Below are 115,343 nucleotides of genomic sequence, written 5' to 3'. Positions count from 1 at the left end.
GCCGGGGCTCTCCACCTCGGCGCTGTCCTCGGCGCTCGCGAGCACCGCGGCCGGGCAGAACGCCCTCGCGCTGCTGACCGGCTCGGCCGGCGCGGCGGGCGGGGCGGGCTCGGCGTCGGGCTCGGCCACCTCGCTCACCTCGGCGCTCGGCGCCCTCGGCTCCGGCCCGGCCGGCGCCGGCACGTCCACCTCGTCCCTGCTCACGTCCCTCTGGGGGGCCGCCTCGTGACCATCAGCACGCTTCCCGCCGCGCCGGCGCGCGCCGCGACCGCCGCGGCGGCCGGTGGCGCGCGCACCGGGTCGACCGGGTTCGACGCGGTCCTGCAGGGCGCGCTCGCCGCGGGCCCGCAGGACCGGGCCGCCCAGCCCGAGCGCCCCGGCGCCGACCGGACCGCCCCGGGCCGGGCCGCCGCCGACCGCGGCGCCGACCGCGCCGACCGCCCGCGCGGGACGGACCGTCCGGACCGACCCGAGGCCGGGCGCACCACCGACCGTGCGGACCGGGCGGAGCGCGCCGCTGCCGGGCGCCCCGCCGCCGACCGCGCGGCGGACGACGCCCCCGCGGCGGACGCGGACCCGGCCGGGACCGCCGCGGCACCTGCCGCCGACGCCGCGGCGACGACTCCCGCCGCCGTGCCGACGGTCGCCGCCCTGCCGGCCGCCGCCGCGCCGGTCGTCGCCGTGGCCCCCGAGGTCGCCGCGCTCGCCGCCCAGGCCGCCGGCGCGACCACGTCCGCCGACGCCGCGCCGGCCTCGGCCGCCACGACGCCCGTCCCGGCGGTCGCGGCCACGACCACGGCCGCGGCCCCGGTCGTCGAGCCCACCGCCACCGTGGCTCCCGCCGGCACCCCCGGCGCGGCCCCGGCCCCCGGGGTCCCGGCCACCGCGGAGGCGCCGCTCGACGCGGCGCCGGGCACGCCGAGCGCCCCGGCGGCCGCGCCCACCGCGGCACCGGCGTCCGCCGCGGCCCCCGCGTCCCGGCCCGCCGACGCCGCGAGCGCGACCGCCCCTGCGGTCGCCGCCCCCGTCGACGCCCCGGCCGCCGCCGCGTCCGCCGACCTCGCCGCGGCCGCAGCCCCGGCGGGCGACGCGGCCCCCGCCCCGGCGCCGGCCGCGCCCGCCGCCGCCCCGGCGGCCCTGCAGGTCGGCACCGTCCAGCACCGGGTCGCCGCGGCCGCCGCGACGCCCGCCCCGCTGTCCGACCAGCTCGCCGCGAAGATCGGCGAGCAGCTGCCCGCTCTGCGCTCCGCGGGCACCGGCCAGCACGTGCTGACCCTGCACGTGGACCCGGAGCACTTCGGCCCGGTCAAGGTCGTCGCGCACATCTCCGCGGACGCCGTGCGCGTCGAGCTCGTCGGCGCGACCGACGCGGCCCGCGACGCGCTCAAGCAGTCGCTGCCGGACCTGCGCCGCGACCTCGCCGCCACCGGGCTGTCCTCCGACGTCCGCCTCGGCACCGACGGCTCCGGCTCCGCCCCCGGCGACCGTGCCGGCGCGGACGCCGCCGGCCGCCGCGAGGCCGGCCGCCCGGACGGCACCCGCCCCGGCGCCGGCACCGGCCCGGCCGCCGCCGCACCCGCCCGCCCGTCGGCCCACGCCGGCGGCCTCGACCTGCTCGTCTGACCGGAGGGACCCCCCGTGACCGCCATCCCCGTCTCGTACATCGGTGGCTCGACCGCCGACGCGACCGCGGCGACCACCAGCACCCCGAGCAAGACGCTCGACAAGGACACGTTCCTCAAGCTCCTGGTCGCCCAGCTCTCCAACCAGGACCCGAGCAGCCCGATGGACACCAGCGACATGATGGCGCAGACCACGCAGCTGTCGATGATGGAGTCCCTCTCGGAGATCCAGGCGTCGTCCCGCGAGCAGTTCGGGCTCCAGATGCGGATGGCCGCCGCCGACCTCGTCGGCCAGCAGGTCACCTGGAAGGACGCCGACGGGAAGACCCAGACCGGCGTCGTCTCCGGCGTCGACTACTCCGCCAGCGTCCCGACGCTGACCGTCGGGAAGACCCAGCTCCCGCTCGACGCCGTCGCGACCGTCACCCCGGCCGGCAGCACCCCGCCCGCCGCGGAGGACGACGCGACCGCCCCCACCGACTCCACGACCACCGCCTGACCGCGGTCCGGCCCACCCCACCCGAAGGGAACCACCATGCTCCGCTCCCTCTTCTCCGGCATCAGCGGTCTGCGCAGCCACCAGACGATGCTCGACGTCACCGGCAACAACATCGCCAACGTCAACACCACCGGCTTCAAGGCGTCCCAGATCCAGTTCCAGGACACCCTGAGCCAGATGCTCAACGCGGCCTCCGGCCCGCAGGACGGCGTCGGCGGCCAGAACCCGGCGCAGGTCGGCCTGGGCGTCCAGGTCGCCGGCATCACCACCAATTTCACGCAGGGCGCCTCGCAGCTCACGGGCCGCAGCACCGACATGATGATCTCCGGCGACGGCTTCTTCGTCGTCCGCCAGGGCACGCAGCAGTACTACACGCGCGCCGGGTCGTTCGACTTCGACTCGACCGGCCAGATGGTGCTGCCGGGCGACGGCGCCATGGTCCAGGGCTGGGCGGCCGACGCGAACGGCGTCATCGACCCGTCCCGCCCGGTCGGCGACATCAAGGTCGGCGTCGGCACCGTCATGCCGGCCAAGGCCACGACCCGCACCCCGTTCTCGGGCAACCTGCAGGCCGACGCCGAGACGGGCAAGACCAAGACCGTCTCGGTCAAGGCCTACGACGCCCTGGGCAACGCCCGCGAGGTCGAGCTCGAGTTCGTCAAGGGCGCCACCGGCTGGACCATGACCGCCACCGACGGCACCGCCACCTACCCGGCGACCGGCTCCGTCGCGCTCACGTTCGACCCCGCCGGCAAGCCGACGTTCGCCGACACCACCTTCGCGCTCGGCGGCGTGACCGTCGACCTCACCGGGATCACCGGCATGGCCGGCGTCGACACGATCGCCGCGGACAAGCAGGACGGCTACGCCGCCGGCATCCTCGAGTCGTTCACCCTCGGCTCGGACGGCACGATCAACGGGGCGTTCAGCAACGGCCTCAAGCAGGACCTCGGCCGGATCGCCATGGCGTCGTTCACGAACCCCTCCGGCCTCTCGAAGGCGGGCGGCTCGCTGTTCACCACCACGGTGAACTCCGGCGACCCGCAGATCGGCTCCGCCGGCACCGGCGGCCGCGGCACCATGTCCTCCGGCACGCTGGAGATGAGCAACGTGGACCTGTCCACGGAGTTCACGCAGCTGATCATCGCGCAGCGCGGCTTCCAGGCGAACTCCCGCGTGATCACCACCTCGGACGAGGTGCTGCAGGAGCTCGTGAACCTCAAGCGCTGACGCGCACCGCCGCTCCCGGCCCCGCCGGCCCCGACGGTCGGCGGGGCCGGGAGCGTGCCTCCACCGCGGGTCGCACGGCCCGCGGAAACCGCGTCCGAACCGCGCCAAACCCCTCAGCGACCGGGCCCCGCGTCCGATGGGCAGGGGGAGCGGCACACGGACGGGCCGCGGCGGCGCCACGCCGCACACGCACCACCAGGGACGGGACACCGCTGTGATCATCGTGACGCGCCTCAACGGGGCCCAGTTCGGGGTGAACCCCGACCTGCTCCAGCGCGTCGACAGCGCGCCCGACACCATCCTGACCCTCATCGACGGGACGAAGTACATCGTCCGCGAGTCGATGGCCGAGGTCATCGCGCGGGTCAACGAGCACCGCGCCCAGCTCCTGGCCCGTGCCCAGGAGATCCAGGCCGCGCCGGCGCCCACCGTCGAGCTGGTCCGCGACGCCGCGAGCGGCGTGCCGGACCCGGCCGAGGACGACGGCGACGTCATCGCCGATCCCGTTCCCCTGCGACCGAGGAGCCGCTGATGGATCCCGCCGGCTTCATCGGGCTGGTCGTCGCCTTCGGTGCGATCTTCGGTGCCCTCCTCATGGAGGGCGCCGACCCGATGTCCATCTTCCTGCCCGCGCCGCTGCTGCTGGTGTGGGTCGGCACGATCGGTGTCGGCATCGCCGGCCACACGGTCAAGGACGTCATCGAGTCGTTCAAGGCCGTGCCGCGCGCCCTGATGAACAAGGTGCCGGACCCGACGTCGACCGTGGACACGCTCGTCGACCTGGCCGACCGCGCCCGCCGCGAGGGCCTGCTGGCCCTGGAGGACGCGGCCAAGGACATCGACGACGAGTTCCTGCGCGGCGGGCTCCAGGCCGCGATCGACGGCACCGACCCCGACGACCTCCGGATGATCCTCGAGGACAAGATCGCCACCAAGCGGTCCCGCGAGAAGGTCTGGTCCAAGTACTTCGCCGACATGGGCGGCTACGCCCCGACGATCGGCATCATCGGCACGGTCATCTCGCTGGTGCACGTGCTGGAGAACCTGTCCGACCCGGCGTCGCTGGGCCACTCGATCGCCGCGGCGTTCGTCGCCACCCTCTGGGGCATCCTGTCGGCGAACGTGGTCTGGCTGCCGCTCGGCGCCCGCATCAAGCGGTTCTCCGACCTGGAGTGCGCGCAGATGGAGGTGACGCTGGAGGGCCTGCTGGCCGTCCAGGCCGGCGCCAACCCGCGCCTGGTCGGCGAGCGCCTGCGCAGCCTGCTGCCCGACACCCCCGCGGCCAAGGAAGCGGCGTGAGCTCCGGCCACGGGGGCCGCGGCCGCGGCCGCCGCGGGGGGCACGAGGAGGAGCACGTCAACCACGAGCGCTGGCTCGTGTCCTACTCGGACATGATCACCGTGCTCATGGCGCTGTTCATCGTCCTGTTCGCCATCAGCCAGGTCGACCAGGAGAAGTACGTCGCCCTCAAGGCGTCGCTGGCGGCGGGGTTCGGCGACGGGTCGGTCAACCAGTCGGTGCTGGACGGCACGGACGGCACGATGGACGGGCTGTCGATCACGGAGGACCAGCCGGACGCCGGCACCTCCGGGATCGTGGACGCGGACGAGGGCCTCGGCCTGCAGGCGTCCGACCCCTCGCCGCAGACGTCGGCCGACCCCACCCAGGTGGACGCGAGCGTGCTCGCCGCGGCGCAGGCCGAGGCGGCGCACCTCGAGGAGGTCCGCGAGCACATCCTCGCCGCGCTCACCGGGCAGGGCCTGCAGGACCAGGTCCGGTTCCGGGTGGACGAGCGCGGGCTGGTGCTCGGGCTGGTCGCCGACGACGTGTTCTTCGCGCAGGGGTCGGCGACGCTGACCGCGACCGCGGGGCGGGTGCTCGACCTGGCCGCGCCCACGCTCGTGGGCCTCCAGGAGCAGATCTCGGTGGAGGGCCACGCCAACACGATCCCGATCTCGGGGCGCTACGCCACGAACTGGGAGCTCTCCTCCGACCGCGCCACCCAGGTGCTGCGGTACCTGGTGGAGCGCGACGGCATGCCGGGCACCCGCATCCAGGCGGTGGGCTACGGCGACACCCGCCCCCTGGTCCAGGGGACGGGCGAGGACGCGATGACCGCCAACCGGCGGGTCGACATGGTCATTCTCAGCGCGGCACCCGAAGCGGTGCGCGCCCTGCTGCCCGCCGTGGCAGCCGGAAGCACGACGGGAGGGTAGGGGCGATGCCCATCGAGCAGCGCGTGGTCGGCGGCGGTCAGAAGATCGGCGGCGGCCAGAAGATCGGCGGCGGGAGCACGCCGGCACCGGCGCCCGCCGCGGAGCCGGAGAAGAAGAAGGGCGGCAAGAAGAAGCTGCTCCTCATCATCGGGGCGGTCGTCCTGGTGGCGGCCGGGGCGGCGGCGTACCTGCTGCTGGGCCGCGGCGGCGGCGAGCCGGCCGCGGAGCCGGAGCCCGAGCCGGGCGCGGTCGTCGCGGTCGAGCCGGTGAGCCTGAACCTGGCCGACGGCCACTACCTGCGGCTCGGGTTCGAGCTGCAGTTCACCGCCGAGGCCGCGGGCCACGGCGACCCGGAGACCGGCCCCGCGGTGGACGCGGCGATCGCCCTGTTCTCCGGCCGGAGCGTGTCCGAGGTCAGCGACCCCGCCAAGCGCGAGGAGCTGAAGGCGGAGTTCAAGCACCAGCTCGACGAGCTGTACCACGGGGAGGTGTACGACGTCTTCCTGACGAACTACGTCACGCAGTGACGGCGCGCGCGGCGACGCGCGTCCCGTCCGACCGGTCGTCCGGCGCCCCTGACCTGGGGCGTCACCCGATCCGGTGAACCACGGCGCCACGGAGGGCGCCACATCGCTCCGCAGCACGCCGGCCCACGACGGGCCGAGGGCGGAGAAAGTCCGGCCGCGACCCCTCACATCACCCGGTCGCGCGCCGATCAGGGTGGGCGTGACGGTCCACACCACGGGTCAGGCCCCCGCGCGCTCCAGGCGGCGCACGCACGTGCCCGAGCCCTACGACTTCCGCCGCCCCATGACGATGGCGCGCGAGCACGCCCGCGTGCTCGAGATGGCGTTCGAGACGTTCGCCCGCCAGTGGGGCAACCAGCTCACCGCCCGCCTGCGGGCGATGGCCCAGGTGACGCTCGACGGGCTGAGCCTGCAGACGTACGACGAGTACGTGCGCGGCCTGCCCGGCACCACCGCGATGATGCTGTGCACCATCGAGCAGACCCGGCAGACCGCCGTCGTGCAGGTCCCGGTCAGCGCCACGATGGTCTGGATCGACTACATGCTCGGCGGCCCCGGCACGGGCGACGCCCGCGAGGAGCGCGAGCTCACCGAGATCGAGCTGACCCTGCTCCGCGGCGTCATGGGCGCCGCGCTCGGCGACCTCGGCTACGCGTTCTCGTCGCTGACGCCGCTGGACGTGACGCTGCGCTCCGTCCAGTACAACCCGCAGTTCGTGCAGGCCGTCCCGGCCTCCGACGCGGTGCTGGTCGCCACCTTCCTCATGCGGGTCGGCGAGCGCGAGGACGTCGCGACCGTCATGTTCCCCGCCGAGGTGCTGCTCGCCGCCGTCCGCCAGGCCGACGGCGCCGGCTCCCGGTCCGTCGAGGACCAGCGGGCCCACGAGCTCGCGGTGCTCGACCTGGAGGCGGCCGTCGAGGACGTGCCCGTCGAGGTCGCCGTCCGGTTCGCGCCGGTCGTCGTCCGCCCCCGCGACGTCGTCGGCCTGGCCGTCGGCGACGTCGTCCCCCTGTCCCACCCGTCGTCCCAGCCGCTCGACGTGGTGGTGGACGGCGTCGTGCTCGCGCGAGCCGCCGCGGGGAACAACGGTTCCCGCCTCGCCTGCATGGTCGTCACCGTCGAGGAGAAGCCCTGATGAACGCCCCCGAGACCACCGACGCCGCGGTCGCGCTCGCCGCCGCCGCATCGGCCGCCCGCCTGCTGCCCGCGGTCGCCCCGCTCGTGCCCGCCCCGGCCCCGGCCGGCGCCCGGCCCGCGGACGACGCGCTCGCGGTCGTCGCGTCGTTCGTCGGCCCGAACAGCGCCGACGTGGTGCTGGTCGCCGACGAGGCCGTGCGCGAGGCGCTCGCCGCCGGTGCCCCGGACGGCAGCCCGCTCGACCTCGCCGCCGCGCTGCGCCCCGCCCTGGAGGCCGCGGTCGCCGAGCTCGGCGCCGGCGTGCTGGAGGCTGCGCGCACCGAGCCCGTCGCCACCGCGCTGCCGGCCGACGCGCACCTGGTCGCCCTGACCACCGACGAGGGCGTGCAGGCCTGGTTCGGCATGCGCCTGCGCACCGAGCCGACGGCGAAGGTCCCGGGCGTCCCGACCCAGCGCGCGAGCCTCAACGTGCTCTACGACGTCGAGATGACGCTGACCGCCGAGCTCGGCCGCACCAAGCTGCCGGTCCGCCAGGTCCTCGAGCTGACCCCGGGCGCCGTTCTGGAGCTCGACCGGGCCGCCGGCAGCCCGGCGGACGTCATGGTCAACGGCCGGCTCATCGCCCGCGGCGAGGTCGTCGTGATCGACGAGGAGTTCGGCATCCGCATCACCGAGATCGCGCGCGAGGACGGCACCATCTGATGGACACCGTCGTCCTGGGCCTGCGCGTCCTCCTGGCGCTCGCGTGCGTGATCGGCCTGATCTGGGTCCTCGCACGCCGCGCCGGGTGGGGCAAGGGCCGTCGCCGGCCCGCGGGCCCGGCCGTCGAGGTGGTCGGGCGCCAGGCGCTCGGCCGGCACGCCGGCGTCGTGGTCGTCGCGGTCGGCGACCGCCGGCTGCTGCTCGGCTACGGCGAGCAGCACGTCACCATGCTGACCGAGCTGGACGCCGTCGCCGAGGAGGAGCCCGACGAGGAGGGGGCCGAGGCCCCCGCCGCCGCGCCGCTCACCCTGGGGGCGCTCGCCGCGGCCGTGCTGCCGACGCCGCGCCGCGCCCGCGCCGCCGTCGCGGTGGCGGAGGCCCCCGCCGCCGACGCCCCCGCCCCGGCGGCCGGCGCCGCGCCCGGCTTCGAGGACGCGCTCGCCGCCGCCACCGCGGCGACCTCGGCCGCGTCCGCCGCGCTCGCCACGGCGTCCTCGACCCCGGCTGCCGCGGTGCCCGGCCTCGTGGGCCTGGAGGTCGCGGACGTCGACCCCGCCCGCATCGAGCGCCTCACCTCGCCCGCCGCCGGCGACGCGCAGTCCGCGCCGCACGGTGCGCTCCACGGCTCCGTGCTGGCCCCGTCCACCTGGAAGCAGGCCGTCGCGGTGCTGCGGGAGCGGACGGTGCGCCGGTGACCGCCGACCTGACCACCCGCCCCGCCGAGACCGCCGATGTGGACCTCGTCCTGTCCGGCGCGCGCGCCGAGGCCCTCGCGGCCGCCGACGCCGCGGACCGCCGCCGCTGGCCGCTGGTCGTCCTGGCCGTGCTCGCGCTCGTCGTCGCCCTGGTCGTCCTGGGCTCCGGCACGGCGCACGCCGCGCCGACCCCGCCCGAGGGCCCCGCCGCGCCGACCGGCCCCGCGGACCCCGGCACCGGCGAGGTGTCGGTGGCCATCAACGGCGTGAACGGCACGCCCAGCAGCTCGATCGTCGTGCTCATCGGCATCACGCTGCTGTCGGTCGCGCCGTCGCTGCTGCTGATGATGACCGGCTTCACCAAGATCTTCGTGGTGCTGTCCCTCACCCGGAACGCGCTCGGCCTGACGACCGTGCCGCCGAACCAGGTGATCGCCGGCCTCGCGCTGTTCCTCAGCCTGTTCGTGATGGCCCCGGTGCTGTCCGACGTCAACACCGACGCGGTGCAGCCGTACCTCGACGGCAGCATGGACTTCCAGACGGCGCTGGACGCCGGCTCGGTCCCGCTGCGCGAGTACATGCTCGGGCACACCCGCGAGGCGGACCTGGCGCTGATCACCCGGGCGGCCGACCAGCCGAACCCGGAGGACCCGTCCGCGGTCCCGATGCTCACGCTGATCCCCGCGTTCATGCTCTCGGAGCTGCGCTCGGCGTTCATCATCGGGTTCGTCATCTTCATCCCGTTCCTCGTCATCGACCTGGTCGTGTCCTCGGTCCTGATGAGCATGGGCATGATGATGCTGCCGCCGGTCATGGTGTCGCTGCCGTTCAAGCTGCTGCTGTTCGTGCTGGTCGACGGGTGGGGCCTCATCGTCACCGCCCTGATCGGCGCCGCGTCGGGGGGTGGTGGCTGATGGACACCTCGGCCGTCCTCGACATCGGGCTCGACGCCCTGATCATCGCCGCGAAGCTCTCGGCACCGGTGCTCGTCACCGCGCTGGTCGTCGGGTTCGCCGTCTCCCTGGTGCAGTCGGTCACGCAGATCCAGGAGGTGACGCTGTCCTTCGTGCCGAAGGCCATCGCCGCCGCCGTGGCGCTGCTGGTCTGCGGGCACTGGATGATCGCGGAGCTCGTGACGTTCACGCACCAGCTCTTCGAGCGCATCCCGGCGCTGCTCGGAGGCTGACCCGGCGATGGACGTGACCCTCTCCCTGGCCGCCGTGCAGACCGCGATGCTCGCGGGCGTCCGGTTCGCCGCGTTCCTGCTGATCGCGCCGCCGTTCGCGCACCGCGGGATCCCGGGCGCCGTCAAGGCGATGCTCTCGGTCGGGATGGCGCTCGCCGTGCTGCCCCGCCTCGACCTCGTCTCGACGACGTCGACCGGCCAGTTCGTGGGCGACCTGGTGCTGGAGGCCGTCGTCGGCGCCGCGCTGGGCTTCCTGGTCTCGCTGGTGTTCTCGGCCGTGCAGGCGGCCGGCAACCTCATCGACCTGTTCGGCGGGTTCCAGCTCGCGCAGGCGTTCGACCCGCAGAACATGACGTCGGGCGCGCAGTTCGCCCGGCTCTACAACATGACCTGCCTGGTCCTGCTGTTCGTGTCCGGCGCCGACCAGCTGCTGCTGGGCGGGCTCGCGCGGTCGTTCGACGCCGTGCCGCCGGGCACCGGGCTGGACCTCGCCGCGATGGGGCAGGCGGTCACCACCGGGCTGTCCGACATGTTCCTCGCGGCGCTGCAGATCGGCGGTCCGCTGCTGGTCGTGCTCTTCCTCACCGACGTGGGCCTCGGCCTGCTGACCCGGGTGTCCCCGGCGCTCAACGCGTTCGCGATGGGCTTCCCGCTGAAGATCTTGATGACCGTGACGTTCGCCGGCTTCGCGTACCTGGCGCTGCCGGGGGTCGTGAACGACCTCGCGCGCCGCGCCGTCGAGGCCGTCCTCGGGGTCGCCTGATGGCCGGGGGAGGGGACGGCGGGGAGAAGACCGAGAAGGCCACAGCCCAGCGGATGAAGGAGGTCCACCGGGACGGGAAGCTCTCCCGGTCCCAGGACCTCACCGCGTGGGTCGGCCTGGCCGCCGCCGCCGTCATGCTGCCGAGCACCGCGAGCCGCGCCGCGGACGCCGCGCGCGACCAGCTCGCGTCGGTCCGGGAGGCGATCGCCGCGCCGGACGCCGGCACCGTGGTCGACCTGCTCGGCGACGGCCTGTGGTCGGTCGTGGCGACGCTGGGGCCGCTGATGGCCGTCGTCGCCGGCGTGATCATCGCCGTGGCGGTCGCCCAGGGCGGCGTGCACGTCAAGAAGTTCAAGCCGAACGTCAAGCAGTTCAACCCGGTGTCCGGGGTCAAGCGGCTGTTCGGCGCGAACGCGTGGTGGGAGGGCGCCAAGACCCTGCTCAAGACCGCGGTCGTCGGCGTCGTCCTGTACGCCGCCGTGCAGGCCCTGGTGCCGCAGCTGATGGGCACGGGCCGGATCCCGCTGGAGCACATGCTCGGCGTCGCCGGCTCCGGCGTGAAGCAGCTGATCGTCTGGGGCATCGGGGCCGGCGTGCTGCTCGCCGCGATCGACCTGCTCGTCGTCGTGCGCCGCAACCGCAAGCAGACGCGCATGTCGAAGCAGGAGATCAAGGAGGAGAACAAGCGCACGGAGGGCGACCCGCTGGTCAAGGGCCACATCCGGTCCAAGCAGATGGCGATGAGCCGCAACCGGATGATGGCCGCGGTCGCCGACGCCGACGTGGTGATCGTCAACCCGACCCACGTCGCCGTGGCGCTCAAGTACACCCCCGGCACCGGCGCCCCGCGCCTGGTCGCCAAGGGCGCGGGCGCCGTCGCCGCCAAGATCCGCGCGCGGGCCGTGGAGCACCGCGTGCCGATGGTCGAGGACATCCCGCTCGCCCGCGCGCTGCACGCCGCGTGCGCCGTGGACGCCGAGATCCCCGCCTACCTGTTCACCGCCGTCGCCCGCGTGCTCGCGTTCGTCATGCAGCTCAGGCGGCGCGGCGCGGCGATGGGGAAGCACACCATGCCGGGCGGCTCGGTCGCCCCGGACGACGTCCCGACCACCGTCGCCGCAGCCCGCCGGCGAGCCCGCCAGGAGAAGACCGCATGACCGGCCCGTTCCTGCCGATGACCAGAGCAGTACCCGCCACCACCGACGAGGACCTCCGATGAAGAACCGGCAGATCTCCCAGCTCGCCGTCCCGGTGGGCGTGGTGGGCATCGTGCTGCTGCTGGTGGTGCCGCTGCCCGCCGCCGTGCTCGACGTGCTCATCGCCGTGAACATCACGGCCGCGCTCGTCATCCTGCTCACCAGCATGTACGTGCAGAAGCCGCTGGACTTCAGCGTGTTCCCCTCGCTGATCCTGGTGTTCACGCTGTTCCGGCTGGGGCTGAACGTCGCGTCCACCCGGCTGGTGCTGCGCGACGGCTACGCCGGGGCCGTGATCGACGCCTTCGGGCACTTCGTGGTCGGCGGGTCGCTGGTCATCGGCCTGGTGATCTTCCTGATCCTGGTCGTCATCCAGTTCGTCGTGATCACCAACGGCGCCGGCCGCGTGGCCGAGGTCGGCGCGCGGTTCACCCTCGACGCGATGCCCGGCAAGCAGATGGCGATCGACGCCGACCTGAACTCCGGCCTCATCGACGAGGAGACCGCCCGCAGGCGCCGCGCGGAGGTCACCGCGGAGGCCGACTTCTACGGCGCGATGGACGGTGGCTCGAAGTTCGTCAAGGGCGACGCGATCGCCGGCATCATCATCACGCTGATCAACCTGATCGGCGGGTTCGTCATCGGCATGGTCCAGATGGGCTTGTCCGTGACCGAGTCGCTCGAGCGGTTCAGCCTGCTGACCATCGGCGACGGCCTGGTCACCCAGATCCCCGCCCTGCTGCTGTCCGTGTCCACCGGCATCGTCGTCACCCGGGCCACCGCCGAGGGCGACATGGGCACCGCGGCGTCCAAGCAGCTGTCCCAGTCCCGGACCGCCCTGCTCATCGCCGGCTGCGGCGCGCTCGCGCTGGCCCTGCTGCCCGGCATGCCGAAGCTGCCGTTCGTGCTGGTCGGCGCCGGCCTGATCGTCGTGGCGCAGCGGATCAAGGCCTCGCAGGCCAAGGAGGCCGCCGCCGCCGAGCTCGCCGCCGCGTCGACCGCCACCGCCGCGCCCACGAGCAACGACACCCCCGAGGCGCTCATCGAGCAGATGCGGGTGCACACCCTCGAGATCCTGCTGGCGCCCGACCTGGTCGACATGGTCGGCAACGGCCCCGACCAGGACCTGCTGCACCGCGTCCGCGGCCTGCGCCGCAAGATCGCCATGGAGCTCGGGATCGTCGTGCCGCCGGTCCGCACCCGGGACTCCGTCGACCTGCCCCGGTCCACCTACGTCGTCCGGATCGCCGGCGTCGAGGTCGGCCGCGGCGAGGTGCCGCCCGGGCGCATCCTGGCGCTGGGCGACGACCTGGCCGCGCTGCCCGGGCAGTCGGTCGTGGAGCCGGTGTTCGGCCTGCCGGGCAAGTGGGTCGCCGCCGAGCTGCGGCACGCCGCGGAGATGGCCGGCGCGACCGTCGTGGACCGGGTGTCCGTGCTCATCACGCACCTCGGCTCGATCATCACCCGGAACGCGCCGCGGCTGCTGGGCCGCGAGGACGTCCGCGTGCTCACCGAGGGCGTCAAGCAGGTCAACCCGTCCGTGGTCGAGGAGCTCGTGCCCGGCCTGCTGTCGCTCGGCGAGGTCCAGCGCGTGCTGCAGGGGCTGCTGGCCGAGGAGGTGCCGATCCGCGACCTGTCCCGGATCTACGAGGCGCTCACGCTGCGCGCCAAGGTCAGCACCGACCCCGAGGGCCTGGTCGAGGCCGCGCGCGGCGCGCTCGGACCGGCGCTGTCGGCGCAGTACGTGCAGGACGGCGCGCTCCGGGTGCTCACGCTCGACCCGGTGTTCGAGCAGTCGCTCGTCGAGGCCCTGCGCCCGTCCGAGTCCGGCACCCAGATCGTCACCGACCCGACCCGCCTCGAGGCCATGCTGGAGCGGCTGCGCGCCCAGGTCGCGGACGCCGAGGCCACCGGGCGGTCCGTGGTGCTGGTGTGCGCCCCCGCGCTGCGGCCCGCCCTGCGCAAGGTCGTCCTCCTCGCGCTCGACCGGCTGCCGGTGCTGTCGTACGCCGAGGTCACCGGCGGTGGCGTCCGGATCGAGACCGTCGGGGTGGTGAGCGGTGCCCACGCGATTGCTGCTTGAGGGCGCCGACCTGGCCGAGCTCATGGTGCACGTCCGCGCCGAGTTCGGGCCGACCGCGCGGATCGTGCGCGCGGAGCGGGTGCGGACCGGCGGGCTCGCCGGGTTCTTCGCGCGCGAGCGGTACGAGCTGACGATCGACGTGCCGGACGCCCCGCCCGCGCCGACGACCGGGCTGCTGCGGCGCCGTGGCGTCACGGTGGGGTCGGCGGGCGCCGGCGGCGGGGGCGGGGCGGCGGGGATCGACGCGCTGCTCGCCGCCGCGGACGCCGCCGACGCGGGGCCCGACGGCTTCGGCCCGCCGGGGTCCGACGTGCTCGCGCCCGCGCGCCCGGGGTCGGTGCCGGAGGCGCCGCCGCGGGTGTCGACGGGGGAGGAGTCCTTCGCCTCCGTCCTCGAGCAGATGCGGGCGATGACCGGGGCCGTGGCGCCGGACCACCACCTGGAGGTGCCGGCGTCGGCGGCGGGACGACCCGCCGCCGGCCCCGGGGAGGCCGCGGGCCGCGCCTTCGAGCCCGCGACGCCGCCGGTGCTGCCCGCGCCGGCACCGGTGCCCGCGGTGGAGCGGGTGGCGCCGGACGCGGGTGCGGGAGCCGGTGCCGGTGCCGGGGCGGCGTCCGGCGGGGTGCCGCGCGCCGCGCTCGCCGAGCTCGGCGTGCCCGCCCCGCTGCTCGCCGCGGTCGGGGACGGCCCGGTCGAGCTCGCGCGGCTGCTGGCCGCCGTGCCCGCCGCGCCGCCGGTCCCGCGCGACCCCGGGACGGTGCTCGTCGTGGCCGGGCCGCCGGAGGACGCCGCGCGCGTCGCCGAGCTGCTCGCCCTGCGCTCGGGTTCCGGCCCGGTGGTGCTGGCAGGGGACGCGGACGCGGCCTCGGCCGGTTCGGCCGCAGCCCCCGGGCGCCGGCTGACCACGCCCGCGGCCGCCGCGCGGTGGCGCGCCGAGCTGCCCGCCGCCGACGGCGTCACCCTGGTGGCGCTCGGCGTCCGGCCGGGACGCGCCCGCGAGGACGCCGCCGCCGAGCTGCTCGCCGCCCTCGGGCCGGACCAGGCGTGGGGCGTCGTCGACGCGCGGAGCAAGACCCGGGACTGCGCCCGGTGGATCGCGGGCGTCGGCGCGCGCCGGCCGCTGGACGCGCTCGCCGTGGGCGGGCTGTTCGACACCAGCGAGCCGGGCACGGTCCTGGGCCTCGGCGTCCCGGTCGCGTGGATCGACGGCGTGCCCGCGTCCCGGGTGGCCTGGGCCGCGGCCCTGGGCGAGCACCTGCCCGCGGGCACCGTCTGGGGCTGACCCCGCCCGGCGGCCCGGGCGGGGGTGAGCCCTCGGGTCGGCCGCCGAATGGATCCGTTCGCACCGACACGCACCGGCGTGCCGGGTCGAAGGGATCCATTCGCCCGGAGAGTGGGGGCGGGCCCGGGGTGGGGGCTCGTGTCGGTCGTCCAGTGGATCCGTTCGGACCGACACGTTCGGCGTGTCCGCCCGGGTGGATCCGTTCGGGCGGAGGGGCCGCGCGGGCGGGCGGTGCGCCGGGCGCTTGCGTGCGGAAGGTAGGGTCGGCGCCATGCTGGTGCTGAGCAGACGGGTCGGGGAGCGACTCGTGATCGGGGACGACATCGTCGTGACCGTGATCGAGGTGCGCAGCGACGGCGTCCGCCTCGGCATCGACGCCCCGCGCTCCGTGGCGGTGCACCGCGCCGAGGTGCTGGAGGCCGTCACCGCCGCGAACCTCGCGGCCACCGACGCCGGCGACGACGCGGTCGAGTCCCTGCGCGGGCTCGTCGCGGGCCAGCCCGCCCCGCCCGCCGCGCCGGAGCCGACCCCCTCGGACGAGGACCGCCCCGGCCGCTGACGCCCCCGCCCCCCGGTCGTTCCCGCGCCGAGATCGCACGTCGTGCGGGGTTCCACCGGGGCGAACCCCGCGGGAAGTGCGACCTCGGGGTCTCGACCTTCTGCGGCCACCCGTCCGGGTGACGGCCGCGCCTTCACCCGGCGTCGGGGCCCCGTCGCCCGCAGAAAGCCTCACGCCGCCCCCGGACCCGCCGATCCTCACCTCAGACGGGTCCGCACCCGGTAGGAGGCAGCAGTGGAGGACATGGACGAGATCGTCCGCGAGTTCCTCGTGGAGAGCCACGAGAACCTCGACCAGCTCGACCAGGACCTGGTGGCCCTGGAGAGCGAACCGGGGTCGCGCTCGCTCATCGCGAGCGTGTTCCGGACGATCCACACGATCAAGGGAACCAGTGGTTTCCTCGCGTTCTCGCGCCTGGAGCGCGTGGCCCACGCGGGGGAGAACCTGCTGGTCGAGCTGCGCGACGGCCGCCGGTCGATGGACCAGGCGACCACCGACGTGCTGCTGCGGCTGGTCGACACGATCCGCGAGATCCTGCGCGCGATCGAGGTCGAGGGCGGCGAGGGCGGGGTCGAGATCGACGCGGTGATCGCCGCGATCGAGGCGATCCAGGCGATCGAGCCCGGCGCCGAGCCGGCCGCCGAGGCCGCGCCCGAGCCGGCCGCCGCGCCCGTCGAGCCCGACCCCGCGCCCGTGGCGGCCGCCCCCGTGGCGGCCCCTGCCGCACCGGCGGTGGTCCCGGCGCCCGCGCCGGCCCCCGCGGTGGAGACGGTCGCGCCGGAGCCCGCCGTCGCCGCCGCGCCGGCCCCCGCCGCCCCGGCGGCGGCCCCGGCCGCGGCCGAGGAGCTCGGTTCGCTGCGCGCCGGCGCCGCCGACGCCTCGATCCGCGTGGACGTCGACCTGCTCGACGCCCTCATGCGCCAGGTGGGCGAGCTGGTGCTCGCCCGCAACCAGATCAGCCGGCTGGCGGGCGACACCGACGACGTCGACCTCGCCCGCTCCGCGCAGCGCCTCAACCTCATCGCCGGCGAGCTGCAGGAGGGGGTCATGAAGACCCGCATGCAGCCCATCGAGCACCTGTGGTCGAAGATGCCGCGCATGGTCCGCGACGTCGCGGCGGCCTGCCACCGCGAGGTGCAGCTGGAGCTGTCCGGCGGGGACACCGAGCTCGACCGCAGCCTGCTGGAGGCCGTGAAGGACCCGCTGACGCACCTGGTGCGCAACGCGGTCGACCACGGCATCGAGGCCTCCGCCGACCGGATCGCCGCGGGCAAGGCACCGAAGGGCGTCCTGGCCCTGCGCGCCTACCACGCGTCCGGCCAGGTCGTCGTGGAGGTCTCCGACGACGGCCGGGGCATCGACCCCGAGAAGATCGGCGCCAAGGCGGTCCAGAAGGGCCTGCGCACGGCCGACCAGGTCGCGGCGATGAGCCAGGCGGACCTGCTGCAGCTGCTGTTCCTCGCCGGGTTCTCCACGGCCGAGGTCGTGTCGAACGTGTCCGGCCGCGGCGTCGGCATGGACGTCGTCCGCACCAAGATCGAGTCGATCGGCGGCGCGGTCGAGGTCGACTCCGTCGTGGGCCGCGGCACGACGTGGCGGCTGCGCATCCCGCTGACGCTGGCGATCATGCCGGCGCTGACGGTGGAGTGCTCGGGCGACCTGTACGCGATCCCGCAGGTGAACCTGCTGGAGCTCGTCGCGCTCGACTCGCAGCGCTCGGAGTCCGGCATCGAGCACATCCACGAGGCGGCCGTGTACCGGCTGCGCGGGGAGCTGCTGCCGCTGGTGTCGCTCTCGGAGGTCCTGGAGGTCGGCGGCGAGCGCCCCGAGAACGCGGTCATCGCCGTGGTCCAGTCGGACCAGCAGCGGTTCGGCCTGCTGGTCGACCGGGTGCTGAACACCGAGGAGATCGTGGTCAAGCCGCTGTCCGCCCGCCTCAAGGCGATCGGCGCGTACTCCGGCGCGACCGTCCTCGGCGACGGGCACGTCGCGCTGATCCTGGACGTGCAGGCCATCGCCCGCCGCGCCCTGGCCGGCGAGCTCGACGTCGCCGCCCGCGACGCGCACGACAACGCCGCGGCCAACGCGGTCCGCGACACCCAGCAGGTCCTGGTCGTCGGGATCGGCGGCGGCCGCCAGGTCGCCATGCCGCTCGCGTCGGTCGCCCGCCTCGAGCACGTGCAGGCCGACCAGGTCGAGTACGTCGGCGGCCGGGAGGTCGTGCAGTACCGCGGGACGATCCTGCCGCTGGCCCGGCTCGACCGGATCCTCGGCGCCTACGGGTCCGAGGAGTCGTCCGAGCTGCTGCTCGTGGTCTACAGCCGCGCGGGCCGCAGCGTCGGCCTCGTGGTCAAGGAGATCGTCGACATCGTCGACGACGACTCGGCCCGGCACTCCGACATCGAGGACGCCGGCCTGGTCGGCTCCACGGTGCTGGGGGAGAAGGTCACCGAGCTGCTGGACGTGCGCCGCGCGATCCTCGCCGCCGACGCGGCGTTCTACGACGAGCGGCCCGAGCACCGCTCCACGTACGACGACCTCCCGACGCAGGTCGGCGGGTCCGAGCTGGTGGGAGCCACCCGATGAGCCAGTACGTCACCTTCAACCTCGGCGGCAGCCTGTACGGGGTCGACGTCACGCGGGTGCAGGAGGCGCTGCGCTCGCACGTCCGCACCCGCGTGCCGCTGGCCCCGCCCGGGGTCGCCGGCCTGGTGAACCTGCGCGGCCAGGTCGTGCTCACGGTCGACCTGCGCCCCCGCCTCGGCCTGGAGCCGCTGGGCGAGGACGCGGAGCCGATGATGGTCGTCGTGCAGGTGGCGGGCGAGCCCGTCAGCCTGCTGGTCGACGAGATCGGCGACGTCATGGAGGTCGGCCCCGAGACGTTCGAGGCCCCGCCGGAGACGCTGGACGCCGCGCTGCGGCCGCTGATCCTCGGCGCGCACAAGCTCGACGGCCGGCTGCTGCTGGTCCTGGACGTGGACCAGGCCACCGCGGCCTGACGCCCCGCGCGCACGGAGCACCCGCGAGGGGCCCGCGCCGACCTCCTCCGGGACGTCGGCACGGGCCCCTCGCGTCGTCCCTGCGCAAAGCGCTTCACTTCACCCGCCGCCGACGGTCACGCAGGTCAGCGCGCTGCCGATGGGAGGGGCGTCCCGGCGACACGTCCGGCCCGCGCTGAGCCGCGCGGGTCGCGTCGCCCTCGCACGCGCCTGGAGCGTCCATGTCCCGAACCGTCACCGCCCCGTCCCGCGCCCGCGGGCTGCGGCTGTCCATCGCCGGCAAGGTGCTCGGCCTGCTCGCCGCCTCCGGGCTCGTCGCCGTGATCGTCGTGGTCGCCGCCGCGACCAGCCTGGTCCAGCTGCGCGACGAGGTCGCGAAGGAGGGCGCCTACGTCGCCCAGCTCGGCCAGGTGAGCGACCTGCAGCGCGCGCTCCAGGCGGGGCGTGCGCGGATGGTCGAGTACCCGGCGGCGTCGACGGACGTGCGAGCCGACCTGCGCGACCAGCTGGACGAGTACATCGCGAAGATCCAGGAGCAGCAGGCCGCGTACGACGACCTCGCCGTGAACGACCAGGCGTGGTCCGACTTCGACTCGGGCTGGAACGAGATGGTCCGCCTGGCGCAGGACGAGCTGTTCCCGATGGCCGACGACGGCGACGTGGCGGGGGCGGCGGCGTTCTACCGCGCGCAGATCCTGCCGCAGACGACGATCGCGGCGGACGCGATCGCCCTGGAGAACCAGTCGGTGGCCGAAGTCGCCGACGAGAGCACGGACGCGGCGTCCGCGCTGGTGACCCGCACCATCGTGACGGTGATCGTGCTCCTGGTCGCCGGCCTGGCGGTCGTGCTGGCCATCGGCTTCGTCGCGTCCCGGCGGCTCGCGCAGGGAGCCGGGCAGGTGCGGCACGCGCTCGAGGCGATGGCCGAGGGCGACCTCACGGTCCGCGCCGACGTGCGCACGGCCGACGAGCTCGGCGACATGGCGCGCTCCCTGCAGGCGGCCCAGGGCAGCCTGCGCGGCGTGGTGTCCGGCGTCGTCGAGACCGCCCAGACGGTCGCGGCGGCGGCGGAGGAGCTGTCGGCGGCGTCCACCCAGGTGGTGGCGGGGTCGGACGAGACCTCGGCGCAGGCGGGTGTGGTGGCGGCGGCCGCGGAGCAGGTGTCGCGGAACGTGCAGACGGTGGCGGCGGGTGCCGAGCAGATGGGGGCCTCGATCCGGGAGATCGCGCAGAACGCCTCGCAGGCGGCGAAGGTCGCGGGTCAGGCGACGGACGCGGCGGCGGTGACGAACGAGCAGGTCGCGCGGCTGGGGACGTCGTCCCAGGAGATCGGGAACGTCGTCAAGGTCATCACGAGCATCGCCGAGCAGACGAACCTGCTGGCGCTGAACGCGACGATCGAGGCGGCCCGCGCGGGTGAGGCGGGCAAGGGCTTCGCGGTGGTGGCCGGTGAGGTCAAGGAGCTGGCGCAGGAGACGGCGAAGGCGACCGAGGACATCGCGCGGCGGGTGGAGGCGATCCAGGCGGACACCAGTGGTGCGGTGGGCGCGATCGGGGAGATCAGCCACATCATCGCGTCGATCAACGACTACCAGCTGACGATCGCGAGCGCGGTGGAGGAGCAGACCGCGACGACCACGGAGATGTCCCGGTCGGTGGCCGAGGCCGCGACGGGGTCGGGGGAGATCGCCACGAACATCACCGGAGTGGCCTCGGCCGCGACCCAGTCCTCCCAGACCCTGAACCAGATGGGCTCCGCGATCGGCGAGCTGGCCCGGCTGTCCGAGGACCTGCGCGGACGCGTGGCCCGCTTCACCTACTGAGCACGTCCCGCGCGCACCGGCCGCGGCGACCCCGACGAGGGGGCGCCGCGGCCGGTCGTCGTTCACCGCCGGTTCACCCCGGCACCGGCTCACGCGGCTGCCCGCCCGGTCGATCAGATGCCCAGCAGGGGACGACACCGAGGAACGAGGACCCACCATGAGCGTCACCACGACGTCGAGGCAGCCGCGCACGGCCGTCCTCGACCGCGTGCCCACGCCGCGCGGCCCGGGCGGGTCCGCGCCCGCGCGCACCCCCGGCACGCCCACCCCCCGCGCGACCGGCGGCAACCGTGCGACGGCGCTGTTCGTCGACCGCGGCGTCCGCACCAAGATCCTGCTGCTGCTGGCCCTCGTGGTCGCGGTGGTCGCCGGCACCGGCACCTTCGCCTCCGTGCGCATGAGCTCCCTCGCGGACGACACCGGCACCGTGCAGGGCGTGGCCTCCGACGTCATCGCGCCGCTGGCCGTGGTGCACCAGGAGGAGATCAAGGCGCGCATGGTCATCGCCGAGGCGGGCGCGGGCGAGTCGACGACCGAGGCCGACCAGCAGGAGGCCCTGGACGAGATCGCCGCGACGGACGCGGACCTGCAGGCCGCGGCAGACGCGTTCGAGGAGGGCCTCGGCGGCATCGAGGTGCCGGGCTGGGCCGACTTCCAGGCCGCGTGGGCGCAGTACCGGCAGATCCGGGACGAGCAGCTGGTGCCAGCGGCCTTCGCCGGCGACGACGTCGCGTTCGACGCCGTCAACGAGGGCGAGGCCCGGGCCGCGGTCGACGCGATGATCGCCGGCCTCGACGCCGCCGAGAAGAGCGCGGACGACTTCCTGCGGCAGACCGCCGACAGTGCCGCGATGGAGGCGGACTCCGGCGCCCGGGTGCTGGTGATCGTGCTCTCCCTCGGCGTGCTGCTGGTCGCCTGCGTCGGCCTGGTGATCGCCCAGGTGATCCGGCGCCAGGTGACCGAGGTGCAGCGCGCGGTCGAGGCGATGGCCGAGGGGGACCTGACGGTCGTCCCGGCCGTCGACTCCGCGGACGAGCTCGGCCAGATGGCCCGGGCCGTGACCCGCGCGCAGGAGAACCTGCGCGCCACGGTGTCGGGCGTGGTCGAGACCGCCCAGACGGTCGCCGCGGCGGCCGAGGAGCTGTCCGCCGCGTCCCACCAGGTCGTGGCCGGCTCGGACGAGACCTCCGCGCAGGCGGGCGTCGTCGCCGCCGCGGCGGAGCAGGTGTCCCGCAACGTGCAGACCGTCGCCGCGGGCGCCGAGCAGATGGGCGCCAGCATCCGCGAGATCGCCCAGAACTCCACGCAGGCCGCGAAGATCGCGGGCCAGGCCACGGACGTCGCCCAGTCGACCAACGACCAGGTCGCCCGCCTCGGCGTCTCCAGCCAGGAGATCGGCAACGTCGTCAAGGTCATCACCAGCATCGCCGAGCAGACGAACCTGCTGGCCCTGAACGCGACGATCGAGGCGGCGCGGGCCGGGGAGGCCGGCAAGGGCTTCGCGGTCGTGGCCGGCGAGGTCAAGGAGCTCGCCCAGGAGACCGCCAAGGCGACCGAGGACATCGCGCGCCGCGTCGAGGCCATCCAGGGCGACACGACCGGGGCCGTGGCGGCGATCAGCGAGATCTCCTCGATCATCGCGTCGATCAACGACTACCAGCTGACGATCGCCAGCGCGGTCGAGGAGCAGACGGCGACCACCAACGAGATGTCCCGGTCCGTCGCCGAGGCGGCCACCGGCTCGGGGGAGATCGCCACGAACATCACCGGGGTCGCCGCGGCGGCCGCGGAGTCCTCGCAGACGCTGAACCAGATGGGCGGCGCGATCGGCGAGCTCGCCCGGATGTCCGAGGACCTGCGCGCCCGGGTGGCGGGCTTCCGCTACTGACCCCGGCCGCGGCGCCCACCCGCGCCCCGCCACCGCGCCCGGCCACCGCGCCGAGCGAGCAGTCGACACGTCGAGCGAGCATCCGCCGGATGCTCGCTCGACGTGTCGGTTGCCCCCTCGACGCGCGGGCGGCCGGGCGCGGGCGGCCGGGCGCGGGCGGCGGGCGGGCGCCGATTCCACCCGCCGGCCGGCGCGGAACCGCTCGCGGTCCCGCGCCGGCGGCCGATGGGGAGGACGTAGGTCCCCCTCGACGAAGGAACGACAGATGAGCGTGCAGCACGACGGCTCCCCGCGGCGGCTCTGGGCCGACCGTCCGGTGCTGGTCAAGATCCTCACCGCGGTGCTCGTGATGGTGGCGATGACCGCGGTCGTGACCGCCGTCGCGATCGGCTCCCTGCGGACCCTGCGCGCGGACGCCGCCGAGATGTACTCCGGCAACGTGACGCCGCTGCAGCAGCTCACCGAGATCCAGCGCTCGTTCCAGGGCGACCGCGCCCGCGTCATCCAGTACGGCATCGCGGACGCCGAGACCCGTGCCACGCTCGCGGACGAGCTCACGGAGCGCCAGGGCGACCTGGCCGCGCAGATCGAGGAGTACCGGGCCAACGCGGTCAGCCAGGACGACGTCGACACGATGGTCGCGGCGCTGGACGACTACTACGCGGCGGCCGAGGACACGCTGTTCCCGATGGCCGACGCGGGGGACACCGAGGAGTTCGGCACGTACTTCAACGACACCGTGCGCCCGCTGACCACCGCGGTGATGGACGCGATGCAGGTCGAGACCACCTCGCAGGGGGACCAGGCCGAGGCGCTCGCGAAGGAGACGGACGCCCTGGGGGCCCGGTCGGTGTGGATCACGGTGCTGGTCGCGCTCGTCGGCGCGCTGGCCGCGTCCGCCCTGGCGTTCGTGGTCGCGCGCGGCATCGTCCGGCGGATCGGCGGCGTGTCCTCCGCGCTCGCCGCGGCCGGCGACGGCGACCTCACCGTGCCGTCCGGCGTCGACGGGCGCGACGAGATCGGCACCCTCGCGGTCGACCTCGAGCGCACGCAGACCAGCCTGCGGGGCCTGGTGTCCGGCGTGGTCGAGACGGCCCAGACGGTGGCCGCGGCCGCCGAGGAGCTGTCCGTGGCGTCGCACCAGGTGGTCGCCGGCTCCGACGAGACCTCGGCCCAGGCCGGCGTGGTCGCGGCCGCGGCCGAGCAGGTGTCCCGCAACGTGCAGACGGTGGCGGCCGGCGCGGAGGAGATGGGGGCCTCCATCCGCGAGATCGCCCAGAACGCGTCCCAGGCGGCGAAGGTCGCGGGCCAGGCCACCGACGTCGCCGCCGCCACGAACGACCAGGTCACCCGGCTCGGCGAGTCCAGCCAGGAGATCGGCAACGTCGTCAAGGCCATCACCAGCATCGCCGAGCAGACCAACCTGCTGGCGCTGAACGCCACGATCGAGGCGGCCCGCGCCGGGGAGGCCGGCAAGGGCTTCGCCGTCGTCGCCGGCGAGGTCAAGGAGCTGGCCCAGGAGACGGCCAAGGCGACCGAGGACATCGTCCGCCGGGTCGAGGCCATCCAGGCCGACACCGGCGCCGCGGTGACCGCGATCGGCGAGATCTCGCACATCATCGCGAGCATCAACGACTACCAGCTCACCATCGCCTCGGCCGTCGAGGAGCAGACCGCGACGACCACGGAGATGTCCCGCTCGGTGGCGGAGGCCGCGACCGGGTCCGGCGAGATCGCCACGAACATCACCGGCGTCGCGTCGGCGACGGCGACGTCCTCGCAGACGCTCGGCCAGATGGGCGACTCGATCGGCGAGCTCGCGCGCATGTCCGAGGACCTGCGCGGCCGGGTGGCCCGCTTCACCTACTGACGCCCGCCGCCGTCCGCACGAGGCCGCCCGGGTCCCGCACCCGGGCGGCCTCGCCGTGTTCACCCGCCGTTTCCCCGCGGGAGCGCTCACAACCGGGTGATCCCGGTCGATCCAGGGGGCACGGCCGCGGCAGGGAGCGCCGCGCGCCGGATCGGACGAGGGAGTCGAGATGAGGCACGGGAAGCGCCACCGTGCGGGGAATGCGCTCGCCGCGTCCCTCGCCGTGGCAGCGGTGGTGACGGTCGCGGGCTGCGGGTCCGCGGACCCCGGAGCGGGCGGCGGCGCGGACGACGGCGGCCGGCCGCTGGTCGGCGTGGCGATGCCCACGACGACCTCCGAGCGGTGGATCGCCGACGGCGAGAACGTGCAGGACCAGCTGCAGGCGCTGGGCTACGACGTCGACCTGGAGTACGCCGAGAACGACGTGCCCACCCAGGTGCAGCAGCTGGAGGACATGATCGCCGCCGGCGCCGACGCGCTGGTGATCGGGTCCATCGACGGCGTCGCGCTCAAGGACGTCCTCGGTGACGCCGCCGATGCCGGGATCCCGGTGATCGCGTACGACCGGCTGATCCGCGAGTCGCCCGACGTCGCCTACTACGCCACCTTCGACAACGCCCGGGTCGGCGTCCTGCAGGCCACGCAGCTGCTGCAGGGCCTCGGCGTGCTGGACGCGGGCGGCGAGGCCACCGGCGCGTCCGGCCCCTACAACGTGGAGCTGTTCGCCGGGTCGACCGACGACAACAACGCGAGCGTGTTCTACGCCGGCGCCATGCAGGTGCTGCAGCCGTACCTCGACTCGGGGGTGCTGGTCGTCCCGTCGGGCGAGACCGACTTCGAGACGATCGCCACCGCCGCGTGGGACCCGAAGAACGCCACCGCGCGGATGCAGACCCTGCTCCCGCGGTACGCGGACCGGCGCCTGGACGGCGTGCTGTCCCCGTACGACGGCATCTCCATCGCGGTCCTGGACGCCGTCAAGGGCATCGGCTACGGCTCGGCCGACCAGCCGCTGCCGGTCGTGACCGGCCAGGACGCCGAGCTGGCCTCCGCCAAGTCGATCGCGGCGGGCGAGCAGTACGGCACGGTCTACAAGGACACCCGCCAGCTCGCGGAGGTCGCCGTCTCGATGGTGCGCGCGCTGCTGGACGGCGCCGAGCCCGAGACCAACGACAACGCCTCGTACGACAACGGCGTGAAGGTCGTCCCGTCGTACCTGCTGTCGCCGCAGGTGGTCACGGAGGAGAACTACCGCCAGGTCCTCGTGGACGGCGGCTACTACACGCCGGAGGAGCTGGGCTGATGCGCACCACCGACCACACCCGGGCCGGCACCCCGGCCGCGACCCGGCGCAGCCGCGCGTCCTGGTTCTGGGACCGCCCGATCGCCCTGAAGATCGCCGTCTCGCTGCTGGTGCTCGGCGGCACGTTCGCCCTCGTCGGCGGCGTCGGCGCCGTGGCGCTGTACCGCGCCGGCCAGCACCTGGAGGAGATGTCCGGCCTGACCGGGGACCTGCAGTCGGCCATGTCCGAGCTGCGCACCGCCCAGGCCCGCAGCCACCTGCTCGTCCACCGCGCCGCCGAGGCGACCGACGAGTCCGTGAAGGCGCAGCTGCTCGAGTCCTCGGCGTGGAACGACCGCGACGTCGCCGCGCAGATCGACGCCATCGACGCGTACCCGCAGTCCGACACCCGGCAGTGGACCGACTTCGTGGACCGCTGGGACGCCTGGGTGACCTACCGCGACGGCACGCTGCTGCCGTTCGTGCAGGCGGGGGACCTGACCGGGCTGCGCACCGCGCTCGCGGCCGACGCCTCGGCGGACCCCGACTGGGCGGGCCGCGCGCTCGCGCTGGCGCAGGGTCAGGTCGACGCGCAGGTGGACCAGATCCTCGCCGACAGCCGCGCCGAGGTGGACCGCACGATCGTCGCGCTCGTCGCCGCGTTCGTGGTCGGCGCCGCCCTGTCCGGCCTGCTGGCCGTGCTGGTGATCCGCCGGATCACCCGGGCGGTGCGCAGCGTGCAGGGCTCGCTCGAGGCGATGGCCGACGGCGACCTCACCGTGCCGGCCGAGGTGCCGTGGCACGACGAGACGGGCCGGATGGCCGAGGCGCTCGGCCAGGCGCAGGAGTCGCTGCGCACGACGCTCGCGGGCGTGGTGGACGCGGCCGGCTCGGTCGAGACGACCGCCGCCAGCCTCACCGCGTCGAACGGCGACGTGGTCGCGGGTTCCCAGGAGACCTCGGCGCAGGCCGGCGTGGTCGCCGCGGCTGCCGAGGAGGTGTCCCGGAACGTGCAGGCGGTCGCCGCCGGCGCGGAGCAGATGGGCGCCAGCATCCGGGAGATCGCGCAGAACGCCTCGCACGCCGCCAAGGTGGCGAGCCAGGCCACCGACGTCGCGGCCGCGACCAACGACCAGGTGGCCCGCCTCGGCGTCTCGAGCCAGGAGATCGGCAACGTGGTCAAGGTCATCACGAGCATCGCCGAGCAGACGAACCTGCTGGCGCTCAACGCGACGATCGAGGCCGCGCGGGCCGGGGAGGCCGGCAAGGGCTTCGCGGTCGTGGCCGGCGAGGTCAAGGAGCTCGCGCAGGAGACCGCCAAGGCCACGGAGGACATCGCCCGCCGGGTCGAGGCCATCCAGAACGACACCACGGCGGCCGTCACGGCGATCGGGGAGATCTCCCAGATCATCGCGAGCATCAACGACTACCAGCTCACCATCGCCAGCGCCGTGGAGGAGCAGACGGCGACCACCAACGAGATGTCCCGGTCGGTCGCGGAGGCCGCCACGGGGTCGGGTGAGATCGCCACCAACATCACCGGCGTCGCGGGCGCCGCGGCCCGCTCCGCGGACGTCCTGGGAGGAGTGTCCTCGCAGGTCAGGGACCTCGCGACGCTGTCCGCCGACCTGCACGAGCGGGTCGCGCGTTTCACCTACTGACGGCACCCACCGAGCCGCCCCGGCGGCTCAGGAACCGGCCGCACCGACCGATCAGAACCACGAACCCGGCCGGTGCGGCCGGTCCGCGTGTAAGGGGAACTTCGTGACCAGGATCCGTGTGCTGGTGGTCGACGACTCGGTCGTCGTCCGCCGGCTGGTGACGGACTCGCTCTCGCGCGACCCCGACATCGAGGTGGTGGGCTTCGCCTCCAACGGGCGCATCTCGCTCGCCAAGGTCGACCAGCTGGCACCCGACCTCGTCACCATGGACATCGAGATGCCGGAGATGAACGGCATCGAGGCGGTGCGCGCGCTGCGCCGCAACCGGCACACCATGCCGATCATCATGTTCTCCACGCTCACCGAGCGCGGCGCGTCCGCCACCCTGGACGCCCTCGTCGCCGGCGCGACGGACTACGTGACCAAGCCCGCGAACGTCGGCAGCGTCCAGGAGTCGCTGGACCGGGTCGCGAGCGAGCTCATCCCGAAGATCAAGGCGCTGGTGCCGCACCGGCCGGGTGCCGCCGGGGCCCTCCCGCCCCCCGGCGGCCCGGTCGCCGGGCCGCCACCCGCCGGGGCACCCGCGCCGCGCGCCCGCGTCGGTGCGGCCGCCGGACCGGCTCCGATCGCCTCCTCGGCGAACGCCCGCCGCGCGGTCGTCACCCGCCCGGCGCCCGCGCCGCACCCGGTGAGCGCCGTCATCATCGGCTCCTCGACCGGCGGCCCCGAGGCGCTGTCCAAGGTGATCGGCGCGCTGTCGGCGGCGCCGCCGGTGCCCGTGCTCGTCGTGCAGCACATGCCGCCGGTGTTCACCCGGCAGCTCGCCGCCCGGCTCGACCGGCTCGGCCCGGCCACCGTCGTGGAGGCCGCCGACGGCGACCTGCTGCAGCCCGGTACCGTCTACATCGCGCCCGGCGACCACCACCTCGAGCTCAGCCGGTCCGCGGGCCAGCTCCGCGTGAAGCTGACGGACGGCCCGCCGGTGAACTTCTGCCGCCCCGCCGTCGACGTGCTGTTCCGGTCCGCGGTGCGCGAGCTCGGCGGGCAGCTGCTCGCCCTCGTGCTCACCGGCATGGGCGCGGACGGCCGCACCGGCTGCGAGGACGTCGTCGGGGCCGGTGGCACCGTCGTGGTGCAGGACGAGCCCACCAGCGTCGTGTGGGGGATGCCCGGGGCGGTCGCCACCGCCGGGTTCGCCCACCGCGTGCTCCCTCTGAACGAGGTCGCCCCCACCCTCGAGTCCGTGCTGGCCCGCGCCGGCGCCGGACGCCCCGCAGCAGCCCCGATCGGAGGTCGGCCATGAGTCTGACCCAGGACACGTTCGCCTTCGTCGCCGACGTCGTGCGGCGGCGCAGCGCCATCCAGCTGGAGGCCGGCAAGGAGTACCTCGTGGAGAGCCGGCTGCTGCCGCTCGCCCGCGAGGGGGGCCACGCCGGCGTCGACGCGTACGTCCGCGAGGTGCGGTCCGCGCGCCGGGAGTCCGACCTGGCCGACATCGTCGAGGCGCTCACCACCAACGAGACGTCCTGGTTCCGGGACAACACCCCGTTCAGCGCGCTCCGGACGCACATCGTCCCCGGGCTGCGTGCCGAGCGGACCGTGCTGGACGGCCTCAAGGTCTGGTCGGCCGCCTGCTCCACCGGGCAGGAGCCGTACTCGATCGCCATGACGCTCACCGACGTGCTCGGGCCGGGCGCGCGGTTCAGCATCACCGCCACCGACCTGTCCGAGCAGGTGCTCGCGCAGGCCCGGTCCGGCCGGTACTCGCAGCTCGAGGTCAACCGCGGCCTGCCCGCGCCCATGATGGTCCGCTGGTTCCAGCGCAACGGGCACGACTGGCAGATCGCCGACGAGCTGCGCCGGACGATCACGTTCGCGAAGCACAACCTGCTCGACCTGCCGCCCGCCGGCCCGTTCGACATCGTGTTCCTGCGCAACGTGCTCATCTACTTCGACCTCGAGACCAAGCGCTCGATCCTCGGCCGGGTGCACCGCGCCCTGCGCCCGGGCGGGTACCTCGTCCTCGGCGCCGCGGAGACCACGATCGGCGTCGACGGCGACTGGGAGCGGGTGCCCGTCGAGCGCGGGTCCGTGTACCGCCCGGTGCACGCCGGTGCCGTCCCGGCCCCGCGCCCCGCACCCGGCACCCTCACGGGCGCCACCCCCGCGGTCCCGGCCGGCGCGCCCCGCGTGCCCGTCGCCGGGGTCCCCACGTCCACCTGGCCGGTCCAGCCGCGACCGGCCACCACCCTGCCCACCGCGCCGCGGCGCCCCGCCGGACCGGCATTCGAACAAGGAGTGACGCGATGAGAGCACTGGTCATCGACGACTCGCGGACGATGCGGCGCATCGTCGCGGGCGCCCTGGAGGACCTGGGGTTCAGCACCGTCCAGGCCGGGGACGGGCAGCAGGCGCTGGACCTGCTCGAGTCGGGGGAGGAGGTCGACCTCGCCTGCATCGACTGGAACATGCCGGTGATGGACGGCCTCACCTTCGTCACCAAGGTCCGCGCCAACCCGGCGTGGCGCAACATCACGCTGATGATGGTCACCACCGAGAGCGAGCACGGCCAGATCGTGCGCGCCCTCGCGGCGGGCGCCCACGAGTACCTGATCAAGCCGTTCACCACCGATGCCATCCGCGACAAGCTCGACCTGCTCGGGCTCGTCCCCGCCGAGGAGCCCGTATGACCGCCGCCGCCGTCGAGCAGGACCAGGTGTTCGCGATCGCCGAGGAGGTGTTCGCGGCCATGATCGACGGGGAGCCCGGCTACCTCCGCCCCTGGGAGGGCGAGGTGCCCGCCCCCGCGGAGCCCCTGGCCGCCTGGGTGGACGTGCACGGCGAGCTCGCCGGGCGCGCCGCCGTCACCACCGACGCCCCCACCGCGCACGAGCTGACCCGCGCCCTGCTGGGCATGGGCGCCGACGAGCCGGTCGGCCCCGAGGACCTGCAGGACGCGTTCGGCGAGGTCGCCAACGTCGTCGGCGGGAACATCAAGGCGCTGCTGCCGAGCCAGGGCACCCTCGGGCTGCCCCAGGTCGAGTCGGCGCTCCCCGCGGCCCCCGCCGGGTCGCTCACGCACGAGCTGCGCCTCGACTGGCGCGGCCGCCCGATCGTCGTCGTGGTCTCGCTGTTCCAGTGAGCCCCGGCGCCACCCAGACCCCCGCGACCACCGTCGTGGGACCCGCCACCGAAGGGAAGTGACGAGCATGATCCGCGTGCTCATCGCCGACGACAGCCGGGTGATGCGGCAGATCGTGATCCGCACGCTGCGCCAGGCCGGCTACGACTGGGACGTCCGCGAGGCGTCCGACGGCCAGGAGGCCCTCGAGGCCGTGCGGGCCGACGAGCCCGACGTCATCCTGTCCGACTGGAACATGCCGAACCTGACCGGCATCGACCTGCTGCGCGCGCTGCGCGCCGAGGGGTTCGGCACCCCGCTCGGGTTCGTGACCTCCGAGGGCTCCGAGGAGATGCGCACCACGGCCGAGGAGGCCGGCGCGCTCTTCCTCATCGCCAAGCCGTTCACCGCGGACACCTTCCGCGAGGCGATCGACCCGGTGCTGGCATGAGCGACGCCACGCCGCTGCCCGCGGCCATGGAGGTGCGCGAGCACTGGGAGGGCCTGGTCGGGCGGGACATCACCGTCACGACCGGCGGCCCGATGGTCGACCCGGTGCGAGGCGGCGGGGCGCTGGTCGGCGTCTACGTCGACAAGCTCATGAAGCTGTCCGCGCTCGTGCTGTTCGACCTGCCGCTCGCCGCCCACCTGGGCGCGTCGATCGCGCTGGTCCCGGCCCGCACCGCGCAGACCGCCGTCGAGGAGGAGCAGCTGCCCTCGGCCCTGGCCGAGAACGCCGGCGAGATCCTCAACGTCACCGCCGCGCTGTTCAACGTCGGCGACGCCCCGCACCTGAAGCTGGACAAGTGGTACGCCCCGCGCGAGCCGCTGCCGGCCGACGTGGCGCAGTGGGTGCTGGCGTACGTGCGCCGGCTCGACCTCGAGGTCGAGGTGTCCGGCTACGGCAAGGGCACGGCGTCGGTGCTGGTCATCTGAGGCACCGCCCTCACCTACGTGGTGCCGCCCCGCCCCCGGTCTTCCGGGGCGGCACCACCTAGCGCTCCCCGGGCCCGCGGGCACGAACCGGGCGAAAGGTGGCGCAACCGCCCGGCTCCGGCACCGAGCGCACGCCGGCACCACCTTGAGTGGCGGGCGCCGCGCCGGTGCGCTCCTACGTTTCCCCCATGCCTGCCCGCCGCCATGCCGCGCGCCCCGAGCAGCGGCGCAGCAGGCGCGCGCTCGTCGTCACCCTGTGCCTGCTGCTGTCCCTCGTGCTCGTCGCCGTCGGCGGCGTCTGGGGCCTGCAGCGGTGGCTCGTGGGCCGCGTCGACACGTTCGCCGACCCGTTCACCGGCCTGACCGACCGCCCGCCCGCTGCGTCCCCGGCCGCGACGGCCGAGGCCGGCGCCACCCCGAAGACCCTCCTGCTGCTGGGCTCCGACAGCCGGATCTCCGCCGGCGACCCCGCGTCGTGGCAGCGGGGCGCCCAGCGCACCGACACGATGATGCTGGTGCACCTGCCCGCCGACCGGGGTGCGGCGTACATCATGTCCGTCCCGCGCGACTCCTGGGTCGAGATCCCCGGGCACGGTCAGGCGAAGATCAACGCCGCGTTCGCGTACGGAGGGCCGAGCCTCACGGTGCAGACCGTGGAGCAGCTCACGGGCGTGCGCATCGACCACGTCGCCGTCGCGGACTTCGAGTCGTTCGCGGCCGTCACCGACGCGCTCGGCGGCGTGCGGATCACCCTCGCCGAGGACTTCACGCACGACGGCACGACCGTCCCCGCCGGTCAGCACCAGCTGCTCACCGGCGACCAGGCGCTGCGCTGGGTGCGCGAGCGCAAGGGCCTCGCCCGCGGCGACTTCGACCGGATGCACCGCCAGCAGGCCTGGGTCCGCGCGATGGTCGCGACCATGCGCAACGAGCGCACCCTCGCCAACCCGCTCACGTCCGTGCCGTTCCTGCGGGCCGTCGGCGACGCCGTCGCGACCGACGAGGGGCTGGACGCCGCAGCGATGGCCGACCTCCGGGACCGGGTCGGGGACCTCGCGTCCACGGACCTCACCTTCTTCACCGTCCCGACCGAGGGGACCGGGCGCAGCCCGGACGGGGCGCAGAGCATCGTGGTGCTCGACCGGCCGGCCCTGGACGAGCTGATGGCGGCGGTCCGGGCGGACGCGGTGGGGGAGTACCTCGAGCACAACGCCGGTGCGGTGGACCTGCTGCCGCCCGTGGTGCCGTGAGCGAGGGCGGGTGCGGCCGGCTGGACGGCCGCAGGGTCGCCGTCGTCGGCCTCGGCTACATCGGGCTCCCGACCGCCGCGGTGCTGGCGTCGCACGGCGCCGACGTCGTGGGCGTGGACGTCGACACCGGTGTCGTCGCCGCGGTGAACCGGGGCGAGGTGCCGTTCGTGGAGCCCGGTCTCGGGGTGGCCGTGGCGGGCGCCGTCGCCCGGGGCGCGTTGCGCGCGCAGCGGGACGTGCCCGAGGCCGACGTGTACGTGGTGGCGGTGCCGACCCCGCTGGGCGCGGACGGAGGGGCGGACCTCTCCTGCGTGGACGCCGCCGCGGACGCGATCGCCCCGCGGTTGCGGCCCGGCGCGCTGGTGGTGCTCGAGTCGACGTCGCCGCCGGGGACGACCCACCGCCTGGCGGAACGGCTCCTCGCCGAGCGCCCCGACCTGCGGCCGCTCGACGGCGAGGTCGCGCTGCACGTGGCCCACTGCCCGGAGCGGGTGCTCCCCGGGCGGGTGCTGACCGAGATCGTCGAGAACGACCGGGTCATCGGCGGCATCACCCCGGCCTGCGCCCGCCTGGCCCGCGACGTCTACGCCGCGTTCTGCCGAGGCTCGATCCTGCTGACCGACGCGCTCACCGCCGAGCTGTCCAAGCTCGCGGAGAACGCCTACCGGGATGTCAACATCGCGTTCGCGAACGAGCTCTCGCTGATCGCCGACGCCCTGGGCGCGGACGTGTGGCGGCTGATCGAGCTCGCGAACCGCCACCCGCGCGTCGACATCCTGCAGCCGGGGCCGGGAGTCGGCGGGCACTGCATCGCCGTCGACCCCTGGTTCCTGGTAGGGGCCGCGCCCGCACGGGCACGGCTGATCCGGACGGCCCGGGAGGTGAACGACGCGCAGCCCGGCGTGGTCGTCGACCGGGTGCGCGCCGCCGTCAGCGGGCTCGAGCGGCCGCGCATCGCCGCGCTCGGGCTCGCGTTCAAGCCCGACATCGACGACCTGCGCGCGTCGCCGGCCGTCGAGGTGGTCGGTCGCCTCGCCGCGCTGCTCCCGCGGGCGTCGATCGAGGTGGTCGAACCGCACGTCCCGGACCTGCCCGACACGTTGGCACGGTTCGCCAACGTCACGCTCGCGACGCTGGAGGAGGCGACGCGAGGAGCCGACCTGATCGTCGTGCTGGTCGACCACGCGCCGTTCCGCGCGGTGGGCCGGGAACAGCTGCGCCTCGACGAGGCCGTCACCGTGGACACCCGCGGGCTGTGGCGGTGAACGTCGCTGCCGCGTCGTGGAGGCGGATCTCTCTCGCCCGGACGGCGCTCTGGCATCTCCGGCACGGTGGACCCGGTCCGTCGAGACGGTACCGGCGACGGGTGGCGATGCTGACTGCCCGGTCCGAGCAGCCCCGCCCCCCGCGTCGCCCGCGCGTCGGTGTGCTGCTCGACGAGGCGACCCGAGCCGCGATGCGCCCGGAGTGGCGCGAGGTGGATCCGGGACGGCTCGACATCGACCTCCTGGTGATCGGGTCGTCGCGTGCGCGCCGCGTGCGGCCCTGGCCGGCCCGCGGCCGACTCCCGCGTCCGGTGCCCGAGGACCTCGTCGCGGCGTGCCGCCGGGCCGGGATCCCGACGGCGCTGTGGGACACCGAGCGGCTCGATGCGCCGCTCGTGGCCGGAGCGGACGCGTGCGACCACGTCTACGCGGCGGACCCCCGGCGCGTCGAGCGGTACCGGCACGAGGCGGGGGTCGGTCGCGTGTCGGTGCTGCCGCCGGCGGTGCAGCCGCGGACGCACAACCCGGTTCGCGGCCCGGACGAGCCGCGCGCCGCGGGGCCGCTGGTGCTGAGCGCGGGCGGCCGCGGCGCGCGGGGGCGCACGGCGGCGTCCTACCGCCGGCACGGTGCCGCGGTGGTGCCGCACGACGCGGACGTGCCCGTAACGGCGCGCGCCGCGCTCGAGTGCAGCGCGTCGGGGACAGCGGTGCTGGTCGTCGGGGAGCGCGCCACCGTGCCGCTGGCGCCGGGCGAGGTCGACTGCCCCCCGCCCGAGGACGCCCCGGTCGCGCTGCGGGGCCTGCTGCGATCGGCCGAGCTGCGCGACCGCCTCACGCACCGGGCGCAGCGCCGCATCTGGCGGGAGCACACGGCGGGGCACCGCGCCCGCGTGCTGCTCGCCGACGCCGGGCTGCCCGTCCCGCAGGACGAGGGGCGGGAGGTGACCGCCCTGGTGTCGACGGGCCGCCCGCGGCAGCTCGACCACGTGCTCCGCTCGGTCGCGGCCCAGCGGGACGTGCGGGTCCAGCTCGCGCTGCTCGCGCACGGCTTCGTCCCGGACGCCGCGGAGGTGCGAGCACGCTGCCGCTCGCTCGGCATCGAGGACCTGGTGCTGCTGTCGGCGGACTCCGACGTCCCCCTCGGCACCTGCCTCGACCGGCTGGTCCGGGCGGCGGACGCCGGCGTCGTCGCCAAGATCGACGACGACGACCTGTACGCGCCGGACTACCTCGCCGACCAGCTGCACGCGCTCGCCTACTCGGGCGCTCAGGTGGTCGGGAAGCGCGCGCACCACGTCTACCTCGCCGATCTCGACGCGACGGTGCTCCGGTTCGGCGACTGGGAGCACCGGTGGTCCGACCTGGTCGCGGGGCCGACCATCGTCTGCCGGCGTGACGTCGCGCTGGCGGCGCCCTTCCCCCCGGTGCGGTCCGGGGAGGACACCGGCTTCCTGCGCGGTGCCCTCGACGCCGGCTGCCGTGTGTACTCCGCGGACCGGTTCGGCTTCGTGCAGGTCCGCTCCGCGGGCGCGTCGCACACCTGGCGGGCGTCCGACCGCCGCCTCCTCGCGCACGGGGAGGTCGTCTTCTTCGGCCGGCCAGAGCGCCACGTCTTCGTCTAGCGGCCGCCGCCCCGGCCGCTCCCATCCGCCCCGTACGAGTCCCGAGGAGCCCGTGATGAGCATGCCGATCCGCACCCGCGCGGCCCGGGTCGTCGGTCTGTGCGAGACCCGCCCGACGCCGGGGCGGACGGTCGCCGCCGAGGTCGCGGTCCGCGACGTCGAGGCGGTCGAGGGGGCGCAGGTGGGCGCCGCCCTCCGGTTGCGGCTCGCGCGGGCGGTCGCCCGGGTCGACCCCGGGACCGCCGCTCGGCTGTATCGGGAGCACGTCGAGGCGGCGGCGGGCGGACCGGCTCCGGAACCCGACGACGTCCTGCGGCTGGCGGAGCAGGGCGAGTGGGACGTCCTCGGGCAGTGGTGGGGCGACGACGCCGACCGCAGGGCCGGGGCGCTCGCGGCGCTGCTCGACCCCGCCGGCGGAGCCCCGCTCCGCGCGCTGGTCGTGCTGCTCGACCGCCTGTTCGCGGACGGGGTGGTGCCGGCACCGGTGCAGGGGCCCGCCGACGCCGAGCGCCTGCGCGCCCTGGTCGAGGAGTCCCTGCGATCGGGTGACCCGGCCGCTCTCGGGGCCGCCTCGCGCGCCGCCGAGGCCGTCGAGCGACGGCGCGGCGCCGCCGCGGGGTGGTTGGCGACCGTCGGCGTGCTCGCCGCGGGGGTGGCGACGGGCGCGGTCGGGGAGGACGGCCGTCGCACGCTCGCCGCACGGCTCTCCCGGCTCGAGGACGGCGTCCCGCACCTGCGTGCCCTGCGCGGGTGGTGGGACGTCGAGCCGCTGATCGGGCCGGGCACCGGTGCCGGGTCGACGCGCACGCGGCTGGCCTCGTGGACAGCCGCCGTGGCCCGTGCCGACGCGGCGCTGGACGAGCCGGGTCCAGCCGCCCACCGGCAGGAGATCCGGGACGCTCTCGGCGCGGCGCTCGCGGCCGCCGGGGGCGACACCGGGCTCACGCGGGAGCTCCGGCGGTGCCTGGTGCTCGAGGCCGCGCGGCGTGGTGAGGTGCGGCTCGCCCGGGCGGAGCTCGGGGCGCTGACGGCGGCGGGGGCACCGGACGCGGCGCGCCGCAGGCAGCGACGCGCCCTGCGGCGGGTCGTGGACGCGCTGGACACCGACTGGTGCGTGACCCGCCCGCGACGGCTGTCGCCACCGGCGCACGCGCCCCGCACACCGGGCGACGTCCACCCGGTACGGGTCGCCGAGCGGGCCGCGGTGCTCGCGCGGCTGCGGCAGGACGACCCGGGAGCCTTCGCGGACGCAGCCGGAGCCTTCGCGGACGAGCTGTGCGGCGCCGGCTACGAGAACCACCGGTTCCTGCTGTCGCTCCGCGTCGCCCAGGCCGAGGTGCTGCTCGCCCTCGGTCGGGTCAAGCACGCGGCGCGGCTCGCGCGGTACGCCGACCGGCAGGTGCGCGCGCAGCTCGCGCACGACGACGACCTGCGCGCGGCGTCCGCCCTCGTCCGGATCCGGGCCGAGCTCGCGTCGGGGTCGGTCGAGGCGGCGCGTGCCGCCGCGGACGCGCTGCCGCCCGCCGGGACCCGGCGGCTGAGGTCGGAGTTCTCGGGCCCGGCGCTGCGGGCGCTCGTCGGCGGCACGACGGGGGGCGACCGGTGACCCGGCCGCGCTTCACCGTCGCCCTCTCGTTCTACGACGTCGCGCCGTACCTGCCCGCGACGCTCCGGTCGCTGGAGCGGCAGACGTACGGTCTGCGGAACCTGCAGGTCGTCCTGGTCGACGACGGCTCCACCGACGCGGGTGGGCGGATCGCGGAGCGCTTCGCCGCACGCCACCGGTCGGTGACCCTGATCCGGCAGCAGAACGGCGGGCCGGCCGCGGCGCGGAACCGCGCCCTCGACGTCGCCGAGGGGGAGTGGTTCACGTCCGTCGACGGCGATGACGTGCTCGACCGCGACTACTTCGCGGCCGTCGCCCGGCTGCTCGACCGGGACCGCGAGTCGCGCGCGAGCATGGTGGCCCCCCGGTTCCTGGTCCTGGACGACCGGACCGGACGGTTCCGGGACACGCACCCCCTGGGCGACAAGCACCGGTACGGCGACCGCCTCGCCAGGCTCGCCGACGAACCGCAGGCCATCGCCCTCGGTACGCCGTTCCTGCGCACCGACACCCTGCGGGACCGGGGGCTCCGGTACGACCACCGCGTGGCCCCGACCTACGAGGACGCCCACCTGATCGGCCGCTACCTCGCGGCGCACGACGACCCGGTCGTCGGCATCGCGGCGAGCGCGCGCTACTACTACCGCAAGCGGGCCACGCAGGGATCGCTGGTCCAGTCGTCGTGGGGGGACGCCGACCGGTTCCGGGCGGTGCCCGAGCACGGGTACCTCGGCCTGCTCCGCGACGCGGCCCGGGCCAACGGGGGGCGCGCCCCGGCCTGGGCGCAGCACATGGTCCTCTACGACCTGATCTGGTACCTCAAGGAGGAGCAGGCGACCAGCAGCCGCGCGGGCTGGGTGCAGGGGGAGCTGGCGGCCCGGTTCCTCGAGCTGCTCGCCGAGATCATGACCCTGGTCGACGGGTCCACGATCGAGGCCCACTCCTGCAACCCGCACCCCTGGACGATGCGCCAGGCGCTGCTCACCCGGTTCGCCGACGACGGCGTCCTGCCGCGGGTCTTCCGCTGGGCCGACCGCGGGGGCCGGGCCCAGGTCTCGGTGATGCACCGTGCACCCGAGGTGCGGGTGCGCGCGTTCAGCGGCGGGGTCGAGGTCCACGCCAGCACGGTGGGCGTCCGCGTGCACCGGTACTTCGGCGAGGACTTCATGACCGAGACCTCGCTCGAGTGGCCGGCGGCCGACGAGGTGGCGCTCTGGGTAGACGGCGTGCCGGCCGTGCTGCGCCGGATGCACCAGCCCGTCTGCGGGCGCCCGTCCGCGGGGACCTACCGGCTGGAGCCGGACCCGGCCGCCGGGGGCCGTCCGCGCGCAGGCCGGATCCGTTCGGCGTGGCGCGTCCTCGAGGTCGCGGCCCTCGCCACCGGCCGCTCCCGGGCCCGGGTCGCCGCGGGCCTCGGTCGCCGGCTGGTCGCGCGGCGACGTCGCCGCGCCGAGCAGGCGGCCCGCGCGGCGTGGGTCGCGGCGATCACGGAGCGGGCACGGTCGACGGCCGCGCGGGAGCGGTACGCCGGCGCCTGGCTGGTGATGGACCGGCCGGGGACCGCGGACGACAACGGTGAGCACCTGTACCGGTACCTGCGCGCCGAGCGGCCGGACATCGACGCCTACTTCGTCCTCGAACGGACGTCGCCGCACTGGGACCGGCTCGCGGCGGAGGGGTTCGCCCTGGTGCCGTACGGGAGCGACGAGGCGGCGCTGCTGACACTGAACGCGGCCGCACGGATCTCCTCCGACGCCGTGGCCGGGTGCATGTACCCCCTGCCCCGCCGCGAGTTCGGGGAGCCGCCCGGCATCTTCGTCTTCCTCCAGCACGGCATCCTCAAGGACGACGCCTCCCGCTGGCTCAACGGCAAGCGGATCGACCTGATGATCACCTCCACCGAGGCCGAGCACGAGAGCTTCGTGGGACCGCGGTCGCCCTACGCGCTCCGCCGGGACCAGGTCGCGCTCACCGGGCTGGCGCGGTACGACGAGCTGCTGCGGCGACGCCGCCGCGCCGGGCCCCGGCGGGGCGGCGTGCTCGTGATGCCCACGTGGCGGCGCGCGCTGCGCGAGGACCTGGAGCGCTGCGCGTCGGACGCCGAGCGGCAGGCGGTCTTCGCGCGCTCGGAGTTCGGCCGCCGCTGGCTCGCGCTGCTGTCCTCGTCCGAGGTCGCCGACCTCGCGGAGCGGTCGGGCGAGCCGGTCCGGCTCCTGCTGCACCCGCTGCTGCAGCGGGTGCTGCCGCGGGTCGACCTCCCGGCCCACGTGCAGCAGGTGGACCCCGGGCAGGGCGAGTTCCAGACCGAGCTCGTGCGGTCGTCGATGCTGCTGACCGACTACTCGTCGGTCGCCTTCGACGCCGCGTTCGCGGGGCTGCCCGTCGTCTACTACCAGTTCGACCGGGAGGCGATGTTCGGCGGGGAGCACCCGCTGCGGGTCGGGTACTTCGACTACGTCCGCGACGGGCTGGGGCCGGTCGTGACCGCGCAGGCCGATGCCCTCGCCGCCCTGGCGGGGCTCGCGGACGCCGGCTTCACCGTGCCCGAGGTGTACCGCCGGCGGGCGGACGCGACGTTCGCGTTCCGCGACGAGGGCAGCTGCGGGCGGATCGTGGCGGCCGTCGAGCGGCGCATCGCCGAGGTGGCGGCGCGGTGACCGGGCCGACGATCGCGCTGCTGGGCTCGTGCGTCTCGCGGGACGCGTTCAACGGCGGGCTGAACCCGGGCTGGCGGGAGCGCTTCCGACTGGGCCCGGCGCACTACCAGGCGTCGCTCATCAGCCTGCTGGGTCGCCCCGAGCCACCGCCGGCGGGTGGCCTCGAGGACCTGGACCCGCACGCGCGGACGTGCGTCCTCGCCGAGCTCTCCCGGCGGTTCCTCCCCGAGGTGGCCGAGACCCGCCCGGACCACCTGCTGGTCGACCTGTTCACCGACGCCCGGTTCGGCGTGCTCCGGACCGCCGGGGGCTGGGTGACGGACAACTCGTGGAAGATCGGGGCCAGCGCGGCCTACGCCGGGTTCGCCGACGCCGACCGGCTCGCTCTGGACCGCACCCCGGACGCGTTCCTGGCCCTGTGGGACGAGGCGTGCGAGCACCTGGCCCGGTTCCTCGCGGAGCACTCGCCGGGGACCACGGTCCTGGTGAACCGGGCGCGGGGGGCGGAGCGTCGGCTCGGTCCGGGCGGGATCGCGCGCGTCGACCCCGCCGAGGTGCGCGCGCTCAACGCGCGGTGGGACCTGCTCGAGCGGCGTCTCCTGCGTCGGATCCCCGACGCGCGCGTCCTCGACCCGATGGCGGGCGGGATCTGCGCCGCGGACCAGCACCCGTGGGGCCGGTACTGGGTGCACTACGAGCCCGCGTACTACCGGCAGCTCGACCGCCTGCTCCGGCGCGCGACCGGCCAGGAGTGCGCGGACCGGCTCAGCCTGGACCAGCTCGGCCTCGACCTCGGGCTGGACCAGGCGTCGAGCCAGCACGACCACCTCCGCCGGTACGAGGAGCAGGTCGCCGGGCTCGACGGGGACCTGCGGTCCGTCGCGATCGTGTCCGCGAAGATGCCGGTGCACACCGGCCTGGCGTTCGCGCGGCGCTACCCGTCGGCCGACGTGCACGTGCTGTCGCTGACGGACGTGGATGGCACCGACCTCCTGCCCGACCTCCTGCCGAACCTCCGCGTGCACCGCGTCCGGGGCCTCGGGCAGATGCACGCCGTCCTCGCGCGGCTCCCGGGCCTCGACCTGCTGATCGACGACGGGGAGCACGGCAGGGCGCAGCAGCGGTCGTTCCTGCGGGAGCTGCTGTACTACGTCCGCGACGGGGGCGTCTACGCGATCGAGGACCTGCACGCGCTGCGACTGCCGTCGTTCCGCGACGACCGTGGCGAGTCGGTCCTCGACCTCCTGCTGCGGCTCACGGTCGGAACCGGCCACCCCGCCGTCCCGGTGGCCGGGTCGGAGGCCGACCGCGCGCTCGCGGCCGCGATCGGCGAGGTCCGCATCTCGGCCCGTCTGGGCCTCGTGCGCAAGCGGGGGACGCACTGGCTGCGGGTCACCGAGAACGACGACCTCGGGCGCGTCCTGGGCGACCGCGCGGCCGGCTGGTGCTCGGAGCGCGTCGTCGAGGCCGGGTACGACTACGAGGTGCCGATCACCCCGACGTCGAACCGGGACGACCTCGGACGGGACCGGTTCATCCGGCGGTACCGCCAGCCCGACCGGCGGGTGCGCGAGTACGAGGGCGTGCTGGTGGCGCCCCGCGGGATCGTCGCCCGGGACGGCGTCTGCCTCCCCGAGACCTTCCGCCTCTACCGGAATCGGGTGCCCGGGCACGCCGAGCTGCCGAACGCCGACCGCCGGTTCGTCGTCGCGCCCGACCTCGCCGCGCGCCGGCTCCCCACGCTGCCGGGCGCGTACTTCCACCTCGACGTCGAGTGGCCGGAGGGCTACGGGCACCTCCTCACCGACCTGCTGGGGCGGCTCTGGTGCTGGCCCGAGGTGGTCGCGGAGCACCCCGACATCCGGGTGCTGGTCTCGACCAAGCCGGAGGGTGCGCCGGTGCCGCCGTGGTACGTCGACGTCCTGGCGGCCGCGGGGATCGAGCCGTGGCGCCTCACCGCGCTGCGGGGCCCGGCGCGCGTCGAGCGGCTGGTCGCGGCGACCCCGTTGTTCTCCAACACCGAGGTGGCGCACCCGCGGCTCGGCGAGCTGTGGCGCTCGACGACGGCCGCGCTGTGCCGGGCGGCGGGGGAGACGGACACCCCGAGCCGGATCTTCGTCTCCCGCAGGGCGCAGTCGCGCAGGGCATGCCACAACGCCGCCCGACTGGAGGCGAGGTTCGAGGACGCCGGATACACCGTGGTGTATCCGGAGGACCACCCGGTGGCGGACCAGGCGCGGCTGTTCGCGCGCGCCGACGCGGTCGCCGGGTACGGCGGGAGCGGCCTGATCAACACGATCCACTGCCGGGACGGCGTCCCGCGCATCGTGATCGCCCCGGAGGGGTTCACCGCGATGAACGAGTACCTCATCGCCACCGTGCAGCGGGCGCCCGTGCACTACTTCTGGGCGCCCGCGGACGTCCCGCTCGGCCCGGCGTGGTCGTTCCGGGCGTTCATGTCGGACTTCACCTTCGACTTCGAGCGGGACGGCGCGATGCTCGACGGGCTGCTCGACGGGTGACCGGCGGGCGGCCCGTCAGGGACGGAGCGCGGCGTCGAGGAACAGGTCCACGTCCTCGAACATCAGGGGCAGCAGCGCGTCGACCCGCTCGTCGTCCCAGTCCCACCAGCGCGCGCTGAGCAGACCGGCGACCTGCCGGTCCGAGAACCGCCGGCTGACCTGCCGCCCCGGGGAGCCCGCCACGACGGCGTAGGGCTCGACGTCGTGCATCAGGAGCGAGCCCGGGGCGACGACGGACCCATCACCCACCGTGACCCCGGGGAGCACCGTCGTGCCCTCGCCGAGCCACACGTCGTGGCCGATGCGGACGGGGCCGGCGGTCGGCCGGTTCGCGGGCAGGGCGCGCGCGCCCGGCCAGAAGTCGTGCAGCGTGCGGAACGGGTAGGTGCTCACGGCGTCCGCCGGGCGGTGCCCGAGGATCAGCGTCACCCGCTCGTCGATCGAGGTGAACCTGCCGATGGTCAGCGGCGCGGAGCCGGCCCCGCGGACCGTCGGCTTGCCGCAGGTGTGGTCGCCGATCGACCAGCCGTGCCGCTCCGCCTCCTCGCGGAGCAGCCGGCGGGTGAGCTGCGACGGCCGGCGCCTGCCCTGCCAGTCCATCTCGATCGTCTCGAGGACGTGCCGGATGCCGTCGGCGGGCCGGAGCACGAACGGGCCCTCCAGCCGGAGGCCCCCGGCCGTCACGACCGCCGAGTCGAACCGGGTGCTGGGACGCCCGTCCCGGTCCCGGAGGACGAGCACGCCGGCGTCGTCCACCTCCCAGGTGGCCTCGTTGCGGTGCGCGTGGCCCCAGATGGTGCCGTCGGCCAGGAGGCGCAGCGGCCCGACGACGTTCGAGCCGTCGGCCCGGCGCATCCGCCAGGTGGCGGCCACCACGGCCCGGGGGTCGAGCGGGGTGCGGGGCGTCGCGGGCGCGGCGGCCGGCGCCGCCTCCGTCGCCGGCCCCGGCGCCGGCTCCGGCGCCGGCTCCGACGCGGTGCCGAGCGCCCGGGCGAGGTGCTCGACCACCGCTGCGTGGTCGCCGGACGAGGGCCGGTCCGGGACACGTGCGACCTCCGCGCCGAGCGCCGCCGCGGCGCGCGCCAGGTACGGGCGGAGCCGGTCGTCCTGCCCGTCGAGCAGCACCACCCGCGCCCCCGGCGTCGTCCGGCGCAGCAGCGCCGCGAGCCAGTCCGCCGCTGCGTCCCAGTGCTCGAGGTGGGTGGGGTCGCCCAGCGGCAGGTGCCGCGTCCCCGCCGGCAGCCGCTCCTCGGCGCCGCTGACCACCAGGTCCTCGGTCCGCGTCACGACCGAACCGTCCGGGAGCACGTGCACGCCGAGCACCTCGTCGGCCAGGTCCACGAGGACGAGGTCGACCGTGCCGGCGACGCCCGCGAGCACGTGCTCGAGGTTCGACCCGTAGTCGCCCCGCATCCAGCGGTGCCGGGACCGGGTCGGGAGCGGAGGCGGCGCGACGAGCGTCACCGGCCGGGAGTACGCGCTCAGCAGGGACTGGCGGGCGACCACGCCGAGCAGGGCCGGGCCGCCGGGGTCCTCCAGGCGCTCGGCGACCGCCCGTGCCAGGTCCGAGCCGTACACGAACATCCGAGGTGCGCTCATGGCCCCGTCCTCTCCGACGCGCCCGCGGGAGCGGGCTCGAACTCGTCCGGGCGCTCGCCCGTCCCGGCGAGCCACGACAGCGCACCGAGGACGCGCTCCGTGGCACGGCCGTCGCCGAACGGGTTGGCCACCCTGGCCGCCGCCCGGTGCGCCGCGTCGTCACGCAGCAGCCGGGTCGTGCGCGTCACGATCGCGTCCTCGTCCGTCCCGACGGGCAGGACCACGCCCGCCTCGACCGCCTCCGGGCGCTCGGTCGCCTCCCGCAGCAGGACGACGGGGACCCCGAGGCTCGGTGCCTCCTCCTGGACCCCGCCCGAGTCCGACAGGACGACGTGCGCCCGGGCGAGCACGCCGCAGAACTCGGGGTAGTCGAGCGGCGGGCCGAGGAGGACGTTCGGCAGCCCCGTCAGCCGCGCGCGCAGCGGGGCGTGGGCCGTGGGATTGGGGTGCAGCGGGCAGACGAACTGCACCTCGGGAAAGCGCAGGGCGAGCCGGTGGACGGCGCGCGCCACGCGCTCGATACCCGGGCCCCAGCTCTCCCTGCGGTGGGCGGTGACCAGGACGAGGCGTCGCGCGTCGGGTGCGCCGGCGGGCCCGCCGGCGTCCGGGCGGCGCAGCGCGAGCACGAGCCGCAGGGCGTCGATCACCGTGTTGCCCGTGACCAGCACGTCGGCGCGCGGGACGCCCTCCCGCACCAGGTTCCCTGCGTTCGCCGCCGTGGGCGCGAGGTGCAGCCGGGCGACCCGGGCGATCTGCCGCCGGTTGAGCTCCTCGGGGAACGGGCAGGACACGTCGTGCGTCCGCAGGCCCGCCTCGAGGTGCACGACGGGGACACGGGCGTAGAACGCGGCGAGCGCCGCCGCCATCGCCGTCGAGGTGTCGCCCTGCACCAGCACGATGTCCGGACGCTCGGCCGTCAGCACGGCGTCCACCCGCTCCAGGATCCGCGAGACGGTGGCGGCGAGCCCGCTGCCGCGGGCGAACACGTCCAGGTCGTGGTCGGGCGTGATGCCGAAGACGGCGTTCACCGAGTCGAGCACGTCCCGGTGCTGCCCGGACACGACGGTGACCGGCGAGAACCGCCGGTCGGCCGCGAGCGCGCGCACCACCGGCGCCACCTTGATCGCCTCGGGCCGCGTGCCGTACACGGTCATCACCCGGGTCGCCGCCGTCACGCCACGCTCCGCGCGCGGGTGCCGCGCGCGTGCCGCGGTGGCACGCCCGCGCGCTCCGGGAGCAGCCGCACGTGCACCTCGTCGTGCTCCGACCTCGCCTCGTCGAGGATCGACGCCGCGGTGGCCGGCCGGCCGTGCGCCGTCCAGTACGCCCAGCGGCGGTACCGCTTGGCGACGTCGGAGGCGGGCCCGTCGAGGACCACCCCGCCGTCGTGCAGCCAGATCGCCCGGGTGCACGTGGTCTCGACGGTCCGGGCGTCGTGGCTCACCAGGAAGACGGTGCCCGCGCCGTCGCGCAGCCGCTGCATGCGGTCCTCGCTCCGCGACCGGAACGCGGCGTCCCCGGTCGCCAGCGCCTCGTCGATCAGCAGGATGTGCGGCCGCGCCGCGGTGGCGATCGCGAACCGGAGCCGCGCCGCCATCCCGGCCGAGTAGGTCTTCATCGGCAGGTGGATGGCGCGTCCGATCCCGGCGAGCTCGACCACCTCGGGGACCGCCGCCGCCGTCTCGGCGTGGGACAGCCCCATCGCGAGGCAGCCGAGCCGTGCGTTCTGCAGGCCGGACATCTCCGGGACCAGCGCGGCGTTGGTCCCGATCAGCACGGGCTGGGACTGCGCGAGCACCTGGCCGCTGGTCGGGCGCTCGAGGCCGGCGATCACGCGCAGCAGGGTGCTCTTGCCCGAACCGTTCTGGCCGACCAGGCCGACCTGCTCCCCGGCGCGCGCGACGAACGACACGCTGGTCAGCGCGTCCACGCGGACGGTCGGCTGCCGGCCCAGGGCCGCCCGGAGCCCGCCGAGCAGCCCGCCCCGCCGGGAGGCCGGGCCGGTGTCCTCCGCGGTGGGTGTCCGGTACCGGACGCCCACGTCCTGCACCGCGACCGTCGTCCGCACGGCCCCCCAGTCGTCAGCCGCGGCCATAGGACTCCTCCCCGCGCCAGAAGAACAGGAAGCCGACGGCGAAGGTGCCGGCCGCCCACGCGCCGAGCGCGAGCCAGGTGCCGCCCAGGGGCGCCCGGGCGTACAGCAGGCAGTCGCGGGCGGCGTCGAGCACGAGGAACATCGGGTTCGCGTGCACCGCGGCCAGGACCGCGGGCGGCAGGTCGAGGTGGTCGAACGAGAAGAAGACGCCCGACCCGTAGAACCAGAACCGCAGCAGGACCGTGATGAGCTGGTTGACGTCGGGCAGCATCGCGCCCAGCCGGGCGACCACGAGGCACACCCCGGTGACGAACACCGCCTGGAGCGCGAGCACCCCCGGGAAGAGCAGCGCGTGCCACGTCCAGCTCGCCCGCTCGGGCAGGACCAGCAGCAGCGCGAGCATCGCGGCCATCGAGGGGAGCAGGCCCAGCAGCCCCTGGAGCGCGACGGAGACCGGGACGGACGCCCGCGGGAAGGTGAACGCCCGGATGACGTTCCGGTGGGCGTGGATCGACCGGCCGGCGCTCGTGACGCACTGCGAGGTGAAGGCGAACAGGAACGTCCCGACGATGAGGTAGCCGAGGAAGTTGGGCACGCCCCGGCGCACGTCCAGGAGGAGGCCGAAGACGACGAAGTAGGCCAGCCCGTCCAGGACCGGGCGCACGACCAGCCAGGCCTGGCCCAGCAGGGTCTCGCGGACCCCGCTCGTCACCTTCGCCCGCGCCTCGTGCCAGAGGAACGACCGCCGGCCCCAGAGCTGCGCCACGTACCGGCGCAGCGCGGGACGGGCACCGACCCGGGTGAGCTCCTCCGGGGCGATCAGCTCCACCACGGGCCCGCCGCGCGCGGGCTCCTCGACGGCGACCGGATCGGGGTCCGGGGCCCACGGCCACACCGCGCCGCCGCGACCCTCGACGGACGCGCCCGCCGCCGTCACCGGGCCGCCCCGAGCCGTTCGTACAGCGCGCGGTACGCCGCCCCCGCCCGCGCCCAGGTCCGCCCCGCCGCCACCTCGCGCCCGGCCGCGACCAGCGCCGCAGCGGCCGCGGGGTCGTCGCGCAGCCCCGCCAGCGCGGCCGCCAGCGCGGCGGGGTCGTCCGGCGGGACCCGCAGGCCGGCCCCGTCCGGCACCACCTCGGCGAGCGCCGGCAGGTCGCTCGCCACGACCGGGCGGCCGAGCGCCATCGCCTCGACCGGCTTGAGCGGGGTCACCGACCGGCACACCGCGAGGTCGCGACGCGGCACGACGAACGCGTCCAGCGCCCGGTGCCAGCGCGGCGCCGCCCCGGCGGGGACGCGGCCCGGGAGCAGCACGGAGCCGGCCACGCCGGCCGCGGCGGCGCGGCGGCGCAGCTCGGGCAGCGCGACGCCGTCGCCGACCACGCAGGCGCGGGCGTCGACCCCGCGGGCGCGCAGCAGGGCCACCGCGTCGACCAGCGTGCCCAGGCCCTCGTAGTCCACGACGCTGCTCACGGTGCCGACCCAGAAGCCGTCCTCGGGCAGACCCAGCGCCCGGCGCGCGCGGCGCGGGCCCTGGTCGGGGAGCGTGAGCAGGCGGGGGTCGACCCCGTTCGGGACCACCGTGATCCGCTCCGCCGGGACGCCGCGCGCCACCAGGTCGTCCCGCAGGGTCCCGCTGAGCGCGACGACGTGCGCCGCGCAGGCCGCGACCGCCGCCTCCTGGGCGCGCAGCAGCCGGAACCGCTCGCTCGCCGCGGCCCGCTCCCGCGCCCCGGCGTCCGCCCGGCCGGCCACCCAGGTCTGCTCGAGCAGGCCGCGCACCTCGTAGACCCAGGGCACGCCGAGCTCGGCCGCCAGGGCCGCGGCGACCTGGCCGTTGCCGTACGGCGTGGTGGTGTGCAGGACGGTCGGACGGAAGGCCCGGGCGACCGGTCCCAGCGCCGCGACGGTGCGCGCGGCGCGGTCGACCGCGTCCCGCGGCTGCGCCAGGGGGAGCAGACGCCGGTACGGCACTCCGTCCACCACGTCGCGCCGGCGTGCGGCGAGTCGGCCGACCGACACCGGGTACCCGAGCCGGGTGGCGGCCTCGACCCGGACGCCCGCCGCGGCCTGCGCGCGCAGGACGGCGTGGGAGCGCACGGCGTAGCCGCTCGGGGTGTGCGGGACCGACGACGTGAGCAGGTGCAGCGCCGCGGGCCCTTTGTCGGGGGCCCCGGCGCGCACCCGAGGACCGGGGGCGCGCACCCGCCGACCGGGCGAGCGACGCGGCGCCGGCCCGGCCTCGGCGCTCGGGACCTCGAACCCCGGCACGAGCGTCGCCCGCTCGGCCGTGTACCGCCGCGCGAGTCGCCGGTCGCCCGCCGCCTCGGCGCGGGCGACGGCCGCGTGCAGGTCACCGTCGCGCCAGGCCGCCCGCGCGGCGGCGCGGCCGGGCAGGGGAGTCGGGGTGCGGGGCGTCAGGCCCGCGCCGAGCGCGTCGGCGCGGTCCAGCTCGACCGCCACCTCGGCGAGCACGCGTCGCCCGGCCCTGCCCCGCGGGCGGGCCCCGGGGAGCAGCCGCCCGGCGGCGTCCCGGTGCCCGGCGAGCCAGTGCCCGAGGACGGCCCGGGTCGGTGCCGGCGAGCCGGCCAGCAGCGCGGCCGCCGCGCGCCCGGTCACCGCGTCCGGCAGCCGGCGCGACGCCTGCACGACCAGCAGGGCCGGGTCGTCCCGCAGCATCCGGGCGGCGACCACCGCCGCGACCGCCGCGCCGCGCAGGACGTCCGCCGCTCCGGGGCGGACGCGCAGCACCGCGGCGGCGCCCGTCGGCTCTCCGGCCCGGCGCTCGGGCGAGGGCCGCGTCACGGGACCACGTCCCGCAGCGCGGCCAGGTAGGCGACGGCGAGCCGGTCGAGGTCGGCGTGCTCCGCGACCCACCGCGGGCCGCCGGTGCCGACGTCGAGCCGCGCGCGGTCGGCGGCCAGGGCCGCCCAGAGCCCCGCCAGCGCGTCGGCGTCCTCCGGTGGCACGACGTCGCCCGCCCCGGCCGCGCGCACGACGTCCGCCGCCTCGCCGGTGACCGCGGCGGTGACGTGCCGGCCGACCGCCATCGCCTCGTACAGCTTGCTCGGGACCGTCCACGCGAACGGCGGCCAGTCGCGCAGGGCCACCAGCACGGTGTCGGCCCAGTCGTAGTGGGCCGCGACCTCGGCCCGGGGCACCCGGCCGAGCAGCTCGACGGGTGCGCGCAGGGCCGTGGCCTCGGCGCGCAGCCGGGCGTCGTCGAACCCGGAGCCGACCAGGCGCAGCCGGACGGGGACCCCCCGGTCCCGGAGGATCGCCGCGGCCTGCACCGCCGTGCACAGGCCCTGGCTCCGGCCGGTGGTCCCGAGGTAGAGGACGTGCAACGCTGCGCGCCCCGGGGGGACACCGGTCCGGTCCAGCGGCGTCACCCCGTTGCGCACGACCGCGACGCGGGCCACGCCGCGGTCCCGCAGGACGTCGGCGAACGTCGCCGTGGTCGTCACCACCAGCGCCGCGCGCCGCTGGCTCCACGTGACGAGCGCGGCGGCGGCCCGGACCAGCAGGCGTCGCCCGCCGCGGGCCGGGCCCCACATGCCGCTGGCCTCGATCAGGTCGGGCCAGGCGTCGCGCATCTCGACCACAGCGGGGCGCCGCGGCCCCGCCAGGGCGAGTCCGGCGAGCAGCGAGGGCAGGCCGGGCGCGGTCGCCACGACGACGTCCGGCCGGTCGGCGCCCCGCAGCCGGCGCCGGCCGAGCACCACCGTGTCGACCGCCGCGCGGATCTGGTCGAGGAGCCGGCTGGCCAGGTCGGGTCCGTGCTCCCGGTACCGGACGCGGTGCACGGTCTCGCCGGCGGGCCCGGTCTCGCGCGCCCCCGGCCGCACCCGGCCCCCGGTCCCGGTACGGCCCGACGGGTAGTGCGCCGGCGGGGCCAGGACGGTGACCCGGTGGCCGGCGGCGACGAACCGGGCGGACAGCTCGCGCCAGCGCACGGCGGGCGGGCAGGTCTCGGGGGCGTAGTGGTGCGTGACCAGGACGATGTGCAGGGGGCGGTCGGGTCGCGCGGCCGCTGGGCCCGGCCCCGCCGCCGTCGCTGCCTGGTCCTCGACGCGCACGGACAGTGATCCTGGCCCAGGCGGAGGCTACTCAGTGCGCGACCGGGCACTACTCAGGGCACCCCTGGGGCGCGCGGCCGGGCTCCGAGTCCGCCGCGTGTTTCGGGCCGGTGAACGCTTGCCGGACACCCGCGACCGGACGCGCACCCGTCCGCCATACTTCCCCCCATGTCCACCACCTCCCCGCGGGCGACCGCTCCGGCGTCCGCCGCGCCGAAGAACGCGGTCGACCGGTTCTTCAAGATCTCCGAGCGCGGGTCGACCATCGGCACCGAGATCCGTGGCGGCCTCGTCACCTTCTTCACGATGAGCTACATCATCGTGCTGAACCCGCTCATCCTCGGGACCGTCCAGGACGGCTCCGGGAACTTCCTCGGCGGCGGGTCCGAGCCGAACATCCCGATGATCGCCGCGACCACCGCCCTGGTCGCCGGCGTGATGTCGATCCTCATGGGCCTCGTCGCCAACTTCCCGCTGGCGCTCGCGGCGGGCCTCGGCCTCAACGCCGTCGTCGCCTACTCGATCGCCTCGCTGCCCGACATGACCTGGGCCGACGCGATGGGCATCGTGGTGCTCGAGGGCCTGATCATCCTCGTGCTGGTGCTCACCGGGTTCCGGGAGGCTGTGTTCCGCGCGGTCCCGATGGAGCTGAAGACCGCGATCAGCGTCGGCATCGGCCTGTTCATCGCGTTCATCGGCCTGTTCGACGCCGGCTTCGTGCGCATCCCGTTCAGCCAGGCGACGCCGGTCGAGCTCGGCATCGGCGGGTCGCTCGGCTCGTGGCCGCTGCTGGTGTTCGTCGTCGGCCTGTTCCTCGCCATCATCCTGATGGCCCGCAAGGTGCACGGCGCGATCCTCATCGCCATCGCGGTGTCCACCGTGCTGGCGATCGTCGTGGAGGCCGTCGGCGACCTCGGCGAGCGCTCCGCGGAGAACGCCGACGGCTGGTCGCTGGCCGTGCCGGCCGTGCCGGACTCGATCGTCGCGGCGCCGGACTTCTCGCTGCTCGGCCAGTTCTCGCTGTTCGGCTCGATCGAGAAGATCGGGCTCGTCGCGGTGATCCTGCTGGTGTTCTCGGTGATGATCGCCGACTTCTTCGACACGATGGGCACGATGGTCGCCGTCGGCGGCGAGGCGGGCCTGCTCGACAAGGAGGGCAACCCGCCCCGCACCCGGCAGATCCTGGTCGTCGACTCGATCGCCGCGGCCGCGGGTGGCGCCGCCTCGGTGTCGTCGAACACCTCGTACGTCGAGTCCGCCGCGGGCGTCGGCGACGGCGCGCGCACCGGCCTCGCGTCGGTCACCACCGGCGTCGCGTTCCTGCTCGCGACGTTCCTGTCCCCGCTGGTCGGCATGGTGCCGTTCGAGGCGGCCACCCCGGCCCTGGTCGTCGTCGGCTTCCTCATGGTCATGCAGGTGTCCGGCATCGACTGGAAGAACTTCGAGGTCGCCGTCCCGGCGTTCCTGACGATCGTCCTGATGCCGTTCTCGTACTCGATCACGGTCGGCATCGGCGCGGGCGTCATCTCGTTCGTCGTGCTGAAGCTGGCGCTCGGCAAGGTCCGCAAGGTGCACCCGCTGATGTGGGTCGCCGCGGCGCTGTTCGTCGTCTACTTCCTCATCGGCCCGATCAAGTCCTGGCTGGGCGTCTGACCGGCGCCCGGCACGACCCGACCACGCCCGCCCGGACCGCGCGTCCGGGCGGGCGTCGTCGTCCGCGGGCGCTGCACCGGGTGCCCGGCCGGGCCGGGTGAGGGGTGATCGGCCACGGTAGGTTCGTGCGCGTCCGCCCGCCACCGCCGAAGGGTCCCTCATGCACGTCTCCGTCATCGGCTGCGGCTACCTGGGCGCCGTGCACGCGGCGAGCATGGCCAAGCTCGGGCACACCGTCGTCGGGGTCGACGTCGACGCGGCCAAGGTCGAGCTGCTCGCCGCCGGCAAGGCCCCGTTCTACGAGCCCGGCCTCCCCGAGCTGCTGAGCGAGGTCGGCGGCGAGGGGCGGCTCACGTTCGCGACGGACATGGCGGCCGTCGGCGGCGCGGCCGTGCACTTCCTGTGCGTCGGCACCCCGCAGAAGCACGGCGAGTTCCGGGCGGACCTGACCTACGTCGAGGGCGCGTTCGCCGCGCTGCTCCCGCACCTGCGCCCCGGGGACCTCGTCGTCGGCAAGTCCACCGTGCCCGTCGGGACCGCCGAGGCGCTGGCCGAGCGGCTCGAGGGCACCGGCGCGACGCTGGTGTGGAACCCGGAGTTCCTGCGCGAGGGCTTCGCGGTGAAGGACACGCTGCACCCGGACCGCCTGGTCTACGGGTTGCCCACCGACGACGACGGCGTCCCGACGGCCGAGGGCGACCGCGCGCGCGGGATCCTCGACGAGGTGTACGCGGCGCCGCTCGCCGAGCGCACCCCGCTGGTGGTCACCGACTACGCGACCGCCCAGCTGGTGAAGGTCGCGGCGAACAGCTTCCTGGCGACCAAGATCTCGTTCATCAACGCGATGGCCGAGCTGTGCGAGGCGACCGGCGCGGACGTCACCCGGCTCGCCGACGCCATCGGCTACGACGACCGGATCGGGCGGCGGTTCCTCAACGCGGGGCTCGGTTTCGGCGGCGGCTGCCTGCCCAAGGACATCCGGGCGTTCATGGCGCGGGCCGGCGAGCTCGGGGTCGACCAGGCGCTGTCCTTCCTCCGGGAGGTCGACGCGATCAACATGCGCCGCCGGGTGCGGATGGTGGACCTGGCCCGCGAGGTGTGCGGCGGGTCGATCGTCGGGCGGCGGATCGCGGTGCTGGGCGCGGCGTTCAAGCCGGACTCGGACGACATCCGCGACTCGCCGGCGCTGTCCGTGGCCGCGCAGATGCAGCTGCAGGGTGCGCACGTCGTGGTGACCGACCCGCAGGCCGTCGAGAACGCGCGGCGCGCGTGGCCCGGCCTGGCGTTCGCGACGACGGCCGACGAGGCGGTCGCGGGCGCCGACGTCGTGCTGCTGGCGACCGAGTGGCAGGAGTACCGCGCGCTGGACCCGGAGCGGCTGGGGGGTCTCGTGGCGCGCCGGGCCGTCCTGGACGGCCGCAACGTGCTGGACCCGCGCGCGTGGCGCGCGGCGGGCTGGACGTACCGCGCCCTGGGCCGCCCCTGACGCCCGCGCGCCGCGCGCTCGCGCACGCCGCCGCGCACGCGCGCCGCCGCGCCACCGCGCACGCGCGCCGCCGCGCGGGTTGCGCCGACTCTCCACTTCGCGCCTCTGCGCGCACCGCTGCGCAGAGTCCGCAGATGGAGACTCGGCGAGGTCATCTGCCGTGGAGCGCGCGGCGGACCCACGCGACGACGCGGGACGGGTGGCGGAGGACGTCGTCCGCGGTGCAGGTGATCACCCGCCAGCCCAGCGACTCGAGCTCCTGGCGGCGGCTGATGTCGCGGCGCCAGGTGTCGCGGTCGGTGCGGTGGACGTCGCCGTCGTACTCCACCGCGACGAGCTGCTCGCGGTAGGACAGGTCGGGCATGGCGACGACGTAGCCGTCCGGGGCGCGGACCAGGTCGTTGACGAGCGGGCACGGGAGGCCGGCGTCCACCAGCTCCCACCGCAGACGCGTCTCCATGCACGAGTCGGTGCCCGGCCGGGCGCGGTCGAGGGCCGTCCGAAGGAGGCGGATCCCCCGGGTGCCGGGCGGCAGCTGTGCCACCGCGTCCCGCAGGGCGGCGGGGCTGCTCACCGGGGAGCGTCGACGCGTCAGCGCGTCGGCCGCGACCACGAGCTCGCGCGGGCTGACGGCCGAGGCCAGCTGCGCCCACGCGCGCTCGGCCGTCATCACCCGGAGACCGTCGGGGAGCACGACGTGCGGGACGTCGGCGTCCGAGCGCTGGTGGGCGGCGATCCCGCGGCGCCGTGGCCACGACCCGCCCGGACCGACCTGGACGTGCAGCCCCCGCGGTGACGCGACCCCGAACGGGAGGTCGGCGCCGTGCAGGGCGAGCGCGGTCGCGTGGCAGAACACGGCGTCGTCCGGCAGTGCCGGCGCGAGATCCCGGCACCGCGCGACGACGTCGCCCGGCTCCGGCTCCGCGGTCGCCGACCGGACACCCCGCGTGGGCGCCCGCAGGTCGAACCGGCGCAGCTCGGGCCGGGAGAGCCCGTGCTCGGCGGCCTCGGAGAGCGAGAACGGCGCCCGGGCGAGCCGGTCCGGCAGCACGGGCGGTCGTCGAGGCACCCGCCCACCCTCGCCGCCCGACCCCCCGCTCCGCACCCCGTCCACCGCCCCCTGTGGACAACGCGCCCTGCCCGCGCGCCCGCCTGCGCGCCCGCCGCCCGCCCGCCGCGCGCCCGCCGCGCGCCTGCCTCCCGCCGAGTCTCCGTCTCGCGTCTGTACGAGCGGCCGCCCGCACAGTCCGGAGATGCAGAGTCGGCGAGGGAGTCGGCGAGGGAGTCGGCGAGGGAGTCGGCGAGGGGGTCGGCGAGGGGGAGTCGGGTCGACGGGTGTTGTTAGCGAAGGTAATGACGTAGGGTAAGGATCGTGATCGGGATCAGGGGGAGCGAGCTGGCCGGGGACCTGCGGGTGGCGCTCGCCAAGAGCTCGCGGCGGATCCGCTCGCGGCGCGGGAGCGCCGACCTGCCGGACCCGCAGTTCAACGTGCTGGCGATCCTGCTGCGCGAGGGGCCGCTGTCGCCCGGTGCGCTCGCGGAGGCCGAGCACGTGCAGCCGCCGTCCATGACGCGCACCGTCAACGCGCTGGTGGAGCTCGGCTTCGTGCAGAAGTCCGAGCACCCGACCGACGGGCGGCAGGTCGTCGTGAGCCTGACCGCGGCGGGAGAGGCCGAGGTCCGCGAGACCCGCCGCCGCCGCGACGCCTGGCTCGCCGCCCAGCTCGACACCCTGACCGAGGACGAACGCCGGACCCTGGCGCAGGCCGCCGTGCTGCTGCGCCGGATCGCGGCAGGATGAGGCCGCCCGCATGAACTCGACGTTCGCGTCGCTCCGCTACGTCAACTACCGGCTCTGGTTCGCCGGTGCCCTCGTCGCGAACGTCGGCACCTGGATGCAGCGCGTCGCCCAGGACTGGCTGGTCCTGACCGACCTGTCCGACGACTCCGGCCTGGCGGTCGGCATCACCACCGCGCTGCAGTTCGCGCCGACCCTGCTGCTGTCCGCGTGGGCCGGCGTGCTCGCCGACCGGGTGAACCGCCGCAAGCTGCTGATGTTCACGCAGGGCGCGCAGGGCGTGCTCGCGTTCGGGCTGGGCGCGCTGGTGCTGTCCGGGCACGCGCAGCTGTGGCAGGTGTACCTGTTCGCGCTGGCGCTGGGGGCCGTCGCCGCCCTCGACCAGCCGGTGCGCCAGACCTTCGTCGCGGAGCTCGTGCCCGCCGGCAAGCTGTCCAACGCGGTCGGCCTCAACAGCACGTCGTTCAACGCCGCCCGGCTGATCGGCCCGGGCCTGGCCGGCCTGCTGATCGCCGCGGTCGGCACCGGCTGGGTGTTCGTCATCAACGGGGTGTCGTTCGCCGCGACGATCCTGGCGCTGGTGCTCATGCGGACCGACCAGCTGCACACGATGCCGGTCGCGCCGCGCGCGAAGGGGCAGATCCGGGAGGGCGTCCGGTACGTCCGCGGGCGCAGCGACATCCTCGTGATCATGGCGGTCATCGGGGTGGTGTCGACGTTCGGCCTGAACTTCCAGATGACCAGCGCGCTCATGGCCCGGGCGGAGTTCGGCAAGGGCGCGGGGGAGTACGGGATCCTCGGGTCGGTGCTGGCGATCGGCTCGCTCGCGGGTGCCCTGCTGGCGGCCCGGCGCGAGCGGCCCCGGGTGCGGCTGGTGATCGGCGCGGCCTTCGGGTTCGGGATCGCGACGGGCGTGCAGGCGCTGATGCCGACCTACACGTCCTACGCCGTCGCGTGCATCCCGGTGGGCCTGGCGTCGCTGACGATGATGACCGCCGCGAACACGACCATCCAGATGTCCACCGATCCGGTGGTGCGCGGCCGGGTGATGTCGCTCTACATGATCGTCATGCTCGGGGCGACGCCCATCGGGTCGCCGATCGTCGGCTGGATCGGCGAGCAGTTCGGCCCGCGGTGGTCGATCGGCATCGGCTCGATCACGGCGCTGATCATCTCGGTCGCGGCGGCGCTGTGGGCGCGCAAGCACTGGCACGTGCAGGTGCGCTACCGGCTGCTCGGCCGCCCGCACCTCGAGGTGCTGCACCCCACGGTGCCGGAGCCGCGCCGGGTGGTGGACCAGGTGGCGGCGCGCGAAGCGGCGGACGCGGCGCTGTAGCGCGCCGGGCGGCGGTCCGCCCTCGACGGCGGCCCCGGCGCCGGGCGGTCGGCGCGCGGCGGCCCCCGGCACCGCCGCGAGCGGGTGAACCCGCGCCCGCCCCCTTGCCCGATTTGTCCGATATGTGACGATCGATGGATGGCAGTCCGACGGCGGGTGCTCATCGCGGTGGCCGTGCTGCTCGCCGCCCTGCTCCTGCTCGGCGGCTGGCTCGCGTTCCGGGTCTACCAGGCCGGCACCGCCCTGCGGGACCTGCAGGCCACGGCCGACGGCGCCCGCGCGGAGGCCGGCGCGATGGACCTCCCGGCGCTCGAGGCGAGGCTCCCGGACGCCCAGGACGCCGCCGCCCGGGCCGCCGACGCGGCGGACGACCCGGTGTGGCGGCTCGCGGAGCGCCTGCCGTTGGTCGGCGACGACCTGCGGGCCGTGGCCGTCGTCGCGACCGCCGCGGACCGGCTGGCGCACGACGCCGCGCCCGACCTGCTGACCGCGCTCGGCAGCGTCGTCGGCCCGGGGGCGCAGCCCGCGCGGGCGGTCCCGGCCGGATGGGTGGACCTCGCCCCGGTCGCCGACGCCGCCCCGGCCGCCGCGCGCGCCGCCGCCGTGGTCGACAGCCTGCGGGCCGACCTCGCGACCCTCGACCCGGACCGGCTCGTGGGTCCCGTCGCCGGCCCGGTCGCGCAGCTGCAGGGCGCGCTCGACGGGGCGTCCTCCTCGCTGTCGGCGCTCGGCGAGGTCGCGGCGGTGCTGCCCGACCTGCTCGGTGCCGACCGTCCGCGCACCTACCTGCTGCTGTCCCTCAACCCGGCCGAGCTGCGCGCGCAGGGCGGCATCGTCGGCGCGGTCGCGGTGCTCCAGGTCGCCGACGGCGCGGTGGGGCTGGTCGGCCAGCGCACCACGGTGGACCTGCCGGAGCTCGCGGCCCCCGCCCTGCCGCTGTCCGCGGCCGAGGTCGCGCTGTACGGCGACCGCCCCGGGCGCTGGGTGCAGGACTCCGTGCTGGTGCCCGACTTCCCGCGGGCCGCCGCGCTCGCGGCGGCGTTCTGGCAGCAGTCGACGGGGCAGGCGGTCGACGGCGTGCTCGCGACCGACCCGGTGGTGGTGGCCGACCTGCTGTCCGCGACCGGGCGGACCGTGCAGGCCGACGGCGCGGAGCTGGGCGGGGACACCCTGCTGCGGGCGCTGCTGCGGGACGCCTACCTCGCGTACGGCGACCCGCGGTGGGGCGACGCGTTCTACGCGCAGGTGGCGACGGCGGCCTTCGGGGTGCTGCGGGACGCGGCGGCGGACCCGGCGGCGGCGCAGGACGCCGGGGAGGCGCTGCTCGGCGCGGTGGACGAGCGCCGGGTGGCCCTGTGGTCGGCCGACCCGGCGGAGCAGGCCGTGCTCGCACGCACCCCGCTGGGGGGTGCCTTCCTGTCCGGTGACGCCCTGACGCCCACCGGCCGGGTGGGCGGCGCGGTCGGGGTGTTCCTCGACGACGCCACGGCGGGCAAGCTCGACTTCGACCTCGCGGCGACCGTGTCGGTGACGATGCAGGGCTGCGGGACCGCCGACCCGACGGCGCGGGTGGACCTGCGGCTCGACTACCGGCCGCCGGCCGACGTCACCGGCTACCCGGCTCAGGTGCTGGGAGACGGGCGGTCCGGGGTGCCGGCGGGCTGGCTGGCGACCAACGTGTCGTTCTGGTCCGCGCGGGACGGCCGGGTGGGGCCGGTGTCCCGCGACGGGGCCGTGGTCGGCGGCCAGACCGGGTCCGCCGCGCGGCGGGACGTGGCGGTGCTGACCTCGCGGCTCGCGCCCGGGGCGGGCGAGACGTACAGCGTGACCGTGCCGGCGCCGGGCGGGGCGCTGACGGTGTGGACCACCCCGACGCTCACCGGTCCCGGGGTCGTGGCGGGGGAGTGCCCCGCCGGCTGATCCCCGCGGGTGATCCCCCGTCGGCGTGATTTCACCCGGGGCCGGCGTCCGCGGCCGGCGACGGCCCGCGGACGCCCGCGCGCAGGTCAGGTGGGGCGCCCGCCCGTCGAGGTGCCGGTGACCCGGCGACATCCGCGTGATGACGCGGAACTTTCGCCCTTCCCAGCCCGCGCGCCCCGAGGAAGACCGTGCCTAACATGACCGAAATGTCCGATTTGTACGAATCGGAGATCCAGCCCGGCGACGATGCCGGACGCCCGGTCCTTTGGGGGAGCACATGGCACAGCGGCGACGCATCCTGATCGGACTGGTCGCGGCGGCCGCGGCCGTCCTCGCCCCGGTCGCCCCGGCGCTCGCGGCGCCGGCGGCCCCCGCGGCTGTCGCGGCCGCCCCGGCCCCCGCCGTCGCCATCGGTGACTGCGAGAACCCGGACCCGGCCGACCCGCCCGCCGAGGGCTACGCCCCGCCCACCCGGTGCGAGCTCGGCATCGCCCGCGCGGAGGCGGTCTGCCTCGCCGCCGCCCCCGCGCTGTCCTACGCGGTCGAGCCCGTCGGCACCTCGAGCACCACCGTGACGCTCACCTGGCACAACCCCGGGGGCGCCGACCTCGTGCAGTCCGGGCTGCCGCTGAGCGGGCAGGTGTACTGGCCGGGGACCGTGGTGGTGGACGGCGTGGTCACGGACTGGCCGGGCTGGACGCAGCTGCCCGACGGCTCGTGGACGGAGCACGACGCCTACGACTACACCCGGCCCCAGGTCGAGGTGACGTTCGAGGTGAACCCGAGCGCGACGACGGTCGTGTCCTACCCGCCGGCCTCGGCGGTGTGCGCCAACCCGCCGCAGTCGCAGGTCGCCGGCGTGGTCGTCACGTCCGACGTGCTCGCCGCGCCGGACGTCGTCGCCGCACCGCAGGACGTCCGGGCGGCGTCGGCGGTGCTCGCGGTCACCGGCGCGGACTCGACCCCGCTGCTCGTCGCCGCCGGGCTGCTGCTGCTGGCCGGCGGGGTGCTCGTCGCGATCCCGCTGCGTCGCCGGCACCGCGCGGGCTGACCGGGGGAGCGGGCACGGCGCCCCCGGGGTCGCCCCGGGGCGCCGCGGCGCGCCCGGCGCCCGTGACGCGCGGGCGCCCCCGGGGTCCCTGCGCGGCCGCGCGTCAGACCAGCCGGTCGACCACGTGGTCGAGACACGCGGTGAGGGCCAGGACGTCGTCCGGCTCGACCGCCGGGAACATCGCGACCCGCAGCTGGTTGCGCCCGAGCTTCCGGTACGGCTCGACGTCGACGATGCCGTGCGCCCGCAGGATCTTCGCGACCGTCGGTGCCTCGATCTCCGGTGCCAGGTCGATCGTGCCGACGACCGGCGACCGCTGGCCCGGGTCGGCGACGAACGGCGACGCCCAGTCCCGCGCCTCGGCCCAGCCGTACAGGTGGCCGGCCGACGTCGCGGTCCGGTCGGCGCACCAGGCCAGGCCGCCGTTGGCGAGCATCCAGTCGACCTGCTCGGCCAGCATGACGAGCGTCGCGATCGCCGGGGTGTTGAGCGTCTGGTCCGCGCGGGAGTTCTGCACCGCCGTCGTCAGCGACAGGAACTCGGGCACCCAGCGGCCGGACGACTCGATGCGGGCGGCCCGCTCGACCGCGGCGGGGGACAGCACGGCGAGCCAGAGCCCGCCGTCGGAGGCGAACGACTTCTGCGGCGCGAAGTAGTACGCGTCGGTCTGCGACACGTCGACCGCGAGCCCACCGGCGCCCGAGGTCGCGTCGACGAGCACCAGCGCGCCCTGGTCGGCGGAGCCCGGTACCCGGCGGACCGGGGCGACGGCGCCGGTCGACGTCTCGTTGTGCGGCCAGGCGTAGGCGTCGACGCCGTCGGCGAGCGCGGGGACGGCGGACGTCCCGGGGGCGACGGACGTCAGCACCGGCTCGTCCAGGAACGGCGCGCGTGCCGCGGCGGCGGCGAACTTCGACCCGAACTCCCCGAACACGGCGTGCGCGGACCGGCGCTCGACCAGGCAGAGCGTGGCGAGGTCCCAGAACGCCGTCGACCCGCCGTTGCCCAGGGCGACCTCGTAGCCGTCGGGCAGCGAGAACAGCTCGCCGAGCCCGGCGCGCACCCGGCCGACGAGGTGCTTCACCGGCGCCTGGCGGTGCGACGTGCCGAGCAGGGTGCGCCCGGCGGCGGTCAGCGCCCGCACCTGCGCGTCGCGCACCTTGGCGGGCCCGGACCCGAACCGCCCGTCGGCGGGCAGCAGGTGGTCCGGGATGGTCACGGCGGGCGGCGTGGTCGCGGTCACCAGCCGCACGATACCCAGGCGCGTCCGCGCGCGGCCGGAGCCGACTAGCCTGTGGACGGACGTCCGCGCACGACAGGAGGGCACCGGCGTGAGTGACCTGATCGACACGACCGAGATGTATCTGAAGACGATCTACGAGCTCACCGAGGAGGGCATCACCCCGCTGCGCGCCCGCATCGCCGAGCGCCTGGGGCACAGCGGCCCGACGGTGTCGCAGACCGTCGCCCGGATGGAGCGCGACGGGCTCCTGGTCGTGTCCGGCGACCGCCACCTCGAGCTGACCGAGGCGGGCCAGGGCAAGGCGATGCGCGTCATGCGCAAGCACCGCCTGGCCGAGCGGCTGCTGACCGACGTGATCGGGCTCGACTGGGAGTACGTGCACGAGGAGGCGTGCCGCTGGGAGCACGTCATGAGCGAGCGCGTGGAGCGGCGCCTGGCCGGGCTGCTCGACCACCCGCACTTCGACCCGTACGGCAACCCGATCCCGGGCCTCGACGAGATCGGCGAGGAGCGGACCCCCGTCGGGTTCCTCGACGGCGTCGCCCCGGTGGTCGCCGTGGTGGTCGAGGCCGGTGGCTCGACCAAGGGCGTCGTGGCCCGGCTGGGTGAGCCGATCCAGACCGACGTCGAGCTGCTCGCGCGGCTGGCGCAGGCCGGCGTCCGGCCCGGGAACGAGATCGCGGTCGAGAAGAACGGCAACACGGTCACCGTCGGCGCCCCCGGCGCGGAGACGGTCCTGGACCTGCCGCAGGAGGTCGCGCGGCACGTCTTCCTCCGCACGTCCTGACCGACGTCCCCGAGGGCCCCGCGGGCTGTGGCGCACGCCACGCGCGGGGCCCTCGTGCGTCGGTGACCTGCTGGGCGATGTGAGCGTTCTCCCGGGGCGGGGAAACAGTCCGTGACCGGAACGTGACAATCGGCTCGGGGGTCGGGTACCTTCGGTCCTGCTCGTCGGAACCCTCCTCCGTGCGAGCCCTTGGACGGTACGCCGAGCCCTGCCGCCGCCCGAGGTTCCGTACACACTTCGCCGGCAGGGGCGGGGGAACCACATGCGGGCACCGGAGACGGTGTCCTTGGGGTGAAGCCGCGTGACGCGACCGGGTGACCGGGAGCGGATCGCGGCCGGGTATCTCCGACCCGAACCCGACAGCTCACCTCGTAGGCGCCAGGAGAGGCTGTACGTGACCGCTAGTGCTGTGCGCGCTCGACACCGTTCCGCGCGTCGCCCCGTCACCCCCCTGACCGATCTCGCCACCGCCGCCACGGGCACCCTCGCCCTCGCCGGTCGCCGCACCGCCGTCGTCGCGGCCACCACGGGGCTCATGGTCTCCGCGGTCGCCGTCCCGGCCGCCAACGCCGCGTCCGCGTCCGGCGACCAGGCCGCGCTGCCGTCGGTCGACACCGCCGCCCTGACGGCCTCGGCGAAGACGGCCCTCGAGACCGCGCCGGTCGTCACGGCCCCCGCGGACGCCGCGTGGTCGTTCGAGACGCCCGCCGTCACGGCCGTCGTCCCGGAGCCCGAGCCCGAGCCGGAGCCGGTGCGCACCACCACCTCCCGGTCCGCGCAGCGCGCCACCGTCGAGACCGCCGCCGCCACCGAGGTCGCCGCCGCCGCGGTGCCGCAGTCGGTCGCCGGCAACGCCGTGCTCGAGGTCGCCGCCCGCTACGTCGGCGTCCCGTACGTCTCCGGCGGGACCACCCCGGACGGCTTCGACTGCTCCGGCTTCGTGTCCTACGTCTACGCGCAGCTCGGCATCTCCCTGCCGCGCACGTCGTCCGCGATCAAGGCGGCCGGCACCGTGATCTCCGCGTCCGAGGCCCAGCCCGGCGACCTGATCTGGAGCCCCGGCCACATCTCGATCTACGCCGGCGGCGACCAGCAGATCGACTCGCCCCGCCCGGGCAAGACGATCCAGTTCCGCAGCATCTGGCAGAGCAACCCGACGTTCATCCGCGTCGGCTGATCCGCCTCGCAGTCCTCCTGACCCGACCCCCACGGCCCGCGCGGCCGTGGGGGTCGCGTCGTCCCCGGGACCCGCACGCGGCGCCGGGCGCGTGACGTGCGGCACAAACGATGGGGTCACTCCGGCCAGGTGCGCGTACCCTGCTCTTGCTTGCCTCCCCCAGCGGGCCCGCCAGCCAGGCGGGTCCCCGAGGACCCAGGAGTGACGCCGTGCTGCTGCTGCCCGCCCCGCCCAGGACGCTGCTCCTGAACGCCAGCCTCGAGCCCCTCTGCGTCGTCGCGCTGCCACGTGCGGTGACCCTCGTGATGTCCGGCAAGGCCACCGTGCTCGAGTCCGACGGCCGTGTGCTGCACTCCGAGCACGTCGTGGTGCCGCTCCCGGTCGTGCTCTCGCTCACCCGGTACGTGCACGTACCGATGCGGCGTCCCCTGCCGCCGACGCGTCGGACGGTCCTGCAGCGCGACGACCACCGGTGCGCCTACTGCGGCGCGCACGCCGACACCGTGGACCACGTGCACCCGCGCTCGCGCGGCGGGCGGCACGAGTGGGGGAACGTCGTCGCCGCGTGCCGCCGGTGCAACCACCGCAAGGCCGACCACCTCCTCCATGAGATCGGCTGGGAGCTGCGCTGGACGCCGTCCGCCCCTCGGGGCGCGACGGCGTTCCTGCGCGGTGCGGCGGTCGACGAGCCCGCCTGGTCGCCGTACCTCGCGGCCTGACGCGGCCCGCGCCGCCCTCCGGTCCAAGACTTCGTCAAGCCCGCGCCACGCCGGACCCCACGGCGGGTGCGGAACGGGCATGATCGGGGGCACACTGGGAAGTGCACCGGAGGAGGTCGTGGCGATGAAGCGGGACGCGGAGATCCTGGTCGGCGTGGACGGGTCGGCGGCGAGCATGCACGCCCTCGACTGGGCCGCGGCGGAGGCCCGGACGCGGGGACGGACGCTGCACGTCGTGTGCTCCTACACGCTGCCGTCGTTCACGGCGGCCTCGCTCGACGGCGGGTACGCCGCCCTCGACGACACCGCGATCCAGCAGGGCGCCCGCGCCGTGCTGGACGAGGCGCGGCAGCGCGCGCAGGGCGCGGGGCTCGAGGTCGTCACGACCGTCGCGACCGGCGACGCCGCGGCCGTCCTCGTGGAGATGTCCCGGGACGCCTCGGTCGCGGTCGTCGGCACCCGCGGCAAGGGCGGGTTCGCGGACCGGCTGCTCGGCACGGTGTCGTCCACGCTGCCCGCGCACGCCTACTGCCCGACCGTCGTCGTCCCGCTCCGCGACCAGCGGCGCGGCGGCGTCGTCCCGACCGACGAGTCCACCCCCGTCGTGCGCCCGGTGCGCCGGATGATCGTCGGCGTCGACGGCAGCCCCCAGGCCGACCTGGCGCTCCGCCACGCCATCGAGGAGGCGGAGGCCTGGGGCGCCGAGCTCACCGCGGTCGCCGGCGTGCCCGTCGGCAGCGGGTCGGGGGTGATGGCGTGGCTGCCCGCGACGATCGACCAGACCCAGGTGCTCGCCGACGTCACCGAGGGGCTGAACGTGGTCGTGGACCGCGCCATCGCCGACCGCCCCGGGCTGACGGTGAAGCGGGTGGTGCTCGACGGCACGGGCGCCGAGCTGCTGACCGAGTTCTCGACGGCCACCGACCTGATCGTGGTCGGGTCGCGCGGTCGCGGCGGGTTCGCCGGGCTGCTGCTCGGGTCGACCAGCCAGGCGGTGCTGCACCACGCGGCCTGCCCGGTCATGGTCGTGACGAACCGGTGCCAGGACCGGGTAGGCGCCGCGGACGGCGGGTCGGCGGAGTCGGCCGCGGGCTGAGGCGCGCGGGCGGGGCGCCGGCCGGGGCGGACGGGCCGGACGCGGGCGGAGACGCCGTGGCCGGACGCGCGCGGGCGCGGGCGCCGAGGCTCGCCCCCGGCGTCGGGCCCCGCTGGGGTCACGCCGGGGGCGGCGGCACGTCCGGACGGCGGACGAGCGCCGAGAGCACGATCGTCGACCGCGTGCGCGCGACGAACGGCTCGGCCGCCAGGCGCTCCACCACCTGCTCGAGGTGCCGCATGTCCCGCGCCCGCACCTGGACGACCAGGTCCACGTCGCCGGTGACGGTGCTCGCCGCGACGACCTCGGGGTAGCGCTCGACGCCGGCGCGCATCGTCGCCGGGCTGGTCGAGCCGTGGCAGAACAGCTCGATGAACGCCTCCGTCTCCCAGCCGAGCGCGGCCGGGTCCAGCAGCACGGTGAACCCGCGGACGACGCCGCGCTCGCGCAGGCGGTCCACGCGGCGCTTCACCGCGGGCGCGGACAGGGCGACCACGTGGCCGATGTCCGCGTAGGACGCGCGCGCGTCGACGGCGAGCTCGCGGAGGATCGCCTCGTCGATGGGGTCGAGGTCGCCGGGACGGGTCGGGGGCACGGGGCCATCTTCCCGCACGCCCGGGGGCGGTCCGCGTGCCGGGGCGGGGTGGGGTCCCGTGGTGCGGGTCGGGTGGGGTCACCCGTCCGGGGGAGCGGGGCGCGGCGACCTCGGGGTTCGCGGGCGGCGCGGGTGAACCCGGTGCGCGGGCGTTCAGGGCGGTCCGCGGCGGGTCGATGGGTGCGGTGGCAGGGGGCCCCTGCGACCGCACCGAGGAAGGGACCAGTCATGCCGGTGACCGGCGGACACCCGACGGACCCCGCGACGGGTGGCGCCACGGCGCCCGCGCCGCAGCCGGGCGTCCTCGCGACGGCGCCCGCGCGGCACGACGAGGACAGCCGTCGCACGGCTGCGCCCGGGACGATCCCGACGCAGCGCGCGCTGCGCGCCGCGCCGCCGGCTGCGCTGCCGACCGCCCCGCCCGCCGCGCCGCCGGCTGCGCTGCCGGTTGCGCTGCCGACCGCCCCGCCCGCCGCCCCGCCCCCCGCGCCGCCCGCCACCCGCGCGCCGTTCACCCTCGACGCGCCCACGCGCCCTGCCCGTCGTCGTCGCGCCGGCCGTGGCCGTGCCGTCGCGACCACCGTGCTGTGCGCCGCGCTGGTCGGCGCCGTCGCGGCCGGGGTCGTGGTCCAGCTGCGCGCGGACGCCCGCGCCACCGCCTGGGCGCACGCGCAGCAGCGGGTCGCCGCCGCGTACGCGGCGCAGCGCGTCGACGAGGCGTTCGTCGCCGACGCCCGTGCCGCGCGCGCGGCCGGCCGGTACGACGCCCTGGTCGCCGGCGCGGTCCGGGACGCCGGCACGGTCGTGACCGCCGCGCGCGCTGCGGCCGACGCCTCCCCGCACGCCGGCGACGCCCCGCTCGCCGCGCTGCGCGCCGCGGCCGACGCCGCCCAGCGGGCCGCGGACGGCGCCGGGTCCGGGGTCAGCCCGGCGACCGTGGCGGCCGCCGTCGCGGCGGTCGCCGCCCCGCAGCGGGCCGTGGTCGACGCCGAGGCCGCGTGGCAGGCCGCCGAGGCCGCCCGGATCGCCGCCGAGCGCGCCGCCGCGGAGCGCGCTGCCGCCGAGGCCGCCCAGCGCGCCGCCGCCCAGCGCAGCACGAGCCCTCGCACGGCGACCGGCGCCCGGTCGAACCGCGCTGCCGCCCCGGCGGCCTCCGGCGGCGGTGCGGCCGCCCCCGCCGCCCCGGCCGCCGCCTGGGCCCCGGGCGTCGCGTCCTACGGCGTCGGCGGCCTGGGCGCGGCGCTGAACGCCGCCCGGGCCGAGAACGGCCTGCCGGCCCTGTCGGTGTCCGGCTCGTCGTCGCTGGCCGACCACGCCGCCGCGATGGCCGCCGCGGGCAGCATCTGGCACTCGGGCAGCGACCACATCGTCGGCTGGGTGCAGCCCGTCAGCGACAGCCAGATGATCGCCGCCTACATGAACTCGCCGGGCCACCGCGCGTGGATCCTGAAGGCGGACAAGTCGTCGGTGTCGATCGGGGCGGTGACGATCAACGGCCGGCTCTACACGGCGATGCGGTTCTCCTGACGGCCGTCGCGCGCCGCGGGTCCTGCCCGCGGCGCGCGGACGTCAGCGGAGCGCCTGCGTCAGCCGGTCGAGCGCCAGGTCCAGGTCGTCGGCCTCGACGACCAGCGGCGGGGCCAGCCGGATCGTCGACCCGTGCGTGTCCTTCGCGAGCACGCCGAGCCCCAGCAGCCGCTCGCACAGCTCGCGACCGGTCATCCGCGCCGGGTCGACGTCGAGCCCGGCCCACAGCCCGACGCCGCGGCTGCCGACGAGCAGGCCGGTGTCGGCCAGCGTCGCCAGCCGCTCGTGCAGGTGCACGCCGAGCGTGCGGGCGCGCTCCTGGAACGTGCCGGGCCGCAGCAGGTCGACGACGGCGATCCCGACCGCGCACGCGAGCGGGTTGCCCCCGAACGTGGACCCGTGGGTGCCGGCCGTCAGCACGCCGAGCACGTCCGGCCGCCCCACCACGGCGGACACCGGCAGCACCCCGCCGCCGAGCGCCTTGCCGAGCGTCACCAGGTCGGCTCGCACGCCCCAGAGCTCGAGGGCGAACGTCGTGCCGGTGCGGCCGAGCCCCGACTGGATCTCGTCGGCGATCAGCAGCACGTCGGCCTCGTCGCAGATCGACCGCACGGCCGGCCAGTAGCCCGCCGGCGGCACGACCACGCCCTGCTCGCCCTGGATCGGCTCCAGCAGCACCGCGACGGTCGTCTCGTCGACCGCGTCCCGCAGCGCCTCGGCGTCGCCGAACGGCACCACCCGGAACCCCGGGGTGTGCGGGGCGAAGCCGTCGCGGGCCTCGGGGTCGGTGGAGAAGGACACGATGGTGGTCGTCCGGCCGTGGAAGTTGCCGGCGGCCACGACGATCGTCGCGCGCTCGGGGGCGACACCGCGGACGTCGTAGCCCCACTTCCGGGCGGCCTTGATGGCCGTCTCGACCGCCTCGGCGCCCGTGTTCATCGGCAGCACCATCGGCTGCGGGCCCTGCGCGCCGTCGGGCCCCGCGCCCGCCACGACCGGGCGCGCCAGGTCGGACAGCGCCCGGGCGAACGGGTGCAGCAGGTCGTGGTCGAAGGCCCGGGACGACAGCGTCAGCCGGTCGAGCTGCGCCTTCGCCGCCCCGATCAGCGCGGGGTGCCGGTGGCCGAAGTTCAGGGCCGAGTAGCCCGCGAGCATGTCGAGGTACGTGCGGCCGTCGGCGTCCCGCACCCACGCGCCCTCGCCGGTCGTCAGCGTGACGGGCAGCGGGTGGTAGTTCGGCGCGAGCGGGCCGGCGGCGGCGGCCTCGGCGTCCCGGCTCGGGATCGTGGCGGTCATGGGGGTCACCTTCCGGGCCGGGGGCGGTGCCGGCCGGGACGAGCCCGGCCGGCCGAGGGGGTCAGCGGGCGGGGCGGATCTCCAGCGTGCAGCACTTCGCGCCGCCGCCGCCCTTGAGCAGCTCGCTGGTGTCGACCGGGATCGGGCGGAAGCCGCGGTCGGTCAGCTGGGCGGCGAGGTCGGTGGCGCCGGGGGCGACGACGACGTTCAGACCGTCGCTCACGGCGTTCAGCCCGAGGCACGCGGCGTCGGCCTCGGAGGCGATGACGGCGTCCGGGTAGCGCCGCTCGAGCTCGGCGCGCGACGCGTCCGAGAACGCCGGCGGGAAGTACGCGATCTGCTCGCGGCCGGCGGTCGAGTCGAGCACGGCCAGCGCCGTGTCCAGGTGGTAGTAGTGCGCGTCGACCAGCTCGAGCGTCACGACCTCGCGGCCGGTGACCCGCGCGAGCTCGTCGTGCGAGGCGCGGTCGGTGCGGAAGCCGGTGCCGGCCAGCAGCACGTCGCCGACGCCGAGGATGTCGCCCTCGCCCTCGTTGACCTGCTCCGCGGTGTGCGTCACGTAGCCGTGGTCGGCGAACCACTTCTCGTAGGCCGGGCCCTCGGGCTGGCGCTCGGGGTAGCGGAACTTCGCGGAGTACACGAGGCCGTCGACGATCGTCGCGCCGTTCGCGGCGTAGACCATGTCCGGCAGGCCCGGGATCGGGTCGATCGTCTCGACGGTGTGGCCGAGCTGCTCGAAGGTGTCCTTGAGGACCGTCCACTGCTGCACCGCGAGGCCCGCGTCCGTGTACCGCGTCGAGTCCATCCACGGGTTGATCTCGTAGGAGACCGTGTAGAACGTCGGCTCGCACATCAGGTAGTGGCGGCGGGTCTGCTGCGGGGTCGCGGGCATGGTGCTCCTCGAGGTGTCCGGGAACGGCGTGGTCGGACGTCGGGCCGCCTCGTCGGGGCGCGTCCGGGCAAGCCTACGATCCACCCGCCCGGTGCATCATGGCGCGACGTTGCGTGCAGGCCACCGGTTCGTTGCGCGAATCGACCGTCAGGCGGCAGTTCGTTGCGCGCCGTCCGCGGCCTCGCGCGCCGCGCGGCCCAGGACGAGACGCAGCATCCCGTCGACCAGCAGCACGCCGAGCCACCGTGTCGCGGCCGGCGGGAGCCCCCGCAGGTGGACCTGCTCGCTCCAGGTGACCCGGGCCGACGTGCCGGCGGCCTCGACCTCGATCCGGGCCGTGCCCAGCAGCACGGGGCCGAGCTTCTGGAACACGGCGACGCCCGGGACGGCGCCGAGCGGGCGCTCGTAGCGCTCGATGCGCATCCGGTCGACCAGCCCGGGGCCGCCGCGGCGCGCGGTCGGGCCGCTCACGGCGACGATCCGGTCCCCGACCTCGGGACCGGTGCGGCCGGGCCAGCGCTCCCAGCCGGGGCCGGCGGCCTCCGCGGACGGCCGGGTGAGGTCGACGCGAGTCAGCGGGACCCACCGGGTGTGGTGCCGGGCGTCCGCCACGAGGTCCCAGGCGCGCTCGGCGTCCAGGGGCAGCACCCGGGACACGCGCGCCCACGGCGTCCGGTCCCGGTCTCGCGTGATCATCGTCGCCCTCGTCCCCCGTCGGTGCGTGCGCTCGCGGGGCGCGGGACCGCTCGCCCCGCGTCGACCCCGGGCGCGTCCCGACATCCTCCTCCCTGGGATCGTCACCCGTCGTCGTGAATCGCGGCCCCGCCGGTCCCTGCTGGGTGCAGGCACCCAGGCGCGCCCGGGTGAAAGGGCCGGGGTACCCTCGGCCCGTGCAGACGAGGACGCTGGGCAGGACGGGACGGGACGTCTCGGTCGTGGGGCTGGGCTGCTGGCAGCTCGGCGCCGACTGGGGCGAGGTGGCCGAGGACGACGCGCTCGCGGTGCTGGCCGCCGCGACCGACGCGGGGGTGACGTTCTTCGACACCGCCGACGTCTACGGCGACGGGCGGAGCGAGTCGCTGATCGGGCGGTTCCTGCGCGAGCGGCCCGCCGACGCCGCACGGATCACGGTCGCCACGAAGATGGGCCGGCGCGCGGACCCGCACGTCGCCGAGGCCTACACGCTCGACGCGTTCCGCGCGTGGACCGACCGGTCCCGGGCGAACCTCGGCGTCGACACGCTCGACCTCGTCCAGCTGCACTGCCCGCCGAGCGCCGTGCTCGACCGGGACGCGACCTACGACGCGCTGGACACCCTGGTCGACGAGGGCCGGGTCGCCGCCTACGGCGTGTCCGTCGAGACCGTCGACGAGGCGCTGGCCGCGATCGCCCGCCCGCACGTCGCGACGATCCAGATCATCCTCAACGCCTTCCGCCGCAAGCCGCTCGAGCGCGTCCTGCCCGCGGCGGCCGAGGCCGGCGTCGGCATCATCGCGCGCGTCCCGCTCGCGTCCGGGCTGCTGTCCGGGAAGTACGACGAGCACACCGAGTTCGCCGCGACCGACCACCGGTCGTTCAACCGGCACGGCGAGGCGTTCGACGTCGGCGAGACGTTCTCCGGCGTGCCGTTCGAGGTCGGCGTCGCCGCGGCCCGTGAGGTCGCCGCGCTGACGCCGGCCGGTGCCACGACGGCCCAGCTCGCGCTGCGGTGGATCGTCGACCAGCCGGGCGTCTCGACGGTCATCCCCGGCGCGCGCAACGCCGAGCAGGCCCGCGGGAACGCGGACGCCGCCCTGATCCCGGCGCTGGACGAGTTCACGCTGGACCGCTTCCGCGCGATCTACGACGAGCGCATCCGCCCCCACGTCCACGACCGCTGGTGACCCGCTGACCCCCGCCGCGCGCTGACCCCCGCCGCGCGCTGACGCGCCGCTGCGCGCTGACGCGCCGCTGCGCGCTGACGCGCCGCTGCGCGCTGACGCGCCGCCGCGCGCTGACGCGCCGCCGCGCGCTCCCGCACGGCGCCCCTTCGCCGAGTCTCCACTTCGCGCCTCCGCCGGCCCGCCCGCGCAGAGGCACGACGTGCAGACTCGGTGGGGGCCTGGCGCGCGCGAGGGGGTGCGAGCGCGCGGAGGGTGCGAGCGCGCGGAGCGTGGGGCGTGCGCGCGCGAGGGCGCGTGCGAGGGCGCGTGCGAGGCGCGCGCGGGCTAGCGGCGCGGGAGGTGCTTGCGGGGCTGCTCGATGACGCGCGGCGCGCCCTCCGTGGCCTCGACCACGAGGACGCTGTCGCTCCAGCGGTCGGGCGCGGGGCCGAACGCCTTGCGGGCGCCCTGGATGACGGTGCGCCCGAGGGCCCGCCCGCCGGTGATGCCGATGACCGCGCCGACCCCGAACGGCACCATCCGCCCGAGCGCCAGGCCGCCCTGCCGTGCGAGCTGCTTGCGGAACAGCTGCCGGGTGAGCCGGGCGTTGACCCGCCGGATCGTGCCGGTCGGCATCCGGGTCAGCAGCGCCCGGGCGACGTTGAGCCCGCGCAGCCCGGTCAGCTCGCCGACGTCCGTGACGGCCTTCGCGCCGGACTCGCCGAGGATCGTCGCGAGCAGCAGCGCCCGGCGGCGCTCGGCGTCCTCGACGTCGATCCCGTGCACGCTCGCGACGGCCAGCGAGAACGCCGCGGACGCGCCGAAGAACGTCGCCACGTCGCCGACGGTCAGCGCCATCGCCACGCCGGTGCCCACGGCGGGGGCCGCCGCTGCTGCGCCGACCGCGCCTCCCGTGCCCTGGACGACGAGCAGGTACTCGCGCTCGAGGAGCCCGATCACCTCCGCGGGGCTGGCCTCCGGGTTGCGGCGCCGGACCGAGTCGACGTGGGCGTGGATCGTGGCGGACGGGATCGTCACGGCCCGGTCCAGGGCCGCGTCGACGATCGGGGTCCGGCGCAGCGCCATCACTCGCCCGTGATCTCGAGGTCGACGGTCGCCCCGGCCTTCAGCGTGTTGCCGACGGTGCAGTGCTGCTCGACGGCGCGGTGCACGACGCGCAGCAGCCGCTCCTTGGTCGCCTCGTCGAGCCCGGACAGGTCGACGACCATCCGCTCGTGCAGCGCGGGGTACCGGTCCTCGGGCTTGTAGTTGTCGCCGCTGACCTCGACGGTGACCTCGACGTCGTCGCCGAGCCGGTGGCTCAGGGCGGTGTCGGCGGACATGCCGGAGCAGCCGGCGAGCGCGACCTTGAGCAGCTCGCCCGGGGTGAAGACGGCGCCGGCCTCGACCGGGCCCATCAGGACCTCGGCACCGCGCTCGTTGCGCCCGGTGTAGGTGCGGGTGCCGGTGCGCTCGACCCAGAGCCGGGACGTCGGGGCGGTGGGGGCGTCGGGGGTGGCGGGCACGTCGGTCTCCGGCGCGAGCCCGGTGTTCGGGGACTCCATGCGCCGATCCTGTCACGCGGCCGGTGACTCGGCAGGGGGATCAGCCGTGGGCGGACGGCCCGGTGGGCGCTCGCCCGGACGGGTGGATCCCCGGGTGGCGCCCCCCGCCCGGCGCGCGCACCGCGGGCGGCGCTCACTAGGCTGACCGACGTCGTGCCGGGTCCAGCGGCGGGTCCGGCGGGGGCGAGCGGGGGCCGCATGAGCGTGGACGAGGACCGGGACGTGGCGCTGACGACGGGCGTGCCCGTCGACCCGGACGTGCGGCAGATCCTCGACCGCGTGCGCGAGCACCTCGGCATGGACATCGCCTTCCTCTCCGGCCTGACGACCTCGGCCGAGGTCGTCCTCGCCACCAGCACCCAGACCGGGCCCATGCAGATGGCGGTCGGCGACGCGCACGACCTGGACGACACCTACTGCGTGCGGGTCCTGGCCGGGCTGCTCCCGCCGGTGCTCCCGGACGCGCGTCGACACCCGGTCGCCCGCGACCTGGCCGCGACCGCGGACCTCGGCATCGGCGCGTACCTCGGCGCCCCGCTGCGCGGGCCCGACGGCGAGCCGGTCGGGATGCTGTGCTGCCTGGCCCGGGGCGCGAACCCGCTGCTCGACGAGGACGCGCTGCGGGTGCTCGGCCTGGCGGCTGCGCTGGTCGAGGACCGAATGGGCGCGTTCGGGCTGCCCCACCGGCCCGCGGTGTCCGAGCGGGTGCGCTGGATCCGGTCCGTGCTGGCGGACCGCGCCGTCCGCACGGTGTTCCAGCCGGTCGTGCACCTGGGCACCGGCGAGGTCGTCGCCGTCGAGGCGCTGTCCCGGTTCGACCCCGAGCGGTTCCCGACCCCGGTGCACGCCTTCGCCGCGGCGGCCGCCGCCGGGGAGTCGGTCGAGCTGGAGCTCCTGGCCGCGGAGTGCGCGCTCACCCGGCTCGGCGACCTGCCCCCGGGCGTGCGGATGTCGATCAACCTGTCGGCCGAGGCGCTCACGGACCCGCGGACCGCCGACCTGCTGCTCGCGCACGGCCCGGTGGCCGCCGTCGAGGTCACCGAGCACACGCCGGTCGCCGACTACGAGGCGCTGACCGCCGTGACCGACCGGCTGCGCGCCGCGGGGCACCAGGTCGCGGTCGACGACGCCGGCGCCGGGTTCGCCAGCCTGCGGCACGTGCTGCAGCTCCGGCCGACCGCCATCAAGCTCGACCTGGCGCTGGTGCGGGGCTGCGACCTCGACCCGGTGCGCCGGGCGCTGATCCGGGCGGTGGCCGAGTTCGCCCGGGGGATCGACTCGTGGCTCGTCGCCGAGGGCGTCGAGACGGAGCACGAGCGCGCGGCGCTGCGCGAGCTCGGGGTCGACTACGGGCAGGGGTACCTGCTCGGGCGCCCGGCGCCGCTCGACGTGGCGCTGCGCGGCGCCGACGGGGGCTGACCCTCCTCCGCCGCAGGGGGGAGACGGCCCAGCCCGGCGGCCGATCCGCGCGCGACGCACCGCGACCTAGGCTCGGCGGCATGCCCGCCCCCGTCCCCGCCGCCGCGCTGGCTCCGCCGCGCCTCGGCCCGTGGTCCCGGACGTGGCGCTACCTGCTGGCCGTGGGATCCGGGTTCGTGCTCTGGGTCTTCGTCTCCCACGACCTCGGGGCGGCGTCGCTCGCGAACGAGGACGTGGCGGGCGGGCTCATGCTGCTCGACCTGGTCCTCGGGTTCGTCGCGATCGGGCTGCTGCCGCTGCGCCGACGGCGCCCGCTGCTGACCGCGGTCCTGATCACCACGCTCACGGCGCTGTCGGCGTTCGCGATCGGTCCGGCGATGCTCGCGCTGGTCTCGCTCGCCACCCGGCGCCGGTGGCGCGAGGTGGCCGTGATCGGGGCGGTGTGGGTGCTGGCGTCGACGGTCTACGAGCTGCTCTACCAGGGCAGCTCCGCGTCCGAGGACCTGGGCGTGCCGTGGCTGCTGCTCGCCCTGGGCCTGAGCCTGCTGTTCCTCGGCCTGCTCGTCGCGATCGGGTTCTACGTCGGCGCGCGCCGGGAGCTGCTGCAGACCCTGCGGCTGCGCGCCGAGGCCGCCGAGCGCGCCCAGGAGTCGCGGGCCGCCGAGGCCCGGCAGGCCGAGCGCACCCGGATCGCCCGCGAGATGCACGACGTGCTCGCGCACCGGATCTCGTTGGTCGCCATGCAGGCCGGCGGCCTCGCGTACCGGGAGGACCTGACCCGCGCGCAGATCACCGCCTCCGCCGAGACCATCCGGGACAGCGCGCACCGGGCGCTCGGCGAGCTCCGCGAGGTGCTCGGCGTGCTCCGGGCCGACGACGAGACCGTGGTCCCGACCGAGCACGAGGCGCCGCAGCCGACGCTCGCCGAGCTCCCGGCCCTGCTCGCCGACGCCGACGAGGCCGGGACGCCCGCGCGCCTGGACGTGTCCGGGCTGCCCGGCGGGGACCGGTCGGCGCTTGCGGCCCTGCCCGAGACCGCATCGCGCACGGCGTTCCGGGTGCTGCAGGAGGCGCTGACGAACGCCCGCAAGCACGCGCCGGGGCAGGAGGTGCGCGTCCGGCTCGCGGGCGCGCCGGGGGAGCGGCTGCTGGTCGAGGCGCGCAACGCCGTGCCCGTCGGGGTGGTCGCCGGCGCGCCCGGGGCGGGGCTGGGGCTCATCGGCGCCGCCGAGCGCGCCGAGCTGCTCGGCGGGTCGCTGGAGCACGGGATCGAGCAGGACGGGCGGTTCGCCGTGAGAGTGTGGCTGCCGTGGCCGAGCTGACCCCGACCCCGACCGCCGCCGACGTCGTGCGCGTGGTGGTCGTCGACGACGACGCCCTGGTCCGCGCCAGCCTGCGGATGATCCTCGGGGGCGACCCCCGCCTCGAGGTGGTCGCCGAGTGCGGCGACGGCGCCGAGGCCGTCACCGTGGTGCAGCGGCTGCGCCCCGACGTCGTGCTCATGGATGTCCGGATGCCGCGGGTCGACGGGCTCACCGCGCTCCGGTCGCTCGCCGCCGCCGGGTCGCCGGCACGGGTCATCGTGCTGACCACCTTCGACGCCGACGAGCTGGTGCTGCGCGCGCTGCGCGAGGGCGCCGCCGGGTTCCTGCTGAAGGACACCCCACCGGCGCAGCTCGTCGACGGGATCCACCGGGTCGCGGCGGGCGAGCCGATCCTGTCGCCGACGGTCACGGCCCAGCTCATCGCGTCGGTGGCGAAGCCGGAGGACGCCGAGCGGCGGGCGGCGGCGCTCCGGGCGCTGGAGGTGCTGACCCCGCGCGAGCGGGACGTCGCGGTGGCGGTCGCGGAGGGGCTGTCGAACCAGGAGGTCGCCGAGCGTCTCTACCTCGGGCTGGCGACGGTGAAGACCCACGTGGCGCACCTGTTCGCGAAGCTCGGCGTGGCGAACCGGGTGCAGATCGCGCGCCTCGTCCACGACGCCGGCCTGGGCTGACCGCCCGGCCCCCGCCCGGCCCGCGGCTGCCCGCCCGCCGCAGGTCGCGCAGGGCTGCCGCCGCGGCGAGGGGGTACTCGACGCGTCGAGCGAGTAGTCGCTGGTTACTCGCTCGACGCGTCGGGTACCCCCTCGGCGGTCCGGACGAGCGGCCCGGCCGGGCCGGGCCGCGGCCGCCGCGCGGGGCGTCAGACGCCGATGCCGGCGCGCGCCGCCAGGGCCCGGTCCACCGCGGCGTCGCGGTCCGCCAGGGCGCGGGCCGTCGCGCGGGCGCGGGCTGCGGTGCGCGGGTCGGCGCCGTCCCGCGCCGGCCGGCTCAGGACCGCCCGGCGGCGGCGCACCGACAGGTAGGGCAGGCGGAGCGGCACCGGGCGGGTGCCGTAGCTGACGTCGAAGGTCACCGTGGTCATGGCTCAGTCCTCCTGCTGCGGTGCGTGCGGGGCGGCCTCGGCGGCGGGCTCGAAGGCCATGTCGGGGTTGATCGCGGTGAACAGCCGCATCATGCGGGCGCCACCGGGTCGGATCGCGGGGTCCACGGTGCGCCCGTCGAACCGCTTCATCAGCGCGTGCAGGCCCTCGATCAGCTCGGCCGTCTCCGTCGGGGTGGCCCAGAACGCCGACGTGGTCAGCTGGGTCAGCGGGATGAGCTCGGGGTCGGCGACGCCGTCGTGGTCCAGGTGCCGCAGGTGGTCGATGTAGCGCTCGGCCTCGCGGCGGACCGAGATCTCGCCGAGCTCCAGCACCGCCCGGCGCGACGCCGGGTCGAGCGGGTCGGGCGTGATGTTGCGCTCGCGGGACACGACGCGCCAGGGGCGCTCGCGGCCGCGGGGCTCGGCGGGCTCGATGTAGCCGGCCTTGGCGAGCGTGCGCAGGTGGAACGAGCAGTTGGCGACGGTCTGCCCGAGGTGCACGGCGCACTCGGTCGCGGTGGCCTCCCCGACGTCGTCCAGGAACGACAGCAGGTCCATCCGGACGGGGTGGGCGAGCGCCCGGACGCGGGTCGGGTCGGTGACCCGCATCGTCCCGGCGTCGCGCCCGCGCGCCGCGGCGTCGCGGGCCGCGTCGTCGGCGTCGGTGTCGTGCTCGGCGGTGGTCATGGCAGCAACGGTAGTCGCGCAACACCTCTTGCGCAAGAGGTGTTGCGCAAGAGGTGTTGCGCGACCGGCGTGGCTCAGGCAGGTGCCGCGATGATCACCGCGTTGTCCGAGTAGTGCCCGTCCCGGAAGGTGCCGCTGCAGGTGATCAGCACCAGCCGAGCCGGACCGCCGACGGCGAACAGCTCCTCCGGGAGCCCGCCGGCCTTCGGATAGGACCGGATCTCGGCCACGGTGTACCGCGCCGTGGCGCCGCCCTCGGTGGCAACCTCGACCGCGGTGCCGACGGGCGCCCGGAGCACCGCAGCCAGCGGCCCCGGGCCGACCCCCGCCGCGTCGACGTGGGCAGCGATCACGGTGGACCCCTGCGGCGAGTCGGGCACCGCCCCGCTCGACCACCATCCCGCGACGCGCGGGTCCGGGGGTACCTCGAGCGCGCCGTCGCCGTCGACGCCGACCGGAACCACGTCCACCGCGATGCCGAGGTCGGGTACCGACAGCCGCGTCGGTGCCGCCACCGGATCCGGTGCGGTGATCGCGGCCGGCGCTCCCGCGCCTCCGGGCAAGGGCTCGGGGCGCGGGACGACCTGCGTCCCCGACGGGGAACCCGCGGCCGGCCGCGCCTCCGTCCCGCTCGCCGGCGCCGCGACGGCGACCCGTAGTGCCGGCGGGGACACCAGCACCGCGACCCCGGCGCCGGCGAGCACCAGGCCGGCGACCGCGAGCGCGGCAGCCGGAGCCCGCCGACGAGCGCGGCCGGTGCCTCGTCCGGGGCGCCGGCCGCGGCCCCCGGTTCTCACACCCGGCGCCGGCGCAGCACCAGACCGCCCGCGACGGCGACCGCGAGCGCGCCCGTGCCGAGCAGAGCCAGCCCGAGCGCCGACGAGGACGTCGCCGCCTGTCCGCCGGAGCCCGCCGGGACCGAGGTCGGCACACCGAGCTCCTGCGCCGTGGCGAGCAGCCCGTCGAGATGGCGCTGGACCACGGGGGCGGCGGCCGCGGCCAGGTCCTTGACCGCTTGGTCGGAGCCCTGGGCGAGCTCCTGCTCGCCGGCGGCGAGCGTGGCGCGGTGCCCGGCGATCTGGGACTGCACCCAGGCGCGGTCGAAGGCGTCGCCGGACTGCGCGGCGACCTCGGCGAGCGCCTGCTGCTGCTCGGGCGTCGGCTCGGCGGGGAGCGCGACACCCAGCTGCTGGGCGACCGGCGTGAGCGAGGCGTCCAGCGCCGTGTGGTCGTCGATCAGCATCTGGCCGTGCATCCGCACGTCGTCGCTGGTCGCCTTCTGGAGCGCTGCCTGGCCGGCGGCGATCTCCGCGAGGTTGCTCTGGTGCGCGGCGACCAGCCACGTCTGGTCCTGCGCGTTCGGCTGTGCGGCGGCCGGACCGGCGGCGAGGCCGAGCGCGGCGGTGGCGGCGACGAGCGCCAGCGCGGTGCGGTGGAGCAGAGACTTCATGACGTTCCCCCTCGGAAGTCGTGGCCCCGCTCTGGACCGCTGCCTCATCATGCGGGCACGGCTCGGCGTCGCGCATCTGGGCCGTGCCGGTCGGCGGTGCGACGGCGGGGCCGTCGACGAGCGAGACGGCCCACCCCGACGCGACCGGAGTCGGCGCCCCCGGCGCGACCCCGCGCGCCCAGTGGGTCCGCGAGACGTCGAGAGTGCATCCGGGGGGCGCGCTCTCGACGTCCCGGTTGCCCGACCGGCGATCGGAGCGCCACGAGGCCTGCGCCACGCCCGCGCGCGGAGCAGGCGTGGCAGGCCGGGAGGCCGGTGGCCTGGCCGACTGCGTAGGTGGTGGCCGCATCCGCGCGGGGCGCCGCCTCGGCGCCGGGTCCTCCTACGCTCCTGACGCTGCGCTCGGTGGCGGTGGCGCGGCTCCTGGTGCCGTCCCGCCGCACGGCACCGTGCGCCTCCCGGCACCGACGCTCGCGGACCCGCCGCGAGCTGCCGCGGCGCTCTGCTGCCGTGGGCCGCTCGGCGCAGGCGGGTCTTGACACGGCACCCCACCCCCGACCATGCTGCTAAAACGCTTTAGTAGCACTCCACGATGCAACGACGCACACCGACGGAGGTCCACGAATGAGGCGCACGATCGGGCTCGCCCTGGCGGCGGGACTCCTGCTCTCCTCCTGCGCGCTGTCCGGCACCAGCACCGACGCCCGGGACCCGGGCGACGCCGACGGCGAGGTCACGGGCGAGGTCACCCTGCAGACCTGGGCCCTGAAGCCCCGGTTCACCGAGTACGTCGAGGGGGTGGTCGCCGCGTTCGAGGAGGAGTACCCGGGCACGACGGTCACCTGGCTCGACCAGCCCGGCGAGGGGTACGCGGAGAAGGTGCTCTCCCAGGCGACGGCGGGCGAGCTGCCCGACGTCACCAACCTGCCGCCCGACATGGCGCTGCCGCTGGCGCGCGAGGGCGTGCTGCTCGACCTCGACCAGGTCGAGGACGACCTGTCCGCGACGTACGTCGACGGCGGCCTGGGTGCCTACGCGTTCGCCGGGGTCGAGGGGACGTACGGGTACCCGTGGTACCTGACCACGGACCTGAACTACTGGAACTCCGAGATGATGGCGGCCGGCGGCCTGGACGCGACGGACCCGCCGACGAGCTTCGACGAGCTGGTGACGCAGGCCCGGACGCTCAAGGAGGCGACCGGCGCCTACCTGATGAGCCGCAAGCCGGGCATGAACGACCTGGTGTCCAACGGCATCCCCGTGCTGTCGGACGACGGCGACGAGTTCGTGTTCAACAGCCCCGAGGCGGTGGCGCTGGTCGAGCAGTACGCGGCGGCCTACGCCGAGGGCCTGATGCCGCAGGACGTGCTGACCGACGCCTACCTCGGCAACAGCGAGCTGTTCACGAAGGGGGAGGCGGCCTGGTCGACGGGCGGCGGCAACTTCATCTCCGGCGTCCTGGAGAACAACCCGTCCCTCGAGGGCAAGATCGTCCCCTCGCCGTACATGGGCGTCACCCCGATGTACGTGCAGGGCGTCTCGGTCCCGGCCGCGTCCAAGAACCTGCCCGCCGCGCTGGCCCTGGCCCGGTTCCTCACGAACGCGGAGAACCAGGAGGCGTTCGCGGAGCTCGTGCCGGGCATCTTCCCGTCCACCGTCGAGTCGCAGGACAACCCGTCGTTCAGCGAGAGCGACGGCACGGCGGAGGGCGACGCCAAGGTCATCGCGTTCACCGGGCTCCCCGACGCCGAGGTGCTGCAGCCGGTCGAGGTCACCGAGGCCATGTCCACGTACTTCGACCAGCAGGTCGCGGCGGCCGTCGCGGGGCAGGTGACCGCGCAGGAGGCGCTCGACGCGGCGGTCGCCAAGTGCAACCAGCTGCTGAACGACTGACCCGCCGGCCATGACCACCGCACCCGAGGCGACCGCCTCGGTCCCCGCTCCCGTCGGCCCGCGCGGCCGGCGGGGCCGGGGGACCGGGGCGACCCGCACCCACGCGTGGTTCGCGCCGTGGCTGCTCTGCCTGCCCGCCGTCGTGTTCCTGCTGGCGTTCAACCTGTGGCCGTCGGTCAACGGCGTGATGCTCGCCTTCACCAACGTGAAGCCGCTCAGCGGCGGCGAGTTCGTCGGGCTGGCCAACTTCAGCCGGATGATCGGCGACGACCAGCTGGCGACCGCGCTGCTGAACTCGATCGTCTACATGCTCGTCTGCGTGCCGTTCCTGCTGCTCGTGCCGCTGGCGCTGGCGCTGCTGGTCGAGAAGAAGATCCCCGGGATCTCGTTCTTCCGGACGGCGTTCTACACGCCCGTCGTGGCGTCCGCGGTGGTCGTGGCCCTCATGTGGGGCTGGATGCTCGACGACCGCGGCGTCATCAACGGCATGGCCAAGTCGCTCGGCGTCATCACCGAGTCGATCCCGTTCCTCACGGACCGGTGGCTCATCCTGTTCAGCGCCATCAGCCTCACCATCTGGAAGGGGCTGGGCTACTACATGATCATCTATCTGTCCGCCCTGGGCGGCGTCGGCCGGGAGCTGCACGAGGCCGCCGCCGTCGACGGGGCCTCGGCCTGGCGCAGGTTCTGGAGCGTCACGGTCCCGGGCGTCCGGAACACGATGCTCCTGGTGTCCGTGCTCATCACGGTGTCGGCGCTGCGGGTGTTCTCCGAGCTGTTCATCCTCACCAACGGCACCGGCGGCATCGGCGGGGCGAACGTCTCCGTCGTCATGCTCATCCAGATGTACGCCCGCGGGTTCAACGGGAACCTCGGCTACGCGTCCGCGCTGTCGATCCTGCTGTTCCTCATCACCCTCGGGCCGCTGCTGCTCATCGCCCGGATCAACCGGAAGGCGGGGTGAGGGCCGTGGCCGCTCCGACCGTCACCGCGCCCGCCACCCGGGACGTGGTCGTCCCCCGCGCGCCCCGCCGGCGCCGTGGCCGCGGGTTCTCCAGCATCGGCACCCGCGAGCTGGTCGTGCGCTACGCCCTGCTCCTGCTCGTCCTCGTCATCACCGTCGGGCCGTTCCTCTGGCAGCTGTCGACGTCGCTGAAGGGGCCGGGCGAGGACATCTACACCGCGACGCCGGTGCTGATCCCGGCCGAGCCGACGCTCGGCAACTACGTCAAGGCCGCGCAGACCGTCCCGATCCTCGGTTTCATGCGCAACTCGCTGGTCGTCGCCGGGATCGTCGTCCTGGGCAACGCGATCGGCACCACGATGGCCGGCTATGCGCTGGCCCGGCTGCAGTTCCGCGGCCGGAAGCTGCTGCTCGGGGCGATGCTCGCGACGATGCTGCTGCCCGGCGAGGCGACGATCGTGGCGCAGTACCTGACGATCCGGCAGCTCGGCCTGGCCGACAGCCTGCTCGGCGTCGCCCTGCCCGGTGCGGTCGGGATGCTCAACGTGCTGCTGATGCGGACGGCGTTCCTCGCCATCCCGAAGGAGCTCGACGAGGCCGCCATCGTCGACGGCGCGAACGTCTGGCACCGGTTCTGGCGCATCGGCCTGCCCAACGCCAAGGGCATGCTCGCGGTCGTCACGATCTTCGCGTTCATCGGTGCCTGGGACGACTTCCTGTGGCCGCTGATCGTCCTGACGACGCCGGACAAGTTCACGCTCACCGTGGGCCTGCAGTACCTGTCCGGCACGTTCTCCGCCAACCCCCGCGTGATCGCCGCCGGGACCATGATCGCGTTCATCCCGATCGTGATCTTCTTCGCGGTCCTGCAGCGGTACTTCTTCCGCGGGGTCGACCAGGGCGCCATCAAGGGCTGAGCCGCCCCAGCCCGGTCCCGCACCCCGCCCCCCGCACCACCCGGAAGGAACCCCCGAAGTGCACGACGACCGCACCCTCGTCGAGGGCCGCCTCGAGCGCGTCCTCGCCCACCGCCTCCGACCCGCGGTGTTCCGCACCGTCGGCACCCTCGACGTCGAGGCCTGGCACGTCGACGGGGGGCAGGGGGAACCCGTCGACCCGGCGCACGCCCTGCCCGGCCCCGGCCGCGGCGCCGACGTCGCGTACCGCCCGTTCCGGGTCGGCGACCCGTGGGGCCCGGCGTGGGGGACCACCTGGTTCCACCTCACGGGGACCGTGCCGGCGGAGGCGGCGGGCCGGCGGGTCGAGCTGGTGGTCGACCTGGGCTGGGCGGACCACTCGCCGGGCTTCCAGGCCGAGGGGCTGGTGTACCGCCCGGACGGGTCGGTGGTGAAGGGGCTGAACCCGCGCAACGTCTGGGTGCCGGTCGACGGCGAGGCGGTCGACCTGTACGTGGAGGCGGCGGCCAACCCGCTGATCCTGGGCTACGACCCGTTCCGGCCGACCACGCTGGGGGAGAAGGCCACGGCGGGCGACGCCCCCCTGTACCGGCTGGCGCGCGCCGACGTGTGCGTCGTCGAGCAGGACGTCTGGGAGCTGGTGCAGGACCTGGAGGTGCTGGACCAGCTGGCCCGCGAGCTCGCGATCGGCGACCCGCGCCGGCACGAGGTGCTGCGCGCGCTGGAGCGGTCGCTGGACGCGCTCGACCTCGGCGACGTCGCCGGGACCGCCGCCGCGGCGCGGGCCGAGCTGGTCGAGGTGGCGTCCCGCCCCGCGGCCGCCTCGGCGCACCGGATCTCGGCCGTCGGGCACGCCCACATCGACTCCGCCTGGCTGTGGCCCGTGCGGGAGACGGTCCGCAAGGTCGCCCGCACCGCGTCGAACGTGGTGAACCTGCTGGACGAGGACCCCGACCTGGTGTTCGCGATGTCCTCCGCCCAGCAGTTCGCGTGGATCGAGGAGCACCGGCCCGAGGTGTTCGCCCGGGTCCGGGAGCACGTCGAGGGCGGCCGGTTCGTCCCGGTGGGCGGCATGTGGGTCGAGTCGGACACCAACATGCCGGGCTCGGAGGCGCTCGCCCGGCAGCTCGTGCACGGCAAGCGGTACTTCCTGGACACCTTCGGCATCGAGACCCGCGAGGTGTGGCTGCCGGACTCGTTCGGCTACTCGCCCGCGCTGCCGCAGCTCATCCACCTGTCCGGGTCGCGGTGGTTCCTCACGCAGAAGATCTCCTGGAACCAGGTCAACCCGTTCCCGCACCACACGTTCCGCTGGGAGGGGATCGACGGCAGCCGGGTGTTCACGCACTTCCCGCCGATCGACACCTACGCCGCCGAGCTGTCGGGCACGCAGCTCGCCCACGCGTCGCGGAACTTCCGGGACAAGGGCCGGGCCACCCGGTCGCTCGCCCCGTTCGGCTGGGGCGACGGCGGCGGCGGGCCGACGCGCGAGATGCTGGCCCGCGCCCGGCGCACCGCGGACCTGGAGGGGTCGCCCCGGGTCGCGGTCGAGCCGCCGACCGCGTTCTTCGAGGCCGCCGAGGCGGAGTACCCGGACGCCCCGGTGTGGGTCGGCGAGCTCTACCTGGAGCTGCACCGCGGCACGTTCACCTCGCAGGTCGCCACGAAGCAGGGCAACCGGCGCGGGGAGCACCTGCTGTTCGAGGCCGAGCTGTGGTCCGCGACCGCCGCCGCGCGCGGGCTGGTCGAGTACCCATACGACGAGCTGGACGCGATCTGGAAGCAGCACCTGCTGCTGCAGTTCCACGACATCCTCCCGGGGACGTCGATCGGCTGGGTGCACCGGGAGGCGGCGGAGCAGTACGCGGCGATGCGTGAGCGGCTGACGGCGGTCGTCGACCGGGCGACCGGGGCGCTCGCGGCGGCGGCCGGGGGCACGGACGCGGGCTCGGCCGGGAGCGCGGGCGCGCTGACGTTCAACGCGGCGCCCCACGAGCGCGCCGGCGTGCCGGCGCTCGGGGCGGCGCCCGCGGGCGTCATGGGCGCGGTCGAGGTGCTGCCGCGGCCGGACGGCACGACGGTGCTCGACAACGGCCTGCTGCGTGTCGAGGTCGACACCGACGGCCTGGTCATGGCGCTGCGGGATCTGGTCGCCGAGCGCGAGGTGCTGCCGCCCGGCGCCCGCGCCAACCTCCTCCAGGTGCACCCGGACTTCCCGGTGATGTGGGACGCCTGGGACGTCGACCGGTACTACCGGAACGTCGTCGAGGACCTGACGACCGCCGACGCCGTGGAGGTGCTCGACGAGCCCGGCGGGGCGGCGACCGTGCGCGTGCGGCGGACGTTCGGCGCGTCCGCCGTCGTCCAGGACGTGACGCTGCGGCCGGGCGCCCGGCGGCTCGACCTGCGGACCGAGGTCGACTGGCAGGAGCGGGAGCGGCTGCTCAAGGTCGCGGTGCCCCTGGACGTGCACGCGCTCGACGCGGCGTTCGAGACGCAGTTCGGCCACCACCGCCGCGCGGTGCACGAGAACACCTCGTGGGACGCCATGCGGTTCGAGGTCGTGGCCCACCGGTTCGTGCACGTCGCCGAACCGGGCTACGGCGTGGCCGTGCTGAACCGGGACACCTACGGGCACGACGTGCGGCGCGCGGCCCGGGTCGGCGGCGGCACGACCACGACCGTCCGGCTGTCGCTGGTCCGCGGGCCGCAGTTCCCGCAGCCCGACACGGACCGGGGCCGGCACGAGTTCGTGTACGCGCTCGCGCCCGGCGCGGAGGTCGGGGACGCGGTGCGCGAGGGCTGGGGGCTCAACGTGCCGCTGCGGGAGGCACCGGGCGGCGGCGCGGACACGGCCGTCGAGCCGCCGGCCGCCGTCGAGCCGCTCGCCCGCGTCGTCGCGGGGACGGCGGTGCTGTCGGCGGTCAAGCTCGCCGACGACCGGTCCGGCGACGTCGTGGTCCGGCTCTACGAGGCCGAGGGCCGGCGCGGAGCCGCGTCGCTCGCCCTGCCGGCCGGGACCGTGCGGGAGTGCGACCTGCTGGAGCGGCCGCTGGACGACACCGCCGCGCTGACCGGCCGGGACGGCGACGCCGGCCCCGTCCGGCTGGCGCTCCGGCCGTTCCAGGTCGTCACGCTGCGGGTGTCCGGGGCATGACCGCCGCGGACCCCGGGGGCCTGCGGTTCGGCGCGAACTACACGCCGAGCCGCGGCTGGTTCCACTCCTGGTACGACCTCGACCTGGACGAGGTGCGGCGCGACCTGGACTCGATCGCGGCGCTCGGCCTCGACCACGTCCGGGTGCTCCCGCTCTGGGAGGTGCTGCAACCGAACCGGACGATGATCCGCGGTCGCGCCGTCGCGGACGTGGTCGCCGTGGTCGACGCCGCCGCGGCCGCGGGGCTGGACGCGAGCGTCGACGTGCTCCAGGGGCACCTGTCGTCGTACGACTTCCTGCCGGCGTGGCTGCTGTCCTGGCACCGGCGCGGGCTGTTCACCGACCCGGACGTGGTCGCGGCGCAGGAGCGGCTGGTCCGGGCGCTCGGCGGGGCGCTCGCCGGGCACCCGGCGTTCCTCGGGCTGACCGTGGGCAACGAGACGAACCAGTTCGCCAAGCGCCGGCACCCCGACCCGCAGCCGCTCGACCCGCCGACCGCCGGCGCCTGGCTCACCCGGCTGCTCGCCGCCGCGGCGGGGGCCGCGCCGGGCCGGACGCACGCGCACTCGTTCGACGACGACGTGTGGTTCGTCGACGACAGCGCCGTGACCCCCGCGCACGCCGTCGGGATCGGCGACCTCACCACCGTGCACTCCTGGGTGTTCACCGGGGTGGCCGCGCAGTTCCCGGCCGGGCACCCCGCGTTCGACTGGTTCGCGCGCTACCTCCTGGAGCTCGCGGCCGCCTGGGGCCCGGCCGGGCGGGCGACCTGGCTGCAGGAGGTCGGCGCCCCGCTGCCGCATCTCGGGGCGGACCGGGTCGCCGGGTTCGCCGAGCGCACGCTGCGGAACGCCGCCGGGCACGACAGGCTGTGGGGCGTGACCTGGTGGTGCTCGCACGACGTGGACCGGACGCTCGCCGACTTCCCGGAGCTCGAGTACACGCTCGGGCTGCTCGACGCCGAGCGGCGGGTCAAGCCGCTCGGCCGGGCGGTCGCGGAGGCGGTCGCGGGGCTCCGGGCGTCCGGAGCCGGGGCGGACGCGGGCGTGCCGCGCGCCGGAGGGCTGCCGGGCGAGGTGCTGACCGTCCCGCACCGCGACGGGGTGGTGCGCCGGTCGGACACGGCGCCCGGGTCGGCGTTCTTCGCGGCGTGGGTCGAGGCGGCGGCCGCGGGGTCCCCGCCGCGGATCGCGGTGCCCGGGGGCGCGGTGGCGCTGGTCGAGGGCGCGGCCCCGTGACACGGCGCGGCACGCCCCGGGCGGCGGCAGCGCCGTGCGGGGAGCCGGGGCACGGGTACGCCCTCGCCCGGGTGGACGCCGGCACGGGATTCGCACCCGGGGACCCGCTGCCGCCGGGCGGCGGCGGGCGGGGCGACGGCGCGGCACCGGACGGGCCGCTGCGGCTCGAGGTCGGGCCCGGCCCGGCGCACGTCCCCGCGGGCCGGCCCCGCGTCGGGCTGACCGGGACCCGTGCCCTGCGGGTCACCGCCGAGGCCCCCGCGGGCCCGGCCCGCCGCGTGCTCCTCGACGGCCTGGACGTGCCGGTCGAGGCCGGCACCGAGCTGCGCTGGGCGGTCTGCCCGGTGCTCGACGCCGACCTCACGTACGCCTCGACCGCGCTCGCCGTCGAGGCGCTGCTGGACGACGGCACCTGGTCGGGCGCGCACCCGCTCGTCGACCAGCACGGCGCGCCCGCCTCGGCGCGCGGCCAGGGGGACGCCCGCATCCTGCTGCCGGACCACTGGAACCTCGTGCGCGTCGCGCTGGCGCCTCTCGCCGGCCGGCGGGTCCGGGCGATCGCGGTCGCGGTGGACGGCACCGGGGCGACCGCCCGGGGCGGCACGGTCGAGGCCTGGCTGGACCACGTCGCGGTCGGGCTGCGGGACGAGCCCGTTCGCCGGGGCCTCGTCGACGAGGTGGACACCCGGCGGGGCTCGCACTCCAGCGGCGCCTACTCCCGCGGCAACACGTTCCCGGCGACGTCCGTCCCGAACGGCTTCGTGTCGTGGACGCCGCTGACCGACGGCGGCACGGATCGCTGGCTGTACTCGTGGGCCGGGCACACCGGACCGGACAACCGGCCGCGGCTGCACGGCGTCGCCGTCTCGCACCAGCCGAGCCCGTGGATGGGCGACCGGAACCAGGTCGCGTTCCACCCGGTCGCGGGGGACCGGGCGCCCGACGGGTCGCTCGCCGCCCGCGCGGCGGCGTTCTCGCACGACGACGAGCTCGCCCGGCCGCACCACTACGGGGTCGCGCTCGACGGCGGGCTGCGGGTGGACGTCACGCCGACCGACCACGGCGGGGTGCTGCGGTTCGCGTTCCCGCCCGGCACCACCACGGGCCACGTGCTGGTCGACGCGGTCAGCACGGCCGGCGCCGGGCCGGACGGGCCGCTGGACATGACGGTCGCCGTGGACGGCACCCTCACCGGTTGGGTCGACACCGGCAGCGGGCTGTCGGTCGGCCGCAGCCGGATGTACCTGGCCGGGCGGTTCTCGGCCGCCCCACGCGCGGTGGCCGTGGCCGACGGGGACCGGCCGCAGGCCCGGGCGGTCACGTTCGACCTGGGCGACCTGGGCGACCTGGGCGACGCGGGCGCCGACCCCGTCGTCGAGCTGCGGGTCGCCACGTCGTTCATCGGCCTGGACCAGGCCTGGCACACGTACGCCCTGGAGCTGGCCGGCCGGGGGTTCGCGGAGGTCGAGGAGGCGGCCCGTGCGGCGTGGGAGTCCCGGCTCGCCGTCGTCGAGGTGGAGGGCGCGACCGAGGCGCAGCGCGCGACGCTGTACGGCGGCCTGTACCGGCTCAACCTCTACCCGTCGTCGCAGTGGGAGGACGCCGGGCGCCCCGGCGCGCCCGAGCCGTGGCACGCGTCCCCGGTCGCCCCGCCCGTCGGTCGGTCGACCGGCGCGCGCACCGGCGCCGCCGTCCTCCCGGGCCGCGTCTACGTCGACCACGGCTTCTGGGACACGTACCGCACGTGCTGGCCGGCGTACGCGCTGCTGTCCCCGGAGGTGGCCGCGGTCCTCGCCGACGGGTTCGTGCAGCAGCACCGCGAGGGCGGGTGGGTCGCCCGCTGGTCCTCGCCCGGGTACGCGGACCTCATGACCGGCACCTCCTCCGACGTCGCCCTCGCCGACCTGCACGCGCGCGGCGTCGACCTCCCCGACCCCCTCGGCGCCTACGACGCCGGGCTCCGGAACGCGACGGCGCTGCCGACCACCCCCGGCGCCGGGCGCAAGGGCCAGGCGCACGCGCTGCTGCACGGCTACGTGCCCGCCGACGTCGAGGAGAGCGTGTCCTGGCACCTCGAGGGCTGCGTGAACGACGCGGCGCTCGCGGGCATGGCCCGCCGGCTCGCCGACGACCCCCGCACCCCGCCCGTCCGGCGCCGCGCGCTCGCCGACGAGGCGGCGTACCTCGCGCAGCGCGGCGGCGGGTACGTGCACCTGTTCGACCCGGTGACCGGCTTCTTCCGCGCGCGCGACCGCACCGGGGCGTTCGCCGACCCGGCGGGGTTCGACCCGCGGGACTGGGGCGGCGACTACACCGAGTCCGACGCGTGGAACTTCGCGTTCCACGCCCCGCACGACCCGGCCGGCCTGGCCGCGCTGCACGGCGGACCGGCGGGCCTCGCGGCCGTGCTCGACCGGTTCTCCGCGACGCCCGAGCGCGCCGACCGGCCCGGCGGCTACGGGCAGACCATCCACGAGATGGTCGAGGCCCGGGACGTCCGCCTCGGGCAGCTCGGGCAGAGCAACCAGGTGTCGCACCACATCCCGTACGTGTGGCTGGCCGCGGGTCGGCTGGACCGCACGCAGGAGGTCGTGCGGGAGATCCTGGACCGGCTGTGGACGGGCAGCGAGATCGGCCAGGGCTACCACGGCGACGAGGACAACGGCGAGATGTCGGCCTGGTACGTGCTGTCCGCGCTCGGGCTCTACCCCCTGCAGGCGGGCACGGACCGGTGGGCCGTCGGCACGCCGCTGTTCCGCCGCGCCGTCGTGCACCACCCCTCCGGGGACCTCGTGCTGGAGGCGCCGGGCTGCGGCCGGGACACCCCGTACGTGCACGGCCTGACCGTCGGCGGCCGCGTCGTGACCGAGCCCTGGGTCGCCCACGCCGACCTGGTCGGCGGGACGACCGTGCGGTTCGCGACCGGGCCGGAGCCGTCGGGCTGGGGCGCGGGGTGGCTCCGCGCGGGCGGCGCGAAGGGCGGGGGCGCGGGGGTGCAGGTGCCGGTTCCGTGGCGCGACGCGACGTCCCCGGCCGGTGGTGCCACCTGGCGCGGCCCGGACGGCGACGTCGCCGGGCTGAGCGACGACGACCTGGCGACGGCGGTCGACCTGGCGGGGGTGCTCGGCGAGGGCGACGCGCTGACCTGGTCGCCCGACCCGGCACGGGCGACGCAGGCGGCGGACGCCCCGCTGGTGGCCTACACGCTCACGTCCGCCCGGAGCGGGGCGCCCGCGCCGGCGGCGTGGCGGCTGGAGGTGCGTGACCCCGAGGCCGGGCCGGACGCGGGGTGGCGCACGGTCGACGAGCGCGCCGCCGAGGCGTTCCCGTGGCCGGGGCAGCTCCGGCCGTTCGTCCTCGACACCCCGGTCCCCCTGGGCGAGGTCCGCCTGGTCGTCACCGGACCCCCGGGCCACCTGTCCCAGCTGGAGCTCCTGGTCGCACCCGGTCGCTGACCCCCCGGCACTCCATCCGCGCACCCTGCGCCGAGAGGGGAGCAGATGTCGGCTTCGGCGGTCGGGAAGCCACACCTCCTGCCCTCTCGGCGCACGGCGGCCAGCGGATCAGGGGGAGGTGCGGCGGGCGCGGAGCGCGAGGGCCGTGCCCGCCGCCGTCAGGGTCGCGGCCGCGCCGAGCCACGCGGCAGCCGGGACGCCCGTCCGCGCGAGCGGGCCCGCGGTGCCCGCGGCGCCCGGGCCGGCTGCGGGCGGCGCGCCGGAGGCCCCGGGGTCGGCGCCGGGCGCCGGCAGCCCGGGACCGTCACCGGGCGCGGGCTCCGGAGAGGGCACCGCGGCCACGGTGTACCCCGCCTCGGCCGCGCCCCCGGTCCCGGTCGCGGACACCGTGTACGCGCCCGGCGCCGCATCGGGCGGCACGTCGTAGGTCAGACCGAACGCCCCCTCGTCGTCCGCGGTGACCGTGCCGACCTCCGCGTCGGCCGGCACCCTTCCGGCGACGACCGCGGCGGTGGTGGCGACCGGCGCGGTCACCGCGGCGGCGGGAGCGGGCGGGGTCCCCGCCCCCGCCGCGACGGCCGCGGACACCCGTGCGCCCTCCGGGGCGGCCGCGGAAGCCGTGTCCGTCGCGGCCGGACCCGTGACCGCGACGGTCACCGCCTCGCCCGGCACGAAGCCGGTGCCGTGCACGGTCTGCGTGCCGCCCGCCGGGACCGTCGCGTACGCGACGGACAGCGCACCCCGCTCGACCTCGGCCGGCGCGCGGAGCAGGTCGCGCAGGTGCGAGAACCACGTCTCCCGCCCTCCGCCGTCGCGTCCGAGCGCGTTGAAGTACTCCCAGCCGAACACGCCGCCCAGGGTCGGGTGGGCGGTCCGCAGCTCGGTGAGCGTCGCGTCGAGCACGTCGGGCTCGACCCACCCGCTGCAGTTGTCCGGGTTGGTGACGGTGCCGGCCACGACCCGGTCCGCGGTGAAGCCGTTGGCGAGGATCGCCTCGAACGCGGCGGTCGTCCGCAGGTCGCCCCAGCCGCAGTAGAACTGGGTGTTGTACCAGTCGATCTGGTGCCCGACCGCAGCCTCGAGCTCCGCGTAGGAGAACCCGCCGGAGAAGCTCGTCCGCCCGGCGAGGTCGGCGGCGACGGGCGTCAGGGTGATCGTGAAACCGGGGCCGAAGTCGGCGCGCAGCGTCTCGACCAGGTGGATCGTGTCGGCGAGCAGGAACGGCTCCTCGATGTCGAGGTCCACCCCGTCGAGGTCGCGCGCGACCAGGAAGTCGCGGAGCAGCGGGTAGAACCGGTCGAAGTCGTCGGCGAGGTTCCGGTACGTGCCCGGGGCGGCGCCGCCGACGAACGCGTGCACGGCGACCCCGGCGTCCTGTATCGCAGCCAGGTCCGCCCACATGGGCGCGAGGTCGGGGTGGTCGGCGGTGATGTCGTTGACGTGCAGCGAGCCGTCGTCGTTGAGGTGGATCGCCCCCAGCTCGAGGTCCGTGACCGCCCCGACGAGCGGGGTCGGGTCCACGTACCGGCGACCGTCGGCGTCGGACTCGTAGATCGTCTGGTAGTACGCGACGACCCGCGGCTCCGCGGTGGTCGCGATGGCGTCCCCGGGCGCGGCGACCGCTGGTGCGGCCGGCAGCAGGGCGGCGGTCGCGGCGAGGGCGGCGGCAGCGGGGGCGCGGCGGAGCAGGGCTCGGATCGGGCGCACGGCGACTCCTTCGTCGGTGGGTCCTGGGCGCGGCGGATGGTGATGTCCTAAAGCGCTTTAGTCCGACCGTAGCGAGGCGCGGCGCCCGGCACAACAGCCGGATGCGTGCCGCTCAGCGCCGCGGCGGCGCCGTGCTCGCCCGAGGGACGAGCACCGGGCCCGGCGCGATGACGACCGGGTCGACGTCCTGCCCCGCGACGACCGCGAGGAGGGTGTCCGCGACGAGCATCCCGAGGGCGTGGGTGTCCCGGCTGAGCGCCGTCAGGGCGGGGTGCACCAGCCGCGCGAGCTCGGAGTCGTCGAACGACACCACCGACAGGTCGTCCGGCACCCGGACCCCGAGCGTCGAGGCGACCCCCAGCCCGGCGAGCGCCGCGACGTCCGAGTCGTAGACGATCGCCGTCGGGCGGTCCGGCCGGTCGAGCAGCAGCCGGGTCGCCGCCGCGCTCGCCGACTCGGAGTAGTCGGTGTCCTCGTGCGCCACCTCGAGGCCCAGGCGCCGGGAGGCGTCGTGCAGCGCGGCGACCCGGCGGGCCGAGTGCTCGTACGCGGGGATGCCGCCGACGTGCCCGAGCCGGCGGTGGCCGAGGCCGGCGAGGTGCTCGGCGATCTGCGCCATCGCGGCGTAGTCGTCGACCCACACCGCGGGCAGCGGGCCGGGCACCCCGGTGCCGCCCAGCACGACCGCCGGGAGCCCGAGCCCCCGGACCGCCGCCGGCCGCGGGTCGTCCCGCTCGAGGTCCACGACCACCAGCCCGTCGACCCGCTTCTCGGCCGCCCACCGGTGGTAGACCTCGAGCTCGGCGGCGACGTCCTCGACGACGAGCTGGTGCAGGGCGACGACGTGCGTCGACAGCCGGGCCTGGAGCCCGGAGGTGAGCTGCGCGAAGAACGGCTCGATGCCCAGCGTCCGCGCCGGCCGGGCCACGACCAGGCCGACCGTGTCGGACCGCATCCCGGTCAGCGCGCGGGCCGCGATGCTCGGGCGCCAGTTGAGCTCGGCGACGGCGGCCAGGATGCGCTGCCGGGTCTCGTCGCTGAGTCCGGGGCGGTCGTTCAGCGCGAACGACACCGCGGTGGGGGAGACGCCGGCGTGCTTGGCGATGTCGGCGATCGTCGTCCGCGCGGGCTGGGCGCCGGCGCGCCGCGTCCTGGCCATCGGTGGTCCTCCCGCGCGTGTGGGCTGTCTGGGGACTCTAGGGCTCGCCGCCGCCCTCCGGCGAGGCCGTCCACCGCCGGCGCTCCCCGTGCCGAGCGGGTACGCGACACGTCGAGCGAGTACCCGCGGGCTACTCGCTCGACGTGTCGGTTGCTCGCTCGGCGATCCGAGCGGGCGCGGGCGCGGGCCGGAGGGGGCCACGCCCGCGCGCCGCGCACCCGCAGCCGGAGACCGCCTGCCGGCTCAGCCGAGGGCGACCTCCACGCCGCCCGAGAACGGCGAGTCGTGCAGCTCGAGCCGGGTGAGCGTCGCGTCCGCGGGCACGTCGTACACCACGGTGCCGGTGACCGTGTTGCCGGGGTTGATCTGGTTCAGCAGGGTGTTGTTGCCGTCGAGGTAGACGCCGGCGGCGCTGTCGGCCGAGAACTGGCGGTCCTGGGCGTCGAAGGCCTTCTGGGAGCTGTCGGAGAAGTACTGGGCCTCGGTCCCGATGTTGGCGACCGTCAGGTGCACGAGCACGTACTGCCCCTGCGCGTCCTGCCCGATCAGGTCGCTGCCGACACGGGTGACCCCCGCCTCGACCGAGGTCACGGTGAACTCGAACGTGCCGTCGCGCACCGGGGTCCCGATGCCGGCCGGCGCCTCCGCGGCGGGGGCGGGTGCCTCCGCCGCGGGCTGCTCGACGGCCTCACCCGCGTCCGCGGCGGTGGAGCCGGCGGGCGTGGCGGTGGCCGGGGCGGGGTCGTCCGACCCGCCACCCGCGACCCCGACGGCCACGACGAGCACGACGAGGGCGCCGAGCGTCGTGAGCACCTTGTGCCGGGCGAACCAGGACCGCTTCGGCGCGGGGGCCGGCGGGCCCGGCACCGGCCCGCCACCGGGAAGCGGCGCGGTGGGGTAGGGCTGGGCGGGAGGCGGGGGGACCTGCGACATGACTGCTCCTCGGAGTGCGGGGCGGGCGTCGGAGGTGGCGCCCTGACGAGCCAGAACCCTGCCGAGCGGGGTGCCCTCGGGTCGTCGGCCGGGCGGTCAGAGCCGCTGTGCCCGATCGGGCAGGTCTCGGCGCCCGCGGACCGCCCGGTCGGCCGACGTGAGGGGCTTCGGCCGTCCGTACGCTGACGCCATGTCCTCTCCCTCCGCGCCGGGTCCGGCGACCCCGCCGCCGGGACGGCGCCCGGGGCCGCCCCCGTACGGCGCCACCCCGCCGCGGGCGCCGACCGGGGGGCACCGGGGTGGCCCGGTGCGCGGGCCAGCAGCTCCGGGTCACCGGACCATCCCGACGTACGGCCCGCCGCCCTACCCGGTGCCGCGTCCGGCCCCGGCCCACGGTGCGGCCGCCCCGCGCCCGAGGCGACCCTGGTGGTCGTCCGCGGGGACGGTCGGTGCCGTCACGCTCGCCGCGTTCTCGGCCACGGCGGCGATGGCGTTCGCCTCGAACGCGCGCGGCACGGGTGAGGTGACCGGGCTGGACGCCCTGACCCTGCTCGTCGGTCTCGCCGGTGCCGGGTTCCTCGTCGCGCGCCGGCGCTGGGCGGTCCCGATCGTGCTGGCGAGCGCCGGCGCGACGCTGGTGCTCCCTCTCGACTCGGTCACCGCGCTGATCGCGCTCCCGTGGGTGTTCGTGGCGGCGTCCCGCCGGGTGGCCTGGGCGTGCACCGCGGCGGTCGCGGGTGCGACGGCGGTCGCGCTGTGGCGAGACGCCTCCCGACCGCCGGAGCACGTCATCCTGTCGGCCACCGATCAGGCGACCGGCGAGGTGCTCGTGGCGTCCCCGCTCGCCCTGGTGGTGCTCGGTCTGGTGTGCGTCGGGGCCGCGGTGGCCGCCGGGATGCTGCGGTCCTCACGGGCGCAGACCGCGCGCGCCGTCGCCGACACCGAGGCGCAGGCGGCGCGCGCGGACACGCTGCACGACCGGATGACGCGGCAGGAGGAGCGGGAGCTGATCGCCCGGGAGGTGCACGACACGGTCGCCCACCACATCTCGCTGATCTCGCTGCAGGCCTCGGCGCTCGAGGTGCAGCGAGGCGCGGACGAGGGCCAGGTGCGCGCCGCGGCCCAGCAGGTCCGGTCCTCGGCGCAGCAGGCGATCGCCGAGATGCGCGGCCTGATCTCGACCCTGCGCGCCGGCGACGACGCCCTCGCGCCCGGCGCGGCGGGCGCCACCCTGGACGACCTCGCCGGGCTGCTCGACGCCGCCCGCCGCCAGGGTCGCTGGGTCACCAGCACCGTGTTCGTCAACGACGGCCGGGACGCGTCGCCCGCGCTGACGCGTGCGACGTTCCGGATCGTCCAGGAGGCGCTGACCAACGCGCTGAAGCACGCCCCGGGGAGGCCGGTCGAGGTCGCGGTCCGGGCGTCCGCCACGTCCGGCGTGGACGTCCGGGTGGTGAACCCGCTGGTGCCGGGCGTGCGGCCGGCCGCCGACGGCACCGGCTCCGGGCTCCTGGGCATGCGCGAGCGCGCTGCGCTGGTCGGGGGGTCCGTCCAGGTGCGGGTCGACCAGGGCTGGCACGTGCTCGAGGCGCACCTGCCGTGGTCGTCGGGTGGCGGCCCCGCCCCCGCCGGGGGTGACGAAGGCCTACCCTCGTCGATGTGATCCGTGTCCTCGTCGTCGATGACGACGCCCTGGTGCGCACCCTGCTCACCAGCATCCTCAGCGCGCAGGACATCGCCGTCGTGGGCTACGCGACCGACGGCGACGAGGTGGTCCCGGCGGTGCAGGCGCACCGACCGGACGTCGTGCTGATGGACCTGCACATGCCCCGGGTGCCGGGTCTCGACGCGATCGTCGCGCTCGGCGCGCTCCCGGAGCCGCCCGGCGTCATCGCCCTGACGTCGTTCGGCACGGACGAGACCGTCCTGGCGGCGGTCCGCGCGGGGGCCGCGGGCTTCCTCGCGAAGGACTCCGACCCCGGCGCGATCGCCGATGCCGTCCGCCGGGTCGCGGCCGGGGACGGGGCGCTGGACCACGCGGCGGCCGGCAGCCTGACCCGGCACGTCGCGGGCGACCCCGACCGCGGCCGGCGCGACGAAGCCCGCCGGCAGCTCGCCGTGCTCACGGAGGCCGAGCTCGAGGTCGCCGCCTACGTGCCCGAGGGGCTGTCGAACGACGCCATCGGCGAGCTGACGTTCCGGTCGGGTTCCACGGTCAAGGCGCACCTCAGCCGGGCGATGGCGAAGCTCGGGGTGGCGACGCGGTCGCAGCTCGCGGTGATCGTCGACCGCGCAGGGCTGGACCCGGGCGGCGCGGCCTCCTGAGGGCGGCCGGCGGTGGCCCTCCCGCGCGTGTGCGCCCTGGCCCGTCCCGCCGCCCCGCGCGCCGAGGGGGTATCCGACACGTCGAGCGAGTAGCCGCTGGGTACTCGCTCGACGTGTCGGTTGCCCTCGCGGCGGTCTGCCGTGGGGGAGGGAGGAGGGCCGGGCGGGCCGGTCACGCCCGCGCGGGGCGGAGGCGCGAGCCGAGCCCGAGCGCGGCGGCGCCGGCGAGCAGCAGGGCCGCAGCGGCTGCGAGCGGCCCGGTGACGCCCGCGCCCGTCCGGGCGAGCTGCGCCGCCCCGGCCGGCGCGTCCGCGGGGTCGCCCGCGCCGGAGGCGGCGGGCACGCCGGCGCCAGGCGCCGCCACCGCGCCCGGCGCCACCGCGCCCGGCCCGCCCGCACCGGCCCCGCCCCCGCCCGCCGCCACCGCGAACGGTGCCGACAGCGCCGCCGACGCGCCCGCGTTGCCCGCGAGGTCGGTCACCCCGGGCAGGTCGAGCCGGATGGTCGTCGTCCCCACCGCCGCGCCCGCGTCCGGCGTGTAGGTCGCCGTCCAGGTGCTGCCGCCGTCGGCGGTCGCCAGGTCGGACAGGACGCCCGCGTCGGCGACCAGGTCCGTGAGCGCGAGGCCGGTCACCGGCTCGGAGAACGTGATCGTCAGCGTCGTCGGGCCGGTGACCCGGTCGGTCGCGAGCGCGAGGGTCGCCGTGGGCGCCACGGTGTCGACGGTGTACGCGGTCGAGGAGACCGTGCCGGTCCCGGCGTTGTCGTCCGTGCTGCGGAGCGCGGCGAGGTCGAGGGTGACCGCGACGGGCCCGGACTCGGTGCCGGCCGCGCCGGTGAGCGTGCCGGTCCAGGTGGTGCCGCCGTCGGCGGAGCCCAGCGAGCCGAGCGTGGCGCCGGGGGCGCTCAGGGCCGCCGCGACGCCCGCGGCCACCGGCTCGGAGAACGTGACGGTGAGGCGGGCGGTCGTCGTGGTGGTGAGGCGCGGGGCGGACACGTCGACGGTCGCGGTGAGCGGCACGGTGCGCACGTCGAGGACCGGGCCGACCACGGTCCCGGAGCCGACGTTGCCGGCCAGGTCGGTCACGGCCGACACGTCCAGCGTGAGGGCGGCGGTGCCCCGCACGCCCGGGGCGGGGGTGAAGGTCGAGGTCCAGGTGCTGCCGCCGTCGCCGCTGGTCGCCGGGGTGAGCGTGCCGCCGGTCGCGGCGAGCCCGATGCCGGCCGGCGCGGACACCGGCTCCGAGAACGTGACGAAGACGGTGGCGGTCTCGCCGGCCCGGACCGTCGCGGGGCTGGCCGCGATGCTCGCCGTCGGCCGCTGGGTGTCCACGGAGTACGGCGGGGAGCTGCTGGTGCCGGCGCCGGTGTTGCCGGCCAGGTCCGCGACGCCGCCGTTGACGACGGTCAGGACCTGGCCGGTCGCGGTCACGCCGGCCGCGGGCGTGAGCGTCGCGGTCCAGGTGATGCCGCCGTCGCTGCTCGACAGGCCGCTGACCGTGCCGCTCTGCGCGACGAGGTCGGCGGCGGTGAACGCGGTGACCGCCTCGTCGAACGCGATGGTCACGGTCGCGGTGTCACCGACGCGCAGGCTCGTCCTGCCGAGCGTGACGACCCCGACGGGCCGCACCGTGTCGACCCAGTACGCGTTCGACCTGCTCGTCCCGGTCCCGGGGACGCCGAGGCCGTCGACGACGCCGTGGTTGGCCACCACGACCGCGCCGTTCCGCACCTCGACGTCGGGCGCGGGGGTGAGCAGCGCGGTGAAGGTGATGTTGTCCGACGTCGCCAGGTCGGTGATCGTGCCGCCGTCGGCCACGATGTCGCCCGTGTCGAACCCGGTGACCGGCTCGGAGAAGGTGATCGTGACCACGGACGTCCGGCCGATGGCCAGCATCGGCTCGGCGACGACGACCGTCGCGCTCGGCGGTGCGGCGGCGGCGGGGGCGGCGACGGCCAGGACGGGTGCGGCCGCCAGGGCGAGCGCGAGGATCGGGGCGGCGAGGGTGCGGCGCATGCGTGGCGGGTCCCGTCGGGGGGTCGTCGCAGGCCACGGGGGGACCCGGTCGGGTCGCGGTGGCGTGCGGGCTCGCCGTCACCGTACGGCAGCGTGCGCCGTCCTCAGCAGGGCGTTCCCCCTATCGGACGCAACCGGCGACCGCCAGGGACCTCGGTCTCAGGCTCGCCCCGCGTACCGCTGCAGGAACAGCGCCTCCGCCGTCGCCAGCCGCTCGATCTCGCGCGGGTCGACGCTCTCGTTCGGCGCGTGGATCAGCGCCTGCGGCTCCTCGACCCCGAGCAGCAGGATCTCCGCGTCCGGGTACGTCGACGCGAACACCGTGCACAGCGGGATCGACCCGCCCTGCCCGAGCAGCACCATGTCCCGCCCGAACGCCTCGCGCATCGCCGACCGCATGGCGTCGTAGGCCGGCCCGTCGGTGGCGGCCCGGAACGGCGACCCGGTCGCCTCGACGTCCACCGACACCGCGACCCCCCACGGCGCCGCCTCGGTGACGTGCGCCGTGAGCGCCGCCAGCGCGTCGGTGGGGGCGGTGCCCGGCGGGATGCGCAGGTTCAGCCGGGCGGCGGCCCGCGGCACGATCGCGGCCGTGGACCCGACGACGGGCGGGCAGTCGATGCCGAGCACGGTCAGCGCCGGCCGGGCCCAGAGCATGTCGGACACGGTCCCGGACCCGAGCAGCGCCTCCCCGGGGCGCACCTGCGCGTCGGCGCGGAACGTGTCCGGGTCGTACGGCGCGCCGTCCCAGGTCTGGGTGTGGTCGAGCCCGCGCACCGTCGTGTCGCCGTCGGCGGACCGCAGCGACGCCAGCACCGTGACGAGCGCGGCGAGCGCGTCCGGGGCCGGGCCGCCGAACATCCCGGAGTGCAGCTCGGTGTGCAGGGCGTCGACCCGCACCACCACGTTCACCATGCCGCGCAGGCTGACGGTCACCGCGGGCACCCCGACGGCGGCGTTCCCGGTGTCGCAGACCAGCACCGCGTCGGCCCGCAGCAGGTCGGCGTTCCGGGGCACGAAGTCCTCGAGCCCGCCGGTGCCCTGCTCCTCGGACCCCTCGACGACGAGCCGCAGATTGACCGGCACGTCGTCGCCGAGTGCCCGCAGCGCCGCCAGGTGCATGAGGATGTTGCCCTTGCAGTCGGCGGCGCCGCGGCCGTACCAGCGCCCGTCGACCTCGGTCAGGGTGAACGGCGGCGTCCGCCAGGCCGCGTCGTCCAGCGGCGGCTGCACGTCGTAGTGGGCATACAGCAGCACGGTGGGCGCGCCGGGGTCCGCGGCGGGTCGCGAGCCGACGACCGCGTCGCTGCCGTCGGCGGTGCGGTGCAGCGCGACGTCGGCGAACCCGACCTCCCGGAACGCGTCGGCCACCCACGCCGCCGCCTGCGCGCACGCCTCGGGCGGGAACTGCCGGGGGTCGGCGACCGACGGGATCGCCACCAGCTCGGCCAGCTCCGTCCGGACGCGCGGCATCTGCTCCGCCACCCGCTCGCTCAGGTCCACGACGTGCTCCTCCCGTGCTCCGCGCGCGACGCCGGGACCGGCCCCGCGCTCACCCCACGACCCGCAGCTCGCGCGAGGTGGTGTTCAGCCGCCGCACCCCGTCCGCGGTGACGGTCACGATGTCCTCGATCCGCACCCCGAACCGCCCCGGCAGGTACACCCCGGGCTCGACCGAGAAGCACATCCCCGGCACCAGCGGCAGCTCCTCGCCCTCGACGACGTACGGCGGCTCGTGCGTGGTCACGCCGATGCCGTGCCCGGTGCGGTGGATGAACCGCTCCCCGTACCCGGCGTCCGCGATCACGGCCCGCGCGGCCCGGTCGACGTCCTGGCAGGCGACGCCCGGCCGCACCGCGTCGACCCCGGCCTGCTGCGCGCGCCGCACCACCTCGTGCACCTCGCGCACCTCGGCGCCCGGCTCGCCGACGCTCACCGTCCGGCTGGTGTCCGAGCCGTACCCCGCCAGCAGCCCGCCGAAGTCGAGCACCACGCAGTCGCCGTCCTCGATGACCCGTTCGCCGGCCTCGTGGTGCGGGTTCGCCCCGTTGGGTCCCGAGCCGACCACGGTGAAGTCGACCTGCTCGTGGCCGTGCTCGCGGAGCAGGTCGGCGAGGTCGGCGGCGACGTCGGTCTCCCGGCGGCCGGCGAACGGCACGTGCAGGACCTGCTCGTACGTCGCGTCGGCGGCGGCCCCGGCCGCGGCGAGGCGCGCGAGCTCGTCGGGGTCCTTCACGGCGCGCAGCATCGGCAGCCGGTCGGTGACGGCGTGGAACCCGGTGCCGGGCAGCGCCGCCTGGAGCCCGAGCAGGTGCAGGGCCCACGCGCTGTCGGACACGGCGTACCGGGCGCCGTCGCGGAGCACGGCGCCCGCCGCGGCGTACGGGTCGGCGCCGTCCACCCAGTCGACGACCGCCGTCGCCGCCGTCCCCGCCGCGCCCTCGGCGTCGGGGCGCTCGAGCCGCGGCACGACCAGCGTGGGCTCGCGGTCGGCGGTGAGCGCCAGCAGGGTCAGCCGCTCCGTGATCGCCGTCGGCTGGTACCCGGTGAGCCACACGAGGTCGGGGCCGGGGGTGACGAGCACCCCGTCGAGCCCGGCGGCACCGGCGTCCGCGACGACCCACGCCATGCGGGCGGCGTAGTCGTCGCGGGTGAACGGGGCGATGGCGGTGGCGGTCACGAGGGCTCTCCCGGGGTGGTGGGTGCGGGGCGGTCCGCGGGGCCGGCCGCCGTCCGCGACACCGCCCCCGCGGCGGAGGTCGGGATGGTGATCAGGTGCGCCGCGGCGGCCGCGGCCGAGTCCTGCACCGTGCCCTGCGCCGCGCGGTGCCGCCGGATCGCGACCACCGCGAGCAGGATGCCGAGGGCGCTCAGCACGGCCATCACCCAGGCCGCCGCGGCCAGCCCGGAGGACAGCGCGTCGGACGGCGAGGCGCCTGCCGCGGCCCGGTCCGCGCCCACCGACGCGTACACGGTGGCCGCGATGGCGGTCGCGACCGCCGCACCGACGTACCGGGCCATGTTCGAGACGCCGGAGGCCGCGCCGACCTGCTCCTCGGGCACGACCGCGGTCGCGGCGGAGGACGACGGCCCGTTCGACAGGCCCATCCCGACCGCGATCGCGATCAGCGGCAGCAGGAACGCCCCGTACCCCCAACCGGCCTGCACGAACCCGACGACCACGAACCCGGCCGTGGTCAGCAGGAAGCCGACGCCGATGACCTGCCGGCCGCCGACCCGCTTGGTCATCCGCGGCACCAGCGGCGCCACGACCACGAGGCCGACGGTCGCCGGCAGCGTCGCGAGCCCGGCCTGCAGGGACGAGAACCCCAGCGCGGCGGGGTCCTGGAAGTAGAGGCTCAGCAGGTACATCAGGCCGTTGATCGTGCCCGCGCCGATGAGGATGGCGAGCGTCGCCCCGACCAGGATCCGGTTGCGCAACAGCGCCAGGTCCAGCAGCGGCACCGCGACCCGCTTCTCCACGACCACGAACAGCCAGCCGGCGACGACGCTGACCACCAGGCAGCCGATCGTCGCGGCCGACAGCCAGCCCCAGTCGCCGCTCTTGCTCACGCCGAGGATCAGGGCGGCCAGGGTCAGCGCGACCAGGACCGTGCCGAGGTAGTCGATGGTGCGCGACCGGTTCGGGTCCTTCGACTCGGCGACGGTGAGGTAGGTGAGGACCATGCAGACGACGCCGACCCCCGCGTCGATCCAGAACAGCCCCTGCCAGCCCGTCAGGTCCACCAGCACGCCGCCGAGCAGCGGCCCCGCCGCCGCGCCGACCGCCGCGGCCGCCCCCCACAGCGACACCGACCGGAGCTGGTCCTCGCCGTCGCTGGCGACGGACAGCAGGCTCAGCCCGCACGCCAGGATCGTCGACCCGGCGGCGCCCTGGATCAGCCGGCCGACGATGACCCCGGCCCCGTCCTGGGACAGCGCGATGAGCACGCAGGACAGCACGAACAGCAGCAGGCCGAGCTGGAACACCCGCTTGCGTCCGAACACGTCGCCCAGCGACCCGGCCGTGATGATGACCGCGGCACCGACCAGGGAGTAGCCGGTGACCGCCCACTGCAGCGTGTCCACCGACGTCCCGGTGTCGGCGCTGATCGCCGGGAGCAGGATGCTCACCGCCGAGGTGTTCGCGTTGACGACGAGGGTGGACAGGCAGGTGGCCGCCAGGACGCTGCCCGCGCCCCGTGCGGTGGTGCGCGCGTCGGTCATCGTCGACCCCCCTCATCCGGCTGCCCGCTGCGGCCCGATCGCCCGGTGGCTCGACCGTAGGCCGCGGAGCCGTCGGAACCGTTCACCCGGTGGGGGTGAGCATCCCCGCAGGGTCGGCTCCGTCAGGGCAGGTCGTCGCCTCGCCACGGGTACGACGGCTGCGCCCCGAGCCGTGTCACCGACGCCGCGGCCACCCGGGTGGCGAGCACCGCGGCCTGCTCGACCGCGAGCCCGTCGGCGATCCCCGCAGCGAGGGCGCCGACGAACGCGTCGCCCGCACCGGTCGTGTCGAGCGCGTCGACCGTCCGGGCGGGCAGCGACCAGGTCGCCCCGTTCTCGGCGCCGACGACCCCGCCCGCCCCGAGCGTGACGACGACCGACCGCACACCTCGGGCGGCGAGCTCGCGTGCGGCGTCCCCGGGGTCCGCGAACCGCCGCCCGAGCAGGGTGGCGGCCTCGTGCTCGTTCACCACCAGAGGGTCGGCGGCCAGCACCGTCTCCAGGGGCAGCTCCGCCGCGGGTGCGACGTTGAGCACCAGCCGGGTGCCGCCCGCGGCCGCGAGCCGCGCCACGTGCGCGACCGTGGCCAGCGGGATCTCGGCCTGCACCACGCAGACCCGGGCGTCCGTCACCACGTCGGCGGCCTCGTCCACCGCGCGCTCGCCGACCGCGGCGTTGGCCCCGGGCACCACGACGATCGTGTTCTCGCCGCCGTCGGACAGCGTCACCACGGCGAGGCCGGTCGGGGCGTCCACGGTGCGCACGTGCGTGAGGTCGACTCCCGCGTCCCGAAGGCCGGAGAGGGCGGTCGTCGCGTTCGCGTCCTCGCCCACGGCGCCCACCATGGCGACGTCCGCCCCGAGGCGCGCGGCGGCGACGGCCTGGTTCGCCCCCTTGCCGCCGGGCAGCACCACGGAGGTGCGGCCCAGCAGCGTCTCCCCGGGCAGCGGGTGCCGCTCGACCTGCACGACCAGATCGGCGTTGATCGACCCCACGACGACGACGTCACGCGCCACGTCCGTCTCCTTCGGCACGGTGCGGGCGCAGGTGCCCGCGCTGCCATCCTGCCCGCCTCACCCCGGGCGTGCGGCGTCAGCCCGCCGGCGTGGCCCCCGCGTCGTCGCCCCCGGCCCCGGCGGTCATCCGCGCCGCCCGGACCGCGCGCCGCCGGTCGACCACGACGACCGCGCCGAGCACCGCCACCGCGAGCGCGAACCCGGCGGTGACGTCCGTGAGGAAGTGGTACCCGAGGTACAGCCGGCTGCCGGCCACCAGCGCGATGCCCGCCAGGGTCGCCAGCGCCCACAGCACGAGGGAGCGCACGTGCGGGCTGCGGATCCACACCAGGTACCCCGCGGTGAGCAGGAAGGTCGCCGTCCCGACCGTGTGCCCCGACGGGAAGGAGTAGGTCGTCTCCGACCCGGGCACCACCATCGTGTCCAGCGGCGGTCGCGGGCGGCCGACGACCGCCTTGACCGTGACGGACACCAGCGTCGACAGCACCATCGCCCCGGCCAGCAGGGCGGGCTGCCACCAGGACCGCGTCACCAGGCCCCACACCAGGCACGCCGCGACCACCACCACCGGCAGCACGCTCGGCCCCGTCACCGCGGACACCGCCTCGAGGAACGCGGTCAGCCCCGGCCCGCGGGCGGCGACCAGCCAGTCGAGCACCGGGGTGTCGGCCTCGGCCAGGTCGTCGCCCTCCCGGACGGAGTCCAGCATGACGAGCAGCACCGTGATGCCCGCGACGACCAGCAGGACGCCGATGAGGATCGCCGCGCCGGAGTTCGGGTCGCGGACCTCGGACCGCCGGGCCCAGACGGCGCGCGCGGACCGGCCCGTCGTGCGGGCGGCGCGTCGGTACCAGGGCTCGGTCGGCATCGGGTGATCGTCGCAGGGGAGGCGGGTGGCCGCCCGCCGAGCCGGGCCCCCGGGGCCCCGCGGCACCGGCCGGATCACCCCGCCGCGAGGCTCAGGAACCCTCACGGCGCACCGGTCGGCACCGATGACCGTCGCATGCCCGTCTCCCGGCGCGACTTCCTCGCGCTCTCCGCCTCCGCGCTCGCGCTGTCCGCGGCGCCCGCCGCCGTCCCCGCCGCCGTGGCCGCGGGGCGGGTCCCGTTCGGGCTCACGGTGCCGTGGGGGCCGTGGGACGCCGCCACCTGGGCGCGGCGGACCACCGCGCTGGGGGCGGCCCCGGCGTACGCGCTCTGGTACGCCTCGTTCGTGGAGGCGCCGGACCCCGCGAAGCTCGCGGCGGTGTCCGCCGCCGGCGTCGTGCCGGTGCTCACCTGGGAGCCCTGGGACCCCGCGCGCCGCAGCCAGAAGGCGTTCGCGCTGGCGCGGTTCCTCGCGGGCGACTTCGACGCCACCGTGCGGCGCTGGGGCGACGCGCTCGCCGCGTACGGCGGCCCCGTGCACCTGCGGTTCGCGCACGAGATGAACGCCGGCGGCTACCCGTGGGCCGTGGGCGTCAACGGGAACACCGCCGCGCAGTACGTCGCGGTGTGGCGCCGGGTCCACGACCTGCTGCGCTCGCGCGGCGCGACCCGGGTGGTGCGCGTGTGGTCGCCGAACGTCGCGTTCCCCGGCTCGACGCCACTGGCCGCGGTGTACCCGGGCGCGGAGCACGTCGACGTCGTCGGGGTCGACGGCTACAACTGGGGGACCTCGCGCCGCGGGGCCGTGTGGCAGAGCCCGGCCCAGGTGCTCGGCCCGACCGTGGCGGAGGTGCGGCGGGTCGCGCCCGGCAAGCGGATCCTGGTCACCGAGACCGCGTCGACCGAGCAGGGCGGCGACAAGGCCAGGTGGGTGACGGACCTGTTCGGCTGGGCGGCGGCGCAGGGCGACGTCGCCGGGGTCGTCTGGTTCGACGAGACCAAGGAGACGGACTGGCGGATCGCCAGCTCGGCGGGGTCGTTGGCCGCGTTCCGGTCCGCGGTGGCGGGCTGAGGCGGTGCGTGCGGCGGCCCGCGCCGCGGTGGACCGCACGGGCCCCCGTACGGCCGACCGGGGTCGCGCGAATGGACCCGTTCGCACGAACACGCCCGCGCGTGTCCGTACGAACGGATCCATTCGGGCTCCGGGTCAGCGCCCGGGCTCCGCGGGGCCGACGCGCGCGTAGTGCCGCAGGTCGTCGCCCTCCCGGCTGCGGTGCCAGTCGCCCTCGACCTGCATCCCCACGAGGCGCAGGTGCGCCTCCGCCGCGAGCTGCGCGAGGCACTCGTCGACCGGGGGGACCGGGACGGCCTCCCGGGCCACCGGGCGCCCGGCCCGGTCCGTCAGGCTGAGGCACCACACCACCTCGGCGGCGCTCGCGCGCGGCTGGTGGAGCACCACGATCTGCGCCGCCCGCAACGACTCGGGGTCGAGCGCCGCGAAGCGGGGGAGCGCCCCGGGGCCGTCGTGGCTGGGTGTCATGTCTCACGAGGCTCCGACCACGCCACGCCCGCGGCAACTGCTCGCCGGGTGAAACCCGCGCGGTGCGCGCGCCGACCGGAGTCGCCGCGGGGGACTGGGCGGCACGGCAGCCGCCCCGTAGCCTGCGGAGGTGGCAGCAGCGGCAGGGGGGACGGCAGAGCACGTGGAGTCCGCGGCGCGGGCACGCCGGCGGACGCCGGGCCCGCGCGACGCCCGCGTCCTGCTGGTGCTCGGCGTCGTGTACGCCCTGGCGTGCGTGGCCGGCAGGGAGACCCTCGTCCCCGGCGCCCGGGTGAGCCTGGTCTGGCCGGCGGCCGGCGTCTCGGTGCTCTGGCTGGTCGCGCGGGCCCGGCGCCCGTGGCCGTGGCTGGACTGGGTGCTGCTCGCGAGCATCACGGCGGCGGCGGTGCTGGTGACCGGCGCGTCGCCCGGGACGGCCCTGGTCGGCGGCGTCGCGGCGACGCTGCAGGCCGTGCTCTGCGTCCTGGTCGTCGCCCGGTACGCGCCCCGGCTGTGGGCGGCGCGCGGGTACCGGCAGCTCGACCGCGTCACGGAGCTGTGGTGGCTGGTGTTCGGCGCGGCGGCCGGGGCGCTGGCGTCGGCGCCGCTGGCCCAGCTCGCCGTCGCCCTGACGGGCCAGGGCACGACCTGGGAGACGGCGCTGCTGTGGTCGGCGCGCAACACGGTCAGCATCCTCACGATCGGCCTGCTGGGCTGGACCGTCGGCGGCGCGCTGCACGACCGGCACCTGCCGCGGGCCGCGCGCGGCGGCCCGGGGTGGTGGGCCGACGGGCACCGGCTCGACGTCCTCGGGGCGCTGCTGTTCGCCCCGGCCGCCTACGTCCTGTGGTTCCTGTCGCAGTGGGAGCTCGCGGTGGTGTTCCCGCTCATCGCGTTCACCGTCTGGGCGGGGTCGCGCCTGCCGACCTCCGCGGTCGTGGTGCACACCAGCCTCTGCGGGTCCGTGGTGGTCGTCATGACGCTGGCCGGGAGCGGCCCGATGGCGAACCTGCCCGACCCGGGCCTGCAGGTCGGGGTGGCGCAGCTGTACGTCGGGCTGCTGACCGTGATCGGCATGGCGCTGGCGCTCGCCGGCGAGGAGCGTCGCCGGCTGGTCGGCGCCCTCTCCGTGGCGCGGGACCGGGCGCAGGCGCAGGCGGCCCTGCTCACGTCGGTCCTGGAGACCATGTCCGAGGGCGTGCGGGTGGTCGACGCCGGCGGCCGGGTGGTCGTGCGCAACCCGACCGCGGCGCGGCTGCTCACCGGCCGGGTCGACCTGGACCCCGGCGACAGCCGCACGGACCTGGCCGGCCTGACCCGCCTGGACGGGTCGGCGCTGCGCGACGAGGAGCTGCCGTTCCGCCGCGCGCTCGTCGAGGGACGGGTCCGGGACGTCGACCTGATGGTCCGCACCCCCGGCGTGCCGCAGCCGCGGGTCGTGACGTTCAGCGCCACGCGCATCCCGGACGGCGCCGGCGGCGGCGTCGTGACCGTGCTGCGCGACGTCACGGAGGAGCGGGCCGAGCTGCGGCGCGCGGCCACCGTCCAGGCCAGCCTGCTGCCCGCCCGCGCGCCCGACCTGCCGGGCTTCGAGGTCGCCGCGCGGTTCGTGCCCGCGGGGAGCGTCGGCGGGGACTTCTACGACTGGGAGCGCGTCGGCGGCGGCCTGGTGATCACGCTCGCCGACGTGATGGGCAAGGGCCCCGGGGCGGCGATCCTCGCGGCCACCACCCGCTCGCTGCTGCGCGCGCAACCCGTCCCCGAGGACGTCGCGGCCACCCTGTCCGGCGCGGAGCGGGCCCTGGACGCCGACCTGGTCAACGCCGGCGCCTTCGTCACGATGTTCCGCGGCTTCCTCGACCCGTCCACCGGCGACCTCACCTACGCCGACGCCGGCCACGGCCTGTCGCTCGTGGTGCGGCCGGACGGGTCCCTGCGGCGCCTGCCCGCCACCGGCCTGCCCCTCGGCATCGCCGCGGGACCGGAGCGCGTCGGGGCCCGCACCCGCCTGCTCCCCGGGGACGTGCTCGTCACGTTCAGCGACGGCCTGCTGGACGTGCTCGGCGGGTCGATCGGCGACCTGGAGCGGGTGCGGGAGGTCGTCCGCGGCGCCGCCACGGCGGACGGCGCCGCCGCGGCGGTGCTGGCGCTGGCCGGGGGCGCCGAGGACGCCGGGGACGCGGAGGACGACCTCACGGTCCTCGTCGTGCGGCGGCTGCCCGGGCTGGCGCCGGCCGGGGTGCCGCACCCCCGCGAGAGCGGGGACGGGCCGGCGTAGCGGTCGGCGGGGCGCCGCGGCCGCGGCGCGAGCGCGCGCGCACGGCGGTGCCGACGCGTCCCCGGCCGCGGCACCGGTACGCTGATCCTGCGCCGCCGCGGACTCCACGGTCCGCCGGCGCGGCACGGGGCCGACGAGAGCCCGGTCGGACACGCCGGACGGTGCGCCGTCCGCGGGCCCGAGCACGTCCCTCTCGTGCCCCGCGCGCCTGTAGCTCAGTGGATAGAGCACCGCTCTCCTAAAGCGGGTGTCGGCAGTTCGAGTCTGCCCAGGCGCACGACGGACGTCCGCGCGCGCCGCCAGCGGCCCGCGGTCGTCCGTCGAGGCGCCCCTCCGAGACAGGGGGGGACGCCCCACGGCGCGCCCGCAGCACCGGCGCCCGCCGCCCCCGGCGCGAGCCCCGGGCCCGCGGGCGGCGCACGCGGCGACGCGTCGCGCGCACCCGGCGTCCGCGCCGGACCCGCGCGGCGATGGCACCACGCCCGCGTGCCCTCGCCGCGGCACGCAGGCACGAAGGAGACGAAGTGGCACGAACCGGCCAGCGCCGACCCGCCCGCGGGGGCAGCAGCACCGCCCCCGGCGGCCAGCGCCGCCGCGCCGCCCGCCCGAGCGAGCAGGGGCTCATCCCCGTCCTCGCCGGGGTGGTGCGCGAGATCGAGGGCGCGGTGCAGCGCCCGCCGGTGCGGCCGGCCGTCCGGACCAAGTTCCAGGTCGTGGCGCTGCTGGTGCGCGAGGAGCGCGCGCGGGCGATGGCCGACCCGGAGCTGTCCCAGGCGAAGCGCACCGAGCTGATGAAGCGGCTCGACGGCGTCGCCACGCAGCTGGCCCGGATCGCCGCGCGGGACACCACGCTGCTGGCGCTGCTCGCCGACGAGGCCCGCGTCTCCGACGCCGCGCGCGCCTACCGGGCGACCGTCCTGCGGGCCGCCGGCCGCGACGTGCCGGCCGAGCCCGAGCCCGAGGAGGAGCCGGCGCCTGCCGCCCCCGCGCCGGGTGCCGACAAGCAGGTGGTGCCGCAGTCGGTGATCTCCCGCCGGCTCGCGAACCCGTTCCTCGCCCCCGACTTCGAGGCCGCGGCCGAGCGGGTCGCGGCGAAGCCCCGGCGGCTGGCCGGCTGGGAGCTGCTCGAGCCGCTGTTCCGGTCCTTCGAGCAGTCCGGCGACGGCGTCGCCGCGTGCATGCCGCTCCCCGAGCCGGCGCCCGTCCCGACGCCGCCCGGCCGCGAGCTCATGCCGCACCAGGCGCAGGTCGTCACCGCGGCCGCCCAGGGGCACCGCACGTTCCTCCTCGCGGACGAGCCCGGCCTCGGCAAGACCGCGCAGGCCCTGCTCGCCGCGCGCACCGCCGGGGCGTACCCGCTGCTGGTCGTCGTCCCCAACGTCGTGAAGACGAACTGGGCGCACGAGGTCGGCCTGTGGACCCCCGAGCGCCGCGCCACCGTCGTGCACGGCGACGGCGAGCGGGTCGACGGGTTCGCCGACGTCGTGATCGTGAACTACGAGATCCTCGACCGGCACGTCGGCTGGCTGGGGGAGCACGGCTTCCGCGGGATGGTCGTCGACGAGGCGCACTTCATCAAGAACAAGCGCTCGCAGCGCTCGCAGCACGTGCTGTCGATCGCGGAGAAGATCCGCGAGCGAGCGGCCCGCCCGCTGCTGATGGCGCTGACCGGCACCCCCCTCATCAACGACATCGAGGACTTCCGGGCGATCTGGCAGTACCTCGGCTGGATCGACGACGAGAAGCCGCTCGGCCGGCTGATGACCGCGCTGGACGACATCGGCCTCACCCCGGCGGACCGCGGGTTCTCCGCCGCCGCGCGCCAGTGCGTCATCGACATGGGCATCGTGCGCCGCCGCAAGGCCGACGTCGTCGCCGACATCCCGGCCCGCCGGGTCGCCGACCTGCTGGTCGAGCTCGACGGCGCCGCCGGCCGGTCGATCCGCGAGGCCGAGGCCGCGCTGGTCGAGCGGTTGATGCAGCGGTTCCGCAGCGCGGTCGAGGCGCGGGAGTCCGGCCTGGTCCTCGGGACCGACCAGGACATCGCCCGTCGCGTCGCCGCCGCCGAGCTCAAGGACTCCAGCGGCAAGGCCAAGGGCGAGAACGTGTTCTCGATGGTCCGCCGGATCGGCCAGGCCAAGGCTGCGCCGGCCGCCGACTACGCCGCCCAGCTGGCCCGCAACGTCGGCAAGGTGGTGTTCTTCGCGAAGCACGTCGACGTGATGGACCACGCCGAGCAGTCGTTCGCCGAGCGGGGGATCACGTACGCGTCGATCCGCGGCGACCAGACCACCCGGCAGCGCGACAAGAACGTCAAGGCGTTCGTCGAGGACCCGGAGGTGCAGATCGTCGTCTGCTCGCTGACCGCCGCGGGCGTGGGGCTGAACCTGCAGGTCGCGTCGAACCTCGTGCTCGCCGAGCTGTCCTGGACCGACGCCGAGCAGACCCAGGCGATCGACCGCATCCACCGCATCGGGCAGTCCGAGCCGGTCACCGCGTGGCGGGTCATCGCCGCGCAGACCGTCGACTCCCGGATCGCCGAGCTCATCGACAGCAAGTCCGGCCTCGCGGCGCGGGCGCTGGACGGGGCCGACGTCGAGGACGGGGCGGCCGCGGACGTGCAGCTGGAGGCGCTGGTCGGGCTGCTGACCGACGCGCTCGCCGCGCAGGGCGGTGCCAGCGCGGCCTGATCGCCGCGCGGGATCCGCGAGTCCCCACGGGACCGGGTGATCCTGACCAGGTCTGTTGTTTTCGCCCGGACGCCGGTGCTAGCGTCCCGATCGGCTTGTCACTGCACTTGCAGGCAACACCACCGCCGAGGCCAAAGAGGGCCCCGGTAGAGCAGGTCTGCAACGAAGGTGTACAGCGTGAAGGTGCGGCGCATCCTCAACAACAACGTCGTGGCTGCGGTCGACGCCGCCGGTCGCGACGTGATCGTGGTCGGCAAGGCCATCGGCTTCCAGGGCAAGCCCGGCGACGCGATCGACGAGAAGCGCGTGGAGTCGGTGTTCCGGATCCGCGACGACGCCGCGGGCAACCACCTCGCCTCGATCGTGGGCACGGTGCCGCCGGAGATCCTCCAGGTCACGGCCGACATCGTCACGGTCGCACGCCGGTCGCTGGGCCGTGAGTTCGGGGACGGCATCTTCGCGTCCCTGGCGGACCACCTCGTCTACGCCGTGCAGCGGGTGCGGGAGGGGATCTCCCTCGCGAACCCGCTGGCCGTCGAGGTCCGCACGATCCACCGCGAGGAGTACCTCTTCGCGCGGTCGGCCGTGATGATCCTCAACAAGCACCTCGGGGTGACCTTCACCGACGACGAGGCCGTGAACATCGCGCTGCACTTCGTGAACGCGACGGTCGGCGGCTCGTCCGAGAAGACCGCCCGGCTCATGGAGTTCATGCGCGACGTCCTCGGCGTCGTGCGCGAGGAGCTGGCCATCGCGGACGACGACGAGCGCCACGCCTACCTCCGGTTCGCGACCCACCTGCGCTTCCTCGCGCAGCGGGTCGTCGACGGCGAGGTCGAGGACGGCGGCGACCCCCGGCTGCACGCGTTCCTGGTGGAGCAGCAGCCCCGGGCGTTCGCGGTCGTCGACAAGGTGGCCGCGGTCGTCGAGGAGCGCCACGGACACGTCATGACGCTGCAGGAGCGGACCTACCTCGGTCTGCACCTGTCGAACCTGCTCTGACACCCCCTCCCACCCCGCGACGCCCCTCCGGCGACCCGCGGGGACAGCTCAGGAGAGCACCGTGACATACGAGAAGGACGCTGCCGCGATCGTCGCGGCGGTCGGCGGCGAGGACAACATCACCTCGCTCTACCACTGCGTCACCCGCCTGCGGTTCGGCCTCGTCGACCGCGCGCGCGTCGACGAGGCCGCGGTCCGCGCCGTCGGCGCCGTGCAGGCGATCAACGACAGCGGGCAGCAGTTCCAGGTCATCATCGGCAACGACGTGCCGAAGGTGTTCGCCGCCGTCAAGGAGACCCACCCGGGCCTCGTGGCGAAGGTGAACGACCCGAACGCGGACGACGCCGTCGACGCCGGCGCCCCCGCGGCCTCGGGCGGCTCGATCCGGGACCGGTTCTTCGGCTTCCTGTCGAAGACCTTCCCGCCGCTGCTGCCGGCCATCGCCGGCGCGGGCCTCATCAAGGGCCTCCTGGCGCTCGCCGTGTGGCTCGGCTGGATGTCGACCGAGACGCAGACCTACCAGCTGTTCTACACGCTCGGCGACGCGTTCTTCTACTTCCTGCCCGTGATGATCGCGATCTCCGCGGCGCGCACGTTCAAGACGAACGTGTTCGTCGCCGCGGCGCTGTCCTCCGCGCTGGTCTACCCGAACCTGGTGACCCTGCTGTCCGCGGGCGACCCGGTGGCGTTCCTCGGCGCGCCGGTCACCGCGACCACCTACTCGTACACGGTCATCCCGTCGCTGCTGGCGGTGTGGGCGCTGTCCTGGGTCGAGCGCGGCCTCAAGAAGGTCCTGCCGCAGGCGCTGCACCTCAGCGTCGTCCCGCTGGTCAGCATGGTCGTCGTCGGCCCGGTCACCCTCGTGGCGCTCGGCCCGCTCGGCGCCATCATCGGCGAGCAGATCTCCGGCGGCCTCAACTGGCTGCTGACCCACGGCGGCGTGTTCTCGGGCATCCTGCTCGGCGGCCTGATGTCGCTCATCATCATGACCGGCATGCACGCGGCCCTGGTGCCCTTCATCCTCGGCAACCTCGCCTCGCTCGGCAGCGACCCGTTCCTGCCGCTGACCTACGTCCAGGTGTTCTCCGTCGCCGGCGCGCTGTTCGGCGTCGCGCTGCGCGCCCGGTCCCGCACGGTCCGCGCGACCTCGCTGTCGACCGGCTTCACCGCGCTCATGGGCGTGACCGAGCCCGGCCTGTTCGGCCTGCTGCTCCCGATGCGCCGGGTGTTCCTGGCCTCGATGATCGGCGGCGCCGCGGGTGGCGCGATCTCGCTCGGCTTCGGCGCCCAGGCGTACGCGCTCGTCGGCAACTCCGGCCTCCCGGGCCTGCCCGGCCTCGCGGGGCAGACCTTCGGCTGGGCCGTCGCGGCGCTGGCGGTGGCGTTCGTCGGGTCGTTCGTGGCCGTGCTGGTCATCGGGTTCGACGAGTCTCCGCTGACCCGCGGCGCGGCCGCGGCCGGGTCGACGGGCGTGGCCTCGTCGCCCTCCGACGCGGACCGCGCGGCCGGTGCGGCCGCCGCGCTGGACGGCGGCCCGGTCGTCGCGTCGCCGGTCGCCGGCACCGTCGTCCCGCTGTCCGAGGTCGGCGACGGCGCGTTCGCGAGCGGCGCGATGGGCAAGGGCGTCGGCGTCCTGCCGTCCGACGGCGAGGTCGTCGCTCCGGTGTCCGGCACCGTCGTCACGGTGTTCCCGACGAAGCACGTCGTGGGGCTGAAGTCCGACGAGGGCGTCGAGGTGCTGGTGCACGTCGGCGTCGACACGGTGAACCTCGGCGGGCGCGGCTTCACCGCCCACGTCGCCGACGGCGACCGCGTGTCCGTCGGCGACCGCCTGCTGACCGTCGACCTGCCCGCCGTGGCGGCCACCCACGACACGACCACCGTCGTCGTCGTCACCAACGCGACCGCGTACGCGGGCGTCGAGCCGATCGCCGCGGGCACCGTGGCCGCCGGCGCCGGCCTGCTCGCCGTCGAGACCCTCGAGCACGCACTGGAGACCGCCCGATGACCTTCCCCGACGGATTCCTCTGGGGCACCGCGTTCGCCGCCAACCAGGTCGAGGGCGGCTTCGACGCCGACGGCAAGGGCCTGTCCACCGCCGACGTCGTGCCGTTCCGCTCCCCGGAGGCGCGCAACTACACCGCGCTCGAGGCCCTGATGCGGGCCTCGGACGAGGAGATCGCCGTCGCCCGGACCGTGCAGGACGGGTCCGGCTACCCCAAGCGGTACGGCGTCGACTTCTACCACCGGTACCGCGAGGACATCGAGCTGTTCGCCGAGCTCGGGATCAAGGCACTGCGCCTCTCGATCGCCTGGACCCGGATCTTCCCGCACGGCGACGACGCGGAGCCGAACCAGGCCGGGATCGACTACTACCGGGACCTGCTCACCCGGCTGCGCGACCACGGCATCGAGCCGGTCGTCACGCTGTCGCACTACGAGATGCCGCTGGCGCTCGTGGCCGACGGCCGCGGCGGCTGGTCCGAGCGCGGCGTCATCGAGATGTACACCCGGTACGTCGAGACCGTCGTGCGCGAGCTGCACCCGCTGGTGACCTACTGGCTCACGTTCAACGAGATCAACACGACGCTGCTGGAGCCGTACACCGGCGGCGGCGTGGTCACCCGCGAGGGCGAGCACACCGAGGCCAAGGCCTGGCAGGCGCTGCACCACCAGTTCGTGGCCAGCGCCCGCGCCGTGCGGCTGATCAAGGCGATCGACCCGACGGCGCAGGTCGGCTGCATGCTCGCCCGGATGCTGCACTACCCGGCGACCAGCGCCCCCGACGACGTGCTGGAGGCCCTGGAGGCGAACGACCTCAACCTGCTGCACACCGACGTCCAGGTGCGCGGTGCGTACCCGACGTTCGTGCCGCGGCTGCTGGCTCGCAGGGGCATCACGGTGGCGATGGAGGAGGGCGACGCGGAGGAGCTCGCGGCGGGAACCGTCGACTTCCTGTCGTTCAGCTACTACATGTCGCTGGTGTCGGCGGCCGACCCGTCGCAGTACGGGATCACCGGCGGCAACATCTTCTCCAGCATCCGCAACCCGCACCTGGAGGTCACCGACTGGGGCGTGCACCACGACCCGGTCGGCCTGCGGATCGCGCTGCGCGACATGTGGGACCGCTATCAGGTGCCGCTGTTCGTCGTCGAGAACGGCCTGGGCGCCAAGGACGAGGTCGGGCCGGACGGGCGGGTCGAGGACCCGTACCGGATCCACTACCTGCGCACGCACATCGAGCAGATCGGCGAGGCGATCGAGGACGGCGTCGAGGTGCTCGGGTACACCGCCTGGGGCGGGCTCGACATCATCGCGGCGTCGACGTCGCAGATGTCCAAGCGGTACGGCCTGATCCACGTGGACCAGGACGACGAGGGCCGCGGGACGCTCGCGCGCACGCCGAAGGCGTCGTTCGACTGGTACCAGGAGGTCATCCGGACGAACGGGGCGTCGCTGCGCGGCTGACGCGCGGCCGCTGCTGCCCCTCCCGGACCGCGAGCCCTACGGTTTCCGGCGAGCCCACCTCCTTCGGCGGGTGGCTCGGCCGGAAACCGTAGGGCTCCGTGCGTCGCGGGCCCCGGGCGCTCAGTACGACAGGCTCGGCGCGACCAGCCGGTACGTCACCGCGAACCACGCCACGACGCCCAGCGCGAGCAGCACCAGCACCCCGCCGGCCACCCGCCACCCGCCGGCGCGCCGCCGCACGTCACCCACCACGCGGACCGTCGCCGGCACGAGCCCGAGGATCCCCACGCCCTGCAGCACCTGCAGCACCCGGAGGCCGCCCTCGGGCAGGTCGACCAGCCCCATGATCGTCGTGATCGCGACGGCCCAGCCGGCGACGGCGAGCACGGCGCTCGCCGCGGCGACCCGGGTGAGCCGGGGACCGGCGACGACGCTCCGGTGTCCGGAATGGCGGAAATGTCGGACCTCTAGCGGCAACCGGGTGAAGAAGCGGGATATCGGTCCTGCGATCCCCCGGCCGGTGGCAGCATTCTCGCGAACCAATCTTGAGGAG

General features: G+C 75.9%; 95 protein-coding genes, 1 tRNA gene, 1 pseudogene and 1 riboswitch (1 of these 98 cut by a window edge). Of the genes and pseudogenes, 68 read left to right on the top strand and 29 right to left on the bottom strand.

Translation table 11 applies throughout. The annotated features are described in order from the left end of the window. The 37 genes from FS882_RS09140 to FS882_RS08960 form a co-directional block, all read left to right on the top strand. On the top strand, positions 1 to 229 hold the 3' portion of the coding sequence (locus tag FS882_RS09140) for a C40 family peptidase (RefSeq protein ID WP_262348176.1). The gene continues 644 nt to the left of window position 1, outside the view; the window shows 229 of its 873 coding nt (coding positions 645-873); its start codon lies off the left edge, out of view; it ends in the stop codon at positions 227 to 229. Then, positions 226 to 1,623 (top strand): flagellar hook-length control protein FliK, encoded by a 1,398-nt coding sequence (locus tag FS882_RS09135; RefSeq protein WP_158372743.1) that lies wholly within the window; start codon positions 226 to 228, stop codon positions 1,621 to 1,623. Before FS882_RS09140 ends, FS882_RS09135 begins: the two co-directional genes overlap by 4 nt. 15 nt (positions 1,624 to 1,638) lie before the next feature. Continuing rightward, positions 1,639 to 2,121 carry a flagellar hook assembly protein FlgD gene (locus FS882_RS09130; RefSeq protein WP_158372742.1) on the top strand — a complete coding sequence of 161 codons (483 nt, stop codon included), beginning with the start codon at positions 1,639 to 1,641 and terminating at the stop codon, positions 2,119 to 2,121. A 36-nt stretch (positions 2,122 to 2,157) separates the two neighbouring features. Continuing rightward, positions 2,158 to 3,351, top strand: a complete 1,194-nt coding sequence (locus FS882_RS09125; RefSeq protein WP_158372741.1) for a flagellar hook protein FlgE — start codon at positions 2,158 to 2,160, stop codon at positions 3,349 to 3,351. A gap of 214 nt (positions 3,352 to 3,565) precedes the next feature. Continuing rightward, on the top strand, positions 3,566 to 3,883 hold the full coding sequence (locus FS882_RS09120) for a flagellar FlbD family protein (RefSeq protein WP_158372740.1): 318 nt from the start codon (positions 3,566 to 3,568) through the stop codon (positions 3,881 to 3,883). Next, complete coding sequence (locus tag FS882_RS09115) at positions 3,883 to 4,650, top strand: motility protein A (RefSeq protein WP_154730949.1); 768 nt, start codon at positions 3,883 to 3,885, stop codon at positions 4,648 to 4,650. Before FS882_RS09120 ends, FS882_RS09115 begins: the two co-directional genes overlap by 1 nt. After that, positions 4,647 to 5,567 carry a flagellar motor protein MotB gene (locus FS882_RS09110; RefSeq protein WP_158372739.1) on the top strand — a complete coding sequence of 307 codons (921 nt, stop codon included), beginning with the start codon at positions 4,647 to 4,649 and terminating at the stop codon, positions 5,565 to 5,567. Before FS882_RS09115 ends, FS882_RS09110 begins: the two co-directional genes overlap by 4 nt. A gap of 5 nt (positions 5,568 to 5,572) precedes the next feature. Further along, complete coding sequence (locus FS882_RS09105) at positions 5,573 to 6,094, top strand: flagellar basal body-associated FliL family protein (protein WP_158372738.1); 522 nt, start codon at positions 5,573 to 5,575, stop codon at positions 6,092 to 6,094. 199 nt (positions 6,095 to 6,293) lie between these two features. Further along, positions 6,294 to 7,229, top strand: a complete 936-nt coding sequence (locus FS882_RS09100) for a FliM/FliN family flagellar motor switch protein (RefSeq protein ID WP_158372737.1) — start codon at positions 6,294 to 6,296, stop codon at positions 7,227 to 7,229. Beyond that, positions 7,229 to 7,933: a flagellar motor switch protein FliN gene (gene fliN / locus FS882_RS09095; protein ID WP_158372736.1), complete on the top strand. Its 705-nt coding sequence runs from the start codon at positions 7,229 to 7,231 to the stop codon at positions 7,931 to 7,933. Before FS882_RS09100 ends, fliN begins: the two co-directional genes overlap by 1 nt. Continuing rightward, on the top strand, positions 7,933 to 8,628 hold the full coding sequence (gene fliO, locus FS882_RS09090) for a flagellar biosynthetic protein FliO (RefSeq protein WP_158372735.1): 696 nt from the start codon (positions 7,933 to 7,935) through the stop codon (positions 8,626 to 8,628). Before fliN ends, fliO begins: the two co-directional genes overlap by 1 nt. 113 nt (positions 8,629 to 8,741) lie before the next feature. Further along, complete coding sequence (gene fliP, locus FS882_RS09085; protein WP_262348180.1) at positions 8,742 to 9,542, top strand: flagellar type III secretion system pore protein FliP; 801 nt, start codon at positions 8,742 to 8,744, stop codon at positions 9,540 to 9,542. Further along, the gene (gene fliQ / locus FS882_RS09080; protein ID WP_154730868.1) at positions 9,542 to 9,814 is read left to right on the top strand and encodes a flagellar biosynthesis protein FliQ; all 273 of its coding nucleotides are present in this window, start codon (positions 9,542 to 9,544) and stop codon (positions 9,812 to 9,814) included. The genes fliP and fliQ overlap by 1 nt, the downstream gene beginning before the upstream one ends. Before the next feature lie 7 nt (positions 9,815 to 9,821). Continuing rightward, entirely contained in the window at positions 9,822 to 10,577 is a 756-nt protein-coding gene (locus FS882_RS09075; RefSeq protein ID WP_158372734.1) for a flagellar biosynthetic protein FliR, read from the top strand. Beyond that, positions 10,577 to 11,734: a flagellar biosynthesis protein FlhB gene (locus tag FS882_RS09070; RefSeq protein WP_158372733.1), complete on the top strand. Its 1,158-nt coding sequence runs from the start codon at positions 10,577 to 10,579 to the stop codon at positions 11,732 to 11,734. Before FS882_RS09075 ends, FS882_RS09070 begins: the two co-directional genes overlap by 1 nt. 58 nt (positions 11,735 to 11,792) lie before the next feature. After that, complete coding sequence (gene flhA / locus FS882_RS09065; RefSeq protein ID WP_158372732.1) at positions 11,793 to 13,856, top strand: flagellar biosynthesis protein FlhA; 2,064 nt, start codon at positions 11,793 to 11,795, stop codon at positions 13,854 to 13,856. Further along, on the top strand, positions 13,834 to 15,138 hold the full coding sequence (locus tag FS882_RS09060; protein WP_158372731.1) for a hypothetical protein: 1,305 nt from the start codon (positions 13,834 to 13,836) through the stop codon (positions 15,136 to 15,138). Before flhA ends, FS882_RS09060 begins: the two co-directional genes overlap by 23 nt. A 271-nt stretch (positions 15,139 to 15,409) precedes the next feature. Continuing rightward, on the top strand, positions 15,410 to 15,697 hold the full coding sequence (gene csrA / locus FS882_RS09055) for a carbon storage regulator CsrA (RefSeq protein WP_158372730.1): 288 nt from the start codon (positions 15,410 to 15,412) through the stop codon (positions 15,695 to 15,697). A gap of 243 nt (positions 15,698 to 15,940) precedes the next feature. Next, complete coding sequence (locus FS882_RS09050; RefSeq protein ID WP_262348175.1) at positions 15,941 to 18,283, top strand: chemotaxis protein CheA; 2,343 nt, start codon at positions 15,941 to 15,943, stop codon at positions 18,281 to 18,283. After that, positions 18,280 to 18,696, top strand: coding sequence for a chemotaxis protein CheW (locus FS882_RS09045; protein WP_158372728.1), 417 nt, complete (start codon positions 18,280 to 18,282; stop codon positions 18,694 to 18,696). The genes FS882_RS09050 and FS882_RS09045 overlap by 4 nt, the downstream gene beginning before the upstream one ends. A gap of 221 nt (positions 18,697 to 18,917) precedes the next feature. Further along, positions 18,918 to 20,519 carry a methyl-accepting chemotaxis protein gene (locus tag FS882_RS09040; RefSeq protein ID WP_158372727.1) on the top strand — a complete coding sequence of 534 codons (1,602 nt, stop codon included), beginning with the start codon at positions 18,918 to 18,920 and terminating at the stop codon, positions 20,517 to 20,519. 157 nt (positions 20,520 to 20,676) lie between these two features. Next, entirely contained in the window at positions 20,677 to 22,407 is a 1,731-nt protein-coding gene (locus tag FS882_RS09035; protein WP_158372726.1) for a methyl-accepting chemotaxis protein, read from the top strand. 265 nt (positions 22,408 to 22,672) lie between these two features. After that, positions 22,673 to 24,277, top strand: coding sequence for a methyl-accepting chemotaxis protein (locus FS882_RS09030; protein WP_158372725.1), 1,605 nt, complete (start codon positions 22,673 to 22,675; stop codon positions 24,275 to 24,277). Positions 24,278 to 24,446: 169 nt separating this feature from the next. After that, complete coding sequence (chvE, locus tag FS882_RS09025) at positions 24,447 to 25,580, top strand: multiple monosaccharide ABC transporter substrate-binding protein (RefSeq protein ID WP_158372724.1); 1,134 nt, start codon at positions 24,447 to 24,449, stop codon at positions 25,578 to 25,580. Beyond that, the gene (locus tag FS882_RS09020; RefSeq protein ID WP_158372723.1) at positions 25,580 to 27,220 is read left to right on the top strand and encodes a methyl-accepting chemotaxis protein; all 1,641 of its coding nucleotides are present in this window, start codon (positions 25,580 to 25,582) and stop codon (positions 27,218 to 27,220) included. The genes chvE and FS882_RS09020 overlap by 1 nt, the downstream gene beginning before the upstream one ends. 103 nt (positions 27,221 to 27,323) lie before the next feature. Continuing rightward, on the top strand, positions 27,324 to 28,523 hold the full coding sequence (locus FS882_RS09015; protein WP_158372722.1) for a chemotaxis response regulator protein-glutamate methylesterase: 1,200 nt from the start codon (positions 27,324 to 27,326) through the stop codon (positions 28,521 to 28,523). Beyond that, positions 28,520 to 29,530, top strand: a complete 1,011-nt coding sequence (locus FS882_RS09010) for a CheR family methyltransferase (RefSeq protein ID WP_158372721.1) — start codon at positions 28,520 to 28,522, stop codon at positions 29,528 to 29,530. The genes FS882_RS09015 and FS882_RS09010 overlap by 4 nt, the downstream gene beginning before the upstream one ends. Continuing rightward, positions 29,527 to 29,910 carry a response regulator gene (locus FS882_RS09005; RefSeq protein WP_147795564.1) on the top strand — a complete coding sequence of 128 codons (384 nt, stop codon included), beginning with the start codon at positions 29,527 to 29,529 and terminating at the stop codon, positions 29,908 to 29,910. The genes FS882_RS09010 and FS882_RS09005 overlap by 4 nt, the downstream gene beginning before the upstream one ends. Next, complete coding sequence (locus FS882_RS09000) at positions 29,907 to 30,362, top strand: chemotaxis protein CheX (protein WP_158372720.1); 456 nt, start codon at positions 29,907 to 29,909, stop codon at positions 30,360 to 30,362. Before FS882_RS09005 ends, FS882_RS09000 begins: the two co-directional genes overlap by 4 nt. Positions 30,363 to 30,429: 67 nt before the next feature. Continuing rightward, complete coding sequence (locus FS882_RS08995; RefSeq protein WP_147797104.1) at positions 30,430 to 30,792, top strand: response regulator; 363 nt, start codon at positions 30,430 to 30,432, stop codon at positions 30,790 to 30,792. Further along, positions 30,789 to 31,277 (top strand): hypothetical protein, encoded by a 489-nt coding sequence (locus tag FS882_RS08990; RefSeq protein ID WP_158372719.1) that lies wholly within the window; start codon positions 30,789 to 30,791, stop codon positions 31,275 to 31,277. Before FS882_RS08995 ends, FS882_RS08990 begins: the two co-directional genes overlap by 4 nt. Positions 31,278 to 31,465: 188 nt before the next feature. Beyond that, positions 31,466 to 32,527, top strand: a complete 1,062-nt coding sequence (locus tag FS882_RS08985) for an LCP family protein (protein WP_158372718.1) — start codon at positions 31,466 to 31,468, stop codon at positions 32,525 to 32,527. Continuing rightward, positions 32,524 to 33,792: a UDP-N-acetyl-D-mannosamine dehydrogenase gene (gene wecC, locus FS882_RS08980; RefSeq protein WP_262348174.1), complete on the top strand. Its 1,269-nt coding sequence runs from the start codon at positions 32,524 to 32,526 to the stop codon at positions 33,790 to 33,792. The genes FS882_RS08985 and wecC overlap by 4 nt, the downstream gene beginning before the upstream one ends. A gap of 107 nt (positions 33,793 to 33,899) precedes the next feature. Beyond that, positions 33,900 to 35,414 (top strand): glycosyltransferase, encoded by a 1,515-nt coding sequence (locus FS882_RS08975; RefSeq protein WP_262348179.1) that lies wholly within the window; start codon positions 33,900 to 33,902, stop codon positions 35,412 to 35,414. A 55-nt stretch (positions 35,415 to 35,469) separates the two neighbouring features. After that, the gene (locus FS882_RS08970; protein WP_158372716.1) at positions 35,470 to 37,020 is read left to right on the top strand and encodes a hypothetical protein; all 1,551 of its coding nucleotides are present in this window, start codon (positions 35,470 to 35,472) and stop codon (positions 37,018 to 37,020) included. Continuing rightward, the gene (locus FS882_RS08965; RefSeq protein WP_158372715.1) at positions 37,017 to 39,677 is read left to right on the top strand and encodes a glycosyltransferase; all 2,661 of its coding nucleotides are present in this window, start codon (positions 37,017 to 37,019) and stop codon (positions 39,675 to 39,677) included. Before FS882_RS08970 ends, FS882_RS08965 begins: the two co-directional genes overlap by 4 nt. Next, positions 39,674 to 42,199 carry a DUF6270 domain-containing protein gene (locus tag FS882_RS08960; protein ID WP_158372714.1) on the top strand — a complete coding sequence of 842 codons (2,526 nt, stop codon included), beginning with the start codon at positions 39,674 to 39,676 and terminating at the stop codon, positions 42,197 to 42,199. Before FS882_RS08965 ends, FS882_RS08960 begins: the two co-directional genes overlap by 4 nt. A 15-nt stretch (positions 42,200 to 42,214) precedes the next feature. Here FS882_RS08960 and FS882_RS08955 read toward each other — a convergent pair whose 3' ends face one another. The 6 genes from FS882_RS08955 to FS882_RS08930 are packed head-to-tail and all read right to left on the bottom strand — an operon-like array spanning position 42,215 to position 49,972. Beyond that, complete coding sequence (locus FS882_RS08955) at positions 42,215 to 43,798, bottom strand: DUF6270 domain-containing protein (protein ID WP_158372713.1); 1,584 nt, start codon at positions 43,796 to 43,798, stop codon at positions 42,215 to 42,217. After that, positions 43,795 to 44,973, bottom strand: coding sequence for a non-hydrolyzing UDP-N-acetylglucosamine 2-epimerase (gene wecB / locus FS882_RS08950; RefSeq protein ID WP_262348173.1), 1,179 nt, complete (start codon positions 44,971 to 44,973; stop codon positions 43,795 to 43,797). The genes FS882_RS08955 and wecB overlap by 4 nt, the downstream gene beginning before the upstream one ends. Further along, the gene (locus FS882_RS08945; RefSeq protein ID WP_158372712.1) at positions 44,970 to 45,893 is read right to left on the bottom strand and encodes an ABC transporter ATP-binding protein; all 924 of its coding nucleotides are present in this window, start codon (positions 45,891 to 45,893) and stop codon (positions 44,970 to 44,972) included. Before FS882_RS08945 ends, wecB begins: the two co-directional genes overlap by 4 nt. Beyond that, positions 45,880 to 46,830: an ABC transporter permease gene (locus tag FS882_RS08940; RefSeq protein ID WP_187365231.1), complete on the bottom strand. Its 951-nt coding sequence runs from the start codon at positions 46,828 to 46,830 to the stop codon at positions 45,880 to 45,882. The genes FS882_RS08945 and FS882_RS08940 overlap by 14 nt, the downstream gene beginning before the upstream one ends. After that, positions 46,827 to 48,698 (bottom strand): glycosyltransferase, encoded by a 1,872-nt coding sequence (locus FS882_RS08935; protein ID WP_158372710.1) that lies wholly within the window; start codon positions 48,696 to 48,698, stop codon positions 46,827 to 46,829. Before FS882_RS08935 ends, FS882_RS08940 begins: the two co-directional genes overlap by 4 nt. Beyond that, positions 48,695 to 49,972: a glycosyltransferase family 4 protein gene (locus FS882_RS08930; RefSeq protein WP_262348172.1), complete on the bottom strand. Its 1,278-nt coding sequence runs from the start codon at positions 49,970 to 49,972 to the stop codon at positions 48,695 to 48,697. The genes FS882_RS08935 and FS882_RS08930 overlap by 4 nt, the downstream gene beginning before the upstream one ends. 168 nt (positions 49,973 to 50,140) lie before the next feature. Between FS882_RS08930 and FS882_RS08925 the strand changes: the two genes are divergently transcribed. Both FS882_RS08925 and FS882_RS08920 read left to right on the top strand, forming a co-directional pair. Then, positions 50,141 to 51,625, top strand: coding sequence for an NCS2 family permease (locus FS882_RS08925; RefSeq protein ID WP_158372709.1), 1,485 nt, complete (start codon positions 50,141 to 50,143; stop codon positions 51,623 to 51,625). Between the two features lie 160 nt (positions 51,626 to 51,785). Continuing rightward, positions 51,786 to 53,111: a UDP-glucose dehydrogenase family protein gene (locus FS882_RS08920; protein WP_158372708.1), complete on the top strand. Its 1,326-nt coding sequence runs from the start codon at positions 51,786 to 51,788 to the stop codon at positions 53,109 to 53,111. Between the two features lie 151 nt (positions 53,112 to 53,262). On the opposite strand, the gene FS882_RS08915 is transcribed toward FS882_RS08920, so the two are convergent. Beyond that, positions 53,263 to 54,180, bottom strand: a complete 918-nt coding sequence (locus FS882_RS08915) for an endonuclease domain-containing protein (RefSeq protein WP_158372707.1) — start codon at positions 54,178 to 54,180, stop codon at positions 53,263 to 53,265. A gap of 306 nt (positions 54,181 to 54,486) precedes the next feature. Here FS882_RS08915 and FS882_RS08910 point away from each other — a divergent pair, with 306 nt between their 5' ends. From FS882_RS08910 to FS882_RS08895, 4 genes are all read left to right on the top strand, one after another. After that, entirely contained in the window at positions 54,487 to 54,912 is a 426-nt protein-coding gene (locus tag FS882_RS08910) for a MarR family winged helix-turn-helix transcriptional regulator (RefSeq protein ID WP_410053269.1), read from the top strand. 10 nt (positions 54,913 to 54,922) lie between these two features. Next, the gene (locus FS882_RS08905; RefSeq protein ID WP_158372705.1) at positions 54,923 to 56,245 is read left to right on the top strand and encodes an MFS transporter; all 1,323 of its coding nucleotides are present in this window, start codon (positions 54,923 to 54,925) and stop codon (positions 56,243 to 56,245) included. 138 nt (positions 56,246 to 56,383) lie between these two features. Beyond that, the gene (locus FS882_RS08900) at positions 56,384 to 58,165 is read left to right on the top strand and encodes a DUF4012 domain-containing protein (RefSeq protein WP_158372704.1); all 1,782 of its coding nucleotides are present in this window, start codon (positions 56,384 to 56,386) and stop codon (positions 58,163 to 58,165) included. A 277-nt stretch (positions 58,166 to 58,442) separates the two neighbouring features. After that, positions 58,443 to 59,216 (top strand): LPXTG cell wall anchor domain-containing protein, encoded by a 774-nt coding sequence (locus FS882_RS08895; RefSeq protein WP_262348170.1) that lies wholly within the window; start codon positions 58,443 to 58,445, stop codon positions 59,214 to 59,216. Positions 59,217 to 59,319: 103 nt separating this feature from the next. Here the strand turns inward: FS882_RS08895 and serC are convergent, their stop codons facing one another. Further along, positions 59,320 to 60,459: a phosphoserine transaminase gene (gene serC / locus FS882_RS08890; RefSeq protein ID WP_262348169.1), complete on the bottom strand. Its 1,140-nt coding sequence runs from the start codon at positions 60,457 to 60,459 to the stop codon at positions 59,320 to 59,322. A gap of 88 nt (positions 60,460 to 60,547) precedes the next feature. Here serC and FS882_RS08885 point away from each other — a divergent pair, with 88 nt between their 5' ends. The 4 genes from FS882_RS08885 to FS882_RS08870 all read left to right on the top strand — a co-directional run bounded on the left by FS882_RS08885 (position 60,548) and on the right by FS882_RS08870 (position 64,238). Beyond that, the gene (locus tag FS882_RS08885) at positions 60,548 to 61,246 is read left to right on the top strand and encodes a metal-dependent transcriptional regulator (RefSeq protein ID WP_158372703.1); all 699 of its coding nucleotides are present in this window, start codon (positions 60,548 to 60,550) and stop codon (positions 61,244 to 61,246) included. A gap of 223 nt (positions 61,247 to 61,469) precedes the next feature. Continuing rightward, positions 61,470 to 61,638: riboswitch (cyclic di-AMP (ydaO/yuaA leader) on the top strand. Between the two features lie 2 nt (positions 61,639 to 61,640). Beyond that, on the top strand, positions 61,641 to 62,423 hold the full coding sequence (locus FS882_RS08880; RefSeq protein ID WP_158372702.1) for a C40 family peptidase: 783 nt from the start codon (positions 61,641 to 61,643) through the stop codon (positions 62,421 to 62,423). Between the two features lie 209 nt (positions 62,424 to 62,632). Next, positions 62,633 to 63,142 carry an HNH endonuclease gene (locus FS882_RS08875; protein ID WP_262348168.1) on the top strand — a complete coding sequence of 170 codons (510 nt, stop codon included), beginning with the start codon at positions 62,633 to 62,635 and terminating at the stop codon, positions 63,140 to 63,142. 124 nt (positions 63,143 to 63,266) lie between these two features. Continuing rightward, positions 63,267 to 64,238 (top strand): universal stress protein, encoded by a 972-nt coding sequence (locus tag FS882_RS08870; RefSeq protein WP_158372779.1) that lies wholly within the window; start codon positions 63,267 to 63,269, stop codon positions 64,236 to 64,238. A gap of 118 nt (positions 64,239 to 64,356) precedes the next feature. Here FS882_RS08870 and FS882_RS08865 read toward each other — a convergent pair whose 3' ends face one another. Next, positions 64,357 to 64,833: an Lrp/AsnC family transcriptional regulator gene (locus tag FS882_RS08865; RefSeq protein ID WP_147795577.1), complete on the bottom strand. Its 477-nt coding sequence runs from the start codon at positions 64,831 to 64,833 to the stop codon at positions 64,357 to 64,359. Positions 64,834 to 65,061: 228 nt separating this feature from the next. On the opposite strand from FS882_RS08865, the gene FS882_RS08860 reads away from it, so the two are divergent. After that, complete coding sequence (locus FS882_RS08860) at positions 65,062 to 66,360, top strand: hypothetical protein (RefSeq protein WP_158372700.1); 1,299 nt, start codon at positions 65,062 to 65,064, stop codon at positions 66,358 to 66,360. A gap of 42 nt (positions 66,361 to 66,402) precedes the next feature. On the opposite strand, the gene rocD is transcribed toward FS882_RS08860, so the two are convergent. The 3 genes from rocD to FS882_RS08845 all read right to left on the bottom strand — a co-directional run bounded on the left by rocD (position 66,403) and on the right by FS882_RS08845 (position 69,244). Next, positions 66,403 to 67,656: an ornithine--oxo-acid transaminase gene (gene rocD, locus FS882_RS08855; protein WP_158372699.1), complete on the bottom strand. Its 1,254-nt coding sequence runs from the start codon at positions 67,654 to 67,656 to the stop codon at positions 66,403 to 66,405. A 61-nt stretch (positions 67,657 to 67,717) separates the two neighbouring features. Beyond that, on the bottom strand, positions 67,718 to 68,548 hold the full coding sequence (ddaH, locus tag FS882_RS08850) for a dimethylargininase (protein WP_158372698.1): 831 nt from the start codon (positions 68,546 to 68,548) through the stop codon (positions 67,718 to 67,720). 147 nt (positions 68,549 to 68,695) lie between these two features. Next, positions 68,696 to 69,244 (bottom strand): hypothetical protein, encoded by a 549-nt coding sequence (locus FS882_RS08845; protein ID WP_158372697.1) that lies wholly within the window; start codon positions 69,242 to 69,244, stop codon positions 68,696 to 68,698. Positions 69,245 to 69,438: 194 nt separating this feature from the next. Here FS882_RS08845 and FS882_RS08840 point away from each other — a divergent pair, with 194 nt between their 5' ends. After that, positions 69,439 to 70,431: an aldo/keto reductase gene (locus FS882_RS08840; RefSeq protein WP_158372696.1), complete on the top strand. Its 993-nt coding sequence runs from the start codon at positions 69,439 to 69,441 to the stop codon at positions 70,429 to 70,431. A gap of 324 nt (positions 70,432 to 70,755) precedes the next feature. Here FS882_RS08840 and FS882_RS08835 read toward each other — a convergent pair whose 3' ends face one another. Continuing rightward, positions 70,756 to 71,496, bottom strand: coding sequence for a hypothetical protein (locus FS882_RS08835; protein ID WP_158372695.1), 741 nt, complete (start codon positions 71,494 to 71,496; stop codon positions 70,756 to 70,758). Further along, complete coding sequence (locus FS882_RS08830; protein ID WP_158372694.1) at positions 71,496 to 71,975, bottom strand: OsmC family protein; 480 nt, start codon at positions 71,973 to 71,975, stop codon at positions 71,496 to 71,498. Before FS882_RS08830 ends, FS882_RS08835 begins: the two co-directional genes overlap by 1 nt. A 198-nt stretch (positions 71,976 to 72,173) precedes the next feature. Here FS882_RS08830 and FS882_RS08825 point away from each other — a divergent pair, with 198 nt between their 5' ends. The 3 genes from FS882_RS08825 to FS882_RS08815 all read left to right on the top strand — a co-directional run bounded on the left by FS882_RS08825 (position 72,174) and on the right by FS882_RS08815 (position 75,390). Then, the gene (locus tag FS882_RS08825; RefSeq protein ID WP_158372693.1) at positions 72,174 to 73,394 is read left to right on the top strand and encodes an EAL domain-containing protein; all 1,221 of its coding nucleotides are present in this window, start codon (positions 72,174 to 72,176) and stop codon (positions 73,392 to 73,394) included. Positions 73,395 to 73,474: 80 nt separating this feature from the next. Next, entirely contained in the window at positions 73,475 to 74,716 is a 1,242-nt protein-coding gene (locus tag FS882_RS08820) for a sensor histidine kinase (RefSeq protein ID WP_158372692.1), read from the top strand. Continuing rightward, entirely contained in the window at positions 74,704 to 75,390 is a 687-nt protein-coding gene (locus FS882_RS08815; RefSeq protein ID WP_262348167.1) for a response regulator, read from the top strand. The genes FS882_RS08820 and FS882_RS08815 overlap by 13 nt, the downstream gene beginning before the upstream one ends. Before the next feature lie 188 nt (positions 75,391 to 75,578). Here FS882_RS08815 and FS882_RS08810 read toward each other — a convergent pair whose 3' ends face one another. The 4 genes from FS882_RS08810 to FS882_RS08795 form a co-directional block, all read right to left on the bottom strand. Then, a complete protein-coding gene (locus FS882_RS08810) occupies positions 75,579 to 75,800 on the bottom strand; it encodes a hypothetical protein (protein WP_158372691.1) in 222 nt (73 codons plus the stop codon). Between the two features lie 3 nt (positions 75,801 to 75,803). Then, positions 75,804 to 76,487 carry an ArsR/SmtB family transcription factor gene (locus tag FS882_RS08805; RefSeq protein ID WP_158372690.1) on the bottom strand — a complete coding sequence of 228 codons (684 nt, stop codon included), beginning with the start codon at positions 76,485 to 76,487 and terminating at the stop codon, positions 75,804 to 75,806. Positions 76,488 to 76,561: 74 nt separating this feature from the next. After that, positions 76,562 to 77,002, bottom strand: a complete 441-nt coding sequence (locus FS882_RS20955) for a class F sortase (protein WP_187365230.1) — start codon at positions 77,000 to 77,002, stop codon at positions 76,562 to 76,564. Between the two features lie 278 nt (positions 77,003 to 77,280). Then, a complete protein-coding gene (locus FS882_RS08795) occupies positions 77,281 to 77,937 on the bottom strand; it encodes a DUF4142 domain-containing protein (RefSeq protein ID WP_187365229.1) in 657 nt (218 codons plus the stop codon). 624 nt (positions 77,938 to 78,561) lie between these two features. Here FS882_RS08795 and FS882_RS08790 point away from each other — a divergent pair. From FS882_RS08790 to FS882_RS08765, 6 genes are all read left to right on the top strand, one after another. Then, a complete protein-coding gene (locus tag FS882_RS08790; RefSeq protein ID WP_158372687.1) occupies positions 78,562 to 79,830 on the top strand; it encodes an ABC transporter substrate-binding protein in 1,269 nt (422 codons plus the stop codon). Between the two features lie 10 nt (positions 79,831 to 79,840). Continuing rightward, the gene (locus tag FS882_RS08785; RefSeq protein WP_158372686.1) at positions 79,841 to 80,794 is read left to right on the top strand and encodes a carbohydrate ABC transporter permease; all 954 of its coding nucleotides are present in this window, start codon (positions 79,841 to 79,843) and stop codon (positions 80,792 to 80,794) included. 5 nt (positions 80,795 to 80,799) lie between these two features. Then, positions 80,800 to 81,711 carry a carbohydrate ABC transporter permease gene (locus FS882_RS08780; RefSeq protein ID WP_262348166.1) on the top strand — a complete coding sequence of 304 codons (912 nt, stop codon included), beginning with the start codon at positions 80,800 to 80,802 and terminating at the stop codon, positions 81,709 to 81,711. A 58-nt stretch (positions 81,712 to 81,769) separates the two neighbouring features. Then, the gene (locus FS882_RS08775; RefSeq protein WP_158372685.1) at positions 81,770 to 84,868 is read left to right on the top strand and encodes an alpha-mannosidase; all 3,099 of its coding nucleotides are present in this window, start codon (positions 81,770 to 81,772) and stop codon (positions 84,866 to 84,868) included. Next, positions 84,865 to 86,106: a glycoside hydrolase 5 family protein gene (locus FS882_RS08770; RefSeq protein WP_158372684.1), complete on the top strand. Its 1,242-nt coding sequence runs from the start codon at positions 84,865 to 84,867 to the stop codon at positions 86,104 to 86,106. The genes FS882_RS08775 and FS882_RS08770 overlap by 4 nt, the downstream gene beginning before the upstream one ends. Positions 86,107 to 86,177: 71 nt before the next feature. Continuing rightward, positions 86,178 to 89,561: a GH92 family glycosyl hydrolase gene (locus FS882_RS08765; protein WP_262348165.1), complete on the top strand. Its 3,384-nt coding sequence runs from the start codon at positions 86,178 to 86,180 to the stop codon at positions 89,559 to 89,561. Between the two features lie 108 nt (positions 89,562 to 89,669). On the opposite strand, the gene FS882_RS08760 is transcribed toward FS882_RS08765, so the two are convergent. From FS882_RS08760 to FS882_RS08750, 3 genes are all read right to left on the bottom strand, one after another. After that, the gene (locus FS882_RS08760) at positions 89,670 to 91,268 is read right to left on the bottom strand and encodes a glycosyl hydrolase family 18 protein (protein ID WP_158372683.1); all 1,599 of its coding nucleotides are present in this window, start codon (positions 91,266 to 91,268) and stop codon (positions 89,670 to 89,672) included. Positions 91,269 to 91,380: 112 nt separating this feature from the next. Further along, positions 91,381 to 92,427 carry a LacI family DNA-binding transcriptional regulator gene (locus tag FS882_RS08755; RefSeq protein ID WP_158372682.1) on the bottom strand — a complete coding sequence of 349 codons (1,047 nt, stop codon included), beginning with the start codon at positions 92,425 to 92,427 and terminating at the stop codon, positions 91,381 to 91,383. Between the two features lie 243 nt (positions 92,428 to 92,670). Continuing rightward, complete coding sequence (locus FS882_RS08750) at positions 92,671 to 93,360, bottom strand: DUF4352 domain-containing protein (RefSeq protein WP_158372681.1); 690 nt, start codon at positions 93,358 to 93,360, stop codon at positions 92,671 to 92,673. Between the two features lie 307 nt (positions 93,361 to 93,667). On the opposite strand from FS882_RS08750, the gene FS882_RS08745 reads away from it, so the two are divergent. Together FS882_RS08745 and FS882_RS08740 are read left to right on the top strand one after the other, a co-directional pair. Further along, complete coding sequence (locus FS882_RS08745) at positions 93,668 to 95,023, top strand: sensor histidine kinase (protein WP_187365228.1); 1,356 nt, start codon at positions 93,668 to 93,670, stop codon at positions 95,021 to 95,023. Further along, positions 95,020 to 95,685, top strand: a complete 666-nt coding sequence (locus FS882_RS08740) for a response regulator transcription factor (RefSeq protein ID WP_158372679.1) — start codon at positions 95,020 to 95,022, stop codon at positions 95,683 to 95,685. Before FS882_RS08745 ends, FS882_RS08740 begins: the two co-directional genes overlap by 4 nt. Before the next feature lie 172 nt (positions 95,686 to 95,857). Here FS882_RS08740 and FS882_RS20950 read toward each other — a convergent pair whose 3' ends face one another. From FS882_RS20950 to FS882_RS08710, 6 genes are all read right to left on the bottom strand, one after another. Then, positions 95,858 to 97,702, bottom strand: coding sequence for an Ig-like domain-containing protein (locus tag FS882_RS20950; RefSeq protein WP_187365227.1), 1,845 nt, complete (start codon positions 97,700 to 97,702; stop codon positions 95,858 to 95,860). 159 nt (positions 97,703 to 97,861) lie between these two features. Then, the gene (locus tag FS882_RS08730) at positions 97,862 to 99,205 is read right to left on the bottom strand and encodes a dipeptidase (protein ID WP_158372678.1); all 1,344 of its coding nucleotides are present in this window, start codon (positions 99,203 to 99,205) and stop codon (positions 97,862 to 97,864) included. Positions 99,206 to 99,254: 49 nt separating this feature from the next. After that, entirely contained in the window at positions 99,255 to 100,367 is a 1,113-nt protein-coding gene (locus tag FS882_RS08725) for an aminopeptidase P family protein (RefSeq protein WP_410053268.1), read from the bottom strand. A gap of 11 nt (positions 100,368 to 100,378) precedes the next feature. Next, positions 100,379 to 101,929: an MFS transporter gene (locus FS882_RS08720; protein ID WP_158372676.1), complete on the bottom strand. Its 1,551-nt coding sequence runs from the start codon at positions 101,927 to 101,929 to the stop codon at positions 100,379 to 100,381. 122 nt (positions 101,930 to 102,051) lie between these two features. Further along, complete coding sequence (locus tag FS882_RS08715) at positions 102,052 to 102,945, bottom strand: ribokinase (RefSeq protein ID WP_158372675.1); 894 nt, start codon at positions 102,943 to 102,945, stop codon at positions 102,052 to 102,054. Between the two features lie 76 nt (positions 102,946 to 103,021). Beyond that, entirely contained in the window at positions 103,022 to 103,813 is a 792-nt protein-coding gene (locus FS882_RS08710; RefSeq protein ID WP_158372674.1) for a phosphatase PAP2 family protein, read from the bottom strand. A gap of 135 nt (positions 103,814 to 103,948) precedes the next feature. Here FS882_RS08710 and FS882_RS08705 point away from each other — a divergent pair, with 135 nt between their 5' ends. After that, positions 103,949 to 104,884 carry a glycoside hydrolase family 26 protein gene (locus tag FS882_RS08705; RefSeq protein WP_158372673.1) on the top strand — a complete coding sequence of 312 codons (936 nt, stop codon included), beginning with the start codon at positions 103,949 to 103,951 and terminating at the stop codon, positions 104,882 to 104,884. Positions 104,885 to 105,019: 135 nt separating this feature from the next. Here the strand turns inward: FS882_RS08705 and FS882_RS08700 are convergent, their stop codons facing one another. Then, positions 105,020 to 105,352 carry a hypothetical protein gene (locus tag FS882_RS08700; protein ID WP_158372672.1) on the bottom strand — a complete coding sequence of 111 codons (333 nt, stop codon included), beginning with the start codon at positions 105,350 to 105,352 and terminating at the stop codon, positions 105,020 to 105,022. Positions 105,353 to 105,482: 130 nt separating this feature from the next. Between FS882_RS08700 and FS882_RS08695 the strand changes: the two genes are divergently transcribed. From FS882_RS08695 to FS882_RS08670, 7 genes and pseudogenes are all read left to right on the top strand, one after another. After that, the gene (locus tag FS882_RS08695; RefSeq protein WP_158372671.1) at positions 105,483 to 107,630 is read left to right on the top strand and encodes a SpoIIE family protein phosphatase; all 2,148 of its coding nucleotides are present in this window, start codon (positions 105,483 to 105,485) and stop codon (positions 107,628 to 107,630) included. 204 nt (positions 107,631 to 107,834) lie between these two features. Then, a tRNA-Arg gene (locus FS882_RS08690) sits at positions 107,835 to 107,907 on the top strand. A 247-nt stretch (positions 107,908 to 108,154) separates the two neighbouring features. After that, positions 108,155 to 110,320, top strand: a complete 2,166-nt coding sequence (locus FS882_RS08685) for a DEAD/DEAH box helicase (protein ID WP_262348164.1) — start codon at positions 108,155 to 108,157, stop codon at positions 110,318 to 110,320. A gap of 177 nt (positions 110,321 to 110,497) precedes the next feature. Next, on the top strand, positions 110,498 to 111,322 hold the full coding sequence (locus tag FS882_RS08680; RefSeq protein WP_187365226.1) for a PRD domain-containing protein: 825 nt from the start codon (positions 110,498 to 110,500) through the stop codon (positions 111,320 to 111,322). A 58-nt stretch (positions 111,323 to 111,380) separates the two neighbouring features. Then, positions 111,381 to 112,562, top strand: a pseudogene (locus FS882_RS21610) (PTS transporter subunit EIIC); the annotation flags it as partial. Continuing rightward, entirely contained in the window at positions 112,539 to 113,330 is a 792-nt protein-coding gene (locus FS882_RS21605; protein ID WP_316043630.1) for a glucose PTS transporter subunit IIA, read from the top strand. The pseudogene FS882_RS21610 and the gene FS882_RS21605, both read left to right, overlap by 24 nt. After that, the gene (locus FS882_RS08670) at positions 113,327 to 114,790 is read left to right on the top strand and encodes a glycoside hydrolase family 1 protein (protein WP_158372667.1); all 1,464 of its coding nucleotides are present in this window, start codon (positions 113,327 to 113,329) and stop codon (positions 114,788 to 114,790) included. The genes FS882_RS21605 and FS882_RS08670 overlap by 4 nt, the downstream gene beginning before the upstream one ends. Before the next feature lie 120 nt (positions 114,791 to 114,910). On the opposite strand, the gene FS882_RS08665 is transcribed toward FS882_RS08670, so the two are convergent. Further along, positions 114,911 to 115,177 (bottom strand): hypothetical protein, encoded by a 267-nt coding sequence (locus tag FS882_RS08665; protein WP_158372666.1) that lies wholly within the window; start codon positions 115,175 to 115,177, stop codon positions 114,911 to 114,913. Positions 115,178 to 115,343 lie beyond the last annotated feature (166 nt).

The organism is Cellulosimicrobium cellulans, assembly GCF_007679345.1.
Lineage (GTDB): Bacteria > Actinomycetota > Actinomycetes > Actinomycetales > Cellulomonadaceae > Cellulomonas > Cellulomonas cellulans_A.
This window is presented reverse-complemented; position numbering and strand designations above follow the sequence as displayed.

Coding starts and splice junctions, on each gene's coding strand:
- FS882_RS08945 (WP_158372712.1), bottom strand. CDS start 45,893: ATGGCCGCGGCTGACGACTGGGGGGCCGTGCGGACGACGGTCGCGGTG.
- FS882_RS08820 (WP_158372692.1), top strand. CDS start 73,475: ATGCCCGCCCCCGTCCCCGCCGCCGCGCTGGCTCCGCCGCGCCTCGGC.
- FS882_RS08900 (WP_158372704.1), top strand. CDS start 56,384: ATGGCAGTCCGACGGCGGGTGCTCATCGCGGTGGCCGTGCTGCTCGCC.
- FS882_RS09115 (WP_154730949.1), top strand. CDS start 3,883: ATGGATCCCGCCGGCTTCATCGGGCTGGTCGTCGCCTTCGGTGCGATC.
- FS882_RS09000 (WP_158372720.1), top strand. CDS start 29,907: ATGACCGCCGCCGCCGTCGAGCAGGACCAGGTGTTCGCGATCGCCGAG.
- csrA (WP_158372730.1), top strand. CDS start 15,410: ATGCTGGTGCTGAGCAGACGGGTCGGGGAGCGACTCGTGATCGGGGAC.
- FS882_RS08700 (WP_158372672.1), bottom strand. CDS start 105,352: ATGACACCCAGCCACGACGGCCCCGGGGCGCTCCCCCGCTTCGCGGCG.
- FS882_RS08705 (WP_158372673.1), top strand. CDS start 103,949: ATGCCCGTCTCCCGGCGCGACTTCCTCGCGCTCTCCGCCTCCGCGCTC.
- FS882_RS21605 (WP_316043630.1), top strand. CDS start 112,539: ATGCGCCGGGTGTTCCTGGCCTCGATGATCGGCGGCGCCGCGGGTGGC.
- FS882_RS08805 (WP_158372690.1), bottom strand. CDS start 76,487: ATGACCACCGCCGAGCACGACACCGACGCCGACGACGCGGCCCGCGAC.
- fliQ (WP_154730868.1), top strand. CDS start 9,542: ATGGACACCTCGGCCGTCCTCGACATCGGGCTCGACGCCCTGATCATC.
- FS882_RS09105 (WP_158372738.1), top strand. CDS start 5,573: ATGCCCATCGAGCAGCGCGTGGTCGGCGGCGGTCAGAAGATCGGCGGC.
- FS882_RS08845 (WP_158372697.1), bottom strand. CDS start 69,244: ATGATCACGCGAGACCGGGACCGGACGCCGTGGGCGCGCGTGTCCCGG.
- FS882_RS08785 (WP_158372686.1), top strand. CDS start 79,841: ATGACCACCGCACCCGAGGCGACCGCCTCGGTCCCCGCTCCCGTCGGC.
- FS882_RS08975 (WP_262348179.1), top strand. CDS start 33,900: ATGCTGACTGCCCGGTCCGAGCAGCCCCGCCCCCCGCGTCGCCCGCGC.
- FS882_RS09075 (WP_158372734.1), top strand. CDS start 9,822: ATGGACGTGACCCTCTCCCTGGCCGCCGTGCAGACCGCGATGCTCGCG.
- FS882_RS09070 (WP_158372733.1), top strand. CDS start 10,577: ATGGCCGGGGGAGGGGACGGCGGGGAGAAGACCGAGAAGGCCACAGCC.
- FS882_RS08790 (WP_158372687.1), top strand. CDS start 78,562: ATGAGGCGCACGATCGGGCTCGCCCTGGCGGCGGGACTCCTGCTCTCC.
- FS882_RS08720 (WP_158372676.1), bottom strand. CDS start 101,929: ATGACCGACGCGCGCACCACCGCACGGGGCGCGGGCAGCGTCCTGGCG.
- FS882_RS08710 (WP_158372674.1), bottom strand. CDS start 103,813: ATGCCGACCGAGCCCTGGTACCGACGCGCCGCCCGCACGACGGGCCGG.
- FS882_RS08860 (WP_158372700.1), top strand. CDS start 65,062: ATGCCGGTGACCGGCGGACACCCGACGGACCCCGCGACGGGTGGCGCC.
- FS882_RS08825 (WP_158372693.1), top strand. CDS start 72,174: ATGAGCGTGGACGAGGACCGGGACGTGGCGCTGACGACGGGCGTGCCC.
- chvE (WP_158372724.1), top strand. CDS start 24,447: ATGAGGCACGGGAAGCGCCACCGTGCGGGGAATGCGCTCGCCGCGTCC.
- FS882_RS09010 (WP_158372721.1), top strand. CDS start 28,520: ATGAGTCTGACCCAGGACACGTTCGCCTTCGTCGCCGACGTCGTGCGG.
- FS882_RS08830 (WP_158372694.1), bottom strand. CDS start 71,975: ATGGAGTCCCCGAACACCGGGCTCGCGCCGGAGACCGACGTGCCCGCC.
- FS882_RS09005 (WP_147795564.1), top strand. CDS start 29,527: ATGAGAGCACTGGTCATCGACGACTCGCGGACGATGCGGCGCATCGTC.
- FS882_RS09040 (WP_158372727.1), top strand. CDS start 18,918: ATGTCCCGAACCGTCACCGCCCCGTCCCGCGCCCGCGGGCTGCGGCTG.
- flhA (WP_158372732.1), top strand. CDS start 11,793: ATGAAGAACCGGCAGATCTCCCAGCTCGCCGTCCCGGTGGGCGTGGTG.
- FS882_RS08810 (WP_158372691.1), bottom strand. CDS start 75,800: ATGACCACGGTGACCTTCGACGTCAGCTACGGCACCCGCCCGGTGCCG.
- FS882_RS08755 (WP_158372682.1), bottom strand. CDS start 92,427: ATGGCCAGGACGCGGCGCGCCGGCGCCCAGCCCGCGCGGACGACGATC.
- fliN (WP_158372736.1), top strand. CDS start 7,229: ATGAACGCCCCCGAGACCACCGACGCCGCGGTCGCGCTCGCCGCCGCC.
- FS882_RS08750 (WP_158372681.1), bottom strand. CDS start 93,360: ATGTCGCAGGTCCCCCCGCCTCCCGCCCAGCCCTACCCCACCGCGCCG.
- FS882_RS08895 (WP_262348170.1), top strand. CDS start 58,443: ATGGCACAGCGGCGACGCATCCTGATCGGACTGGTCGCGGCGGCCGCG.
- FS882_RS08955 (WP_158372713.1), bottom strand. CDS start 43,798: ATGAGCGCACCTCGGATGTTCGTGTACGGCTCGGACCTGGCACGGGCG.
- FS882_RS08870 (WP_158372779.1), top strand. CDS start 63,267: ATGAAGCGGGACGCGGAGATCCTGGTCGGCGTGGACGGGTCGGCGGCG.
- FS882_RS09050 (WP_262348175.1), top strand. CDS start 15,941: ATGGACGAGATCGTCCGCGAGTTCCTCGTGGAGAGCCACGAGAACCTC.
- FS882_RS09125 (WP_158372741.1), top strand. CDS start 2,158: ATGCTCCGCTCCCTCTTCTCCGGCATCAGCGGTCTGCGCAGCCACCAG.
- ddaH (WP_158372698.1), bottom strand. CDS start 68,548: ATGCCCGCGACCCCGCAGCAGACCCGCCGCCACTACCTGATGTGCGAG.
- FS882_RS09020 (WP_158372723.1), top strand. CDS start 25,580: ATGCGCACCACCGACCACACCCGGGCCGGCACCCCGGCCGCGACCCGG.
- FS882_RS08920 (WP_158372708.1), top strand. CDS start 51,786: ATGCACGTCTCCGTCATCGGCTGCGGCTACCTGGGCGCCGTGCACGCG.
- FS882_RS08770 (WP_158372684.1), top strand. CDS start 84,865: ATGACCGCCGCGGACCCCGGGGGCCTGCGGTTCGGCGCGAACTACACG.
- FS882_RS08835 (WP_158372695.1), bottom strand. CDS start 71,496: ATGGCGCTGCGCCGGACCCCGATCGTCGACGCGGCCCTGGACCGGGCC.
- FS882_RS09045 (WP_158372728.1), top strand. CDS start 18,280: ATGAGCCAGTACGTCACCTTCAACCTCGGCGGCAGCCTGTACGGGGTC.
- FS882_RS08925 (WP_158372709.1), top strand. CDS start 50,141: ATGTCCACCACCTCCCCGCGGGCGACCGCTCCGGCGTCCGCCGCGCCG.
- FS882_RS08990 (WP_158372719.1), top strand. CDS start 30,789: ATGAGCGACGCCACGCCGCTGCCCGCGGCCATGGAGGTGCGCGAGCAC.
- rocD (WP_158372699.1), bottom strand. CDS start 67,656: ATGACCGCCACGATCCCGAGCCGGGACGCCGAGGCCGCCGCCGCCGGC.
- FS882_RS08670 (WP_158372667.1), top strand. CDS start 113,327: ATGACCTTCCCCGACGGATTCCTCTGGGGCACCGCGTTCGCCGCCAAC.
- fliO (WP_158372735.1), top strand. CDS start 7,933: ATGGACACCGTCGTCCTGGGCCTGCGCGTCCTCCTGGCGCTCGCGTGC.
- FS882_RS08985 (WP_158372718.1), top strand. CDS start 31,466: ATGCCTGCCCGCCGCCATGCCGCGCGCCCCGAGCAGCGGCGCAGCAGG.
- FS882_RS08995 (WP_147797104.1), top strand. CDS start 30,430: ATGATCCGCGTGCTCATCGCCGACGACAGCCGGGTGATGCGGCAGATC.
- FS882_RS08905 (WP_158372705.1), top strand. CDS start 54,923: ATGAACTCGACGTTCGCGTCGCTCCGCTACGTCAACTACCGGCTCTGG.
- FS882_RS08970 (WP_158372716.1), top strand. CDS start 35,470: ATGAGCATGCCGATCCGCACCCGCGCGGCCCGGGTCGTCGGTCTGTGC.
- FS882_RS08795 (WP_187365229.1), bottom strand. CDS start 77,937: ATGAAGTCTCTGCTCCACCGCACCGCGCTGGCGCTCGTCGCCGCCACC.
- FS882_RS09035 (WP_158372726.1), top strand. CDS start 20,677: ATGAGCGTCACCACGACGTCGAGGCAGCCGCGCACGGCCGTCCTCGAC.
- FS882_RS20950 (WP_187365227.1), bottom strand. CDS start 97,702: ATGCGCCGCACCCTCGCCGCCCCGATCCTCGCGCTCGCCCTGGCGGCC.
- FS882_RS09030 (WP_158372725.1), top strand. CDS start 22,673: ATGAGCGTGCAGCACGACGGCTCCCCGCGGCGGCTCTGGGCCGACCGT.